Raw genomic sequence first — 115343 nt, 5'->3', positions numbered from 1 at the left:
GCCTGGCAGGAGGGCGCGATCTTGTCTGCGCACGATGTCGTCGGTCGTCTGCATCGCAAAGTGCTGGCCGGAGGAGGTCGCGCATGAGTCTGTTACCACGATTGGCCGCGGCCAGCTTCGTCGTTGCGATGGCTGCCTTGCTGGTGTCGCCGGGCGCATACGACGCGCGGGCGCAGAGTTCCGATGCCACCCAGCTGTTCCCGCAACAGGGCTTTGCCAAGGCCTCCGGCCAGGACGTCTACCAGGCGATCTGCCAGGGCTGCCACATGCCGGCCGGGCACGGCGCGCAAGGTGCCGGCGAATACCCCGCGCTTGCCGGCAATCCCAAGCTGGCCGCTGGACCCTACGTCACCATGATGGTGCTCGATGGCCACGCCGGCATGCCCGGCTTCGGCGAGATGCTCAACGACCGCCAGGTGGCCGAAGTGGTGAGTTATGTGCGCACGCACTTCGGCAACGACCACGCCGAGCGCGTCACCGTCGACGACGTCAAATTGCTGCGCCACTGATGCCCCCTTTCCCTCTCATGCAAGGAGTTGCCATGTCCCGTCCAGTGACAGCCGTTGTCACCGCTGCCCTGTTGTGGTCTGCGGGCCTCACCGCTGCGTACGCCGCCGAGGTGATCCGCCACAAGATCCCCAACAGCGATTTCCCCATCGCTGCCGCCGTGGAAATTCCCGCCGGCAAGGCCACCGTCTATGTCAGCGGCAAGGTGCCGGCGGTGGTGGATGCCAGTGCGCCCAAGGATTCGGCTGCCGCCTATGGCGACACCAAGGCGCAGACGGTGAGCGTGTTGAACCAGATCAAGCAGCAACTCGCAGCGCTCGGCTTGGGGATGGGCGATGTGGTGAAGATGCAGGTGTTTCTGGTCGGCGATCCGGCCATGGGCGGCAAGATGGATTTCAACGGATTTATGGAGGGTTACCGCCAGTTCTTCGGTACCAAGGAGCAGCCCAACCTGCCGGCACGCTCGGCCTTCCAGATCGCCGCGCTCGGCAATCCGCTGTATCGGGTGGAAATCGAAGTGGTCGCCGTTCGTCCCTGAATCCGTCCTGCTGGAGGTTGTCATGAATACTGCTCTTTCGCGCCGCATGTTTCTGCGCGACTCCGCGCTGTTTGCCGGCGCTGCCGGTGCGAGTGCGCTGCCGCTGCTGGCCAGCGCCGCCGAACGTTCTGCCGCCGTCGCGCCGACACCGGCTAGTGCGCTGTCGCCGGTGATGATCGGCTCCAACGAATTTCCCGATGGCCCGTCGGCGGCCGCGGTCAAGGCCATCGCGCAGATCGCACCGCAAGGCGGACGCTACCTGCGCGATGTGCAGATGGAGCTGATGGATACCCTGGCCGCCGAGCTCAAGCTGCCGGTCAATCACCTGATGGCCTACGCCGGCTCCACCGAGCCGCTGGACTACACGATGCTGGCGTTCACCTCGCCCAGCGCCGCGCTGGTCACCGCCGACCCCACCTACGAATCCGGTTGGCGCGCCGCCACCCGCAATGGCGCAAAACTGATCAAGGTGCCGTTGCGCAAGGATTTCTCGCACGATGTGCAGGCGATGTGCGCCGCCGACGCCAGCCCTGGCGTGATCTACATCTGCAATCCCAACAATCCCACCGGGTCGGTCACTGCGCGCAAGGATCTGGACTACGCATTGGCGCACAAGCCCAAGGGTAGCGTGCTGGTGGTGGACGAGGCCTATATCCACTTTGCGCAGAGCACCAGCAGCGTGGTCGACATGGTTGCCGCGGGCGAGGACGTGGTGGTGTTGCGTACCTTCTCCAAGCTTTACGGCATGGCCGGCATTCGCCTGGGCTATGCGGCCGCGCGCCCGGACCTGCTGGCCAAGCTGATGTTCTACAGCGTCAACAGCCTGCCGGTGACCGCCGCCGCCGCAGGCCTGGCCAGCCTGCGCGATCCCGCACTGGTGCCGCAGCGCCGCGCACGTACCGCGGCCACACGCAAGGACGTGATGGAATTTCTCGTCAAGCAGGGCTACGCCTGCACCGCCTCGGAGAGCAACTGCTTCATGGTCGATGTGAAGCGCCCGGCCGCCGGCTTCAAGGACGACATGGCCACCCATGGCGTGTTCATCGGGCGTAGCTGGCCGGTATGGCCGACCTGGTCGCGCATCACCGTCGGCACCGACGCGGAGATGGCACGCTTCAAGCAGGCCTTCGTGCAGGTGATCGCCGGCAAGCGCGGCCCGTTGCCGCTGCTGGACGCCACGGCCGCTGTGCATGATCCGATGGATGCTTTTTTCCGTTACGCATGAGGCGTTACTCTGGCACCACCGGCGCATGCGAACGCGCTGGTGTGGCCAGGCGCGCTGGGCGTCGCGCATCCCTTAACGCAGGAGTGTTCCCTTGAAAGTGTTTTCGACATTTGCCGTGCTTGGTCTGGTGCTGCTGGCGCCTTCGGCATGGGCGCGTACCTGCGCCGTCACCATCACCGGCAACGATCAGATGAAGTTCGACCAGAGCGCGATCAAGCTGGCGCCCGACTGCACGCAGGTGGACCTCACGCTCAAGCACTCCGGCAAGATGGCCGCCACGGTGATGGGGCACAACTGGGTGCTGACCAAGTCCGCCGACTTCCAGGCAGTGGCCAATGCCGGCATACGCTCCACCATTGCCGACAGCTATCTGCCCAAGGCCGACGCGCGCGTGATCGCGCATACCAAGGTGATCGGCGGCGGCGATAGCACCATGGTCAGCTTTCCCACCAGCAAGTTGAGCAAGGGCGGCGATTACACCTTCTTCTGCTCGTTCCCCGGCCACTGGGCGATGATGAAGGGCACGCTGAGTTTTGGTTGAGCTGTCACGTGCCGCAGGTGTGCGTGGCCGCGGCAGGAGTGAAGTGTGAGGGAGCTGGCACGCGGTCACGCCGCGTGCTCCAGGGCAATCGTGAGCGGAGCGGACGGCAGCGCCAACCAGCGTCGTGGATGCTGCTTCTAGTTTCGGCGTTGGCGCATCAGCGTCTTTCGCCGAACGCGATGTAGTCTGCGTTTTTAACGGGCTTTCCCGGTCAATCGGTTGGTCTACTCGTAGCTTGGCAAGGCGATGGCATTGGCGTCCCGTGCAAAATGGTTGTTGATGAACGACCTGAGTGCGGGCCGGCTGGCCAGGCGGATGGCATTGCGCAGCACTGCCAGGCCGAAGCGGGTATGCGGCCACAGCAGGCGCGGGACCAGCTTGGGAATGTTCTGCCCCTGTTTGACGAAGGGACGCATGATGCGTTCGTAGTGCGCGAAGGCGGTTGCCGGCGTCTCCGACCTGGCAAGCTCTCCGGCAAGGACGTAGGCACCCACGATCGCAAGCGTGGTGCCGATGCCGGACAGTGCGGTCGGGCACCATGCCGCATCGCCGGTCAGGACCACCCGACCGTTGGACCAGCGGTCCATGCGTACCTGGCGCAGCACATCGAAGTAGAAGTCGTCGATGTCCGTCATCGCATCCAGGATGCGCGGAAACTCCCAGCCTAGCGCGGAGAACTGCGCGTGAATGAAGGCGCGCTGCTGCGCCACGCTCCAGCCGTTCTCATGACCGGGTCGCTTCTGGATGCCGAGATAGACTCCCAACTTGCCGTCGCGTGCAGGTTTTACCACCGCTCCCCGACCACCCAGCGTGTTGTATTGCCGCGCATAGACGCCGTCACTGGCGATCTGCGGAATGCTGAAATAGGCAATCGTCAGGTCCATCCAGCGCGGCCGATTCTCTGCGGGGAAAACCAGCTCCCGGGTGTGCGAGCCGACGCCCTCGGCGATCACTACAAGTGCATAGGTTTCCTGATGGCCGCTGGCAAAGGTGACCTGGACGCCGCCGTCGTGCTGCTCAATGTGTTCGATGCTGTCACCGAAGCGAAAGCGCACTCCTTGCGCCGCTGCGGCCTCGTAGATGATCCGGGCAATATCGCCGCGGCGAATTTCCATCTCCGCGGTCGGGCCGCCGTCGGTGTCGGAGTGCGCCGCTTCGAAGCGGCCGACCACGTGATTGTCTTCGGTGACCCAGTCGGTGCCGCGCTCCCGGGTGCTGCGTTCGAGCAGCAGCGCCTCCAGGCCCATCCGGCGCAGCACGTCTCGCGCGGTGCCGCGCACGTCCACGTTCTGTCCGCCGTCGCGGAACGCCGGCGCGCGCTCCACGACTTCAACATCGCGGCCATACCTGGCAAGCCACCAGGCCGTGGTGGTGCCGGCAACGCTGGCGCCAGTGACAAGGATGCGAGCAGCCATGCCGTGACCTCCCGATAAAAATACATCATACATGATGTATTTTTATCGGCGGAAGCCAGCGCCGGCGCTGGCGGTCAGCCTGGCGACTTCTCCGCACTGCCGGGCGGAGACGCTGCGCGCAACAACCCACGTTGCAAGGCCTGCGCCAACGCGCTTTCGCGGCTGCGTGCATCGAGCTTGCGATAGAGGTTCTTCAAGTGGAACTTGACCGTGTTTTCCGACAGGTGCAGGCAGCGCGCGATCTGCTTGTTGGAATACCCGCGTGCCAGTTGCGCGAGCACTTCCAGCTCGCGCTCGCTGAAGATGTCGCCGGCCGGGTCCTCGTCGCCGCTGAGGCGTTCAAGCAGGGCCTGGATGGTGAGTGCGCGGGTGGTGCCGCCGACGGTCTGCGGGTCGTGTTGACGCAGCGAGCGCAGCATTGCCTTGGCCGGCAAGCCGAGTTCGACGATCGCCTGCCAGCTTTGCGTCAGCGCCACATGATCGAGCGCGCTGTACAGATGCGGCAGCGCTGCGGCCAGTTCGCCACGCTGCTGCAGCACCAGTGCGATGCGTGCGCGGGTGCGCGCGAGGTGGCACAGGTTGTCATTGGCCAGGCAGGCCTGTTCGATCTGGCCCAGGATGGTCAGCGCGGCACTGCTGCGTCCGGCCAGCCGGTGCCAGCGTGCCAGCGCAAAGCCCATCGCCGCACGATCGCGCCAGCGGTGGGGCGAGCGCAGCGTATGCGCCAAGCCGGATTCGCCGCCGGTACGGGCGATCACCACATCGATGGCGGCATTGCCCGGATGTTCCAGCAACAGCATCAAGCGCCATGCTGCCGCCAGCTCCGACAGGCGCGTCAGCTTGCGCCCGTGCGCGATCTGTTCGACGTGTTCGAGCAGCGCCAGTGCACTGCGCCCGCTGTGGTCGCGCACACGCTCCAGTCCCAGCGCGGTGCCGTAGGCGGAAGCCAGCACGTCCATGCCGCCGTCGTGCTGTTCCAGCAGTTCCAGCGCCGGATGCAGCAGGTCGGCCGCATCGTCGTGGTGGCCGCGTTCGTAATGCAGTTGCGCGAGCAGGCACTGGCCGGCGGCCTCCAGCACGCGATCCAGTTGCGGGGTGCGCGCGCACCAGTTCAGGGCCTGCCGGTAACAGGCTTCGGCGTCGCCGAGTTGCCCGCGGTAGAAAAAGCTCTGGCCCAATGCCAGCAACGCTTGGCTTGCGCCCGGTTCGCTGCCACCGCGCTGCATCGCGTCGCGTGCGTTCAGGGCGTAGCGTTCGGCCAATGCAAAGGCGCCCTGCGCAATGGCGGTGGTGGCGCAGATGCATAGCAGCATGCCGCGGCCCAGATGATCGTCCTCGTCCAGCGCGGATGCCTGCGCGGCGATCTGGGTCAGGCCATGTGGATTGCCGCAGATTTCGTCGAGGCGATCGCGCAACAGCGCCACCACCACCGTGTAGTCGCGCTGCAAGGGCTCACGCAGCGCCGCTGGAAAGTCGCGGAAGCGTTCCAGCAGCAGGCGCGCATGGCTGAACTCGCCGAGCCTTGCATGCAGATGCGCCTGGGTGAGATTCAGCGCCGGGGTGTCGCGGATGGTGCGGTGTTCGAAATGCCGGAGCAATGCGCGCACCTCGTGTGTGCCGTGTGTCAGCACCAGTTGCCAGGTGCCGGCGCGCGCGATGTAGCTGGCGGCCAGGTCGCCGCACTCGGCGCGCGATGCGTGCCGCACTGCTTCGGCCAGATGCTGGTGCTCGCCAAACCAGCGTGCGGCCCGTTGATGCAGGTGCGTGGCCTGGCCGGGATGTTCGCGATCGAGCAGTTGCTGCAGGAAGTCGGCAAACAAGGGGTGATAGCGGAACCATTCGCGCTCGCCATCCATGGGCACCAGCAGGCCGTGGAAATGTTCCAGCCGCGCCAGCAGCCGGCCGCTGTCGTCGCGCTGGCGCACCGCATCGGCCAGCGCTGCGTTGACGCGCTCCAATGGACTGGTTCGCAACAGCAGGTCGCGCGTATCGGCATCCAGGTCGTTGACCACCTGTTCGGCCAGGTACGCGGCAATCTGCGCGCTGCGGCCGGAGAAACGCGCGGCCACCTCCTGTTGACGTTGCGCGCCGCCCTCCAGCCACAGGCGCGCAAGATGCAGCGCCACCGGCCAGCCTTCGGTGTAGCGCAGCAATTCGTCCACCACCGGCGCAGGCACTTGGGGCCCTAGTAGTGCCTGCGCCTCGTGCTCGTCCAGCGCCAGTTGCGCACTGCCGAGACGGCTGAGCTGCGCCTGCAGGTCCAGCCGCGCCAACGGCAGTGCCGGCACGCGCCGGGTGGCCAGCAGCAGGTGCAGGCGTCCGCCGCCGTGTTCGACCAGCCGCAGCACCAGCTCGTCGACGATGCCGCTGCCGAGCCGGTCGTAATCGTCGAGAATCACGCTGATGCGCCGTGGCGCCGTGCGCAGCGCGCGGATCAGCACCGTCACCGCCTCGCGCGGATCCTGGTCGCGGTTGTGCAGCACCGCCGCGCATAGCGCCGGATCGGCACCTGCGTGCTGGATCGCCAACGCCAGATGGCCAAGGAAGCGCGCGGCATCGGCGTCTTCTTCGTCCAGCGACAGCCAGGCCACGGCCGCGTGCTCGCGTGCGCGCAGCTGCGCATGCCACTGCGCCAGCAACGTGGTCTTGCCGAATCCGGGCGGTGCCAGCAGCAGGGTGAGCGGCCGGGCCTGGGCCTGATCCAGCGCTGCCAGCAAGGCGCCGCGCACCACCGCACCGGTACGCGGCAGCGGCGGCTCCAGCTTGCTGGCAAGCAGCCAATCGGGAAGGGCGGAATCGCGCGACGGTGAGGGGCGCGGTGTGAGCAACGCAACAGGCTTGAGCATGAGGCGAGGGCGGCCCTGGCAAGCGTCGGCAGCGCGCCGGCTCGACACGCTGCAGATCGTGATGAAACAGCGGCGATGCAGATCGCGTCACCGTGACCGGCGACAACGTCATATCGGCTGCTTCGAGGGTCCCCACCCATGCCCATCCGTGGACACCTTTCAGAAAGGTATGACAGCCACAAGACAAAAGCAAAGCTTGTCGTTGCGGCGTCGCCTGAATGGCGCAAGCGATGGCGCAGGGTGCGTGCAAGCGCCAGGCAGCGGCCGAGTCCATCCGGACACCATGGAGCCGGACGCAATGCCGGCGCCGCGCCTGTTCAGCGTCGGCACGGACTCAAGATACACATCAGGCATCACCGACGGCGCCAGCCTTGCGGCCAGCGCCATCGGAGAGCGTCGCGAGGCACGCGATCACGCCTGGCTTTCAACGCCACACAAGGTCAGCGTGTCCGTGCCAGCTCCCAGACAAGACGGCGTCCGAAGACGCCTCAGTGCGCCACTTCCGCAAACGCCTCGCGCGCGGCGGCCAGTGTGGCCTCGATCACTGCCGCGTCGTGCGCGCTGGACATGAAGCCGGCCTCGTACGCCGACGGCGCCAGATACACGCCCCGCTGCAGCATCGCGTGGAAGAAACGGTTGAAGGTGGTGATGTCGCAGGCAGTGGCCTGCGCGTAGCTCTCCACGATCTCGTCGGTGAAGAACAGCCCGAACATGCCGCCGACCTGATTGGTGGTGACGGAAATGCCGGCCGCGCGCGCGGCATCTTCCAGTCCTTCGCACAATACGCTGGTGGCCTCGCTCAGGCGGGCGTGGAAGCCGGGCTCCTGCACCAGTTCCAGCATCGCCAGACCGGCCGCCATCGCCACCGGGTTACCCGACAAGGTGCCGGCCTGGTAGATCGGGCCGGCCGGAGCGATCTGCTCCATCAAGTCGCGCCGGCCGCCGTATGCGCCCACCGGCATACCGCCGCCGATGATCTTGCCGAAGGTGCTCAGGTCCGGCGTGACCCCGTAATGCGCCTGCGCGCCACCGAGCGCGACGCGGAAACCGGTCATCACCTCGTCGAAGATCAGCAGTGCGCCATGCCGGGTGCACAGCGTGCGCAGATGCTGCAGGTAGCCGGCCTGCGGGGGGATGCAGTTGGCGTTGCCGACCACCGGTTCGATGATCACCGCCGCCACGTCGGCGCCGATCTCGTCGAACAGGGCGGTGGCGCCTTCGAAGTCGTTGAAACTGAGGGTGGCGGTCAGCTCGCTCAGCCCGGACGGCACGCCCGGCGAGGTCGGCACGCCCAGGGTCAGCATGCCGCTGCCGGCCTTGACCAGGAACGAGTCGCCATGGCCGTGATAGCAGCCTTCGAACTTGATGATGCGGTTGCGCCCGGTGGCGCCGCGCGCCAGGCGCACCGCCGACAGCGTGGCTTCGGTACCCGAATTGACCATGCGCACCATCTCGCAGGACGGCACCAGCCGGTGGATCGTCTCGGCCATGGTGACTTCGGCCGCACACGGCGCACCGAACGACAGGCCGTCGCGGATCGCGCGCTCCACCGCTTCGCGTACTGCCGGGTGATTGTGGCCGGCAATCATCGGCCCCCACGAGCCCACGTAGTCGATGTAGCGGTTGTCGTCCACGTCATACAGATACGGGCCATCGGCGCGCGCCACGAAGAACGGCTCGCCGCCGACCGACTTGAATGCACGCACCGGTGAGTTGACGCCGCCGGGCAGCAGCGTCTGCGCCTGGGCGAACAGGGCGTGGGAGCGGGTGTGGTTCATGCGCGCAGATCCTTGAGTGGTACCGAGTGGGGGCGGCGCGACCCGACTGCGGGCAGCGCACTCGCCATTGTCAGGCTTGCGGCCCCCGTCCGCCTACCCACCAGGTGCCTGCCTACCCGTCGGAGCGCGCGGGTATGGCAACCCGGCTGCCTATGATCGAACGGGACGGTATCGACGGTTTGGCATGAGCAGATGACCCGCGGTCATTGGCCTCCTGCGGCGGATGTTCAGAGAGTGTGATTCCGGTAGCCATTGGCGCCGTTCATTTTTGTCGCGTTGCCGACAGTTCCAGACTTGGGGGAGACAGCATGAACCGTAGTATCCAGAAGCGTGCCTTGGCGTTGGCGCTGGTCGTGGCCATGGGGAGCGTCCACGCGCAGTCCACCAGCGGCAGCATCGTCGGCAGCGTGGGGCAGAGCAGCGGCACCAGCGTGCTGGTGGAAAACAACAGCGGATTCAGCCGCGAAGTACCGGTGGATGCGCGCGGCCGTTACACCGCCGGCAATCTGCCGCTGGGCACCTACAAGGTCACCGTCAAGCGCGACGGCGCGGTGGTGGAGACGCGCGAGAACGTCGCGATCACCGTCGGTGCCAACACCGACGTCTCGTTCGCTGCCGCGTCGGGGAGCGGCATGCAGACCCTGGACAGCGTGACCGTCACCGCCGCAGGCCTGACCACCATCGACGTCAGCAGCGTGGACACCCGCACCGTGGTCACCGCCGAGCAGTTGCAGCAGCTGCCGCTGGGCCGCACTGCCGAAGCGATCGCGCTGCTGGCGCCGGGCGTGGTGGTCAACAGCGGCGGTTTCGACAATGGCCCGCTCGGCGGCTCGCTGCCCAGCTTCGGCGGCTCGGCCGCCAGCGAAAACGCCTATTACCTCAACGGTTTCAACACCACCACCATCAGCAACAACCTGGGCGGCCTGACCCTGCCGTACGGCGCCATCGACCAGCAGGAAATCTTCACCGGCGGCTACGGCGCGCAGTACGGCCGCGCCAATGGCGGCGTGATCAACCAGATCGGCAAGCGCGGCACCAATGAGTGGAAGTTTGGCGCGGCGGTGATCTGGGAGCCGAACGGCCTCAAGGCCAACCAGCGCGACATTTACTGGCGCCCGGACAGCCAGGGCAGCACGATCAACAATGCCGCCTACCGCTACGCGCGCTCGGCCAATGGCCTGTATCAGCCGGCGAGCGAGGCCGAAGCCAACCAGACCACCTACAGCGCCTATGTCGGCGGGCCGATCATCCAGGACAAGCTGTTCTTCTTCCTGGCCGCCGAACAGGTGGATTCGGACGGCGTACGCGTCGGCACCAATCGCGACACCGACAACGGCCGCACCGGTGGTCTGACCGATTACGACTACAAGCAGAAGCGCTGGTACGCCAAGGTGGACTGGAACATCACCGACAACCACCTGATCGAGGTGACCGGCGCCAGCGACGAGGCAGAGACCAACGGGTCGATCTACCGCTACGACTACGTCAATCGCCAGCGTGGCAGCTATTTCACCGACGAGTCCACCTGGAAGACCGGCCCGACCCTGTTCACCGGCAAGTACACCGGCTACCTCAGCGACAACCTCACCGTAACCGCGCTGTACGGCAAAATGAAAACGCCCGACGAGCTGACACCCTTCAACTACAACGCAGCCGGCGGGCCGGTCATCAACAGTGCCGCGCTGCAGAATCCGGCCTACACCGGCGGCACACCGCGCATCGGCAATCAGCTGGTCACCTCGGTCAGTTCACCGGATCGCGAATACAAGAAAGACAATCAGCGCCTGAATCTGGAATGGCGCATCGGCCACCACACGCTCAACTTCGGTATCGACAACCAGAAGTCCGAGGGTATCGATGTGGGCTCGGTGCTGTCCGGCCCGGGCTTTGCGTGGACCTACGGCCAGACCAACGATCCCAACGGCCTGCGGACGGGCGGGCTGGTCAGCCAGTCGGCCAACGAAGCAGGCGGCATCGGCGCGCCGAGCCCGGGCCTGGTCGATCCGGTCAACGGGTCCAGCGGCTATTACGTGGTGCGCAACATCAACACCAGCCTGTATTCCTACGAGGCCAAGCAACGCGCCTATTACATCGAAGACAAATGGCAGGTCACCGACAACCTGCTGCTGAGCATCGGCCTGCGCAAGGACGAGTTCACCAACTACACCCCGTTCGGCGATCCCTACATCGAAGTGGATAATGCCTGGGCGCCGCGCCTTGGCTTCAGCTGGGACGTCAATGGCGATTCCAGCCTGAAGGTGTTCGGCAGCGTGGGTCGTTATTACCTCGGCCTGCCGTTGTCGGCAGTGAGCCTGTTCACCCCGGCCACCACCACCGATACCTACTTCACCTACAGCGGCATCAACGCCGATGGTACGCCTATTCTTGCGCAGCAGCTGGGGTCGGCCGTGTCGGCCAACTCGCGTTTCGGCCGCATCGCCGACGTGCGCACCGCGGTGGTCAAGGACATCGAGGGCGAGAACCAGGACGAAGTCATCCTCGGCTTCACCAAGCAGCTGGACACCGGCTGGGTGCTGGGCGTGCGCGGCACGCACCGCCGCCTCAATGCGGGGATCGACGATCAGAACTACGACGTCTCCAATACGGCGTTGATCGCCGCTGCGGCCGCGCAGGGCGTGACCATCGACTTCTCGCAGGTTGCCGGTGCATCGCTGATCAATCCGGGCCAGACCAACACCTGGGGCGTGATCGGCACTGATGGCCAGTTCCATGAAGTGTCGGTGAGCCGCGAGGCGGCCGGCTTCCCGAAGTTCAAGCGCAATTACTCGGCGGTCGAATTCAATCTGGAACGTCCGTTCGACGGCAAGTGGTACGCCAAGGTCAACTACGTGTGGTCGCATAGTTACGGCACCACCGAAGGTCAGGTGCGTTCGGACCTGTGGCGCACCGGCGGCGCTTTGGGCAGCTACCAGGGCCAGGCCTCGGTTTCCACTACGCAGAGCTGGGACCACGCGGCGCTGATGGAACACTTCAACGGCGATCAATCCAACGATCACCGTCATCAGCTCAAGCTGTTCGGTTTCTACCAGTTCACTCCGCAATGGGGTGCGTCGGCGAACTTCAGCCTGATCTCGGGCGCGCCGCACAATTGCCTGGGCAACTACTACGGCGACAACTACACCGGCACCGACCCCGCCGGCTACGGCGGCAGCGCGATCACCGGCGGTCCTTACCACTACTGCTACAACCCGGAGACCGGCACCGGCGTGGCGTCGCCTCCTGGCTCGCAGGGGCGGCTGGGCTGGATCGCGCAGCTCGACATGGGCGTGACCTACAAGCCGGCATTCGCCGCCGGCAAGCTGGCACTGCGCTTTGACGTGTTCAACATCACCAACGAGCAGACCGCAACCAACATCTACCCGTTCTCGCAGTTGCCCGACAACACCACCAATCCGCTCTGGGATCAGGTCGTGGCCTACCAGGCACCGCGCTCGGGCCGGGTGACATTGAGCTACGACTTCTAATCGCGGCAGGCGATAAGGTCGGTCCCGGCAGCGACGCGTGATGGCACGCGTCGCTGCCCTGTTATCTGTACGTCACGCCGCCCTTCGTATGCGCTGTTGGAGGATTGGTCGTGCGCATAGATCGGTTGTAGAGCGGTTGATCTGCAGTTTGGTTGCGGGGCCCTTGCCCGCCCACCATCGCAGGACACGCCGCAAGTACGTCCCTGTAGGCTCTTACGCGGCATCCATGCCGCGTAAGGTCCCGCGACGGTGAGCGGGCAAGGACCTGTCGAGATAGTGGGTGTGCATGGTTTTGGATAAAGTAACCGACTGACTTTCTGGTGGGTGTCCTCGTCGCGCCCTCTACGCTGTGAGTTTGCTGCGGGGCCCTTGCCCGCCCACCATCGCAGGACACGCCGCAAGTACGTCCTTGTAGGCTCTTACGCGGCATCCATGCCGCGTAAGGTCCCGCGACGGTGAGCGGGCAAGGACCCGTCGAGATGGTCGGTGTGCGTGGTTGCAAGCAGGGCATGGCGTGCGCTGGTCGAATCACTATGCGTCAACCAGCTTCCCGCCACCTTCCTATCGCAAGCCGGGCAGTGGACAGGCTTTCAACACGCGATCTGCAAACGTCTCATCTGCCACCGTAAGCCGTGCAACAAGCTCTCAAGAAAACAGCCGGCAAATTTCCTGGTGCGGTGTCCTTGCCGATTGCGGGACCCTTGGCGGCATGGATGCCGCCAAGCAGCCTCCACGGACGGATTCACCGCGTGTCCCGCGAGCGGTGAGGGCAATGCGTCCTCGACCCAACGAGCTTTTGACTGCATCCAATAAACAACGCTTCGACTCGAGTCTCGGTCTCTTGCGTCTTCGCTTGCGCGTGTCACGGGTAACTTCTGTCGTCTGCTAGCCACGCCTAGCGTGCAAACCCGGCCCGATATGCCTGTACTGCTGCGAGCGGGTCCTGCGCGGCGTACACGCCGCTGACCACTGCAATCAACTCGGCACCTGCAGCCACCAAGCCGGGCACCTGCGCAGCCGCGATGCCACCGATCGCCACGCGTGGCACTCCTAGCGCTGCGGCTTGTTGCAGCAACGCCGGCGTGGCGCGACGTGTCGTCACCTTGGTGGTGGTCGGGAAGAACGCGCCGAAGGCCACGTAGTTGGCACCGGCCGCGACCGCTGCGCGCGCGCGCGCGATCTCGTCGTAGCACGACACCCCGATGATGGCCTGTTCGCCCAATAGCTCGCGCGCCGCGGCCGCCTCGCCATCGTCTTCGCCCAGGTGCACGCCCTGCGCGCCCACCTGTCGTGCCAGCTGTGCATCGTCGTTGATGATCAACGGCACGCCGTGCGCAGCGCACGCCTCGCGCAGCGCGCTGGCCTGCTCCAGGCGCAGCGGCGCGGTGGCCTGCTTGTTACGGTACTGCAGCCAGGTGACAGCGGGCAGCAGCGGCAAGGTGCGCGCGATCAGGCGTGCGGTGTCGGGTTCGTCGGGCGTGATGAGGTAGACGCCGCGGGCGTTGTGCAGGTCGGGCATGGCAGCGCTTCCGGAAGCGGTGGGTGGGATGGGACAATGCAGCCCCACCGTTGCGTGACCGCGATTATCCGATGAGCGAGACATCCACGACCACCTACCGCACCTGGATGTGCGTCGTCTGCGGGTTTCTCTACCACGAGGCCGACGGCATCCCCGAAGAGGGTATCGCCCCGGGCACTGCCTGGCAAGACGTTCCCGACACCTGGACCTGCCCGGATTGCGGCGTGACCAAGGACGACTTCGAGATGGTCGAGATCGACTGAGGTCCTGGCTGGGTCGCTGCGTTTTTCGCGCCCCAACATCGCCGGCACACGGTCGCATGGCGCCGGCGAGGGCCTCGCGGTCTGTGTTTTCAGTGCGCGCGCGCGCGCTGACTGTTCAGCTCGACCAGATGCTCATGCAGATTGGTCGCATCCTGCGCACTGGGGTTGAGCTGCAGATAGCGCGACAGATCGTGGCGTGCGCCGTTGCGGTGGCCCAGATGCAGATAGGCCATGCCGCGATCGCGTAGTGCCTCGGGCTGGTCCGGCACCAGCTTCAGGATGCGGTCGGCACTGCGCGCGGCGCGGTCCCAGTGCTCGGCATCGGCGTAGACGCCGTGCAGATTGCGCAGGATGCGGATCAGGATCGCGCGATGCGGTGCGGGGTCGAGAATCTGCGCCAGGGCGCGGTCGTCGGGAATCTCGCCACCCAGGTGTGGACGCGCGCGCTCGCGCAGCTCGTCCACGCCCAGCGGGCGGCCGCCGTTGAACGGGTCCATGACCAGCACGCCGTCGTCCACCGGCAAACGCACCAGGAAATGCCCGGGAAACGACACGCCCGCCAGCGGAATGCCCAGCCGGCGCGCCACTTCGATCTGCACCATCGCCAGCGAGATCGGGTTGCCCAGCCGGCGCTCGAAGACCTGGTTGAGGTAGCTGTTGCGCGGGTCGTAGTACTCGTCGTGATTGCCCGAATAGCCCAGCTCGTCGAACAGGTAGCGATTGACTGCGGCCATCTTCAGCGGCCACAGGTCGATCGCCTCCACCTCGCGGCGCAGATGCTCGACGTGGCTTTGCACCAGCGTGTCGTACAGCTCGGCGTCCAGCTGCGGATACTCGTCGCGCGCAATCAGCAGCGCGGTGGACATCAACGGCACTGCGTCGTCGTCCAGGCTGGCGAGCGCAGTCCAATGGGGAAGTGGGAGCATGTCGACCATGTTGCCAAGAGTGTCGGCAAGCGGCGCGTGGTTCAAGTCCGGTACTTCCTGACAGGAAGGGCCTGTCGCGTGAGATTTACTTGAGCTTTGGGACATCCGGGCTCAGGGTCAGGCTGGCGCCGTCCTGCAGGTTGAGCCTGGCGGCCTGGCCGGCATTGAGTTCCAGCACGTAACGGGCCGGGCGCTTGCTGGGGTAGGGCGGGCAGGCGTCGCCGGCCGAACACGGCGGCACGTCGCGCTGCTGCGAGACCAGCCGGCGCTCATTGTCGAAATACAGGATATCCAGCGCGATCTTGGTGTTCTTCATCCAGTACGCCAGCGGCTCCTGGCGGTCGTGGACGAACAGCATGCCGTGATCGTCGGCCATGGCATCGCGAAACATCAGGCCTTTGGCGCGGTCGGCATCGTTCTGCGCCAGCTCCACCTGGTAGCGCGTGCCGGCCAGTTCCACCCATGTGCCGCCGCCGCTGGCGCAGCCGCTGAGCAGGATCAACAACGCAAGGGCGAGGAGGCAAAGACGGCGCATGCGGCATACCAGTGGGCGGGGATGCCGCACCATCTGCCAAGCGGCCGCGTGCGTCAAGCCGCTGTGGTGCGTCGTACCGTCATCGCAGGTGACAGGAGTCCGGCCCACGGTCGCTTCGCAACGCGGGCCGCAACTGCGTATGCGCGTGCTTGCACGCGATCGCTCAGATCACCCGCGGCGGCTCGCCACCGACGATCACCACATCGGCCGGGCGACGCGCGAACAGGCCCACGCAGACCACGCCAGGAATCTGGTTCAAGCTGCGCTCCAGCGCCACCGGGTCGGTGATCTGCAGGTTGTGCACGTCCAGCACCACGTTGCCGTTGTCGGTGACCACGCCATCGCGCCATACCGGCTGACCGCCGGTGAGCGCCAGGATCTGGCGGGCCACCAGGCTGCGCGCCATCGGAATCACTTCCACCGGCAGCGGGAACTTGCCCAGCACCGGCACCTGCTTGCTAGGGTCGACGATGCAGATGAAGCGCTCGCTGGCCTCGGCAATGATCTTCTCGCGCGTCAACGCGGCGCCGCCGCCCTTGATCAGGCAACGGTTCGGGTCGCACTCGTCGGCGCCATCCACATACAGCGACAGATTGCCGGTGTGGTTGAGATCCAGCACCTCGATGCCGTGGCGCCTGAGCTGCGCGCTGCTCTGCTCGGAGCTGGACACCGCCCCCTTGATGCGGTGGCTGATGCGGCCCAAGGCATCGATGAAGTAGGCCACCGTCGAACCGGTACCGACCCCGACGATCATGCCGTCTTCCACGTAATCGATCGCTTTTTCGGCGGCCAGGCGTTTTGCTTCGGACATTTGGGGGCTCGGGATTGGGGAATCGGGAATCGGGAATCGGGAATCGCAAGAGCGGCTGGGCTGAGCCGGGATTTACAAATCGCAAATCCCGAATCTCTACTCCCGGCTACTCCATCGCCAGCAACAATTTCCATTGCGCGGCGGTCACCGGCAGGATCGACAGGCGGTTGCCGCGGGCGATCAGCGGGAAGCCTTCGCCCAGTGCGTCGGCCTGCTGCTTGATTTCGTCCAGTGCGATCGTGCGCGTGAGTTTGCGCTCGAAGGCCACGTCCACCAGCATCCAGCGCGGATCTTCGCGGGTGGCCTTGGGGTCGTGGTAGTCGGATTTGGGATCGAACTGGGTGTCGTCCGGATAAGCCGCGCTGGCGACCTTGGCGATGCCGACAATGCCCGGCACCTTGCAGTTGGAGTGGTAGAACAACACCCCATCGCCGACATGCATGCCGTCGCGCATGAAGTTGCGCGCCTGGTAGTTGCGCACGCCGTTCCACGGTTCGGTGCCGACCCGCTCCAGATCATCGATGGAAAACGTGTCCGGCTCGGACTTCATCAACCAGTAGCGCTTGCGGGCAGTCATACGGAAACGGCGTCGTCTTTCAGGAAGGTGGCGTGTTCGGTGCATATCGCATCCACCGCCACGTCCCAGGATTCGGTGGGCAGGGCGGGTAGCTGCTGCGCGGCGAAGCCGACGCCGACCAGCCAGGGCGGCGGCGTCTGGCGATGCCGGAACGCGAAGCTGCGATCATACCAGCCGCCCCCCATGCCCAGCCGCCGGCACTGCGCGTCGAAGCCGGTCAATGGCGTTACCACCAGCGTCATCTCCTCGGGTGCGAGCAGCTCGGCGCGTGCCACGTCTGGCTCGGGGATGCCGTAGCGATTGCTGACCAGCCCCTGGCCCGGCCGCCACGGCGCAAAGCGCAGGACGCGTCCGTCCAGCACCGGCAGGCAATAGCGCACCCCGGCTGGCAGGCTCAGTTGCCAGCGGTGCAGCGCGATTTCGCCATCCATTGCCCAGTACCCGGCCACCGCACCGGTCTGCGGCGCGAACGGCAGCGCCAGCAAGCGCTCGGCCAGCGCATCGGCGGCTGCCAGTCGCTGCGCTGCCGGCAGGCTGCGGCGCAGCGCGCGCAACTGCTGGCGCAAGGCGTCTCGGTCGTCGGTCATGGTGTCTCGCAGCGGTGAGCAGAGGGATATTGTCGATGGCGTGGACGCGCCTGCCTAGCTGTGCGCGTCCCCCGGATTGCCGGGGCCTGCAAGTCTCCCGTCTGTCGTTGAGCGCATGTGCTTGCAGCGCTTGCAACGTTGCGCCGCACGCACACATGCCCGTCTTGGCGCAGCCATTGCACAGCGGCGCAGCCGAACTGCGCGCATGCCCTGCGTTTCAGGCACGCAAAAAGAAACGGCGCCCGAAGGCGCCGTTTCAGATTTGCATTCTCCGCCGTGAACGATGCGGGCGAAACGACCTTGAACCCGAGGTTCAAGTGGGGACGTTGTGAGGCCATCGGGCTTCCCGCTACAAGGCGGACTTGCACTCCCGGCTTCGTCGCGCCCCCGTGGTCGTAATTAAGGGACAAGGCGAATGTTTTGCACGCTGTCGTTTACAGCAGAGAACGCAGGTGAAGTATAGACCTCTGCTGCGCGATGGCTAGCCCATTCGTCGGCCGGCGCAATTGAAAGTTCATATTTGCGACGACAGTGCGAACTGCACCTCAACGCGGCGTGTCGGACACGCTGTCCAGGCGGCGATTCAAGCTGTCCAGCGTGTTGGCCAATTCACGGTCGTATAGCGCTTGCTGATCGCGCAGCTGCTGCAATTCGTGCGCCAGGTTGAGTGCGGCCAGCACCGCAACGCGGTCCACCGCTGCCATGCGATTGCTGCCGCGAATCTCGCGCATGCGCAGGTCCAGCAGGCGCGCCGCAGCGGTGAGGCTCTCGCGTTCCTCGGCGGTGACGCCAACGGTGTATTCACGATCCAGAATACGCACGCTGACCGGCTCGTTGTTGCTCACGTGTGCTGCTCCAGGGATTTCAACCGCACGATCATCGCTTCCACGCGCGAGCGCGCCTGTTCGTTCTTGGTCAGCAATTGCGCGCGCTCGCCGATCAACTGCTCCTGCTGGTGACGCAGGCTGCGGTTCTCGTCGGTCAACCGCTGGCTGCGCTCGACCAGGGCCTCCACACGGGCGGCAAGTGCGCGGATCTGGGCGAGGGCAGCGGCGTTGTCCATGCGCTCACGATAGGGGCGCGTGCGCGCGGCGGTCAAGCGCCCGATCGCAGCCCGCTTACCCGCCATCAGGCCAATCCCGACAAGGGCTTGCACCGCGCCCGGCGCGGCCGGCATCACGCGCGTGGAACCCGTATGGAACGCCCCGCTGGCGGCCGACGCGGGGTGCCTTGATACACTGGGAAGTCAAATCGCCGGCCCATGCGCCGGCACCTCCTGTTCCCAGCCTGGATGACCCGATGGATCTGCCTGATGTAACCGCTGTGCAAAACGAAAGTCGCCAGTTGGAGTTGGCTTCCTCCGCAGCGGAGTTGCATGGCGGGCTGTGCGGGTGGCTCTCCGGTGGGGGTGCCGACAGCGGCGACTGGCTGGCGCGCATTCTGGCCGACACCGCGCAGGTGGCGCCCAGGCAGGGCGGGGCGCTGGACCAGATGCGGCAGGCCACGGTGGCGCAGCTGGAAGACCGCGATTTCGCCTTCGAACTACTGCTGATCGACGACGGCGCACCGCTGGCGGCGCGCACCGATGCCTTGTTCGACTGGTGTCGCGCCTTTCTGGGCGGCTTCGGCCTGGCGGCGCAGCAGCGCCCGGCACTGACCGAAGAGGGCGAAGAGGCGCTGCAGGACCTGGCGCGGCTGGCGCAGGCGTCCAGCGACGATTTCGATGCGGCCGACGAAGACGACACCGCCCTGGCGGAGATCGAGGAGTTCGTGCGCGTGGCGGTGCTGTTGCTGCATGGCGACTGCGTGATGGGGCCGCGCTTCCGCCAACGTCTGAACTGACCGCACGACCGCCATGAAAAAACTCACCGGGATCGGCGCGGCCGAGTACGCGCGTCGGCGCAAGCAGCTGATGCAGATGGCCGGCGATCAGGCCATCCTGATCCTGCCGGCCGCGCCCGAGCGGGTGCGCAGCCACGACACCCACTACCCGTACCGGCAGGATTCGGATTTCTGGTATCTGAGCGGCTTTCCCGAGCCGGAAGCGGTGCTGGTGCTGGTGCCGGGTCGCAAGCATGGCGAGGCGATCCTGTTCTGCCGCGAGCGCGATGCCGAGCGTGAGGCCTGGGATGGCCCGCGCGAGGGCCAGGAAGGCGCGGTGGAGCGCTACGGCATGGACGATGCCTATCCCATCGACGATGTCGACGAGATCCTGCCGGGCCTGCTGGAAGGGCGCAGCCGCGTCTATTACCACTTCGGGCGCGATGTCGACTTCGACCTCAAGCTGATCGGCTGGCTCAAGCGCGTGCGCGAGCAGGTGCGCCACGGCGCGCAGCCGCCGCACGAATTCCTCGAGCTGGGACATCTGCTGCACGAGCAGCGGCTGTTCAAGTCGCGCGACGAGATCGCCTTGATGCAGCACGCCGCCGACATCAGCGTGCGCGCGCATCGTGCCGCCATGCGGTTGGCGCGGCCGGGGGTGCACGAGTACGAACTGCAGGCAGAGGTGGAGTGCGCGTTCCGCGCCGCCGATGCGTGGCCGGCATACGGCAGCATCGTCGGCACCGGCAGCAACGCCTGCGTGCTGCACTACCGCGCCAACAATGCGCGCAGCCGCGATGGCGAACTGGTGCTGATCGATGCCGGCGCCGAGTACCGCGGTTACGCGGCCGATATCACCCGCACCTTTCCGGTCAACGGCCGTTTCACCCCGGCACAGCGTGCGCTGCACGATCTGGTCGGCGCTGCGCAGGCTGCCGCACTGGCGCAGGCGCGCCCCGGCGTGCCTTACGAAGCCGGGCATCTGGCCGCGGTGCAGACCTTGACCGAGGGGCTGCTGCAGTTGGGCCTGCTCAAGGGCAAGCTGGAGCGCAATATCGCCGACGGCCATTACAAGCGTTTCTATCGGCACAAGACCGGCCACTGGCTGGGGCTGGATGTGCACGATGTAGGCGACTACCGGTTGGCTGGCGACTCGCGTCTGCTCGAGCCCGGTATGGTGTTCACCATCGAGCCGGGACTCTATATCTCCGCCGACGACACCACGGTGGAGGCCAGGTGGCGCGGCATCGGCATCCGCACCGAAGACAATGTGCTGATCACCGCCGACGGCCATCGGGTGCTGACCGGTGCGCTGGCGCGCAGCGCCGATGAGATCGAGGCGGAGATGGCGGACCGCAACGCGTTGCGCGCATAGCGCGGTCATGCCGCCATGAGCGGCCGTGACCTGAATCGGTGCATTGCCTTGCGAGCAACACGCGCACTGCCGGCTTGGTTGGGATTGCGCGGCGTATCCGGCTGAGGGCGGCGGCGTCGCTCGACGCGCGCTGCGCTGGGCGCCTTGCAAACATGAGGCGCCCGGCCGTTGTGCTGCGCGCCGTTCTACTGGCCCAGCTGGGGCGTCTGGGTGCGTTCGGGCTGCTGGACCTGTTCGCCCGGCGTCACCAGTTGCTGCGCGCGTGCAAACGACTGCGCTTCCGGCGTGCTCAATGCCTGCTCGGTCTTCATGTGCGCGCGCAGATGCGCCGGGTTGGCCGGGTCGCCCTGCACCACGAACACGTTTTCGCCACCGTGCACGCCGCGATTGTTGGCCTCGCTCATCAGCACATGATCCACGCGCGACAGGCCGCCTTCCTTGGCCAGCGGCAACAGCGCCGCGCTGAGCCGGTCGCTGGTCTGGTCGGGTGTGCGTCCATGTGCCGCATCGATTGCATGCACGCCGCGCTGGATCTGTTGATACATCGGATGGTCGGGGTGCGAGGACTGGCGTGGATCGTTCATGGCAATGCTCCGTGCGGTGCGGAATGATTCAAGGGGCGGCAAACACCGGGCGGGTCAGATTTTCGGGCGCGCCATCGGTGCACACCACCTCGTCTTCGATACGGATGCCGCCGTAGGGTTTGAACTGTGCAACGCGCGCCCAGTCGACGCTGGCGGCGTGGCCGTTCTTCTTCACTTCGTCCAGCAGCATGTCGATGAAGTACACGCCCGGTTCGATGGTGACCACCATGCCCGGTTCCAGCACGCGGGTCAGGCGCAGATACGGGTGACCGGCGGGGCGTTCGATGCGGCCGCCGCGGTCGCTGGCGGCAAAGCCTGCCACGTCGTGCACCTGCAGGCCGATCAGATGACCCAGCCCGTGCGGGAAGAATGCCGCGCTGACGCCGGTGGCGAGCGCAGCTTCCGGCGACACGGTGAGGATGCCGAAGTCCTTGAGGATGCCCATCAGGGCCAGATGCGCATCCACGTGCAACTGCTTGTAATCCACGCCGCTGCGCACGCCCTGGCCCATGCGCACCTGTGCGGCATCCACCGCATCGATCAGGGCCTGGAATTCGCTGCCGGGGGCGGCGGCATAGGTGCGGGTGATGTCGCTGGCATAGCCGTAGGCGGAAGCACCAGCATCGATCAGGAAGCTGCGCAGCGGCTGCGGCGGCTGCTGGCCGAGTTCGGTGTAGTGCAGCACCGCGCCGTGCTCGTTGAGCGCGATGATGTTGCCGTAGGGCAGTTCGTTGGCGTCCTGACCGACGGCGGCGCAGTAGGCCATATGGATGCCGAACTCGCTCTGGCCGGCGCGGAAGGCCGCTTCGGCGGCGCGATGGCCGCGCACTGCCAACTGCTGGGCGATGCGCAGCAACGCCAGTTCGTACGGCGTCTTGAACGCGCGCTGGTACTCCAGGTAATCGAGCACCGGCTGCGGATTGTTGGGCACATACGCACCGAGCGCGCTCTGCGCCTCGCCCAGGATGGCGCAACGGTCGATCTGCCTGGGCAGCAGCGCCAGGGCCTGGTCCGGGGTACGGATGATGTGGATGTCGCAGTGCTCCACCCACCAGCCGCTGGGCGCGTCGGGCACCACATGCCAGTAGTCGAACGGCTGGCAGAAGATCAGCGTCGGGCGCCTGCCCGGGGTGTAGACCAGCCAGCTGTTGGGCACCCGCGTCAGCGGCACCCAGGCCTTGAACTGCGGATTGACCGCGTAGGGATAGTCGCGGTCGTCGAACACCTGGTAATGCAGGCTGCCGCTGGGCACCACCAGGTGGTCAAAGCCGCCGCGCTGCAGCGCCTCGTCGGCGCGCGCGGTCAGCGTGCGCAGGTGGTCGGAATACAGGTGGCTCAAGGACGGCTGGGGCATGCGGGGCTCGATCGGCAATGCAAAGACAGGTCGCGATTTTGCCGTAATCGTGGTGATGCTGTCCTTCAGCCCAGCATGTGTTCTTCGGCGATCCAGGCGCGCAGGCGTTGGCGATGCGGCTCGGACATGGTCAGGAAGCGGAAGCCGGCCCAGGCCTGTCCGGGTGCGTGCGCGGCTTCGGTCCACAACAGATGCACGCCGACATCGATCTCGGTGGCACGGCCGATGCGCTCGGGCAGGCTGAAGCGCAATTGATACAGGGCGTCGTCATGCAGCGGAACCGAGGCCAGCAGCAGCATGCCGGTTTCCGAGACATTGCCGACCCGACCGATCTGCGCCTCGCTGAGCATGTCGGTCACCGGTATCAGGTCGGACGGCTGGCGGCGCGGTGCGCGGCGGGTGTCCTGGATCATGGGTTGACCTCCGCGGCGGGCGCCTGGCCGGCCAGGCTGCGCAGCGTGCGCACGGTGGCATGCCAGGCGCGGTCGATCAGGCGCGATTTCTCTTCGACCAGCAGGCGCGCCTGGCCGCCGGCCATCAACCGCGACAGGCCATCCAGCGAGTGCTCGGCGACCTTTTGCCCACGTTGATTGACGAACAGCGCGTTGCCGGTCATCGGGCTGTACCAGGACAGCCGTTGCCGGCGCAGGTCACCCTGCTGGTTGATCACGAACTCGAACCAGCTGCCGAACGGCAGGCTGCGCAGCTGCGTGTAACAGGCCTCTTCGGCCGGCGACCGTGGGCCGGCGATGTCCTTGCGCGGTGCGCTGTCGCCCTGGTCGCCCAGCCGCGTGCGCGCCTTGAGCCTGGTGGCGAGTTCGGTGCGCGACGTCGTCTCGTCCTCGCCGCCGGGCGTGGACAGGCGCCGCGCGATCGCCGCCGCTTCATCGTGGTGATAGCCGACCTGCAGGAGCGCGGTTTCGATCTCGGTGCCGAGCGCGATGTCGGCAGGTTGCCCCTTGCTGCGGCAGGTGACTTCGGCGATACGCGCGGTCAGGGCCTGGCGCTCGTCCCATTCGGGCGATTGCTCACCCTGGCGCAGCAATGTCAGCGTCAGCACGTCCGACCATGCCTGACGCAGCAGCGCCTGCACGAAGCGCGGCGGAACGCTCTGCTCGCACAACTGCTCGATGCGCGCCTCGGCCTGCTGCTTGGCCGACTCCAGCCGCTCCTTGCCGCGCGCCGCATCCACATGGCGGCGCTCGGCGAGGTCGGCCTTGCGCGCCAAGGCGCGCAGATGCGCCTGGATATCGTCGTTGGCCGCGGCGAACACGGCCTCGTCGCCCTGGTAGTCGTTGACGATCCGGTCCACCGCGCTGCCCAGCTTGTGCAGCAACTGCGGGTCGACGTCGTCGTCGCCCAGCCAGACCGCGCCAGACTCGGCCACGGTGTTGAGCAATTCGCGCACCGGGTGCTGATCGCGTACGAAGAAATGCGTATCGGCCAAGGCCGCGCGCACCACCGGCACCTGCAACTTGGCGAGCAGGGCCTGCGCCGGGGTCTGCTCGCGCACTTCGCGTTGCATCTGCGCGTAGAGCAGGCCGAGCAGATCGAAGGTGTCGGTGTCCTGCGGCGACAGCGCGGCGTCGGGGCCGTGTTGCGCCCGCAGCAAGGCAAGCAGCTGGCGCTGCACCGCATCGATACCGCTGGGCTGCGCCGCCGCTGCTGCCTGTGCCGCCAGCGTGCCCTGCAGGCTGGCCAGTGCGTCGCTGACGGCGGCCGTGGGCACGGCCGAGGAGGCGAGCCGGGGAGATGCTTTTTCGGGTGTTGCCTGCGCGCTGGCCGCAGGCGCTGCGCCGTGATCTGAAGAGCTTTGATTCGCCGCTGCGCCTACGTTGCCGGCTGCCTGCGACTGACGCGCCGACGACATCAGGCCGCCGAGCGCCTGCACTGCATCGCTCAGCGCAGGTGCTGCCTGCTCACCATAGGTCGCCCCTGCCAGTGTCATCGGCATGGCGGGCGGATCCAGCAGCGCGCTCTGCCACGGTGTCGGTGCCGATTGCCCGCTCCAGCCGGTTGCAGGCCGCCCGTTGCGCGGCGGCAGTGCGCGCGCGCTGGCGGCCGTAGCATCCTTCGGAGCGTTGGCTGCTGCAGGCGGTGCGCGCCGCGACTGCACCTGGGTGGGCTTGACCAGGTAAGGGTGATAGATCAGCCCCGGCAGGACGCCTTCCTGCGCGAGCGTGCCGTTGGCGCGCTCGTACAGATCGTTCAAACGCTCGATGACCTGACGCTCGAACACGCGGTACAGCGTCAGCTGCCCATCCAGGCTCAGTCCCAGCGTTTCGCCGCACTGGCGCAGCACGCGGCACAAGGCGTACGGGCCCAGCGGTACTGCTTCCAGTTCGAACTCGGCCACCGCGCCGATCACCGCCACCCGCTGCGCCAGCAATTGCAGCGCATCGGCGCGGCGGGAGGTCTCACGGCGCGCAATCTCGCTGAGCACGATATCGCGATCGATATCGGTGTCCTCCACCAGGGTGAGCATCTGCGGATGCGCCGATACATCGGCTATTGGCATCAGCGACGGGCGATCGCGCAGCGTGGCCAGGTCCTGCGCCAGCTGCTGCAGAAACGCCTGCGGAAACCGATCGATGTGGTCGCGCAGGCCGCGCGTCTGCGCATAGGTTTCGGCCTGGATCTGGCTGTTGCGTGCATGCTCGGCCTGATGCAGCAGCTCGCGTTCCAGCTCGACGATGGTCAGCCGCAACGGCCCGCTGAGCGCCTGCACGCAGTGCGCGTGCAGCGCGGCGAGCAGGCGCCGCCCGCGCGCGGAAACCGGCGCATCGGCGATCGGGCCGCTGAGCGTGTGCTGCAGGGAGGAGGCGGGAGTGGACATCCGGGGGAGGCGGGCTCGGTGCGAGGCGTGAGCTATGTAGCATGTTTTTCCGCCGGGCAGCGACCAGGCGGGCGCAGGACGCGCCTCGCCAGCTACGGTCGCCACCCGGACGCGGACGGCGCGCGTGGCGCGGCTCGCTGGATCCGCGCGCTAATGCTGTCGTGTGCGCTATCGATCATGGCGCGGCGTGCTGGCTGCGGTGCCGCGCCGCGATCGCCGCGATCAGCCCAGAAACAGCTCGACCACGTCATTGGTGAAGCGGCGGCCCAGCTCGGTCGGCACCACGCGTCCGTCCTGCGCGGTCATCCAGCCTTGCGCAATCGCGCGCGCCACAGGCAACTCGACGACCGAGGCGTCCAGGCCGGTGGAGACTTCGAAGTCGCGCAGGGAGAAGCCCTGGTGCAGGCGCAGCAGGTTGAGCATGTATTCGAACGGCAGCCGCTCACGCGGCACGATCTCGTCGCCGCCGATCGACGCCGCGCTGCCGGCGCTGGCCAGATAACTCTGCGGATGTTTGTGCTTCCAGCGTCGCAGCACATGCTGTTCGGCGCCGGAACTGATCTTGCCGTGCGCCCCGGCGCCGATGCCCAGGTAATCGCCGAAGCGCCAGTAATTGAGGTTGTGCGCGCATTGCAGCCCTGGCCTGGCGTAGGCGCTCACTTCGTACTGCGCGTAGCCGGCATAGGCCAGCAGGCGCTGGCAATGCTCCTGCATGTCCCAGGCCGCATCGTCGTCGGGAATGCCCTTGGGCGGCCGCGCGAAGAACACCGTGTTCGGCTCCAGCGTGAGCTGGTAATGCGACATGTGGGTGGGCTGCAGCGCGAAGGCGCGCTCGAGATCGCGCTCGGCCTGCGCCAGGGTCTGCTCGGGCAGCGCGTACATCAGGTCGATATTGAAATTGTCGTAGCCGGCATCCTGGGCCAGCTTGATCGCACGCTCGGCCTCGGCACTGTCGTGGATGCGACCCAGCCGCTGCAGCGCTACATCGTCGAAGGTCTGCACACCGAAGCTCAGCCGGTTCACGCCGGCGGCGCGATAGCCGTCGAAGCGGCCATGCTCGGCGGTGCCTGGATTGGTTTCCAGGGTGATCTCCAGATTCGGTGCAAAGCGCAGCCGCGCGGCTGCCGCCTGCAGAAACCGGTCGATGGCCTGGGGCGGAAACAGGCTCGGCGTGCCGCCGCCGAAGAACACCGAATGCACCACGCGCCCCCACACCAGCGGCAGGTCCGCATCCAGGTCGCGGATCAACGCATCCACGTAGTCCTCGAACGGCAGCACGCCCTTGGCCGCATGCGAGTTGAAATCGCAGTACGGGCATTTGCGCACGCACCAGGGCAGGTGCACGTAAAGCGATAGCGGCGGTGGAATCAGGTCGGGCACTGCGTCAGGCCAGGGTTCACAGCGACAGGGCGTGCAGCTTGTGCTGCAGCGTGGCCAGCGCCACCGCACGGTGGCTCAGCCGGTTCTTCAACGCGGTATCCATCTCCGCAGCGGTCAGGCCATGCACCGGATCCAGAAACACCGGGTTGTAGCCGAAGCCGCCGGTGCCGCGTGGTTCGGTGGTGATCACCCCTTCCCAGCTGCCTTCGGCGATCAGCGGCTGCGGATCTTCCGGGTGACGCAGCAGCACGATCACCGCGTAAAACCGCGCGCTGCGGCGCTCGGCCGGCACGGCGCGCATGGCGTCGAGCAGCTTGGCGTTGTTGGCCTGGGCATCGGTCGGGCTGCCGGCATAGCGCGCGCTGTACAGGCCGGGTGCGCCGCCGAGCGCATCGACGATCAGGCCGGAGTCGTCGGCCAGTGCCGGCAGGCCGGTGACCGCGCTGGCATGGCGTGCCTTGATCAAGGCGTTCTCGACGAAGGTCAGGCCGGTTTCCGGTACATCGTCCACGCCCAGCTCGCCTTGCGCCACGATGCGCAGCGGCAGGTCGGCGAGCATGGCGCGCAGTTCTTCCAGCTTGCCGGCGTTGCCGCTGGCCAGGACCAGTTGTTTCATTGCTTGGGCTCCAGCAGGTCCCACTTGGTGCCGTACAGATCGCGGAACACCACGACCGTGCCGTACGGTTCCTCGCGCGGGGTTTCCAGGAATTCCACCCCGAACGCCTGCATCGCCGCGTGGTCGCGCCAGAAGTCGTCGGTGTAGAGAAAATGATCCACCCGCCCACCGGTCTGGTCGCCGATGCGTGCGCGCTGGGCGGCATCGGCCGGCTGCGCAAGCAGCAAGCCGGCGTCCTGCGCGCTGCCCGGGCCGATCACCACCCAGCGCTTGCCGTCGCCAAGTGCGCGATCCTCCAGCACCTGGAACCCCAGCGCACCGGTGTACCAGGCGATCGCCGCGTCGTAGTCGGCGACCAGCAGGGTGGTCAGGGCGATGCGCCGGCTCATCCGGCCAGCGCAGCGCGTTGCAGGGCGAACAGTTCGCTCATGCCTTGTTCGGCGAGTGCGAGCAGTGCGTTGAGTTCGTCGCGACGGAAGGCGTGGCCTTCGGCGGTACCCTGCAGCTCGATGAAGCCGCCGCCGTCATTCATCACCACATTCATGTCGGTGTCGCAGTCGCTGTCTTCGGGGTAATCCAGATCCAGCACCGGCTCGCCGCGATAGATGCCCACCGACACCGCGGCCACGGCGCCGATCAGCGGGTGCTTCTTGATGTCGCCACGCTTGAGCAGCAGGTTCACCGCATCGGCCAGCGCCACGTAGGCGCCGGTGATCGCGGCGGTGCGGGTGCCGCCATCGGCCTGCAGCACATCGCAGTCCAGGGTGATGGTGCGCTCGCCCAGGGCATTGCGATCCACGCAGGCGCGCAGTGCGCGGCCGATCAAGCGCTGGATTTCCAGCGTGCGTCCGCCCTGCTTGCCACGTGCGGCTTCGCGATCGGAACGGGTGTGGGTGGAGCGCGGCAGCATGCCGTATTCGGCGGTCACCCAGCCTTCGCCCTTGCCGCGCAGGAATCCGGGGACGCGGTTTTCCACGCTGGCGGTGCACAGCACGCGGGTGTCGCCGAAGCTGACCAGCACCGAGCCTTCGGCGTGACGGGTGAAGGCGCGTTCGATGCGCACCGGGCGCAGCTGGTCGGCCGTGCGGCCGCTGGGACGGGAAAAGGTCATGCGATGAGTCCGGAAGTCGGGAGGTGGGTCTGGGTCGGCGCGTGGCGGGGCGGTCAGCCAGCGCGGGCCGCTAGGGTACCATTCGCGCTTTGAAGGCACGGGACTGACGATGATTCGAAGCATGACCGCGTTTGCTGGTGGCGAACGCATCACGCCCTGGGGCACGCTCGGCTGCGAGCTGCGCTCGGTCAACCATCGGTTTCTGGAAGTGGGCGTGCGCCTGCCCGAAGAACTGCGTGCGCTGGAGCCGCTGCTGCGCGAGCGGGTGGCGGCGAAAAACAGCCGCGGCAAGCTGGATCTGGCGCTGCGCCTGCGTGCGCCGGACAACGCGCAGACCCTGGCCGTGAACGAATCGCTGCTGCAGGAACTGGGCGTACTGGCCACGCGCCTTGACGGCATGTTCCCCAAGCTGCAGGTCGGCTTCACCGATCTGTTGCAGCTGCCCGGCGTGCTGCAGGTGCAGGACGTGGACGCACCTGCATTGCAGGCGCAGGCCCTGGCATTGCTGGACGAGGTGGTGGACAGTTTCGTCGCCGCGCGCGAGCGCGAAGGCGGCAAGCTGGCCGATGCGATCAGCGAGCGGGTCGATGCGATCGAACGCATTGCCGCCGAGGTGCGCACGCTGATTCCCGTCATCCGCGAAGGGCAGCGTGCCAAGCTGGCCGCCCGTCTGGCCGATCTGCCGCATCCGGTGGACCCGGGTCGCGCCGAACAGGAACTGGTGCTGTGGCTGCAGAAGTTGGACGTGGACGAAGAGCTCGACCGCCTGTCCAGCCACATCGCCGAGATCCGCCGCGTGCTCAGGCAGCGCGAGCCGGTCGGCCGCCGCTTGGACTTCCTGCTGCAGGAATTCAACCGCGAAGCCAATACGCTCGGCTCCAAGTCGGTGGACAGCCGCACCTCCAACGCCGCGGTGGATCTGAAGGTGCTGATCGACCAGATCCGCGAGCAGGTGCAGAACATCGAATAGCCGGGAGTGGTGAATGGGCATTCGGGATTGGTCGGCGGCCATCCCGGGTTTCAGCGGGGCGCGGCCAATACCGGTAGCATATCGACCCCGGTGGTACCGGTCCGCAGCCCGTTCGCGAATCCCGACTCCCCAAGCCCGAATCCCTGACCCTATGCGCGGCACCCTCTATATCGTTGCGGCCCCTTCCGGCGCCGGCAAGAGCAGCATCGTCAACGCCACCCTGGCGCGTGATCCCAAGATCGCCTTGTCGATCTCGTTCACCTCGCGCGCGCCGCGGCCGGGCGAACGGCATGCCGAGCACTACCATTTCGTTTCCGCCGACGAGTTCCAGGGCATGATCGAAGCGGGCGACTTTTTCGAATACGCACTGGTGCATGGCGACTGGAAGGGCACCGCGCGGCAGTCGGTGGAGCCGCAGCTGGCCGCCGGTCACGACGTGCTGCTGGAGATCGACTGGCAGGGCGCGCGCCAGGTGCGCCAGAAGGTGCCCGACGCGGTCAGCGTGTTCATCCTGCCGCCGTCGCGCCAGGCGCTGGACGAGCGCATGCGCAAGCGCGGCCAGGACAGCGAGGACGTGATGGCGCAGCGTCTGGCCGCCGCCCGCGAAGAGATGCTGCATTTCGAGGAGTTCGATTACGTCATCATCAACGAGACCTTCGACACCGCGGTCTCGGAGATGTGCGCGATCTTCACCGCCAGCCGGCTGCGCCGGCAGGCGCAACAGCAGCGGCATGCCGAGTTGATCCGGGCCTTGCTGGACTGAGCGGCTCAAATCCCTGATTCCAAAGGAAACTGAATAGGCCCAGGTTGCCGTGACGGCGGCCCGGGCGTACACTCCGCCCCCTTTCCCTCATTCGATGCGCGGCCGTTGCTGGTCGCCGGGAGCCCGCATGGCCCGCATTACCGTAGAAGATTGCCTGGAAGTCGTGAACAACCGTTTCGAGCTGGTCATGATGGCGTCCAAGCGCGCCCGTCAGCTCGCCAACGGCGTGCAGCCGTTGATCGAAAATGCCGACGCCAGCGACAAGCCCACCGTGATGGCACTGCGCGAGATCGCCGCACGCCGGATCGACAACGCGCTGATCGACGAAGTCGAGAAGGCCGAGCGCGAGCGCGCCGAACGCGAAGCGCTGGAATGGGCCGCTGCCGAAGTCGTCGCCGACGAAGACATGTCCAAGAACGACGATTGATTGTTCGCATCGCTGCGATCGATCTGAACAGCCCGCCATGTGCGGGCTGTTTTCGTTTCAGGCCCGCTTTGTCGCCTGCGGTGTGCAAACGTTTGCCGTGACTGCGTTGCTGGCATAGTCTTCCGGCATGAACCCAGGCCCCACTGCCCAGGCGACCGTCGTGACGTCTCCGTCTTCCGACCAGGCCATCCCCGACTACGTCCTGCACCTTGAACGCGCGGCCAGCTACCTTCCCAAGGAGCAGCTGCCGATCCTGCGCCGTGCCTGGGAAGTGGGCGCCAGCGCGCATGCCGGCCAGACCCGCAAGTCGGGCGAGCCTTACATCACCCATCCGGTTGCGGTCGCCGGCGTGCTCGCCGAGCTCGGCCTGGACATGGAATCGCTGATCGCCGCGATCCTGCACGACACCATCGAAGACACCCCGCTGACCCGCGAAGAGCTGGCGTCGGAATTCGGTGAGGCGGTGGCCGAGCTGGTCGATGGCGTCACCAAGCTGGACAAGCTCAAGTTCCGCGACCGCCAGGAAGCGGCGGCGGAGAGCTTCCGCAAGATGCTGCTGGCGATGTCGCGCGACTTGCGCGTGATCATGATCAAGCTGGCCGACCGCCTGCACAACATGCGCACGCTGGGTGCGCAGAGCAGCGAGGCGCGCAGCCGCATCGCGCGCGAAACGCTGGAAATCTACGCGCCGATCGCCCAGCGCCTGGGCATGAGCCTGATCAAGTCCGAGCTGCAGAATCTGGGCTTCCGCGCGCTGTATCCGTGGCGTCACGCCATCATCGAAAAACATATCCGCAGCCAGCCGGTGGTGCGGCGCGAATCGATGGCGCAGGTGGAAGTGCAGCTGTCGCAGCGGCTGGCCAAGGAAGGGCTGGAGCATCGCCTGGTCAGCCGCATCAAGACGCCCTGGAGCATCTATTCCAAGATGCACGAAGAGAACAAGTCCTTCGACCAGGTGATGGATGTGTTCGGCTTCCGCCTGGTGGTGCGCTCGGTGGCCGATTGCTATCACGCGCTGGGTGCGGTGCATGCCACCTTCAAGCCGCTGGACGGGCGCTTCCGCGATTTCATCGCCATCCCCAAGGCCAACGGCTATCAGTCGCTGCACACCGTGTTGTTCGGCCCGTATGGCTCGCCGATCGAAGTGCAGATCCGCACCGAGGAGATGGACCTGATCGCCGAACGCGGCGTGGCCGCGCACTGGACCTACAAGGTCGGCTCGGCCTCGCCCAACAGCGCGCAGAGCCGCGCGCATGACTGGATCGTGGAGCTGATCGATTCGCAGCGTGCGGCCGGTTCGTCGCTGGAGTTCCTGGACAACGTCAAGGTCGACCTGTTCCCGGACGAGGTCTATCTGTTCACGCCCAAGGGCAAGATCCTGGCGCTGCCGCGCAACTCCACCGCGCTGGACTTTGCCTACGCGGTGCACACCGACGTGGGCAACCGCGCGGTCGCCTCGCGGGTGGACAAGAAACTGGTGCCGCTACGCACCAAGCTGGCCAGTGGCCAGGCGGTGGAAATCATCACCGCGCGCTCGGCCACGCCCAAGCCGCAGTGGCTGGAGTTCGTGGTCAGCAGCAAGGCGCGTACCGCGATCCGTCACCAGCTCAAGCAGCTCGAACACGAGGACGCCGTGCAGCTCGGCCACCGCATGCTCGATCGCGCGCTGGAAGCGATGGACAGCTCGCTGGAGCGGTTGCCCAAGGGCCGCCTGGACGCCTTCCTCACCGAGCATCGCTATCCCCGCCTGGAAGCCTTGCTGGCCGACGTGGCGCTGGGCAACTGGATGCCGACCCAGGCCGCGCAGGCGCTGATGGCCTACGCCGAATTGCGCGGTGGCGGCCACTCCAAGCATTCGCATGAAAAGATCCTGATCGACGGCAGCGAGCGCGGCGTGATCAGCTTCGCCAACTGTTGCCAGCCGATTCCCGGCGACGAAATCATGGGTTACCACACCGCCGGCAAGGGCATCGTGGTGCACCGTCTGGACTGCCCCAACCTGGCCGAGCTGCGTAAATCGCCCGAACGCTGGGTGCCGATCGACTGGGACTCGGGCGTGACCGGCGATTACGACACCGCACTGGTGGTCGAGGTGGAAAACCGCACCGGCGTGCTGGCCCAGCTGGCTGCGGCGATTGCGCAGAGCCAGTCCAATATCGAGCGCGTGGATTACCTGGACCGCGATTTCAACGCGGCGGTGCTGCGCTTCAACATCCAGGTCCGCGACCGCCGCCATCTGGCTGAAGTGATGCGCCGGCTGCGGCGCCTGCATGTGGTGCAGAGCGTGGGGCGGCAGTAGCGGCCCGGTTCCTGTCGAGAGGCAGCGCTGAGGCCGTCCAGGCAATAGCGTGCATTGATGCGCCGATGCCGGGCCTCGGGCCTGCCGCGGCGACAGGTAGCGAGCGCCGCGCGCGTGCTCGGTCAGGCTCCACGCCACCCTTGCAGCGCGATCTGTCCGGTACGCCAGCACGGTGCCTGGCGATCGTCGCAAGATGCGTGGCAACAAGATCGTGCGCAACAGTCGAGCAAATCCGCACAAACGCCTAAACTGCAGCACACATCTTTGCAGTGGAGCTTCCATGTCCCAGATCATCCATACCGACCAGGCACCCGCCGCCATCGGCCCGTATTCGCAGGCCGTGCGTGCCGGCAACACGGTGTATTTCTCCGGGCAGATCCCGCTGGATCCGGCCACCGGCGAGATCGTGCCGGGCGATGTCGGCGTGCAGGCACGCCGCGCGTTCGACAACCTCAAGGCGGTGGCCGAAGCCGCCGGTGGCTCGCTCGACAAGATCGTGCGGCTGGGCCTGTACCTCACCGATCTCGGCCAGTTCGCTGCCGTCAACGCAGTGATGCAGGAGTATTTTCAGGCGCCGTTCCCGGCGCGTTCGACCATCGAGGTCTCCGGCCTGCCCAAGGGTGCCGGCTTCGAGGTCGATGCGGTGATGGTGCTCGACTGATCCAGCTCGGCTGACCCGAGCGCCCTGCCGTGCCGCGTGCCGCGACCGTCACCCCGCGCCTGGCCGTCGCAGGCCAGGCCTCGCTTGCCAGCCTGCCCGGCGTCGGCCCCAAGGTGGCCGAGAAATTCGCTGCGCGCGGCATCTTGACGCTGCAGGATCTGTGGCTGCATCTGCCGTTGCGCTACGAAGACCGCACCCGGCTGACCACGATCGCTCAGTTGCAGAGCGGCGTGCCGGCGCAGATCGAAGGGCGTGTGGATGCGGTGGAGCGCGGCTTCCGTTACCGGCCGGTGTTGCGGGTGGCGGTCTCGGACGAGTCGCATGGCAGCGTGGTGCTGCGCTTCTTCCATTTCCGCGCGGCGCAGGTCGCGCAGTTCGCACCGGGCACGCGGCTGCGGGTGTTCGGCACGCCCAAGCCGGGACAGAACGGCTGGGAAATCGTGCACCCCAGTTACCGCGTGCTGGCACCGGGCGAGGATGCCGGGCTGGGCGACAGCCTGGATCCGGTCTATCCGGTGCTGGAAGGCGTGGGCCCGGCCACGTTGCGCAAACTCATCGGCCAGGCGCTGGAGCGCTTGCCGGCCGAGGCCGCGCTGGAACTGCTGCCGCCGCATTGGCTGCAGGACGCACAACTGCCGTCGCTGCGCAGCGCGCTGCTGACCATGCATCGCCCGCCGGTGAACACCGACCCGCAGCAACTGCTCGCAGGCGGGCATCCGGCCCAGCAACGCCTGGCGATCGAAGAACTATTGGCGCATCAGCTCAGCCTGCGTCGCCAGCGCATCGCCTTGCAGCGCTTCCGCGCACCGCTGCTGCCTGGCAACGGCACCCTGGTGCAGCAGCTGCGCGCGGCATTGCCGTTCCAGCTTACCGGTGCGCAGCAGCGCGTGTTCGCCCAGATTGCCCGCGACCTGGCAAAACCGTCGCCGATGCTGCGGTTGGTGCAGGGCGATGTCGGCAGCGGCAAGACCGTGGTCGCCGCATTGGCGGCGATGCTGGCGGTAGAGCAGGGCAAGCAGGTCGCACTGGCTGCGCCGACCGAGCTGCTGGCCGAGCAGCACCTGACCAATCTACGTGGCTGGCTGGAACCGCTGGGCGTGCGCATCGTCTGGCTGGCCGGCAAGGTCACCGGCAAGGCGCGCGCCGCGGCAATGGCCGAGGTGGCCTCCGGCCAGGCGCAGGTGGTGGTCGGCACGCACGCCCTGATGCAGGACGCGGTGGTCTTCCACGATCTGGCGCTGGCCATCATCGACGAGCAGCACCGCTTCGGCGTGCATCAGCGCCTGGCCTTGCGCGACAAGGGTGCGGCCGCCGGCAGCGTGCCGCATCAGTTGGTGATGACCGCCACGCCGATCCCGCGCACCCTGGCGATGTCCACCTATGCGGATCTGGATGTCTCGGCCATCGACGAGCTGCCGCCCGGGCGCACGCCGGTGCAGACCATCGTGCTCAGCGCCGAGCGTCGGCCGGACCTGGTCGAGCGCATCCGCGCCGCCTGCGCCGAAGGGCGCCAGGCGTACTGGGTCTGCACCTTGATCGAAGAAAGCGAGGAGCCCGGCAAGGGCGCGCCCAGTGGCCCGCCGAGGATCGAGGCCCAGGCGGCGGAGGCCACCTTCGAAGCGCTGTCCGCGCAATTGCCCGGCGTGCGCGTGGCGCTGGTGCACGGGCGCATGAAAGCGGCGGAAAAACAGAAGGCCATGCTGGATTTCAAGCAGGGCCAGACCGATCTGCTGGTCGCCACCACGGTGATCGAGGTGGGCGTGGACGTGCCCAACGCCTCGCTGATGATCATCGAGAATGCCGAGCGCCTGGGTCTGGCGCAGTTGCACCAGTTGCGCGGCCGGGTCGGCCGCGGCGCGGCCGCGTCCAGCTGCGTGCTGCTGTATCAGGCCCCGTTGTCGATGATGGCGCGGCAACGCCTGGAAACCATGCGCCAGACCAACGACGGCTTCGTGATCGCAGAAAAGGATCTGGAGCTGCGCGGCCCCGGCGAATTGCTGGGCACGCGGCAGACCGGCCTGGCCAGTTTCCGCATCGCCGATCTCACCCGCGATGCCGGGCTGCTGCCGCGCGTGCAGGTGCTCGCCGAACGGCTGCTGGCCGAAGCGCCGGACATTGCCGACCGCGTGGTCGCGCGCTGGATCGGCAGCGCGGTGCGTTATGCCGCGGCTTGAGCGGCGGTGATTGGGGATTCGGGATTCGGGATTCGGGATTGGTCAGAGCTGGCTGCTGCGGCCTGTAGGTTCGCGTGACCGGCCGATCCTTGCGAAGATGCGGCAACGAATCCCGAATGACCAATCCCCAATCCCATGACCAAAAAGATACCGCTGCTGATCGACACCGACCCGGGCGTGGACGACGCGCTGGCCTTGCTGATGGCCTTCAACGACACCCGGCATGACGTCGTTGGCCTGACCATCGCCGCCGGCAACGTGGGCCTGGAGCACACCGTGCGCAACGCCTTGAAGGTTTGCGAGATTGCCGGGCGCGACGATGTGCCGGTCTATGCGGGCTGCCCGCAGCCGCTGCTGCATCCCTCGGTGGACGCGGCGCATGTGCATGGCATCGACGGCTTTGGCGATGTCGGCCTGGCGCCGGCCAAGCGCGCTGCCGAGACCGAGCACGCCGCGCTGGCCATCCTGCGCCTGTCGCACGAATACGCCGGCGAGCTGCTGCTGGTCGCGCTCGGCCCGTTGACCAATCTGGCCCTGGCCCTGACGCTGGATCCGACCCTGCCGCAGCGCGTGGCGCGGCTGGTGGTGATGGGCGGGGCGTTGACCGGGCACGGCAACATCACCGCCGCGGCCGAATTCAATATCGGCTTCGACCCGGAAGCGGCACATATCGTGTTCCGCGGTTTTCCGCAGTTCGACGTGGCCGACTGGGAAGCCACCATCGCGCACGGGCTGCTGCATCGCGATGTCGAGCAATGGCTGGCGGCCGACTCCGCGCAGGCGCGGTTCTACGAGGAAATTTCGCGCAAGACCCGGCTGTGGTCCGAAGACAGCCGTGGCGAGCACTGGTACGCCGCCGACGCGCTGGCGATGGCGTTCGCGCTGCATCCGGAGGGCGCGCAGCGGCTGGAGCAGCGGCCGGTGCATATCGAGCTGACCGGCACCCACACCCGCGGCATGACCCTGGTGGACTGGGAGCGCCGGGATGGCAACCCCGATAACGCCAACCTGCTGCTGGACTACGATCGCCAGCAATTCTTCGGCCTGGTCGCGGCGGCGCTGGCGGCGGGCTAGGGCGATCTTGCGCCGGGCGTCTGGAGGCCGCTATAATGCCCGGCTTATCCAGGCAGCCCGGCGCCAAGTCCATGAAAGATAACGTTCATCCCAGCTACAACGACGTCGTCTTCCACGACGTGACGTCCGATTTCAAGATTCTGACCCGTTCCACCATGAGCTCGAAAGAGACCGTGAAGTGGGAAGACGGCCAGGAATACCCGCTGATCAAGGTGGATATCTCCTCGGCCTCGCACCCGTTCTATACCGGCAAGCACAAGGTGATCGACACCGGCGGCCGGATCGACAAGTTTCAGAAGCGCTACGCGCGCTGAGCTTGCAGGACGGGCTGTACCGGCAGCGGCCGCGCATTGCGCGGCCGTTGTTTTTTGGGGCGGCGGCAACTTCGTTTTCACGCCTTCGACGGGGCGTCTACGACTTCTGTCCAAGCGACGGCCAAAATGTTGCTGTGCGATAATGGCGTGATCCGGGGCGATGCCCTGGACTTCCATCACGTGCCTGCCCATTTGGTGACAGGCGCCTTCCACTGAAGGAGCGTACACAGTGTCCGATCTTGATCAGGTCACGCTCAACGCCGGCGACAAGTCGGTCGTTCTGCCGGTTCTCAAGCCCACGCTTGGCAATGATTGCGTCGATATTTCAAAGCTGACCAAAGAAACCGGTCTGTTCACCTACGACTCGGGCTTTACCGCCACCGCCAGCTGCAAGTCGGCCATCACCTACATCGATGGCGACAACGGCGTGCTGCTGTATCGCGGCTACCCGATCGAACAGTTGGCCGAGAAGTCCAGCTTCCTCGAAGTCTCGTACCTGCTGATGAACGGCGAGCTGCCGACCGCGGACGAATTCAAGAAGTTCGACCACGAAGTCACGCATCACACGATGATGCACGAGTCGCTGAAGAACTTCCTCGGTGGCTTCCGCCATGACGCCCACCCGATGGCCATGCTGGCCGGTTCGGTCGCCTCGCTGTCGGCGTTCTACCACGACACCCTAGACCTCAACGATCCGGAGCAGCGCCGCCAGGCCGCCATCCGTCTGATCGCCAAGGTGCCGACCCTGGCTGCTGCCGCGTACCGCTATTCGATCGGCTGGCCGATCCGCTACCCGCGCAACAACCTCAACTACGTCGACCGCTTCCTGCACATGATGTTCGAAGTGCCGAGCGAGCCGCTGGAGATCAATCCGGTGGTGGCCAAGGCGCTGGATCTGCTGTTCATCCTGCATGCCGATCACGAGCAGAACGCCTCGACCTCGACCGTGCGTCTGGTCGGTTCGACCGGTGCCAACCCGTACGCCTCGGTCGCAGCGGGCATCACCGCGCTGTGGGGCCCGGCACACGGTGGCGCCAACGAAGCCGTGCTGAAGATGCTGGAAGAGATCGGCACCGCCGACAACGTCGAGTCGGCCGTGGCCAAGGCCAAGGACAAGAACTCCTCGTTCCGCCTGATGGGCTTCGGTCACCGCGTCTACAAGAACTTCGACCCGCGCGCCAAGATCATCCGTGAGATGACCCATAAGGTGCTGGGCGAACTGGGCGTCAACGATCCGCTGCTGGAAGTGGCGCTGAAGCTGGAAGAAGCTGCGCTGAAGGACGACTACTTCGTGCAGCGCAAGCTGTACCCGAACGTCGACTTCTACTCGGGCCTGATCTACAAGGCGCTGAACATCCCGGTGGAAATGTTCACCGTGATGTTTGCCATCGCACGCACCGCCGGCTGGGTGTCGCATTGGCTGGAGCAGCAGGTCGACCCGGAAATGAAGATCGGCCGTCCGCGCCAGATCTACACCGGCTACGACAAGCGCGACTACACCGACGCCGGCCAGCGCTAAGCGCCTGCGGTTGTCTGCTTGAACGAACGCCCCGCATTGCGGGGCGTTTGCTTTTGCGGGTTGGCGTTGTGGTCAGTGGTCAGTGGTCACGCGGCATGGCGCGCTGCGCTCAGCGCGTGCGCGGCAGGGCGTGGCCACCATCCTCTTCTGCCAACAACTGACGCAACTGGGCGGCCGAGGCGCGCTGCATCGGTTTTTCGTCCAGCTGCGACAACGGTGCCTGGCGCAAGGCATCGTACGGCAGCACGGTCAGGTCGAAGGTCAGTTCCTCGGCACTGAACAGCCACACCGGAAACTCGGCTGTGCGCTCGCGGTCCAGGCGCAGCCGGCGCGTACGTGATTCGGCCGGAATGCGGTGTTCTTCCAGGAAGCGCTGCACGGCGTCGGCATCGTCGCTGTGCAACTGCAGCTGCACCGGCGCATTCGCGTCGGCCGTGCCATCGAGCACCGGGCCGGCCAGGCGCGGCCGGAATGGGCTAAGAAACTCCAGCGCGCGCAATGCGGCCTCGCGGCGTTGGCGCAGCCGCAGCCCGTGCGCCGGCCCGGCGAACAGGCGCTGGTGCTCGCGCAATGCATCTTCGATCTCGCGGTTACGCGGCAGCGATGCGTCGTCGTGGATGCCCAGCCGGCTGGCTGCCTTGAGCTTGGCCTGATGAAAATCGCGGATGCCGCCCTCGGCCATCAGCCGGGCCGCTTCGTGCGCCAGGCGATGGCGACGTTCTCGGGTTCGCGTATCGGCGTGTTCGCGCGCGTGATGCATGACCGGGCTCCCCTAATGAACCTGGTTCGACTCTACAACAGCGGCATGAAGAGGTGGCGAATGCCCATGTCTCCCCCAAAAGGGCAATCACGCAACGGTGATTACCCGTTGCCTTCTACTGAACTGGAGACAGTCGATTCCGCGAACCTGATTGGGGAATCGAGCGGAAGAAGCCGTTCCGATTCCCCAATTCCGATTCCCGATTCCCGATTCCCGGCCCTCAAAAGATATCGAACGCCTTCTCGTCCTGCTGTTCCTGCAGGCCGTAGTCGTAGTCCTGCAGGCGATCCAGGTCCTCGTTCTTTACCCACTCAACCGCGCCATTGATGGTGGCCTGGGTCATGCCGTCGGGCGGGTCGTTGGCGGCGATCGGCTTGTCCTTCAGCGCCACGCGCATGTAGTCGATCCAGATCGGCAGTGCCGCCTTGCCGCCGTACTCGCGATAGCCGAGCGAACGGAAGTCGTCGCGACCCACCCACACCGTGGTGGCATAGGGACCGCCGAAACCGGAGAACCAGGCGTCACGGTGATCGTTGGTCGAGCCGGTCTTGCCGCCGACGTCCTCGCGCCCGAGCACCTTGGCCGCGGTGCCGGTGCCGCGCTGGACCACGTCGCGCATCATCGAGACCAACTGGTAGGCGGTACGCTCGTCGATGGCGCGCGGCGCGATCTTGGTTTCAGCAGTGGCTGCCGGGGCGGTCTCCGCCGGCGTGGCCGGCGTCGCCGTGGTCGGTTCGATCGATTGGGGCAGCGCGGGGGCGCCGAAGTTGAAGCCGTCCACCACCTGGCTCACCGGCGCGACATTGCCGCCCTGCAAGGCGCAGGTACGGCAGGCCACCGCCGGCACTTCCTTGAAGACCACATTGCCGTCGCGGTCCTTGACCTCGTCCACGATCCAGGTCTCCACCCGCGAGCCGCCATTGGCGAACACCGCATAGCCACGCGCCACCGACAACGGCGTCAGTGAGGCCGTGCCCAGCGACATCGACAGGTTGGGCGGCAGCTCGGCTTCCTGGAAGCCGAACTGGCTGATGTATTTGCGTGCGAAGTCGACGCTGATCGCATCCAGCAAGCGGACCGAGACCAAATTGCGCGATTGCACCAGTGCCTCGCGCAAGCGCATCGGGCCGCGGAAGCCACCGCCGTCGTTCTGCGGCGACCAGGTCTTGCCGCGGCGGTCGCGGAACACCACCGGCGCATCGAGCACGATCGAGGCCGGGTTGAAGCCTTTCTCGAACGCGGCCGCATACACGAACGGCTTGAAGCTGGAGCCCGGCTGGCGGCGTGCCTGGGTGGCGCGATTGAACTTGTTGCCAGCGAAGCTGAAACCGCCGACCAGGGCGCGCAGTGCACCGCTATTGGCATCCAGCGACACCAGCGCGGCCTGGCCGCGCGGCAACTGGTCGATGATCCACTCGCCCTCCTTCTCGCCGACGCGGATGCGGGTCAGGTCGCCGCGCGTCAGCAGCTTGGCCGGCGTCTTGTTGGTCCAGCGACTGGCGCTGGCCGGCAAGGTCAGCTCGGTCTTGTCGCTCTGCACGACGGTCACGCCGCCGTCGGCATTGGTGCGTGCCACGATCACCGCGCGCAGGCCGCCCTGGGTGAACACGCCCGACAGATGCTTGGCCAGTGCCGTGGCATCCGCATCGGCGGCGACATCGAAATGCTGCTCGACGCCATGCCAGCCATGCCGGTGGTCGTACAGGCGCAGGCCTTCGGCAACCGCCGCATCGGCGCCGGTCTGCAGCGTGGCATCGATGGTGGTGGTGACGTGGTAACCCTTGTTGAGCACATCGCCGCCGTACTTGGCGATCATTTCCTGGCGAACCAGCTCGGCCACGTACGGAGCGTAGACCTCGACCGGCGGCTCGTGCGGCTTGGCGTGCATCGGCACCGCCTTGGCGGCGTCGGCTTCGGCCTGGCTGACAAAGCCCAGGTCGGCCATGCGTTGCAGCACGTAGTAATCGCGGCGCTCCTGCGCGCGTTCCGGATTGCTGATCGGGTTGCCGCTGGACGGGAACTTGGGGATGCCGGCCAGCGAGGCCATCTCGTCCAGGCTCAACTCGCTCATCTTCTTGCCGTAGTAGTACTCGGCCGCAGCACCCACGCCGTAGGCGCGATTGCCGAAGAAGCTCTTGTTGAGATACAGCTCGAAGATCTCGTCCTTGCTCAGCTCGCTCTCGATCTTGCGCGCCAGCAGGATCTCGGCGAGCTTGCGGGTGTAGCTGTATTCGGAACTGAGGAAGAACTGCCGTGCCACCTGCTGGGTGATGGTTGAACCACCCGGCACGCGCTTGGCATCGGTGCTGGCCAGCAGCCATACCGCGCGGGCGATGCCCTTGTAGTCCACGCCGCCATGTTCGTAGAAGCGCGCATCCTCGGTCGCCAGGAAGGCCTGCTTCAGGCGCAGCGGCACGTCCTTCATCTGGATGGGGTAGCGCCGGGTCTCACCATAGACGGCCATCAGGCGGCCGTCGCTGGAATAGACGTACATCGGCTCCTGCAGCTCGACCTGCTTGAGCGACTGCACGTCCGGCAACTTGGAGGAAATGGCGTAATACAGGCCGCCGGCAGCAATAGCGCCAAGCAGGGCGAGCACCACGAACGCGGCCAGGATCCAGCCCAGCCAACGGCGAATACGGGGCATGTAAGAGAGATTCCGATTGCAGATTTCTTGGTCACAGAGTATAGATGACGCCGGGTTTGGCTGGGGCCGAACTCTGGGGATCGCAGGAAACAGCACTGGGGTCACGTCGCGGGGCCATTGCCTTGCGCGTGAAGGGCTTGTCACCTGTTAAAATTTAATTATTAATACGAGGGCGCAGACAAGCGTCCAAGTGCCCATCGGCAGGGGAGTTTCCGTGGGGCTTCTACCCAAGAGTCAATCGCCACTGATTGGTGTCGATATCAGTTCCACTGCGGTCAAGCTCTTGCAGCTGTCGCGCAGCGGGAACCGTTTCCGCGTGGAGCATTACGCGGTGGAACCGTTGCCGCCGAATGCGGTCGTGGAAAAGAACATCGTCGAAGTCGAGGCGGTTGGCGAAGCGATTCGTCGCGCCATCAACCGTTCCGGCAGCAAGGCCAAGAACGCCGCGGCCGCGGTGGCCGGGTCGGCGGTGATCACCAAGCTGATTCCGATGCCGGCCGATCTGGACGACAGCGATCTGGAAGCCCAGGTCGAACTGGAAGCCACTAATTACATTCCGTACCCGATCGAGGAAGTCAATCTCGACTTCGAGGTGCTCGGCCCGATGCCCAACAGCCCGGACATGGTCCAGGTGCTGCTGGCGGCCTCGCGCTCGGAGAATGTGGAACTGCGCCAGTCCGCGCTGGAACTCGGTGGCCTGACCGCCAAGGTGATGGACGTGGAGGCCTTCGCGGTCGAGAACGCCTTTGCCCTGGTCGCCAGCGAGTTGCCGGTGGCCGCCGATGCAGTGGTTGCGCTGGTGGACATCGGCGCGACCATGACCACGCTGAGCGTGCTGCGCTCCGGTCGCAGCCTGTATAGCCGCGAGCAGGTCTTCGGCGGCAAGCAGCTCACCGACGAGGTGATGCGCCGTTACGGGTTGACCTACGAGGAGGCTGGCCTGGCCAAGCGTCAGGGCGGCTTGCCGGAGAGCTACGAGGTCGAAGTGCTGGAGCCGTTCAAGGAGGCGACGGTGCAGCAGATCAGCCGCTTGCTGCAGTTTTTCTACGCGGGCAGCGAATTCAATCGCGTCGACTGCATCGTGCTGGCCGGTGGCTGCGCTGCGCTGTCGCGCCTGCCGGAGATGGTGGAAGAGCAGCTCGGCGTGACCACCGTGGTCGCCAACCCGCTAGCGCAGATGACGTTGGGCCCGAAGGTCCAGGCGCATGCGCTGGCGCTGGATGCACCTGCATTGATGATCGCCACCGGCCTGGCCCTGAGGAGCTTTGACTGATGGCAAGAATCAATCTTTTGCCCTGGCGCGCCGAGCGCCGGAAGGCGCGCGAGCGTGAGTTCTATTCGATGCTGGGCTTCGCCGCGTTGGGCGGCGTGCTGCTGTCGGTCCTGATCTGGTTCTACTACGACGCGCAGATCAGCGGCCAGACCGAGCGCAATGCCTTCCTGACCGCCGAGATCGACAAGGTCAAGGCGCAGAACGAAGAGATCAAGGAGCTCGACAAGAAGAAGGACCGCTTGCTCGCCCGCAAGAAGGTGATCGAGGAACTGCAGGCCAATCGCTCGCAGATGGTGCATCTGTTCGATTCGCTGGTGCGCACCATCCCCGATGGCGTGGCCTTGACCAACATCAAGCAGGACGGCGACATCCTGACCCTGGAAGGACGTTCGCAGTCCAACGCGCGCGTCAGTACCTATATGCGCAACCTGGAAGGCTCGGGCTGGATGACCAATCCGGACCTGTCGATCATCGAGGCCAAGAGCCAGGACAAGGCCGGGCAGCCCGCGGGACCGTCGATGGACACCAAGACGCTGCCGTACGTGTTCACGCTCAAGGTCAAGCTGGCCAATCCGAACGAGGCCGACAAGAACGGCACCGCACCGGTCGATGCGCAAGCGCCGGGTGCAACGCCAGCCGGTACGGCCCCTGCGGGCGCGCCAGCGGCGGCACCTGCAGCACCTGCGCCTGCCACGTCGCCGGCCGCTGCTCCTGCACCCGTGCAGCCAGCGCCGGCGTCCGCCAATCGGCCGCAGGAGGGGGCGGCGTCATGAGTAAGAAAGCATTCAAGCTCAGCGATCTGGATTTCAACAACATCGGCGGCTGGCCGCAGCAGGCACGCATCGTGTTCTGCGTGGTGGTCGGCCTGTTCATCATGGTGCTGGCCTGGTTCCTGTTGATCAGCGGCAAGCGCGATGAACTCGAAGGCCTGGAAGGCACAGAAACGCAGCTGCGCACCGAGTTCGAGACCCAGCAGGGCCGCGCGGTGAATCTGGAGCCGCTCAAGCAGCAGCTCGCGCAGATGGAACAGGTGCTGCAGCAGATGCTGCGGCAGCTGCCCAGCAAGACCGAAATGCCGGATCTGATCATCGACATCTCGCAGACCGCGCTGTCCAGCGGCCTGTCCAACGAGTTGTTCCAGCCGGGCCCGGAATCGCCGAAGGAGTTCTACGCCGAAAAGCCGATCGCCTTGCGCATGGTGGGCAGTTATCACCAGTTCGGTGCCTTCGTCAGCGGCGTGGCGTCGTTGCCGCGCGTGGTGATCCTGACCATGCACGACATCAACCTCAAGCCGAAGGATCCCAAGGCCGGCATCACCCCGCGCGGGGCGCTGGAACTGTCCGGCACGGTCAAGACCTATCGTTATCTGGACGATGAGGAAATGGCCGAGCAGGAGAAGGCTGCGGCCGACGCTGCGAAGAAGGGCGGCCAATGACCACGAAACTGCTCAAGATCCTGTCCTGCGTGGCGCTAATTGCTGTATTGCCGGCGTGTACGCGTGGTGTGACCAGCACACCGGGCGATGCGCCGAACCTGGAAGCCTGGGTCGCCGAAGTGCGCGCACGGCCGGCACCGCCGTTGGAGCCGTTGCCGGTGATGCAGCAGTTCGAGACGTTCGAATATGCCGCGCAATCGATGCGCGACCCGTTCAGCGATGCCTGGGTCAGTGCCGAAGGCGGCAACGGCACGCGGCCGGATCCGAACCGGCGCAAGGAGCCGCTGGAAGCCTATCCGCTCGACGCCCTCGACATGGTGGGGACCATTGGCGGCGGCTCGGGCCTGGTCGCGCTGGTCATGGCGCCCGACAAGGTGACCTACCGGGTGCGGCCGGGCGTGTATCTGGGACAGAGCGATGGCCGGGTCACCGGGGTCTACGAAGACCGCATCGAGCTGATTGAACTTGTGCCGGACGGTGCGGGTGGATGGCTTGAACGGCCGGCCGCGCTCGCATTGGATGATCAATAAAGTGATAGGGGATAGCACGATGACGTTTTCCAATGCCCGGCGGCTGCGTCCGGTTCGGCGCCACGCGGTATTCCAGGCCTGTGCGATGGGGTTCGCGCTGGCGCTGGCGAACGGTAGCGCGTTCTCGGCGGCGGCACTGAAGCAGCCTGTGCAGGACCCGGCCAAGACCGCTCCGGCGAGCCTGGCGGTGTCCAAGATCGATTTCAAACGTGGCGAGGATGGCGCTGGCCGTCTGATCCTGCAGTTCGACGGCCAGGGCGCCAGCCCGGATCTGCGCACGCAGGGCGACAACGTGCTGGTCGACATCAGCAACGCACGCCTGCCTGCCGAACTGCAGCGCCCGCTCAACGTCACCGACTTTGCAACGCCGGTGCAGCGTGTCGAAGTCAAGCCGTCCGGCTCGGGGTCGCAGCTGGTGCTGTCGACCAAGGGCGCGTTCGATTCGCTGGCCTACCAGACCGGCAACGAATACGTGGTCGAAATCACTCCGCGCAAGGGCCAGCCCGCGGTCGGGGGCGTCAGCGCCGCAGCCGTCACCCAGGCCGCCGCGCAGATCGCTGCGCGCGGTTACAGCGGCCGCCCGGTGACGTTCAATTTCCAGGACGTGCCGGTACGCACCGTGCTGCAACTGATCGCCGAGGAATCCAACCTCAATATCGTCGCCTCCGATACCGTGCAGGGCAATGTCACGCTGCGCCTGATGAACGTGCCGTGGGACCAGGCGCTGGACATCGTGCTGCGCGCCAAGGGCCTGGACAAGCGCCGCGACGGCGGCGTGGTGTGGGTTGCCCCGCAGCCGGAGCTGGCCAAGTTCGAGCAGGACAAGGAAGACGCCCGCATCGCGATCGAAAACCGCGAGGATCTGATCACCGATTACGTGCAGATCAATTACCACAACGCGGCCGTGATCTTCAAAGCGCTGACGGAGGCCAAGGGGATTGGTGGCGGTGGTGGTGGTCAGGGCGGCGGTCAAGGTGGACAAGGTGGCCAGCAGGACAATGGATTTTTGTCGCCTCGCGGTCGCCTGGTTGCCGACGAGCGCACCAATACCCTGATGATCAGCGATATTCCGAAGAAGGTCGCGCAGATGCGCGAGCTGATTTCGCATATCGATCGGCCGGTGGATCAGGTGTTGATCGAAAGCCGCATTGTGATCGCGACCGACACGTTCGCGCGTGACCTCGGTGCGCGATTTGGCATCACTGGTTCAACTGGCCGCGGTATTCTGAGCGGCTCATTGGATAGTAATGTCAATTTCCAGAATACCTCGGCTCAGCGTGCCAATGAACTTGCCAACACGGGCACAAGCACAACGCTAGCGTCGCATCTATTCCCGACTGGGTTGAATGTGGACCTTGGTGCAAGCGGGTTTACCAACAGTAGGGCAGCAGGTTTGGCATATACGCTGCTGGGCTCCAATTTCAATCTCGATATCGAGCTTTCGGCGATGCAAGAGGAGGGGCGTGGCGAGGTCGTTTCAAATCCCAGAATCGTCACTGCCAATCAGCGTGAGGGTGTCATCAAGCAGGGACGGGAAATCGGTTATGTGACAATCAGCGGCGGCGGTGCTGCCGGTTCGGCCGCGCAAGCCAACGTACAGTTCAAAGAAGTGTTGCTTGAGCTGAAAGTCACTCCGACCATTACCAATGACAATCGCGTTTTCTTGAACATGAATGTCAAGAAAGACGAAGTCGCGCGGTTTATCATTCTGGAAGGCTATGGCACCGTGCCGGAAATCAATCGTCGTGAGGTCAACACCGCCGTTTTGGTCGGTGATGGCGAGACGGTGGTAATCGGTGGTGTTTATGAATTCACAGATCGCGAGAGCGTCTCCAAGGTTCCCTTCCTGGGCGACATCCCATTCCTCGGAAATTTGTTCAAGAAACGTGGACGCAGCAAAGAAAAAGCTGAGCTGCTGGTCTTTGTTACCCCGAAGGTGTTACGTGTTGCGAGTGCTACCCCTTAAGAGGGAGCCATGTCGGAAAAAGGCCGCGAAAGCGGCCTTTTTTCATGATGAAGCATGTCGTTAAAGGCGGTAGGCGGTTTGGGCCGCCGGCGTGGTCACAAGCAAGCGATATGTTGTCTTGCATCAAAAACCATCAAAGCTTCTGGGCCGTTTCCCCTTGTGCTGTGATCGTGCTGGCCTGATTGCTTTTGCCAAGGCGCGATGCCTGCACTCCCTGCTTGTGTGACCTGTTTCATGCCCGGAGTCACTGACTGAATGCTCTGGGATGATCGAGTGAACCAATTGCGCTCGAATCGGTCACACTGGGCCTATGAACGCACCGCCGCTGTTGCCCCCAGAAGCCGCTGCCGCGCCCGCCGAGGACCGCTTGCATCGTCAATTCACCCTGCTGCGCGAGTCGCTGGCGCAGCGCATCGTGGGCCAGTCCGCGCTGGTCGAACGGTTGCTGATCGCCCTGCTGGCCGACGGGCATCTGCTGGTCGAGGGCGCGCCCGGGTTGGCCAAGACCACCGCGATCCGCGCGCTGGCCTCGCGGCTGGAGGCGGATTTTGCGCGGGTGCAGTTCACCCCTGACTTGCTGCCCTCCGATCTGACCGGCACCGAGATCTGGCGGCCGCAGGACAGCCGGTTCGAGTTCATGCCCGGGCCGATCTTCCATCCGATCCTGCTGGCCGACGAGATCAATCGTGCACCGGCCAAGGTGCAGTCGGCACTGCTGGAGGCGATGGGCGAGCGTCAGGTCACCGTCGGGCGGCACACCTATGCGCTGCCGCAGCTGTTCCTGGTGATGGCCACGCAGAACCCGATCGAGCAGGAGGGCACGTTCCCGTTGCCCGAGGCGCAGCTGGATCGCTTCCTGATGCACGTGCGTATCGGCTATCCACAGGCCGATGCCGAGGCGGAGATCCTGCGGCTGGCACGTGAGGCCGCGCGCGACACCCTGGAAAAGCACGAGACGGTACCCGACAAGATCCCGCTGGAAGATGTCTTTGCCGCGCGTCGGGTGGTGCTGGACGTGCATCTGGCGCCGCAGCTGGAGCGTTACCTGATCGAGATCGTGCTCGCATCGCGTGATGCGCAGCGCTACGACCCGGCACTGGCGCGGCGGATTGCCTGGGGCGCGAGCCCGCGTGGGTCGATCGCGCTGGAGCGCTGCGCACGGGCGCGTGCATGGCTGGCCGGGCGCGACTACGTGACCCCGGACGATATCCGCGCAATTGCGCCGGATGTGCTGCGTCATCGCGTGCTGCCCAGCTACGAAGCTACTGCCGAAGGCTGGGATGGCGAACGTCTGGTCGCCGCCTTGTTGGAAAAGATTCCGCTGCCCTGATCGGGTAGCGTGTCGCCGAGGTATGCCGTCCTCTGACCAGAATCCGATGTCTTCGATGCCGTCTTCTTCCCCTGTCACCGCTCCGGCGTCGATCGCCGGCGATGGGCTGCGGCCGACGCTGGCGGAGTTGATCGCGCTGCGTGGCACCACGACCCATCGCGGGCAGCCAGGGCGTGGCCGCCTTGGGCTGGTCGGGCCGGTGCCGGCGGCAACGCGTGGGCGCGGGATGGAATACGCCGAGTCGCGCGAGTACGTGGCCGGCGACGATGCGCGGCATATCGACTGGCGGGTCACCGCGCGTACCGGGCGCGCGCACACCAAATTGTTCCAGGCCGAGCGCGAACGCTTGAGCCTGATTGTGGCCGATACCTCACCGGCGCTCTTCTTCGGTACGCGGGTGCGCTACAAATCGGTGCAGGCCGCACGTGCCGGCGCGGTCGCGGCGTGGCTGGCGCAGCGGCAGGGCGACCGGATCGCCGCGCTGCGTGGCACTGCCAGCGAGGCGCCGATTGCACCGCGCTCGGGTCAACGCGGCGTATTGCCAGTGCTGGATGCGTTGGCGCGCTGGTACACGCAGCCGCCGTCCGGCGATGCGGGCCTGGAGGTGGCACTGGACCATGCCGCGCGGTTGCTGCGCCCGGGTGCGCGGCTGACTGTGCTGGCCGATGCGCACAGCGCCAGCAGGATTTCTGCCACGCGCTGGTCGGGCCTGGCCTTGCATCACGAGGTGGTGGTGATCGTGCTGATCGACCCGCTGGAGCTGGCGCCACCGGCCCGCGCACTCAGCTTCGATGTGCGCGGCGAGCGCATCGCGATCGATCTGTCCACGCAGGCTGGACGTGCGCGTTGGCAGGCCGAATTCGTGGCACCGCTGGAACAATTGACCGCGGTCCTGCAGGCACGCGGTGTGCGCTTGCATCGCCTGTCCACCGACGATGCCAGCGATGCCTGGTTGGGCGGCAGTAGCGCCGTGCGGAGTCGATGACGATGTCGCCGCAATCGCTGCCGCTACGCGATGTCCATCTGCCGCCGTCGCCGCCATGGTGGCCGCTGGCGCCGGGCTGGTGGCTGGTGATCGCGGCAGTGGTCCTGGTGCTTGGCAGCGCTTGGTGGTGGTGGCATCGCCGTCGTCAGCAGCAGTGGCGCTGGCTGGCGGCATTTGATGCCGAGCTGCAGCGCGCAACGACTCCTGCGCAGCGTCTGGCCGCGTTGTCGGTGTTGCTGCGACGCGCAGCGCGCAGCGTCGATGCGCAGGCCGACCGGCTGCAGGGCGAGGCATGGCTGCAGTTTCTGGACGGGCGCAAAAGCAAGACGCAGGCCTTTTCGCAGGGACCGGGGCGCGCGCTGCTGGATGGCGGCTTTCAACGTGCGCCGGCGGTGACCGATCTGGATGCGGTGCAGGCGCTGGCGCGGCAGCGTTTTCTGAGTCTGATGCGAGGCCGGCGATGAACTGGCTGCAATGGTCGCAGTGGCAGGATGCACTGGCGCACTGCGCATGGCCGTGGGCATGGTGGTTGATGCCGCTGCCGTTGCTGATGTGGTTCTGGCCGCAGCGCCGCGCCGATACCGCAGCGCTGCGCGTGCCTTACGCCGATCAACTGCATGCGGTTGCGCAGGCAAACAGTACACCGGCACTGCGGGTACCGCGCTGGCTTGCCTGGTTGGGCTGGTTTTTCCTGTGCGCGGCGCTCGCGCGCCCGCAGCAATTGGGCGATGTGATCCAGCCGCCGCGTGAGGCGCGGCAGATGATGCTGGCGGTGGATCTGTCCGGCAGCATGAGCGAGCCGGACATGGTGCTCGGCGGCAATGTGGTGGATCGCCTGACCGCCGCCAAGGCGGTGTTGTCGGACTTTCTGGATCGTCGCGACGGCGATCGGGTCGGCTTGCTGGTGTTCGGTCAGCGCGCCTACGCGTTGACGCCGTTGACCGCCGACCTGACCTCCGTGCGCGACCAACTGGCTGACAGCGTGGTGGGACTGGCCGGGCGCGAAACGGCGATCGGCGATGCGATCGCGTTGTCGGTCAAACGGCTGCGCGAGCAGAAGCAGGGCCAGCGCGTGGTGGTGTTGCTCACCGATGGCGTCAACACCGCCGGCGTGCTCAATCCGCTCAAGGCCGCCGAGCTTGCCAAGGCCGAAGGCGTGCGCGTGCATACGATCGCCTTTGGCGGCAACGGCGGCTATTCGTTGTTCGGCGTACCGATTCCGGCCACGGGCAACGACGATATCGACGAAGACGGCTTGCGCAAGATCGCCGCGCAAACCGGTGGGCGCTTTTTCCGTGCCCGTGATACCGAAGAACTGGCCGGCATCTATGCCGAGCTGGATCGGCTGGAGCCGGTCAAGGCGCTCGGCCCCTCGGTGCAGCCGCGCGTGGAGCGCTATTACTGGCCGCTGGGTGCCGCCATCGTGATTGCGCTGCTGGCCTATGTGTTGCCGCGGAGATGGCGATGAACGCGCTGACCGAACTGGCAGGCTGGCTGCAGTCGCTGCATCTGCTGCGCCCGGGGTTGCTGTGGGCGCTGCTGGCGATCGTGCCGGCGGCAGTGCTGTGGCAGTTGCGTCGACGCGATGCGGACGTGTGGCGGCAAAGCGTGGATGCGCATCTGTTGCCGACCCTGCTGGTGTCCGGCAGTCGGCGTGGATGGCTGGGATTCGTGCTGGCTGCGCTGACCTATGCGCTGGCGGTGCTGGCGATGACCGGGCCGAGCTGGCGGCAGACCGAGCGGCCGGTGTATCACTCCAGCATGCCGCTGGTGGTGGCGCTGGACCTGTCCTCCAGCATCACCGCCAACGACCTGCCGCCGTCGCGTCTGCTACAGGCGCGGGCCAAGTTGGCCACGTTGTTGCGCAAGCGGGCCGGTGGCGAAGTCGCATTGCTGGTCTATGCGGGCGAGAGTTTCACCGTTGCGCCGTTGACCGAAGACACCGCCAATGTGGCGTTGTTCCTGGATGCGCTGTCGCCATCGGTGATGCCGGTGGACGGCAAGCGCGCCGATGCGGCGATCGACGCGGCCACGCAGTTGCTGCTGCAGGCGGGTTTCAAGCAGGGCGACATCCTGCTGGTCAGTGACAGCGCCGATCGTGCGGCCGGAAGTTCTGCACGGTTGGCGCGCTCGCGTGGATTCAGCGTGTCCGCGCTCGGCGTGGGGAGCACGCGCGGCGCGGCCTATCGCACCACGACCGGTGAGATTGCGCAGACAAAACTGGATGAAGGCAGCCTGCGCGATCTTGCCGGGCAGGGCGGTGGTCGCTATGCGCGCATCACCGCCGACGATGCGGACCTGCGTGCGCTGGGCGTGCTCGACCCGGCGCAACAGCCGCTGGCCGATGAAGCTGCCGAGTCCACCGGCGGCAAGACCTGGCTGGACGAGGGCTACTGGCTGCTGCTGCCGGTGATGCTGTTGGCACTGCTGGCGTTCCGGCGGCGTACGGTTGTGGCGATCCTGGCCCTGGTGTGCGTGTTGCCATTGGCTCAACCCGCGCATGCTGCCGATGGCACCTTGTGGCAACGCGCCGATCAGGTGCAGCAACAACGCCTGGATGCCGGCGTGCAGGCGTATCGCAAGGGCGATTTCGCCGCGGCACAAAAAGCCTTCGAAAATGTGCCCACCGATGAGGGTTTGTACAACCTCGGCAATGCGCTGGCCAGGCAGGGCCAGTACGACGAAGCAATTGCAGCTTACGACCGGGCACTCAAGCAACATCCGGATCAGCCCGACGCCATCGCCAATCGTGCGGCGGTGGAGGCGGCGCGTAAGCGCCAGCAGCAGAACAATAAAGACGGCAAAGGCAAGGACGGCAAGGGCCAGTCCGACGACCAGAAGCAATCCGGTCAGAACGGCTCCGGCCAGAATCAGTCCGGACAGAACAAGCAGAACGATCCAAAGCCCGGCCAGGACGGGCAAGGCAAGCAGGATGCGCAAGGCAAACAGGACGGCAAGGATCAGCCGTCTGCGCAGGCGCCGCAGGACGCAGCCTCGCAGAACCAGCAGTCCAAAAACGGCCAGGGCGAGCAGAGCAAGCAGGACGCAGCGCCGCAATCGGCCGATGCCAAGGCGCAGCAGCAGGCCGATGCCGCGCAGCGGCAAAAGATGCAGCAGGCGATGGCGCAGGCTGGCGACAAGAGCGCCGATGCAAACGGCAAGCAGGCCGCTGCGGCAACGGCGAACGAAACGCCGGAGCAACGCGAGCAACGTCAGGCAGTGGATGCCTGGTTGCGGCGGGTGCCGGATGATCCGGGTAGCTTGCTGCGCACCAAATTCAGGCTGGAACACGAACGCAGGCAACGGGACGGACGATGATCGGCACACACCATTTGCGCCGCGCGGCGATCGGCATGTTGGCCAGCGTGATGCTGCTCACCTGTGCACCGGCGGGTGCCGTCACGCGCGCGTGGCTGGACCGCGACAGCGCCGATGCCGGCGACGTAGTGATGTTGAATATCGAAACCGATCAACGCGGTGTCGATCCGGATTACACGCCGTTGCGCAACGACTTCGCGCTGGGGGCCAAGAGCGCCAACCAGCAGATGCAGGTGACCAATGGGTCGGTGACGGTGCGCGCGCTGTTCGGCGTGGTGCTGACGCCGCGCAAGAGCGGCGAGCTGATCGTGCCGGCGATCCGCGTGGGTAACGAGCGCACCGAACCGTTGCGGTTGCAGGTGGGCGCGTCGGCAAGCGATGCCGGCAGCAGCGCGGCCGGCACAGCGGCGGCGGCGCAGGGCAACGAGGATGCCTTTGTGCAGACGCAGGTGGACGATCCGCAGCCCTATGTGCAGCAAAGTGTGGGCGTAGTGGTGCGGCTGTATTTCGCCACGCAGCTGGCGTCCGGCGAGCTGGATCTGGAAGCGCCCGATGGTGCATCGCTGCAACGCATCGGCGACGACGTCAGTTCGGTCAAGGTACTCAATAACCGCCAATACAACGTGGTCGAGCGGCGCTATCTGCTGGTGCCCGAGCGCAGCGGCCGCCTGGTGTTGCCGTCGGCACGTTTCAATGGCCGCTCGGTCGGTGGTTTCTTCGACGACTATTTCGGTCGTGGCAATGGCGAGCTGAGTGCACGCAGCGCCAGCATCCCGCTGCAGGTACGCGCACAACCAGCCAACGCGCCGCAGCCGTGGTTGCCGCTGCGCAGCCTGCAGTTGCGGTATACGACCACGCCGCAGCGCGCCACCGCCGGTGAAGCGGCCCAGATCGTGGTGGAGGCCAGCGCACGCGGCGCCACCCAGGCGCAGTTCCCGGAATTGCCGACCCCGAGCGTGCCCGACGCGCAGGTGTTCGCCGAGCCGCCGCAATACGAAGAACGCTTCGTGGATGGCTCGCCGCAGCTGCGGCTGACCCGCCGTTATTCGATCGTGCCCAACCGCGCCGGCCCGCTGGTCGTGCCCGGCTTGCAGGTGGCATGGTGGGATGTGGGTGCGGCGGCAGCCAAGACCGCGGCGTTGCCGGACCTTACGCTGGATGTGGCGGCAGGCAGCGGTGCGTTTGCGGCGCCCGCGCCAACGCCTGCAGCCAGTCCATCACCGGATAACGCTGCGCCAACCGCTGCGGCCGGCACGCTGAGTCTGCAGCAGGCTGCGGCCACGCAACGGCCATGGGGCTGGATCGCTGCGGCGATCGGCTTTGCGCTGCTGTGGATTGCCACCCTGGTGTGGGCCTTATTACGGCGTCGCGGCGGTTCGCACGGCGCGCCGGTGATCAACACCAGCGATGCAGCTGCGCCCGGCCGGCGTGTGACGCACGGTGTGGCCGAGCTGCGACGCGCGCTCGATACCGGCGGCATGGACGACGTGGCCGCGGTGCTGTGCGGCATGGCCGGCGTTGCCGATATCGACAGCGTGCTGGCAGCGTTGAGCGACCCGGCGCAGCGGGCAGCGGTGGCACAGATGCAGCGCGCTCGCTGGGGCGGCGATGGCGACGTGACCAGTGCACGCGCGGCCTTGCGCGAGGCCTTTGCCAAGGGCCCGCGTTGGCGGCATGCCACGGCTGCGGAGCCGGAGGTCTTGGCGCCGCTGTATCCGCCGGCGCCTTGATCGGTTTCGCTGCATCGGATGTTGCTGACTGGGTCTAGACGGTCACCATCTCCGGTCCCGCTTTGACGCATTGATTCCGGTTGCACCTGATTCTTCACCTGTGCAGCCTGAAGCAAGGCGTTGGGTCTGTGACCTGGCTGCAGAGCCCTTGCCCGCCCACCATCGCGGGACACGCCGCAAGTACGTCCGTGTAGGCTCTTACGCGGCATCCATGCCGCGTAAGGTCCCGCGACGGTGAGCGGGCAAGGACCTGTCGGGATGGTCGGTACGCATGTTTGCAAGCAGGGCATGTTGCGCTTGGACAGTGTGGAGAGATCAGTGGCAGCGCGACGGATCTGCGACTTCGCTGCAGGGCCCTTGCCCGCCCACCCTCGCGGGACACGCCGCAAGTACGTCCTTGTAAGCTCTTACGCGGCATCCATGCCGCGTAAGGTCCCGCGACGGTGAGCGGGCAAGGACCAGTCGGGATGGTCGGTACGCATGTTTGCAAGCAGGGCATGTTGCGCTTGGACAGTGTGGAGAGATCAGTCGTAGAGCGGCTGCCCTACGGCTTGGCTTCAGGGCCCTTGCCCGCCCATCATCGCAGGACACGCCGCAAGTACGTCCTTGTAGGCTCTTACGCGGCATCCATGCCGCGTAAGGTCCCGCGACGGTGGGCGGCAAGGACCGGTCGGGATGGTTGGTGCGCATGGTTGCAAGCAAGAGCTCAGGGACTGATTCCATGGCGTGTTCCCAAAGCGGTTGGGCATCGCGCCCCGGTACAGGCGGCTCACGTATCCGCTTTGCGTGCCCACGGCGAGCGCGCCAGATTTGTTGAACGCTCCAGCGCCCGTATCGGCTGACGTGGGAGCTGCACCTACCCTCGGGCGGGCGCACCGCGACAGGCCGGGTAGGTGGCCGCGTCGATGGCGTTTGTTAAGCTCCGGGACTTGTGTCCAGATCAAGGCCCGACCAGATGACTGCATCCCCCGCCGTACGCCGCCCGGGCCTGCCCCTGCATTGGAAGATGGGCATCGGCTTCGCCGTCGGTCTGCTGCTGGGTCTGGCCGTCTACTACCTGGCCGGCAGCGATGCCGACTGGGTGCGCGTGGTCACCAAGTACATCACCACACCGTTCTCGCAGATCTTCCTCAATCTGATCTTCATGCTGATCGTGCCGCTGCTGTTTTCGGCGTTGGTGATGGGCATTTCCGAAATGGGCGACATCCGTGCGCTCGGGCGCGTGGGGTGGCGCACCCTGGGCTACACCGTCGTGCTGTCCGGCGTGGCGGTGTTGCTGGGGCTGGTGCTGGTGAATGTGCTCAAGCCTGGTGCCGGCGTGGACCCGCAGCTGGCCAACCAGTTGATCCAGCAGAACGCCGAGCGTACCCGCGAGATCATCTCCAGCTCCGGCACCCAGCCGCAGGGCATGGACATGCTGTTGTCGATCGTGCCCAGCAACGTCATCGCGGCAGCGTCCAGCAACGGCGCGATCCTGTCGCTGATGTTCTTTGCGGTGATGTTCGGCGTGGGCATGGTGCTGACCGCCGACGAAAAAGTGGCCACGCTCAAGCGCGGCATCGAGGGCATCTTCGAAATCTCGATGACCCTGATCGGCTTGGTGATCCGCCTGGCGCCGTATGCGGTGGCCTGTTTCATGTTCAATCTGGCCGCGCTGTTCGGCTTTGATCTGCTGATCCGCCTGGGCGCTTATGTGGGCGTGGTGGTGCTGGCGCTGGGCCTGCACATGGTGGTCAGTTACGGGCTGGCAGTGAAGTTCGCCGGGCGCTCGCCGATCGGCTTCTTCAAGCAGACCCAGGAGGCCACGATGATGGCGTTCTCCACTGCCTCCAGTAACGCGACCCTGCCGACCGCCCTGCGCGTGGCCGACGAGATGGGCCTGCCGCCGCGGGTGTCGCGTTTTGTGCTGACCGTGGGCGCCACCGCCAACCAGAACGGCACCGCCCTGTTCGAAGGGGTGACGGTGATCTTCCTGGCGCAGTTCTTCAATGTGGACCTGAGCATCGGCCAGCAGTTCATGGTGATGCTGGTCTGCATCCTGGGTGGCATCGGCACCGCCGGCGTGCCGTCCGGCTCGCTGCCGGTGGTGGCGCTGATCTGCGCGATGGTCGGGGTCAACCCGGTCGGCATCGGCATGATCCTGGGCGTCAATCATTTCCTGGATATGTGCCGGACGGCGCTGAACGTGACCGGCGATCTGGCGCTGACGACCTTGGTTGCCAAGGGCGAGGAGTAGGGAGTCGGGATTGGGGATTCGTCACAACGGGCTGCTGCGATCGTCAGGCGCCAGGTCGGGTCTTGCGCTGTTGCGGCGGTGTCCGGCACTGGTTGCATCGCTGTCCAGCGGAGGAGGCTGCCTAAGGTCGGCTCTGGCTTCACCAATCCCGAATCCCGACTCCCTAATCCCAGCCCCCTAACGCGCTCTGTGGGAGAATAAGCGGCTCCGCTTCCAGCGGTGTTCCCCTCCGCTTCCATAGACGCCCATGACCCAGCCCACCCGCCGCCAGCTGGCCAACGCCATCCGTTTTCTCGCCGCCGATGCGGTCGAAGCCGCCAAATCCGGCCATCCCGGCATGCCGATGGGCATGGCCGATATCGCCGAAGTGCTGTGGAACGATTTCTTCCGGCACAACCCGAACAACCCGCAGTGGTTCAACCGCGACCGTTTCGTGCTGTCCAACGGCCACGGTTCGATGCTGCAGTACGCGCTGCTGCACCTGTCCGGCTACGACCTGCCGATCGAGCAGCTCAAGCAGTTCCGTCAGCTGCACAGCAAGACCGCCGGTCACCCCGAGCGCAGCGAAACCCCCGGCGTGGAGACCACCACCGGCCCGCTCGGGCAGGGTTTTGCCAATGCGGTCGGGTTCGCGCTGGCCGAGAAGTTGCTGGCGCAGCGCTACAACCGCCCGGAGCTGGAAATCGTCGACCACCGTACCTGGGTGTTCATGGGCGATGGCTGCATGATGGAAGGCATTTCCCATGAAGCCGCCTCGCTGGCCGGCACCTGGGGCCTGGGCAAGCTGGTCGCGTTCTGGGACAACAACCAGATTTCCATCGACGGCAACACCGCCGGCTGGTTCAGCGACAACACCCCGGAGCGCTTCGAGGCCTATGGCTGGCATGTGATCCGCGATGTCGACGGACATGACGCCGAGAAGATCAAGGCCGCCATCGAGACCGCGCTGGAGAACACCGACAAGCCCACGCTGATCTGCTGCCGCACCAAGATCGGCTTCGGCGCACCGAGCAAGGCCGGCAAGGAATCCTCGCACGGCGCACCGCTGGGCAAGGAAGAACTCGAGGGCGCCCGCAAGGCGCTGGAGTGGCCGTACGGCCCCTTCGAGATTCCCGAAGAGATCTACGCCGGCTGGCGCGCAGGTGGCACAGGCACGCTGCGTCAGGCCGAGTGGGAGCAGCTGTTCGACAAGTACGGCAAGCAGTACGCGGCCGAAGCTGCCGAGCTGATCCGCCGCTCGCACGGCGAGCTGCCGGCCGACTTCATCGCCCAGGCAGATGCCTACATCGCCAAGGCGCAGCAGGACGGCCAGACCATTGCCTCGCGCAAGGCCTCGCAGCTGGCGATCGAAGCGTTTGCGCCGTTGTTGCCGGAACTGATCGGCGGTTCGGCCGACCTGGCGCATTCCAACCTGACCTTGTGGAAGGCGAGCAAGTCGGTGGCCACCGATGATCCGGATGCCAACTACGTCTATTACGGCGTGCGCGAGTTCGGCATGACCGCCATCGCCAACGGCCTGGCGCTGCATGGCGGCTTCATTCCGTTCGACGCCACCTTCCTGGTGTTCAGCGATTACGCGCGCAACGGCGTGCGCATGAGCGCGTTGAATCCGGCCCATGCCATCCACGTGTACACGCACGACTCGATCGGCCTGGGCGAGGACGGCCCGACCCATCAGCCGGTGGAACACCTGGCCTCGCTGCGCTACATCCCCAACAACGATGTTTGGCGCCCGGGCGATGCGGTGGAATCGGCGGTGAGCTGGAAGGCCGCCATCACCCGCAAGGACGGCCCGAGCTGCCTGGTGTTCAGTCGCCAGAACCTGCAGCACCAGCCGCGCAGCGACGAGCAGCTCAAGCTGATCGAGCGCGGCGGTTATGTGCTGGCCGATGCCGAAGGCGGCACGCCCGACGTGATCCTGATCGCCACCGGTTCGGAAGTCGGGCTGGCGGTGGAAGCCAAGCAGACCCTGGACGCGGCCGGGCTGAAGACGCGCGTGGTGTCGATGCCGTCGACCGATGTGTTCGATCGCCAGGATGCGGCCTATCGCGAGTCGGTGCTGCCCAATGCGGTGCGCAAGCGCGTGGCGGTAGAAGCGGGCGTGACCGGCTTCTGGCGCAAGTACGTGGGCCTGGATGGTGATGTGGTCGGTATCGACACCTTCGGTGCCTCGGCACCGGCGGATCAGCTGTATGCGTACTTCAAGATCACCGCCGAGCATGTGGTCGCGGCAGCCAAGGCGCTGTAACGCCTTGCGTGGTGCCTGAAAGAAAAAGCCGGCGAAAGCCGGCTTTTTTGTTGGATCTCGTAATCAATGCGCGATGTGCGGTACTTCATCATTCAACGAGCGCGTTGCGTGTTTCAGCGTGCGTCGTTGGCCATCGCCGCTGCGCGGATTCTGGTCAGCACTTTCAGCTGTGCGTCCATCATCGGCGGGTTGGGGTCGTGCCCGGTGCGTGGCAGCAGCAGGAATTCCTTGCTCGGTGCAGAAAGACCATCGAAATAGGCTTTGCTGATCTGGGCTGGGGTGACCAGATCCTGTTCGCCCTGAATCAGATAGACCGGCATGGCGAACTGCGGCCCGAGTGTGCGCAGGTCGATCTGCGGGCCCATGCCGTCGCCTGCCAGCCCGACGAACTGCAGGAAGGAATAGTCTTCTCCGGCCTCATAGGCTGCACGGTAGTCGGGCGTGTCGTACTCCGCTGCGAAGGTGAACCAGTCTTCCGGTGCCGGGTCGGTGCTCAAGGCTTCGTACTTGCGTGTCAGGCGCCTCAGGACGCCGAAGTTGCGCGGGTTGGTCCATGGCGGCGGGCCGATCGTATCCAGCTTGCCGATCGCATCCGCATCGCTGGCTGCGCGGGCCAGACTCAGCGTCTTGGCGTAACTGGCCGCCATATCGTCCTGGTAATTGACCAGTTGCGCTGTACCGACATACGCATGGAACAGACTGGGATTTGCCTTGGCGATAGTGACCGACAGTGCCGAGCCCCACGATCCACCCATCAGGATGAGCTTGGATTTGCCCAGCCGTTGCGTGGCATAGCGCGCGACCGCGCTACCGTCCTGGGTCAGCCGCTGCATGGTCAGCGTCTCGCCGTCGGCAGGTTTGCTTGCCGCGTAGGTCTTGCCGGAGCCGCGTTGGTCCCATTGCACGATGGTGAAGTCGCGCGTCCAGCTGCCGAACAGGCGATGCGCGAACGGCGTGTTGGGGTTGCCCGGCCCGCCATGGACGATCAGCACCACCGGATTGCGGCAGTCCTGACCTTCGATCGTGACCCATTGCTGGATGCCTCCGATCTGCACAAGACCTGCCTCGTGCACGGCGTTGCCGGGTAGCCGGCAAGCCTCGTTCAGCGACGTTTTATCTGGCCCTGCAGCAGCGCTCACTGCCGGCGTGCACAACAGCAGTAGAGCGACAGCCATCCAGCATTTTCTTCATGTGATCCCCGTTGTAGTGCGTTCCGTCGTTACGTCAGCCAACTGTTCAGTAGCTCCCGTTCCGAGTGTCGCGTCTATGCGAGTTCGGCTGCAAGGGCTGAGGTCAGACCGAGAGTTGCGCAGTGGGCCTCCTATCCAGGTAGCGCTCGCTTGTGTCAAGTAAATGCTAAAAATATGTCAATCCGGCTATTTAAAATGTGAATCATTCCCATTAAAATGGCGCGCTGCCGCTGGTAAGGCACACCGTTTCCTCCCCCTTGTTGCCGGCGCGGCGTCTTCGCAGCGCGTGGTCTGATCCGTCTGCGTTGGAGTTCCCGATGATCCGTAGTACCGAGTTGCGTCTTGTTTCCGTGGGCGCGCGTCGCCGTGCCCTGCCGCGCGCGCTGTTCGCCGCGCTGTGCGCGATGGCCGCTGGCCAGGCATTGGCCGAGACGCCTGCCGCCGCCGGCGATGCCGAGGTCACCACCCTGGACCGGCTCATCGTGCAGGGCGAGCAGGCCAAGGGCTATACGGTGGAGAAGACCACCGCCGGCACGCGCATGGACCTGTCGCTGCGGGAGATCCCGCAGTCGGTCACCGTGATCACCCGCGACCGCATGGACGACCAGAACCTGCAGAGCATCACCGACGTGCTCAACAACGTCACCGGCATTTCGGTTGCGCAGAGCGACAGCGAGCGGCTTGAGTTCTATGCACGTGGTTTCTACATCGACAACTACCAGTTCGACGGCATCCCGGCGTACATGGAGCAAGCCTGGAGCTACGGCGATTCGGCGCTGGACGTGGCGCTGTACGACCGTGTCGAAGTGGTGCGTGGCGCCACCGGCCTGCTGACTGGCTCGGGCAACCCGTCGGCCTCGATCAACCTGGTGCGCAAGCATGCACTCAGCCGCGACTTCACCGGCACCGTGTCGGTGGGCGGTGGCGATTTCAACAAGACCCGCAGCGTGGCCGATGTCACCGTGCCGCTCAGCCCCGAAGGCACCGTGCGCGCGCGCGTGATCGGCGTGTACCAGGACGGCGAGTCGGACATGGACCGCTACGGCCTGCGCAAGAAGATCGGCTCGGCGATCATCGATGCCGACCTCACCGACAGCACCTTGCTGAGCGTGGGCTACGAGTACCAGAAAAAGGAATCGAACGATGTCACCTGGGGCGGCTTCCCGCTGTTCTACAGCGATGGCACCCGCACCAACTACGATCGTTCGTTCAACCCGGCGGCCGACTGGACGTTCTGGGACACGCGCCTGCAGCGCACCTTTGCCAGCCTGCAGCAGAGCTTCGACAACGGCTGGACCCTCAAGGCCAATCTGAGCCACGAGAAGACCGAAGCGGCCAATCACCTGTTCTATCCGTTCTATACGATCTTCGGGTTCGACCGCGCCACCGGTGGCGGCGTGGTGCCGTATTCGGGCAACTACCTGACCGAGCGCAAGGCCGATGGTGCCGATGTCTATGCGGAAGGCCCGTTCCAGCTGTTCGGCCGCGAGCATCAGCTGGTTGCCGGCGCCAGCTACAACCGCCGCGAGTACGTCAATAACGGCACCTTCGATTTCCCGGCGCCGCTGGACAGCTATCTCGGCTGGACCGGTGCCTACCCGGAACCCAACTGGAGTCCGCGGTTGGTGCAGAGCGACGGCACCATCAAGCAGAAGGCGGCCTACGTGGCTGCGCGCTTTTCGCTGGCCGATTCGCTGAAGTTGCTGGTGGGTGCGCGCTACACCGACTGGCAGATCGATGGCCGCAATCTCGACTCCGCTACGCAGCAATTGGTGCCGTTCTCCGACAGCCAGACCGAAGTCACCCCGTACGCCGGTCTGGTCTACGACATCAACGATGTGTGGTCGACGTACGTCAGCTACACCGAAATCTTCAACCCGCAGACCCTGCGCGATGCCAATGGCGGCTACCTGGATCCGTTGACCGGCAAGGGCTACGAAGCCGGCGTCAAGGCAGCATGGTTCGACGACAGGCTCAACGCCTCGCTTGCGGTGTTCCGCATCGAGCAGGACAACCTGGGCGTGGCCACCGGCGGCTTCGTCCCCGGTAGCAGCGACTTCGCGTATGAGGCCGCCAACGGCGTGGTCAGCGAAGGCTTCGATTTCGAGGTGTCCGGGCGTGTGACCGAGAGCTGGAACACCACCTTCGGCGCCTCGCACTACACCGCGCGCGATGACAGCGGCACCTCGATCAATACGCATCTGCCGCGCACCACCCTCAAGCTGTTCAACAGCTACACCCCGCAAGGTGCGTGGAGCGATCTGACCGTGGGTGGTGGCGTCAACTGGCAGAACCGCTCGTACTATGTGGACCCGGTCTACGGCGTTTTTCAGCAGAGTGCTTACGCACTGGTCAGCGCGTTTGCGCGCTACCGGCTGTCGCCGCAGTTCTCGGTGCAGCTCAATGTCGACAACCTGCTCGACAAGCGCTACTACGCGCAGTTCAACGGTGGCTATGGCGCATGGGGCGCCTCGCGCAACGGCATGCTGACCTTCAACTACACGTTCTGATCGCAGACCGGGCCGGGCGCGATGTCAGCGCCTGGCCTGGTGTTGCAACGATGCAGGCACCTTGCAGAAGGTGCCTGTTTTTTTGTGTCTGCTGTCCCTCTGGGTGATCGTAGATCTGCTGGGCTTGCCGCAATGCTTTAACGTCGTGCTTGGATCGGTTTGCTTCGGTGGTATCGAAGTGGCGCGCAAGCAAGTGATGCCTCCCGCCAATGTCGGCGCGCTACAGAAACACTTCCTGCCTGCGCACACGCGCACGCGAAGACGTGCCGGCAATCGCATCGACGGTGGCCCGGGGCTACAGCGGTTCCAGATACGGTGCCATCACCTCCGTAACCCAGTCCATGAACGCACCTACGCGTTGCGGCAGATGGCGACGCTGCGCGTAGAGCAAGGTGACCGGCATCGGTTCCGGCGCGATGGCGGCCAGCAGCTCGATCAAGGCGCCGCTGTCCAGGTGCGGGCGCAACGGGCTGGCCGGCGCCTGGATGATTCCCAGGCCCGCCAATGCCGCAGCAAGATAGGCATCGCCGTTGTTGACCGTCACCGGGCCGCGCATCGGCAGTAGCTGGTAGGCCGGTCCATCGCGGTACTCGAAGCCGGACGATCGCTGGCCCAGCGTCGGCACGTAATGCACCAGATCGTGGTGAGCCAGATCGTCCAGGCGCTGCGGCATGCCCCGTCGTGCGAGGTAGTCGGCACTGGCGCAGTTGATGATGCGAAACACGCCGAGCGGTCGTGCGACCAGATTGGTGTCTTCGAGCGTGCCCACGCGCAACACGCAATCGAAGCCTTCGCGCACCACATCGACGCGGCGGTCGGTGCCGCTGATTTCCACCTCCAGCTGCGGGTGCTGCGCCAGGAACGTGGGCAGCGCGGGAATCACGAAATTGCGCGCGATGCCGGAGGACATGTCCACCCGCAAGCGCCCGCGCAGCTGGCTGCGTTCGCGCTGAAACATGCTCTGCAACTCGTCCATGTCGTCGAGCAGATCGCGGCTGCGCTGGTAGAACGTGGTGCCGTCGCCGGTGAGTTGCACGCGTCGCGTCGTGCGATGCAAAAGCTGCGTCCCAAGCGAGGCTTCGAGCCGCTGCACGGCGGTAGAAACGCTGGCTTTGGGCAGGCCCAGCGTTTCGGCAGCGCGGGTGAAACTGCCGAGCTCGGCGACGCGCAGGAAGGCGCGCAGCGACTCCAGGGTATCCATCGATTGGTCGACGTTCTTGAACGGTGCAATCAGGTTGGACCGATTTATGTGGCGCGGCAAGCGCAATAGTCTTGGCGCGGTCAGACAACGTCACGCCCGCCCCACGGTCATGCACCGCCTGTGGTGATCGCCCCAAATCGCATCCCAACACGCAACGGAGTCCATCATGTCGACCACCACACCGATCACCCTGATCACCGGCGGCAGCCGCGGCCTGGGCCGCAATGCCGCGCTTGCGCTCGCTGCGGAAGGCAGCGATATCGTGCTGACCTATCGCAGCCAGGCAGATGAGGCCGCTGCGGTGGTCGCCGAGATCCACACGCTTGGCCGCCGTGCGCAGGCACTGCCGCTGGATGTTGCCGACGCCGAGTCGTTCGCGGCATTCGCTGAGCAGTTGAAGCGGGTGCTGGCCGGTTGGGATCGCACGCAGTTCGATGCGCTGGTCAACAACGCGGGTACCGGGCTGCACGCGGCCATCGCCGACACCACGCCGGCGCAGTTCGACGCCCTGGTCAATATCCATCTCAAGGGGCCGTATTTCCTGACCCAGGCGTTGCTGCCGTTGATCGCCGACGGCGGACGCATCCTCAACGTATCCAGCGGCCTGGCACGCTTCGCGCTGCCCGGTGCCTCGGCTTACGCGATGATGAAAGGCGGGGTGGAGGTGTTCACCCGCTATCTGGCCAAGGAACTGGGCGCGCGTGGCATTCGTGCCAATACGCTGGCGCCGGGTGCGATCGAGACAGACTTCAACGGCGGCAGCGTGCGCGATAACGCACAGGTCAATGCGATGGTGTCGTCGGTCACGGCGCTGGGGCGCCCAGGGCTGCCGGACGATATCGGGCCGGTGGTCGCTGCGTTACTCGCGCCGGGAACCGGTTGGATCAATGCGCAGCGCATCGAGGTATCGGGCGGCATGTTGATCTGAATGCACAGGCCTGCGCATCACGCGCAGGCCTGTGTCTGCATCACCGCTCGGTGCATCACTGCAGGGTCTGGTCGCCGTGCAATACGGGATAGGGATTCAAGACCTCTCCCTTCCACCATTGTTTTTCCGGCCCCAGGCGGTGGATCTCGAAGTGCAGATGCGGTGCGGCAGGATCGGCATTGCCGGTGCTGCCGACGTAGCCGATGACCTGGCCGCGCTTTATTGCCTGCTTTTCTGCCAGGCCGTCGGCATACCGTTCCAGGTGTGCGTAGTAGTAGCAGTACGTGCCGTTCGGATCGAACTGGTACACGGTCAGGCCACCGCGCTCGCTGTTGAACAGTTTCTCGACCGTGCCGTCTGCAACTGCAATGACCGGTGTGCCGGTCGGAGCAAGAATGTCGATGGCATCGTGCACGCGGCCTTCGCTGCGTGCGTCGGTAAAGGTGTCCTGCAGCTGGCCGCTGCCGATGCCTTGCACCGGAATCAGCAGGCCGCTGCCTGAATTCGCAGCTTCAGGAGAGGCTGCAGACGCAGGCGCGGCTGGCGTGTCTGCAGCTGGCACCATCTCGGTGGATGGCGACGATGCGGCAACGGCTGGAGCGGCAACCGCTGGAACCGCAGAAGACGTTGCCATTGCCGCCTCTGCCGCGTCGGGCTGCGCTGTCACCGCGGGTGCAGCTGCGGACGTCGGTGCCACCGCCGCCTGTGGTGCCTCGCGTTCCAGCCACCAATAGCCGGCTGCACCGAGCAAGACACCGACCACCAGCATCATCAGCAGTTTCATGCTTACTCCTGCATCACCACCGGCATGGACGGGCCCACCACGCTGGCCAGATTGACCACGTCCCAGTTGGTCAGGCGCACGCAGCCATGCGATTCGGTCTTGCCGACATGGCCGGGTTCCGGCGTGCCGTGCAGGCCGTAATGCGGCTTGGACAGATCGATCCACACGCGTCCGACCGGGTTGTTCGGGCCGGAGGGCAGGGTGGCCTTTTGATCACCCTTCTTTGCGTCCCAGAACAGCTTGGGGTTGTACTTGAACACCGGATCGCGTGCCACGCCCAGCACCTTCCAGCGGCCGATCGGCAGCGGATCGTGCTTGCTGCCGGAGGACACCGGGAACTGCGCATACACTTTGCCGTCGGCATCGAACAGGCGCAGCGTCGACTCGGACTTGTCGACCACCAGCTTGGCCGGCTTGGCCAATGGCGGGACGCCGTCGATGTTGGGCACCTGGATCACGCCACCGGCCTTGTTCAAATCCACGCCGGGGTTGAGCTGGCGCAGCAGCTCCGGAGCGGCATGGAAACGCTCGCCCAGCGCCTCGTCCACCGAGGTGTAGCCCAGCGACGTCAGCTTGGCCTGTTCGGCCGGTCCTTTCGGAATCGGCTGGAACGGCCCGGCCACATCGGCATCGGTGAGCGTGTACTGCACCAACGCCGGCGTGGTGTCGGCCTGCAAGGCCTGCCAGGTGGCGTCATCGAGCTCACCGGTGACCTTGATCTTGTGCGCTGCCTGAAATCCGGACACCGCACGCTTCTGGTTGGAACCACGCTCGCCGTCGATCTGCCCCGGCGAGAAATGCGCGCGATCCAGCAGCACCTGCGCGTGCAGGTCCGAACGCGGGCCGGTCGGCACGACGGTCGCAGCGGGAGCTGCTGCAGGTGCCGCTGCGGGCTGCGGCGCTTGCGCCAGTGCGGACAGGGAGGTGCCCAGAGCGAGGGCGAGCAAGCAGGCGCGAGCGTAGATGCGTGGTGGCATGAGCAGGTCCGGAAGAGGCATGCGCGCACCTTGCCCGAGCCGCCTGCGTGGTCTGCGTGAAATGGCTGCACCGGGACTGACTGGGGACGCAGTCGTGATGCGGGTCAGAAGTGGATACCTGCTATCTCGCCTCTGCGCGGCTGCCGATTCGATGCGGCCGCCTGTTGCTGAAGCTTCCACCCGGTTGGCGGAGGGCGTGGTGCACCACGCCGCAATCGATCGCCTGCATGTCAGTTAGGCGATCGATGCGGAGTGGTGCAGGCCCGGTCCCTGCAGCTGCAGACATCGCGCCGCAGCTGTGCAGGTCTGCCGTCAGTAGGTGTAGCCCAAGGTCAGCATGTACACCCGTCCGGTCTGTACATAGGCGCCGTCGGCGCCAGGGTCGTAGGCCATGTAGCGCTTTGACTTGCCCTGGGTTTCGTAGAACGTGGCGGCATTGAGCAGATTCTTGGCCGACACACCGACATCCACGTGGTGCGGCAGATGATAGGTGGCGGTGAAGTCCAGTGATTTGACCGGTTGCAGGTAATAGTTGAGCCGGTCGCTGGTCAGCCCCAGCAATTGCAGGCCGGTGTAGTTGTAGCTCAGGTCGGCGCGCAGATGCGTATCGTCGTAGAACAGATCCAGGTTGTAGATGCGCTCGGGTGCGCGCGGCAGCCAGGTCTTTTCCGGTTGATCGCTGCGTCTGCTGTCTGCTTCGCTGTGCTGCAGGGTGAGGTTGGCGGTGACGCCGACGTTGCTCCACAGGCCCGGCAACTCCTGCAAGCGTTTGCTCGCTGCCAGCTCCAGTCCATAGAGCTTGGCGGTGCCGCCGTTCTGCGGCATGGTCACCGGCACGCCGTTTTCGAAGGTGGTGCCGGTCGGTACCAGCCCGCCCAGTGTGTTGTCGTTGCTGGTCGCCGATTGCGAGGTGTAGATGAAGCCGGTGATGCGCTTGTAATAGGTCGATGCGCTGAGCACGCCGCCGCTTTGGTCGTAGAACTCGGCGGAGAGATCGGCGTTGTCGGCCTTGCTCGGCTGCAGATCGGGATTGGGCCTGGAGATGCCGACCACCTTCTGGGTATCGTCGATGGTGTACACCGTCTCGCCGGAGATCAGGCCGAACGCCGGGCGGCTGAAACTGCGCCGCAACGAAGCGCGATACACGGTGAGATCATCCGGCCGATAGTTGATGCTGATGCCCGGCAGCACTTGCCCATAGGTGCTTCCGGTGCCGACGAAGCTGCCGGTGCTGCCATCGCCGCTGGATTGCCAGGATTCGGCCGCATAGCGTGTCAACTCGTAGCGCACGCCGGGCAGTACGCTCACCGAGCCGACATGCAGCGCGGCCATTGCATAACCGGAATAGATCGCCTCGGTGCTGGAGGTGGTGTTGGCGTTGTAGTCGTTGGCGGTATAGACGCCTGCGCCGTTGGGATCGTTGACGTATTTGTAGGGCAGCGCCTGCGCAAGCATCCAGCTGCGGTCCAGCAGTTTGAACGGTCCGGCGTAGCGGCCGTCGAAGGCGTTATAGGTGACGCGGCCCGGGATCGCGCTCAGTGGCGGCCCACCTGCAGTGGGGAACGCGTAATTGGGTCCGCCGAAATACGGCCCGTTGGTGACGAAGTTGCCGTCCTTGTGGAAGAACGGGTGATCGTAGGCGCCACGGTCGGAGTGGTCGGCAGACAGGCCGAGCTTGACGCTGTCCAGCACGTCGCCGTCGACCTGGTAGGTGATATCGGTATGTGCGTTGATGCGGTTGTCGTGACTGCCGGCGTCGTGCCCCTGCACCTTCCACAGCAACGACGAATCCAGGTTGTAGAAGAAGTCCTGCAAGTCAGGCGTGCTTGGCGCGATGCTGGGATAGCGGGGGTTGCTGAGGTCGAAGGCGAAGCTGCCGGGCGTAAAGCCATACAGGCTTGCCGACACGTAGTCCGGGCGGCTGCGGGTGCCGCGACCGACCGAGCTGCCGTAGTCGAAGCGCAAGCGGCCCAGCGTGGTCTGGCCTCCCAATTGCAGCGTCGCCAGTTTTTCGTCGATATCGTGCGTGTTGAAATAGCCGCCACGCACGGCGGTGGGCTGGTTGCGATAGGTTTCCAGGCGCGCGCTGGACTGGTCCTGCTGCCCGGTGACACCGTAGCTGCCGTAGATGGCGCGCGCGTACAGCGCGCTGTTGTCGCCTTGCCAATCCAGCGAGAGGTTGCCGCCGTAGCGTTCGATCTGGCTGGTGTAGAGGCTGTACTTGTAGCGGGTGCTGATCAACGGCCCGACATCGCGCAGGTCGGTTGCAGTGGCGAGGGCGGGATCGGCCGGCACGTATTTGCTGTTGGGCGCCGGCGCCTGCGCCATGTTGTTGTTCCTGCCGTAATACGCCGATGCGTAGAGGCCGAAGGCATAACCATCGCCAAACTTCCAGGCCAGCTCCTGCTGAAAGGTGCCGCCGCTGTCCTTGCCGCCCAGCTTCGAGGCCAGCGCATTGAACTGGCCCTGCGCGGTGCTCTTGGCGTAGACATCCTGGCCGAAGTCAAAGGCATTGGGCGTGCGCATGTCGATCGCGCCGCCGATCGCATCGCCGGGCATGTCGGGCGTTGGCGATTTGGACACCTGCACCGACTGGATGCCGAACGGCGCCAGCATGTTCAACGAGATGGCGCGTGTCGATGAATCGGTTTCGGGCATGCCGACGCCGTTGAGCGTGTAGGCGTTGTAGCTGGCGTCCATGCCGCGAATGCTGACGTAGGCGTTCTCGCCGGTGGTGGCCTGGCCCAGGTGCATGTCGCTGTATGCGGACAGGCCCGGCATGTGCGACACGACATCGGCGATGCCGCCCGAGGGGATCGCATCGATCTGCTGCTTGCTCATCACGCTGTTGACGCTGCTGGACAGGCGCTGTTCGTTGAGCGATCCCGGTGCGGCGGCGTGCTTGGCCTGCACGTTGACCGAATCCAGCGTGGTGGTGCCGAGTTCCGGCGTCTCGGCAAACGCCGGCGCGGACAGTGCCAGTGCGATGGCGCAGGTCAGGCGATGGGTGGTGCGTGGGGACTGCATGCAATGGCTCGCGTGGTTGGAGAAGGTGGAGTACCCGGCCCCCATATCGTGGGTGCGGGTGTGCATCGCCGACGCCTTCCGTTGCGACAGGTCTGTGTGTGGTGCGGAGATTGCGACGACTTCAGTGACCCCGACTCAATGCCCGAGGTCGACGCCCTTGCAGTGCGCCTGCGCCAGCTGCGGATTGCAGCGTGCGACCGCATCGCCTTCGAAGCGCACCACGTAACCGTTGTCGGCCGGCTCATGTGCGGGGAAGTCGGTGCTGAGCAACTGCGCGCCGCTGGCCAACATGCGGTCGCGGCGGGTGGTGTCGTGTTGCAGCGCTTCCTTCAGGTCGGCGTCGGTACGCGTGCGCACCAGGTAGCCGGCTTTCACCAATCGGGTGATCGTCTCGGCGGGGCCATCGTTGAGTTCGGTGAACGCGGCATCGTCTTGGCCAGGCACGGCATTGGTGAAGCACACGCGTCCGCGCAGCGACGGATGCCCGGGCAGGTAGCTGGCACCGGCCGCGCGTTGGTCGAGCAGGAACACCACCTTGCCGCGTGCCTCGCTCAACGACGGCCAGCCATGCGCAAGCACTGCGGCGTTGAGCGTGGCTGCGTTGCCACGAACCTGATCCGGGCTGAGGTACTCGCCGGGTCGAAACACCGAGCGTAGGTCGGCATCCAATGCATCCATCGCCGCCGGATCGAACGGCTCCGGCTGCACTGTCGGAAACGCCAGTTGCACCGGCGCCTGCTTGGTTTCCAGCAGGATAAAGATCGGCACATGCCCGGGGTGCTGCTTCGACCACGCACGCACTTCCTGCAGGCACGCGACCAAGGGCTGGCAGGTGCTGCGCTGGTCCACGTCCTGCACGTGCATGACCTTGAAGCCGGGTTTGCTCATCACTCCGGCCTGTGCGCTGGGCGGTGCGGGCGGCAAGCCGGCCTGGGCGATCTGCGCGACGATGGCCGGGTGCGCGTAGCGACCACCGTTGGCGTCGGCGAAGACATCCAGTTCGAGTTGTCTGACGCCATCGTCCAGTTGTTGCCTCAGCGGCGGATGGCGGTAATCCAGTGCCGCGAATAGCTCCGGACTCAGTCGTTGCAGCAGCGTTGCTTCGCTGGGGGCGAAGCCGGCGTGGTAGCTGTTGTGGCTGCCGATGTATTGCAGATCGGTGAGGCGAGGCGCGGCATGCGCGGTCACGCCGGCCAGCATCAGCAGGCCAAGGAATGCAGCGCTACGTGTATTGCTTCGCCTTGCGCGTGATGGCTTCGCTGTACGGTCACCGCCTGGATTCACAGCCGAAACAACGAATAAGCAGCGCATGCAGCCAGGCCGGAAAGAAGGTGGTCGCCATCATCCGGGCCAAATTTGACGCAAGGCTTTCCGCCGTATTGCCGTCGTGCGTCACAGTGCGAAAAACGCGCCATGTCATCGCTTTTCGCGACACCGGCGCCTCAGTGCACTCTGGTTTTCCGCAAGGCATACGCCAGCAGCCGCGCCTGCACGCGTTCGCCGATGCTGCGTGGCGCATCCAGCGCCATCCGTTGCAGACCGGCGGCATCGTGTGCATCGCCGCTCTCGCGTGACAGCAGTGCGCGCCAGACGGTCATCAGCTTTGCGCTATTGCCGGTGGTTGCGCGTTTGAGCCAGCTCAGGGCGCGCAGCAGGTGTTGCTCGACCTCGCTGAAGTCGCTGCCGAGCGGGTAGTCGGGCAGGCTGCCATCGCGGCGGAATGGCGCCAGCGCCTGTTCCAGTGCCTGCGGCGTGTTGCGTTGCGCACGCGCAGGCAGTGCAGGGTCGCCACGCAGCTTGCGCGACGCCTTGGCAGTTGCCAGCAACGCGTCCTGGAAGCGTGCATCGCAGATGCCGGCCATCGCCAGCATGCAATCCTGATCGGTCTGGTGGCGCAGGTCGGCGATGCCGTACTCGGTGATGTACAGATCGCGCAGATGGCGCGGGATGGTGGTGTGCCCGTAGTTCCAGCGCACATTGCTCGCTGCGTGTGCACCGGCATCGCGCGTGGCCCGCAGCATCAACGCGCTGCGCGCCTGCGGCAAGGCATGTGCCATCGCCACGAAGTTGTACTGGCCGCCGACGCCGGAAACCACACGGCCATCTTCCAGCCCGTCGGACACCGCCGCGCCGAGCGCGGTGGCCATCATGCAGGAGTTGAAGAAGCGCGCATCGCGGCGTTGCAGGCGCTCCAGCGCTTCGTTGCCGCCATACAGCTGATTGATCTCGCTGATGCGACGCATGCCGATGGCACTGCGCGTGTCCGCATCCAGCTCACGTAGCCACTGGTAGAAATCCGGCGAGCCGAGATAGAACGCCCCATGCAGGAACTCGCCTTCGCGGGCCAGGCGCGCGTGATCGGCCGCATCGGCGCTGCCGTCGGCGATGCGCTGCATCAGCGCCGGATCGTCGTGCACCTTGCGGCGGATCACGCCGCTGTCCACCAACTGCTTGAACCCTTCGTTGAGCATTTCGCTGCAGCCGTACAGGCCGATCTCGAACGGCGCCAGGCCACCGCTGGCGCGCACCGCAGGATGCTGTTCCAGGTCCGGGTCCAGCGCCTGCAGCACGCGCCGATAGGTGGCGTTGTCGGTATGTCGCAGTACCAATGCATGGCTCAGCGCATCGGCCAGGGTACCGATGCCGATCTGCAAGGTGCCGCCATCGCGGACCAGTGCGCTGGCATACAAGCCGATGGCGTAGTCGACGCTGTTGACCGGTTGCCTTGGCAACCCGAACAGGCGCGGCGACGGACCGGGCAGGTCGATCACCAGATCGAAGAACGCCTCCTCCACTGCCGCGGTTCCGCCGATCCACGGCAGTTGCGTGTCCACTTCCGCCACCAGCATGGGGCGCGGCAGGCCGAGCGCCTGCACCGCATCCAGCGTGTCCTGGGTGATGTCGTTGTTGCACGACAACGACAGCCGCGTGCCGCCCGGTTCGCGCGCCACCTTCTGCACGATCAGGTTCGGCGCGCGCTGCGCCACCGCCGCGGCAGCATGGGTGTAGTTGAGGCTCGTGTAGTCGGCCTGCGCCTGGGTGGAGTGCAGCAGCCCGCCGGACTGCATGTAGAACTCTTCCACCTGCACATGCGCCGGCAGCGCATCGCGCAGCATGTCATCGACATAGGCAAGACGCGGGAAATCCTCGCCGAAATGGCGCGCAATGAACGGCGCCGCAAAGCGTGCCTCCAGTCCCGCGCCGGGCTTGGGCGGGTTGAGCGACAGCGCCGTGTACAGCGCCAGCGGCCGCGCCGGCATGTGCTTGAGCTGCGCATACAACGCGTTCAACAACCGGTGCGGCTTGCCGATGCCCAACGGCGCGCCGACGCGCAGCGGGCCATCGAGACGTTGCAGGATGTGCGCAACCGCGCCGGGCAGGTCGGTAAGGTGTTCGGTCATCGGTGCAGGGTAGCCGAGGCGATGGCGGGGCAGGTATCTGGATCGCCGACAAGGCCGGGTTGGCGCATACGTTTCCCGCAAGGCAATCGAAAACGCGCTTGACAGGCGCAAGTTTTACATGCGTAATCGATAAAAATTACGGATGTAATCGCATGTCGATCAGTGACGCCGAAGCGGTGGTGATGCAGGTGCTCTGGGATGCGGCGCCACGCAGCGCCGACGACGTGGTCGCCGCGCTGGCAGGCCACAGCGACTGGGCCGAGCCCACCGTCAAGACCTTGCTCAACCGCCTGCTTGGCAAGGGCGCCATCCGTGCCGAGAAACAAGGGCGACGCTATCTCTATTCGCCGGTGCTGGCGCGCGAGCAGTGGGTGCAGCAACAGAGCGAGGGATTGCTGCAGCGCCTGTTCGGCGGACGGGTGGCGCCGCTGGTGGCGCACTTCAGCGAGCGCGGAAAACTCAGCGCATCCGATATCGCGGAACTGAAACAACTGATCAAGGAGCTGGACGATGAACCCTGAGGCCTGGGTCCTGTTGTCGCGCGCAACGCTGTACACCACCGCAGCGCTGCTGGTCTGCCTGCTCCTGCGTCGCCCACTGCGCAAGCTGTCGGGTGCCGGCGCGGCGTATGCGATCTGGTCCTGCGTTCCGCTGGCCCTGGTGGCAGCCTTGTTGCCCGGTCCGTCTCTCGGCATCGCGGTGCCGGGATTGCCGGCGCTGACCGCCATGCCGGCGCTCTCCAGCGTGCATGGCGAAGGTCGTGCGTGGGCAACATGGCTGGCAGCAGCGTGGCTGGGCGGCGCGGTGGTGATGGCGATCGGATTGTGGACGCGGCAACGGCGTTTCATGCGCAGCCTGGGGCCGTTGCACCGGCTCGACGACCGGCTCTGGTCGGCCGCGTGCGATGCCGGTCTTCCTGCATCGTTGGGACTCTGGCGTCCGCGCATCGTGGTGCCGGCGGATTTCAGTGAGCGTTACAACGCCGATGAGCGCGCCCTGATCCTGGCGCACGAGCGCATGCATCTGCGCCGCGGCGACCTGCACGCCAATCTGCTGGCGGCGCTGATGCTCTGCATCGGCTGGTTCAACCCGCTGATGCATCTGGCCTGGCGTGCGTTCCGGCTGGACCAGGAACTGGCCTGCGATGCGGCCGTGCTGGCGCAACATCCGGGCAAGCGCCGCAGTTACGCCACCGCCCTGCTGAAGACCCAGCTTGGCCGCGACTTTACGCTGCTCGCCTGTCATTGGGCTGCATCGCATCCGTTGGCGCAGCGGATCGCGGCGCTGCGCGGTTCCCCCATCGCTGCCGGACGTGCGCGCTGGCGCGTGGCGATGGTCCTTCTGCTGGCGGCGGGGGTCAGCACCGCCGCCTGGGCGCTGCAGCCGGCACGCATTGCGTTAGCGGCACAACCGGCGCTGGCGGCCGGCAACGCGGTGGATTTCGCCACGATGCAGCCGCCGAGATATCCGGCAGCCGCGTTTGACGGCGGTATTGAGGGCTTTGTCGAACTGCAGATCGACATCGACCCTGGCGGCGTGCCGCAGCACATCGACATTGTGCAGAGCACCCCGGCCGGCGTGTTCGATCAAGCGGTGCTGGAGGCAGCGCGCCAGTGGCGGCTGAAACCTGCCTATGTACATGGCAAGCCGATTGCTTCCACAGTGCGCGTTCCGGTGAAGTTCGAAATGGACGCGCCGGAGCAAACGTCTACCGATGCCGGCGCCGCGCGCTTGGAGGCGCCAGCGTCCAACCGCCTTGCCGGTTGTGCTTCAGCGGGCTGCGCAATGCAGGAGAGGCCGTGATGCAATCCAGGGCAACCAGCAAAACGACTGCACAACTGTCTGGCGGGCGCGCCGGGTGCCCGGGATTGGCATGTGCCGCGCATACACGCCGGTTCCTGCGCGCTGGCCACGCCCACCTGACGACTGCTTGCCACGTGTTGTCGGCCGCCCTCGCGCCGACCTGCGCCGCAATCCTGGCGCTGTCGCTTGGCGCATGTGCAACGCAAGGGGTGCAGGAACAGCAGCGCAGCCAGCGCGAAGATTCGGTGGACCAGCGCATGCTGAGCGCGCAATCGGGCGGCGATGGTGGCGGCTCCATCCAGTCTTACACGTTGGCGCCGGCGCAGCGCTTCCGCATGCCGCGCGCGCTGCGAAGCGATGCGCCGGTGCTGCCGGCCGATTCGCCACGGCAGAGCTTGCCGCCGACCACCGTGTGCGCGCATGTGATCCTGACCGCCGAAGGCGCGGTACAGCGCGTCGACCCCATGTCCGATCGCGACGAATGTGCGGCCGGTCTGTTGCCGGACAATGCCGATCTGGTGCAGTCGGTGCGTACCACGGTGCAGCAATGGCAGTTCGTTCCGGCCGCGCTGTGCACGTTTGCCGCAGGTGTGGCGCAGCCGGCCGCGCTGGACGATTGCAGCGGCGCCATCAGCCAGCAGCCGGTACCGGTGACGCTGTCGTTCGCGTTCACCTTCGAAGTGCGGCAGGGCAAGGTCAGCGTGCGCACCGGCAAGGTGGCGCGTTGAGCGCGCGCATCGCTGCGATCAGAGCATGTCGGGTGCGAACAGGCGCCGCCGCGAGACTTCGTCGCCGGACAGCATGAAGCGGCCATCGCCGCGGTAGTGCACCGTCCTGGGAAGCGCGGGCCGCTTGGCCACCTGCGCGCTCACCACTTCCCAGACAAAGAGCGCGTGGCGATTGATCTGCCGGCCGTCGTGCAGGCGGCATTCGAAACTGGCGTAGCACTCGGCGATGGCCGGCGCTGCGACCCGTTGGCCGGGCACGGCGGTCAGCCCGAAGTGGTCGAACTTGTCGATCTGTGCACCGCTGCTGTTGCCGATGCCGATCACGGTGTCGAGCAGCTCGGCCGTCGGCAGGTTGATCACGCATTGCTTGCTGCGCCGGACCAGTTCGAAACTATGGTTACCGGGGGCGATGCAGCACGCGATCAGCGAGGGCGAAAACTCCAGCACCATATGCCAGCCCATGGTCATGATGTCGCGCTGGCCCTTGTGGGCCGAGCTGACCAGCACCACCGGCCCCGGTTCCAGGAAGCGGCGCGCCTGCTCCACCGGGAATGCATGTTTTCGATACTGTTTCATGGACACGCCAGCCGATTGAATGCGGTGATCACCGGTGCCGATGCGCTCATTCCAGCACATGCACGCTATCGGCGATGCGCTGCACCTCGTCGGGATTGTGGCTGACATACAGCATCGGCAGGCGGATCTCGTCGCGCACGCGTTGCAGGTAGGGAATCAGTTCTTCGCGGCGCGCCTGATCCAGTGCCGACAAGGGCTCGTCGAACAACAGGATCGCCGGTTGCGACAACAAGGCGCGGCCGATCGCCACGCGCTGCGCTTCGCCTCCGGACAGATTGCGCGGCCGGCGTTGCAGCAACGGCCCAATCCCCAACAGCGCCACCACATCGTCGAAACCGAATGGCGCCGTGCCACGCGCATGCCGGCCGTAACGCAGATTGCGGCGCACATCCAGATGCGGGAACAGCCGCGCATCCTGAAACACGTAGCCGATCCTGCGCTTGTGCGTGGGCAGGTTGATGCCTTGCCGGGCGTCGTACAGGCAGCGCCCGTCGATGCGGATATGCCCGGCCTGCGGCTGCACCAGCCCGGCGATGGCATTGAGCACCGTGGTCTTGCCCGCACCGGAAGGGCCGACCAGGGCCACCACCCGCGCCTGGTCCTGGATGTGGAGATGCCGTTGGAAATTGCCGCGCTGCAGCTGCAGGTCGATATCGAGCATCAGCCGTCCTCGCGCGGATGCGGCCTGCGCACCAGCCACTCGGACAGCAGCAGCGCCGCCAGCGAGATCGCCAGCGCAACGCCGGCCAGCCGCCACACGCCCGATTCCATGCCCGGCACCTGCATCAGCCCGTAGATGGCCGACGACAAGGTCTGGGTTTCGCCAGGAATGTTGGACACGAAGGTGATGGTCGCGCCGAATTCGCCCAAGGCCTTGGCAAATGCCAGCACCATGCCGGCGACCAGGCCCGGCCAGGCCAGCGGCAAGGTGATGCTGAAGAACACCCGCCACGGGCCCGCACCGAGCGTGGCGGCGGCTGCTTCAAGACGGCGGTCGGTCGCTTCGATGGACAAGCGGATCGCGCGCACCATCAGCGGGAATCCCATCACCGCGCATGCCAGCGCTGCGCCGGTCCAGCGGAACGCGAACTGGACACCGAGGTGTTCCAGCAACCAGCTGCCGACCGGCCCCTGCGTGCCCAGCACCACCAGCAGCGCGTAGCCGGTCACCACCGGCGGCATTACCAGCGGCAGATGCAGCAGGGCGTCCAGCAGCGCCTTGCCCGGAAAGCGCCGCCGCGCCAGCAGCCAGCCGCAGGCGATGCCCGGCGGCAGGCTGGCGATGGCCGCAACGATGGCGACCTTGAGACTCAGGCCGATCGCGGTCAGCTCCTGCGGGGTGAACATCGACAACGGCGCGCCTCAATCCTGCAACGAAAAACCATGGCGAACAAAGATCGCCCTGGCCGGCTTGCTGCCCAGCCATTGCACGAACGCGGCCGTGCCGGCATTGCTGCTGTTCTTCAACGCAGCGACCGGATACACGATGGCATCGTGGCTATCGGCGGGGAAGGTCGCGACTACGCGGACCTTGGGTTCGGCGCGCGCATCCGAGCCGTATACGATGCCCAGCGGCGCTTCGCCGCGCGAGACCAGCATCAATGCGGCGCGCACGCTTTCCGACTCGGCCAGACGATTGCGCACGCCATCCCACTGACCGAGTTTGCGCAGCGCTGCGGCGGCATACTTGCCGGCCGGCACGCTGTTGGTCTGGCCAACCGCCAACCGACCGCTGTCACCGAGCGCCTTGGCAATCGCGCCGGGCTGGCGCGGATCCACGCGCAGCTTGCTGGTGGCCGGGGCGATCAACACCAGGGTATTGCCGAGCAGGTTGTGACGCTGCGCCGGCACGACCAGGCCGCGTTGCTGCAGATAGTCCATCCATTCCAGGTCGGCCGAAAAGAACACGTCTGCCGGTGCGCCTTGCTCGATCTGGCGCGCCAGTGCAGAGCTGGCGGCGTAGGAAACGCGCACCGGCGTGCCGGTCGCCTTTTCGTAAGCGGCCGCGGCCTCGTCCATGGATTCCTTCAGGCTTGCTGCGGCAAACACCGTCACCGGCGCGCTCTGCGCAGTGGCCAGGACGGGCAGGGCAAGCATCAGCACGCAGAACGCGCGCTGCCAAAAACCGATCGTGCGCATGGGAAGCTCCAGCAGGGTCAGGCAGCGATCATAGCGGCTGCGCGTCATGCGCCGCGTGGTGGCTATGCTGGCGCGTCAGTCAACCACGCCGTCGCAGCGGCCGGCCTGCAGATTGGTCTGCAATGCCGGCCGGATCAGCCTGGGCTCGGGCAGCGTGGCATCGCGGGCCTGGCGCTGCGCCACGAATGCATCGATCTCCACGCCGTCGCGCACGTGGATATTGCTGCGCCGCTGCTCGCCGATGCTGGTCTGGTACGCCACCTCACGGCCGCCCGGGCCGTAGTCGTGGCAGACGAACACGCGCGTGTCCTCCGGCAGCGCATACATGCGCTGGATCGAGGCGAACAGTTGCCGTGCATCGCCGCCGGGAAAATCGCAGCGCGCGGTGCCGGCGTCCGGCATGAACAACGAATCGCCGGGGAACAGCGCATCGTCGATCAGGTACGCGATGCTATCGCTGGTATGCCCGGGCACCGCGATGACACGTACCTGCAGCGTGCCGAGCTCGAAGCGCTCGTCATCGGCGAACAGGTGATCGAACTGCGAGCCGTCGGCGCGGAAGTCTTCCGGTAACGCACAACGTGGCGCAAGCGTCTGCTGCACATCGCGGATACCGTCACCGATGCCGATGCGTGCCTGCGGCCAGTGCTGCTTCAGCCAATGCGCGGCAGACAGGTGATCGGCATGCGCATGGGTTTCCAGCAACCACTGCACCTGCCAGCGGTGGTGAGCGACGGCATCGACGATGGCTTGCGCGGCGCGCGTGCCGACCTTGCCGGTGTCGGCCGCATAGTCCAGCGCCGGATCGATCACCGCTGCAGCCCCGGTCGCCGCGTCGGCGACCACATAGGTGAAGGTGTTGCTGTCGGCGTGAAAGAACGCAAGCACCTCGGGCTGCATCGGCGTCTCCATCTCAGGGCGCGGCCAGCGCCGCATTGAGCACGGCGGCCAGTCGGTCGCCAGCCTCGCGCAATTGGGTCTCGGCAAGCGGACGATAGGTCGCGATGTAGTCGTCCGGCAACACGTGCTTGCTCGGATAGACGCCGGGCGTGACCGCGATCTTGCAGGAGGCCTGCGCCCATGCCGCAGCCGGCGGTGGCAGCACCGGCGATGTCGCAGCGGTCGCCGGCAACGCCAGCAGGCGTTGCAGATACGCATCGTCATCAAGATGGCGGTCGTTGAGCATGCCGCTGTCCCACAGCGCATGCAGGTTGCTGCCCTTGCCGGCGACCTGCAGCTGGAATTCATTGCCGCCCTTGTCATGCGCGTAGCCGGCATGCATCGGCTGATGGATGTCGCCGACAAAATGCACCACGAACTTCAGGGCCTGCCGGCGCACGTCCAGCGGCTGGCTGCGGTCGGCAAGCAGCGCGGTCTGCCGGTCGAGCGCGGCGATCACGCAGTTGCCGTCCGGGCAGTCGCGCGGCGGCGCGTACGTGCAGTCGTGCTCGCCAAGATTGACGTAATGCCAGGGTCCGGAGCGCTTGCCCAGCTCCGGGTCGTGCTCGCGCAGCTCGTCGGCCCAGCTGGCGACACCGGCCAATGTCGGGTTGGCTTCGCCCTTGAGCAATTGCGCCACCTGCGCTTGCGCCTGCGGGCTCAGTTCGGTCTCGGCAATGCGCGCCACCAGGCGGTGGCCTTGCGGCCCCCAGGCGAAGGCGCTGATGGGCTGAAGGGCCGCGACCACGGTTGCGGCAAGAAAGAGGATGCGAGGAGAGAAGGTCTTCATCCGGCAATTGTACGCATCGGTCCGGGACGGTTTGATGGCCGTCTCCGGTCGAACACAGCCACGGCTCAGCGTGGCGTCAGCGGCATGCTCAGAAGTACACCAGGTACGACACGCCGTAGGTCAGCGGATCGATCCGCGCCTTGCCCAGCCGGCTGCCATTGAAGTCGACGTTGCTGCGCGAATTCGTCCAGCGCGCGTCCACCCGCAGGCCGCTGCGATCGTTGAAGATGAAGTCCACACCGACATGCGCGGTGGCGCCCACCGAGTCGTCGAAGCTCAGGTCGCCATTGCCGAAGGCGTCATCGACGTCTTCACCGACAAACGTGGTGTAGTTGATGCCGACACCCACGAACGGCGACACCGTGCCGTAGCCATTGATGTGGTACTGCAACAGCACGCTCGGCGGCACCGACCAGTAGCTGCCCACCTTGCCGACGCCCTCGAGCTCCAGATCGTGCTTGCCCGACACCGCGGCATGCACCTCGATGCCGAGGTTGTTGCGCAGGAAGTATTCATACGTGAACGACAGCGCCGGGGCGCCCTTGATCTCGGCACGCGTGCCGCCGAAGCTGCCGCTGTCGGACTTGGGCGAGACATAGCCGGCGCCGTAGCCCGTGGTCCAGTGGCCGGCCGATTGTGCAAGGGCGGGTGCGGCCGAGGCGGCCAGTGCGATGGCGAGGGCGGTACGGATCAGCATGCTCATGGAATCCCCGGATAGGTCGGACAGGCGGTCGACGTGACCAACCTGTCCGCAACTCCGGCGGTGGATTCACGTCCCTGGACGCCAAGTGTGCCAGAGATGCATCGCGCACGCTGCCGGGCTCAGAACCGGTGCACGTAGGCCACGCCGTAGACCAGCGGGTCGATGTTGACGGTGCCGATGCGGTTGCCGTCGAGGCGCGCTTCGGTGTCGATGTCGATCCAGCGCAGGTTCACCCGCAGCGCGCCGCGCTCGCTGAGCTTGTAGTCCACGCCCGCGTGCAGGGCCAGGCCCCAGGAATCGTCCAGTTCCAGCTCGCTGCCGGCCAGCGCGCCGCGCGTGTCGGTGCTGAAGAAGCGGGTGTAGTTGATGCCCGCGCCAACGAACGGCGAGAGCCTGCCCTGGCTGTTGAAGTGGTACTGCAGCGAGATCACCGGCGGCAGATGCTTGGTGCTGCCGACACGCCCCAGGCCACGGAGCGCGATGTCGTGCTCGAACGGCAGCGCAGCCAGTACTTCGATGCCCAGGTTGTCGGCAATGAAGTATTCGGCGGTGAAGGTCGGCTTGATGTCCTTGCCGACGTCCGCCTCCAGCGTGCCGCCGACCAGACGGCCGTTATCGGACTTGGGAGCGACCTGATGGGCACCGACGGCAACGGTCCAGTCGCCTTTGGATTGAGCCAGTGCGGGGACGCTGGCGAAGCTGGCGGCCAGGCCGGCGAGCAGAAGGGTAGAGCGCATGCGCATGGAAACTCTCGTTGTGTGCAGGGGATGGAAGAAGTCTTGATGGTTTGCCCGCTGGATGCCTTGATCCTGATCAATCCGTCCGCGCAAGGACGCTGCGGGTCATGCGCGGATGCGAGCAGGGACCGGCACCGACAGCAGCGATCTGCGCCATGCCGGTGATCGCACCGGCGCATCGCGTCCGGTCTGCAACGCGATGCGCCTGGCGCAGGCGGCGGCGGGGGAGGAACGCCGCCGCCTGCGTGCGCGGTGGAGCAGGCAGCGAGCGGATGGCTGCAGCGCTCGCGCACTTACTTGACCTTGGCGAGCTTGGGCGCATCCACTTCCGGCATCGCCGAGCTGTGGTGGTTGATGATCAGCCATTTGTCGTCGCGCTTTTCGTACACGAAGGTGTAGCGCGCCTGCACCTTGCTCTTCTTGCCGTCCTTGTCGGTCAGCGTGAAGGTATAGACGCCGGCATCCACTGCACTGTCGTCATCGAGCACGCGCACGGTGCGGTAGTTGACGACGCCCTGCGGCTTCTTGGTCAGGAACATCTCGAAGTACTTTTCGATCTGCGCACGCGAGGCGCGCACTTCGTTGGAGACGGTCGGCAGCAACACGCCGTCCGGCGCGTACAGGTCGGCCACCTTGTGCGGGTTGCCGGTGGCCAGCGCCGCATTCCAGGTGTCGAACAGCGCAGCGACTTCGCGCGCTTCGCCATCGGCGGGCAGCGAGGCCTTTTCGGTGTAGTGCATCACGCCGCCAGCCAGCGCCGGGGTGGCGGCCAGGGCCAGAACCAGAGAGAAAAGGGTGCGACGCATGGGGAATCTCCGTTGTGATGGATGGGTGCCTCAGCAGGCAGGGCCAGTATCGAAATCCACGGAGCGCCGAAATGCTGCTGTTCGGCATATGCATCGATACGCCTTTCAGCGTATCGATATAAAGCTTAAGTAATTGAATTGGAATGGATATATCGAAAAATCAGGCGTATTTTAGATTGCTGCGTCCGTGCCGCACCTCAGATCGTCGCGGGCCCTCAAGTCAGGCAGGCGTCAGCCCATACCGCATCGTGCTTGCACCGCCGAGCTCATCACCTTGTCGTTTGACGGCACCCAGACAGCATGCCCACCTTCCGATTCCCGATTCCCGATTCCCGATTCCCGATTCCCCATCACGCAGGCACCACGGCACAACGTCCTGGCGCCACATGCCGCAGCACGGCTGCGCGAGTGCGACGCTGCTAGAATGGCGGTCCCTTTCCATCCGCCGCGCCATCGCGGCCGCAGGAGCTAGTGAACATGGCAATCAAGGTTGGCATCAACGGATTCGGTCGCATCGGCCGCAACGTGCTGCGCTCTGCGGTGCAGAACTTCGCCAATGACATCGAGATCGTGGCCATCAATGACCTGCTCGAGCCCGATTACCTCGCCTACATGCTGCAGTACGACTCGGTGCATGGCCGCTTCAAGGCCGATGTGTCGGTCGACGGCAACACGCTGATCGTCAACGGCAACAAGATCCGCCTGACCCAGGAACGCGATCCGGCCAACCTCAAGTGGGATGCAGTCGGCGCCGACGTGGTGATCGAGTCCACCGGCCTGTTCCTGACCAAGGAAACCGCGCAGAAGCACCTCGACGCGGGCGCCAAGAAGGTGATCCTGTCGGCACCGTCCAAGGACGACACGCCGATGTTCGTGTTCGGCGTCAACGACAACACCTACAAGGGCGAAGCGATCGTCTCCAACGCCTCGTGCACCACCAACTGCCTGGCGCCGTTGGCCAAGGTGATCAACGACAAGTGGGGCATCAAGCGCGGCCTGATGACCACCGTGCACGCGGCCACTGCGACGCAGAAGACCGTGGACGGCCCGTCGAACAAGGATTGGCGCGGTGGGCGCGGCATCCTGGAGAACATCATCCCGTCCTCCACCGGTGCCGCCAAGGCCGTGGGTGTGGTGATCCCCGAGCTCAACAAGAAGCTGACCGGCATGAGCTTCCGCGTGCCGACCTCGGACGTGTCGGTGGTCGACCTCACCGTCGAACTGGAAAAGCCGGCCACCTACGCCGAGATCTGTGCCGAAGTGAAGGCGCAGAGCGAAGGCGCCTTGAAGGGCGTGCTGGGTTACACCGAAGACAAGGTCGTGGCTACCGACTTCCGCGGCGAAACCTGCACCTCGGTGTTCGACGCCGACGCCGGCATCGCGCTGGACTCGACCTTCGTCAAGCTGGTGTCCTGGTACGACAACGAGTGGGGCTATTCCAACAAGTGCCTGGAAATGGTGCGGGTTGTCGCGAAGTAAACCTCGCGCTCAGGCGATGCGTAGAGGCCCCGGCATGCCGGGGCCTTTCGTTTTGTGCCTGCCGGAATGTGATGTGTGCATGTACCGTCGCAGCGTCGTCGTCAGTACGGAAAGTGGACTTTGAGAGGCCCACGTGCGCTAATTTGCTGGCACGGCGGTCGTTCCCGTGTCGTGTACGAAGGATCGGGGAACTCCATGGATCGAGAGAACAAAACTCATGAGTAAATTTCTGGCGGGCGTATTGGCGCTCGGTGTAGTGTTTGCAGTGTCGGCGCCGTCGACCAGTTGGGCAGCGAAGAAGCAGACCGGTACGCCGGCCTGGATGAATGCCGATGGTGAGGTGATCAAGTCGGCCGATGTCGAGGCTGGCTATGGCGAAACGGTCAAGGGCATCAACGATTACGAAGGCGAGATCACCGGCAAGCCGGCGCCTGACAGCAAGTTCACCCAGCTGAAGATCGGTATGCCGATGAAGCAGGTCACCGACCTGATTGGTCAGCCGAATGACCAGGGTTCCTACGTGACCGGCAAGGCGTTCATCCCGTTCTTCTTTGGCGGCGACCGTTACCGTTACGAGATGGCCTACAAGGGCCAGGGGCGCCTGGTGTTCGCTGGCAAGTCGATGGACACCGGCGGCAACCTGATCTGGATCATCCATAACAAGAACGACAGCGGCTACCGCGAATAAGTGTCAGACGCCCGGTTCTTCCGGGCGTTTTTTTTGGAGTGCATGTCCGTGCCTGTAGCCAGTGTGGGTAGGTGGCACCGACGGCATCGCGTCGCTGCGCTTCAGCCAGTGATTGGCTGCCCAGACGCGGCCTGAGCCTGTATGGTTCGCGCATTCGGCCGGATGCCGACTCAGGGGTTGTGCGTTGGAAACGATGATTGTGACGGTGGTGCTGTTGCTGCTTGCGGTGCCGGTAGGGCTGGTGATCGCCCTGGTGTGGATCGCCGGGCTGCGGCGGCGCGTGGATGCGCTGGAACAGCGGCTTGCGCAATGGCAGGCCAGCGGCGCAGCAGGTGCGGACGCGGCGGCGGTGCACAGGTCAGCGCCAACGCCATCGCCTGCCGGGGCGTGGGAGCCGCAAGAGGCGTCCGACGTCGGTATGTCTGCCTCCGGCGAGCCTGATCTGCCGCGCGCAGCAGATCTGCAAGCCGCGCCGACGCAGTCGCCGGCCGCACCACTGCCAGTGCCGCCATCATTGCCGGCAGAAGCTCCCGCATCGTCGGCGGCGCGCAGCGTAGTGCAAGCGCCGCTCCTGATCGCTGCGCCTGCCGAGTTCGAGCCGCAAGCGCACGACGTGCCCTCCGGGCCGGGCCCGCTGGCGCGCGTGGCCAGCGCAGTGAAGCGCTGGTTTACCGAGGGCAATGTGCCGGTCAAGGTCGGCATGCTGGTGCTGCTGGCCGGCGTGGCGTCGCTGTTGAAGTACGCCAGCGACCAGGGCTGGATGCGGATGCCGATCGAGCTGCGGCTGGCAGGTATCAGCGTGCTGGCGCTCGTCGGCCTGGTCTTCGGCTGGAAGCAACGGCTGCAGCGGCCGGGCTTTGCGTTGGCGTTGCAGGGCGGCGCCATTGGCGGCTTGCTGCTGACGGTCTTTGCCGCGTTCAAGTTGTACGGACTGCTCGGCGCGGGTCTGGCGATGGGCATCAGCGTGGTGCTGATTGCCGGCATGTGCGTGCTGGCGGTGGTGCAGGATTCGCGCACGCTGGCGGTGCTGGGTGTGCTGGCCGGCTTCCTTGCGCCGATCTGGCTGTCCACCGGCAGCGGCAATCATGTCGCGCTGTTTTCGTACTACGCGGTGCTCAATGCCGGCATCGTGGCGATCGCCTGGACGCGTCCGTGGCGGGTGCTGAACCTGCTTGGATTCGCCTTCACCTTCGGCATCGGCACGCTGTGGGGTGCGCTGCAATACACCCCGGCGAAATTCGCCACGACCGAGCCGTTCCTGCTGTTGTTCTTCGCCATGTATGTGGCGATTCCGGTACTGCACGCGCGGCGTGGCGATGGCAGCGCGGGCAAGCTCATCGACGGCAGCCTGTTGTTCGGCACCCCGCTGGTGGCCTTCGCATTGCAGGCGCGCCTGCTGGATGGCGAGCGCCTGCCGTTGGCGCTGTGTGCGCTGGCGGTAGCTGCGCTGTACGCGGGCCTGGCCAGTTGGTTGCTGCGACGTGCCTCCACGCGGCTGCTGGGTCAGGCGCACGCGATGCTGGCGGTCGGTTTTGCGACTCTGGCGGTGCCGCTGGCATTGTCGGCGCGCGCCACTGCCAGCGTCTTCGCGCTCGAAGGTGTGGGCTTGTTGTGGCTGGGACTGCGGCAGCAGCGTCGCATCCCGCAGTTCAGCGGGGTGGCGTTGCAGTTGCTGGCGGCGGTCGGGCTCGCCTTCGGTGTGGATGCGTGGCGCTACGACACGGTGGCCGTTGCCAACGCTACCTGCATGAGTACCTTGCTGCTTGCATTGGCCGGCTGGGCCAGTGCCTGGTTCCTGCGCGATGCAGGGCAGCCGCGCCGCGCGCTGGTGGCGTATCTGTGGGGGCTGGGCTGGTGGGCGCTGTGCGGTGTGCACGAGATCTTCCGCTTTGCCGGCGATCTGCGCAGCGAGCCGGATCTGCTGCTGGGCTTTGTCGCGCTCAGCGTGTGGCTGGCAGCCGAGGTGCATCGGCGTCGCCCGGCAACGGCGCTGGTGTGGACGGCGATGTTCGGGCTGGCGCTGGCCGCGCCGCTGGCGCTTTGGCAAAGCCATGCGCATACGCAACCTTTCGCGCATTGGGGGGCGCTGGCCTGGCTGGCGTTCGCCGTGGCCGGCACGCGCGCGCTGTGGTGTCTGCGCAGGCAGCACGGCGCCGGCGCGGTGGCTGCACAGTTCATCTGGTGGCTGCTGTGGCCGTTGGTGGTGTCGTTGGGCGTGGCCTGGCTGGCCGATACGTACATGCTGGCAAATGGCTGGCGTTGCGCCTTGCTGGCCGCGCCCTGGCTGATCGTGGCGGCAGTGGGTCTGTTGCGCTGGCGATGGCTGGCGTGGCCGCAGGGTGCCGGTTTCGATCGGGCACGCAATGCCTTGCTGGGCTGTGTGTTCGCAGTGCTGGGCATCGGCTGGTTGATCGTGCTGCTGGACCCGGTGAGCGCGGCGCCATTGCCGTGGCTGCCCGTGCTCAACCCGGCCGAGCTGGCGCAGCTGGCGGTGCTGGCCTTGCTGGCGCGTTGGGCCTGGTCTGGGCAGGCGCCGTTGGCCGTGCAACGCTGGCGGGTGACTGCGCTGGGCGTGTCGGGCTGGGCCTTGATCACCGGCAGCACCTTGCACAGCGTGCATCACTGGGGTGGCGTGGCGTGGGATGCCGGGTTGATCGGCGCGACCCTGTCGCAGACCAGCCTGACCATCGTCTGGAGCGTGCTGGGCGTGCTGGGCTGGGTGATCGGCTCGCGGCGCGGTCAGCGTGGACTGTGGCTGGGTGGTGCGTTGTTGATGGGTCTGGTGCTGGCCAAGCTGGTGCTGGTCGACCGCCAGCATCTGGGCAATCTGCTCGGCATCGGCTCGTTCATGGCCTATGGCCTGTTGTGCACCGTGGTGGGCTATCTGGCACCGGCGCCGCCGCGCCAGCCGGTGGCCCGAGAGCACGCTGTCGGAGACGGTGGCGTCGAAAAGGATCAGACATGAAATCGAGGCAATGGGGATGGCTGCTGCTGGTGCCGCTGCTGGCGCAGGCAGCCGATGTGCGCCAGGACTATCGTCAACAGTGGCCGCTGCAGGTAACCGGCTCGGATGCCGGCATGTATCAGCTGCGCTTGAATGCGGCGATCTATCGCAGCGCCCATGACCTGGCGCTGCGCGATGTCACAGTGATTGATGCGCGTGGCGAGGAGATGCCGGCCGCGCTCTTGCCGGTGGATGCCGCGCCGGCTGCCGCGCCGCGTCGGCAACGCCTGCCCTTGTTCGCGCTGCCGGCTGGTGCAGCGCCTGCCAACGGCGATCTGCAACTGATCGCCGAACGCGATGCCAGTGGCGCGGTGCGTCGGCTGGAAGGCCGCTTCGCCACCGGCACCGCTGCCGCTGTAAGTGCCGGTGGCAGCTGGCTGATCGATGCCAGCGCGTTGCGCGATCGTCCGCGCGCGCTGTGGCTGGACTGGGACGGCAACATGCCGGTGCAGGCCCGGCTGCGCGTGGAAGGCAGCGACGACCTGCGCGACTGGCACCTGCTCGCCGCAGACGCCACCGTGATGGCGCTGGACAACCAGGCGCAGCGTCTGCAGCAGCGCCGCATCGCGTTGGACGCTGGCGCGCGCTATCTGCGCATCGTGCCGGTGTCCGGCGAGCTGCCGGCCTTGCGCGTGGTCGATGCGGAACTGGACGGCGTCTCGGCGCCGCCGCAATCGCAGTGGCTGGAATTGCCTGGCACTGCGCAGGACAAGGCAGTGGTGTATGCCTTGCCTGGGCGCTTTCCGATCACCCAGGTCGATGTCAGCGGCGGTCAGGCCGAGGCGGTCGAATGGACCGTGGCAAGCCGCGATACCGATGACGCGCCGTGGCTGCAACGTGCCGGGCCGTGGTTGGCGTATCGCCTGGGTACTGGCACCACCGCCGCGTCGCCACCGCAACAGCTGTCGGCCCCGGTGCGTGATCGCCAGTGGCGGTTGCTGGCCGCACAAGGGCGCAGCACTGCGATGCCGACGCTGCGCGTGGGCTACCAGCCGGAGCGGATGATGTTCCTCGCCCAGGGGCAGCCGCCGTATGCGGTGGTCGCCGGCAGCGCGCGGCAGCAACGTGGCGATGCGCCGCTGGCCTCGATGCTGCAGGCACTGCGCCGCGAACGCGGAGCGCAATGGCAACCGGCGCAGGCCAACGTCGCCGCGCAGGCACAGCTGCTGGCCGGCGATGCCGCGCTGCAGCCGGCCGCCACACCGCGCGACTGGAAGCGCTGGTTGCTATGGGCGCTGCTGGTCGGCGGCGCCTTGCTGGTCGGTGGTTTCGCGGTGAGTCTGCTGCGCAACTCGGCGACCGACCGCAGCCCCTGACGACCCTTCGCGTTGCAACGCGGTTTGCCGCTGCGGCGCGAAGGTCCGACAATGGGCATCCCCCGTCGCCAAGGCAGCCGCATTGCCCGTCGTCTTCGACCGAGCATCCCCCGCATCGCCAGCCGTATGGGCGGCGACATGCGCGACAGGCAAGCTGCAATCTCCGCGACCTGCACGCGGGCGCAACGCCAGCATGCAACGGCTGCCCCAAGCCACCTATCCGCGCAGCGCCCAGGCATCGGCGCCACGTGTAGCAGCTGCTTTTTCGATTCCCCAATCCCGATTCCCGATTCCCCAATCCCCAGACCTAGCGAGCTGACCCCATGTCCATCGTCCGCATGACCGACCTCGATCTCTCCGGCAAGCGCGTGCTGATCCGCCAGGATCTCAACGTGCCGATCGACAACGGCCAGATCACTTCCGAGCAGCGCATCACCGCGTCGGTGCCCACCATCAAGCTGGCGCTGGAAAAGGGCGCCGCGGTGATGGTCACCTCGCACCTGGGCCGGCCCAAGGAAGGCAGCTGGACCGAAGAAGATTCCCTGGCGCCGGTGGCCGCGCGCCTGACTGCGCTGCTGGGCGTGGACGTGCCGCTGGTGCGCGACTGGGTCGACGGCGTGGACGTCGCGCCGGGCCAGGTGGTGCTGCTGGAGAACTGCCGCATGAATGTCGGCGAGGGCAAGGACGACGAGACGCTGGCGCGCAAGTACGCGGCGCTGTGCGATGTGTTCGTCATGGACGCCTTCGGCACCGCGCATCGCGCGCAGGCCTCCACGCATGGGGTGATCCGCTTCGCGCCAGTGGCTGCCGGTGGCCCGCTGTTGATGGCCGAACTCGACGCGCTGGCCAAGGCGCTGGACAACCCGGCCAAGCCGCTGCTGGCGATCGTGGCCGGCAGCAAGGTGTCCACCAAGCTGGAGCTGCTGTCCAACCTGGTCAACAAGGTCGACCAGCTGATCGTCGGCGGTGGCATCGCCAACACCTTCATCGCCGCGGCCGGGCATGGCGTCGGCAAGTCCCTGAGCGAGCCGGATCTGATTCCCACCGCCAACCAGATCGTCGCCGATGCGAAGCTGCGCGGTGCGGAGATTCCGTTGCCCACCGATGTGGTCGTTGCCAAGCAGTTCCTGCCCGATGCCGAAGCGACGGTGAAGGCGCTCGACGCCGTGGAGGCCGACGACCTGATCCTGGACATTGGCCCGCAGACCGCCGCGCGCTACGCCGAGCTGATCGCCAGCGCCGGCACCGTGGTGTGGAACGGGCCGGTCGGCGTATTCGAGTTCGAGCCCTTCAGTCACGGCACCGAGACGCTGGCGCGTGCGATTGCCAGCTCCAAGGCGTTCTCGATCGCCGGTGGTGGCGACACCCTGGCGGCCGTGGACAAGTACGACATCGCCAAGGACGTCACCTACATCTCCACCGGCGGCGGTGCCTTCCTGGAATTCCTGGAAGGCAAGACCTTGCCGGCGGTGGCGGCGCTCGAGGCACGCGGCAAGTGAGTGCAGCCACGCTGTTCTTCGATCTGGACGGCACCCTGGTCGATTCGGAGCCGGGTATCGTCGCCAGCATCGTGCATGCCTTCGACGAGGTGGGCCAGCCGCGTCCGTCGCCGCAGACCCTGCGCGCGTGGATCGGCCCGCCGCTGCGCGACAGCTTCACCGACTGCTTTCCCGACGATCCGGAGCTGGTGCAGCGCGCACTGGCGGCGTATCGCGGGCGTTACGACGCGGTCGGCTGGACCGAACTGAGCGTGTTCGACGGTATCGGTGAGGTCGTCGTCGACCTGCACCGCGCCGGCCATCGTCTGGCGGTGGTGACCTCCAAGAACGAGCGCTACGCGCGCCGCATCGTCGAGCATCTGCCGTTCGGTGCGTGCTTCGAGAACGTGATCGGGGCCAGCGAGGACGGCGAACGCCGCTTCAAGCCGGACCTGATTGCCGAAGCGCTGCGGCGGCTGGACATCGCCAAGACCGGTTGCGTGATGATCGGCGACCGTCGGATGGACATTGATGGCGCCAATCACCACGGCATCCACAGCATCGGCGTGCTGTGGGGCTTCGGCGACGAAGCCGAGCTGCGTGCCGCCGGTGCCGGTGCGATCGCACACACGCCTGCCGGGTTGCGCGCCTTGATCCAGTCGTAGGAGTGACAAACAGAGCAGCTGCGCGCATCGCCAGGCAAGCGCAGCCGGCGCTCGTCGTTGGGTGGCAGCACGCGGATGCGGTGAGGGTCTTGCAGCATCCGCGCTGCGACGACCGCTCGCCGTCATCCGACCGCCGCTGCAACCCGTAGGACCTTCACCGCTGCCGCGTTAGGGTGGCAGCCCACAGCAACATCCCGCGACGCGCCAGCGCGCTGCGGAAAGCGTACGTACTGTCCCGCACTGTCTTTAGGACATGCCGGAATACGAGGGTGGCTATGCCGCAATGCCATCCTCGGTAGGTGACGCGTGTGTTAAGTTTCGCGGCTTTTACAGGGAGGCCATCATGAAAGAACGTCAACGCCGCACCAAGATCCTCGCCACGCTCGGACCGGCGACGGATCCGCCCGGTGTGCTGGAAGCCTTGTTCAAGGCGGGCGTCAACGTGGTGCGCCTCAACTTCAGCCATGGCGACCCGTCCGGCCAGGCCAAGCGCGCGGCCGAAGTGCGCGCCGCGGCCGTGCGCGTCGGTGCCGAAGTCGGCATCCTGGCCGACCTGCCGGGCCCGAAGATCCGCGTCGAGCGCTTTGCCGAAGGCAAGATCAAGCTGACCACGGGCGAGCGTTTCGACCTGGTGGCCGACCCCAATGCGCCTGCGGGCGACCAGCACCAGGTCGGCGTCAGCTATCTCGGCCTGCCGCAGGACGTGGTCGCCGGCGACGTGCTGCTGCTGGACGATGGCCTGGTGCAGCTGCAGGTGACCGAAGTGCAGGGTCAGCGCATCGTCACCACCGTGCTCAACGACGGCGTGCTGTCCGATCGCAAGGGCCTGAACAAGCAGGGCGGCGGCCTGTCGCTGGGCGCGCTGACCGAGCGCGACAAGGAGCTGATCGGCATCGTCGCCAAGATCGGCGTGGACTTCATCGCGGTGTCGTTCTGCCGCAACGCCGAAGACATGAATGACGCGCGCCGCATCGCCCGTCAGCACGGCTGCGATGCCGCGCTGGTGTCCAAGATCGAGCGCACCGAAGCGATCGAGAACCTGGTCGAGATCGTCGAAGCCTCCGATGTGGTGATGGTGGCGCGTGGCGATCTGGGCGTGGAAATCGGCGATGCCGAATTGCCGGGCCTGCAGAAGAAGATCATCCGCGAGTCGCTGGCGCAGAACAAAGTGGTGATCACCGCCACGCAGATGCTGCAGTCGATGGTGGAAAGCCCGATCCCGACCCGCGCCGAAGTGCTGGACGTGGCCAATGCGGTCATCGACGGTACCGACGCGGTGATGCTCTCGGCCGAAACCGCGGCCGGTGCCTACCCGGTGCGTGCGGTGGAAGCGATGGCGCGCATCTGTCTGGGCGCCGAGCGCCAGTTCGAGTTCGACACCGACTTCGAAGCGGCGCAACGCAATCTGCAGCGCGCCGACCAGGCGATCGCGATGGCGACCATGTTCCTGTCCGAGCACATCGGTCTGGCCGGCGTGGTCGCGTTGACCGAGTCCGGCGGCACGCCGCGGTACCTGTCGCGCTTCCGTTCCAACATGCCGATCTACGCCTTCACCCGCCACGATGGCGCACGCCGCCACATGGCGATGATGCGTGGCGTGTTCCCGATCAGCTTCGACAGCCGCGGCCTTACCCCGCGCGAAGCCGCACGTGCGGCGATCCGCCTGCTGGTGGAGAACGAGCGGATGGGGCCTGGCGACCGCGTGGTGTTCACCAGCGGCGAGCATATGGAAACCCACGGCGCCACCAACACGCTGCGTCTGCTGGAAGTGGGCGAAGACGGCCGCGCCAGCGGCCTGGGCGAGCTGTAACGCACGGCCTGCGCAGCGCATGCGTCGTCGGCCGACACGCGCGCTGCATCCACATCGTTGCGTACAGACACAGCGGCGGCCTGCGGGTCGCCGTTGTGCTGTGCGGGACAGGGTCTGCGGTGCGAGTGCGCCTGCGGAGCACGCAGCCCGCAACGCGCATCACGCTGCGAGCCGCGCCACACATCCGCCATGCCGGACACGTGTAATCGGTTGCAGGCATTCCGTGAAGGAATGTCTGCAACTTTCGTCGCTATACTTTCGTTCTCCCCCGCAGCTGCCACAGGAACTACATGAGCATCGAACAGCTTGCCGAAACCGCCCAGGCCATGGTCGCCCCGGGCAAGGGCATCATCGCCATCGACGAATCGACCAGCACGATCGCCAAGCGTTTTGCCAGCGTCGGCATCGAGAACATCGAAGAAAACCGTCGCGCCTACCGCGAACTGTTGCTGACCACGCCCAAGCTGAGCGACTACATCTCCGGCGCGATCCTGTTCGACGAGACCATCCGTCAGAAGACCAAGGACGGCGTGCCGTTCGCCGAGTACATGACCGCCCACGGCATCATCCCGGGCATCAAGGTCGACAAGGGTGCGCAGCCGCTGGCCGGCATGCCGGGCGAGCTGGTCACCGAAGGCCTGGACGGGCTGCGCGCGCGTCTGGAGGAGTACTACACGCTGGGCGCACGCTTCGCCAAGTGGCGTGCGGTCATCAACATCGGCGAAGACATCCCGTCCGGCACCTGCATCGAGGCCAACTCGCATGCGCTGGCGCGTTATGCCGCGCTGTGCCAGGAGCAGGGCCTGGTGCCGATGGTCGAGCCGGAAGTCATCATGGACGGCAACCACGACATCGAGACCTGCTACGAGGTCACCGAAGCCACGCTGCGTTCGCTGTTTGGCGCACTGTATGAGCAGAATGTCGTGCTCGAAGGCACCATCCTGAAGGCCTCGATGGTCATCTCCGGCAAGGGTTGCGAAGAGCAGGCCAGCGTCGAGGAAGTGGCCGAGTCCACCGTGATGTGCCTGAAGTCGACCGTGCCGGCGATCCTGCCGGGCATCGTGTTCCTGTCCGGCGGCCAGACCGACGAGCAGTCCACCGCGCACCTCAACGAGATGCACCAGCTCGGCAACCTGCCGTGGCCGCTGAGCTTCTCCTACGGCCGCGCAATGCAGCAGGCCGCACTGAAGTTGTGGGCCAAGGACATGACCGGCAACTTCGCCAAGGCGCAGCAGGTCATCTATGAGCGCGCCAAGGAAAACGGCCTGGCCGCGCTGGGCAAGTGGAAGGGCTGATCGATGTGCCGGCCGCTTCGTGGCCGGAGCACACCTAGCGAAAACGCCGGCAGCGATGCCGGCGTTTTTTGTTTGTGTGGGTCGCCACGCTCGCATGAGCCCCAAACGCAACGAGCGCCTTGCGGCGCTCGTCATCTCCAACCTCTGCCTTGCACAGGCGTCAGGCGGCAGCGGTTTCCTGCGCAGCCAGCGCCTGCTGGTAGGCCTTGAACGTGGCCTCGTTGTAGGCCACCAGCACGATGTGCTTGGGCACCTTGTGCGAGCGCTGCCAGTCGCGGGTTTCGGTCACGGCGATGCGCGCGGCCTGGTACAGCGGGTAGCCGTAGATACCGCAGCTGATGGCCGGGAACGCGATCGAATGCAGCATCATCTGCTCGGCCAGCTTCAACGACTGCCAGTAGCAGTTGGCCAGTTGTTCCGGCTCGTTGTGCTTGCCGTCGCGCCACACCGGGCCGACGGTATGGAAGACGTGGCGCGCCTTGAGATCGAACCCGTCGGTGATGCGGATTTCGCCGGTGGGGCAGCGTACGCCCGGACGCACCTGCGGCAATGCCTCGCACGCCTGCAGCAGGCGCGGGCCGGCAGCGCGATGGATGGCACCATCCACGCCGCCACCGCCCAGCAATGATTCGTTGGCGGCGTTGACGATAACGTCAACGTCGAGTTCGGTGATGTCGCCTTGCCAGACTTCGATCTTCATAGCGCGATAATTATGGGATTTGCATGAGGAACGCGTGATGGGGCGCGCGTTGCGGAATGGGCACGCTATCGCCCATTCATCTCACTTGCTGCGATTGCCGGGAATGGCTGTGGTGGTCGTGCTGCGGGAAGCGTGCCAACCCGCAGATGCGATCAATCCGCTCAATCGCCGAGCAGCGATGTCGCCACGACCGGGGGCTTACAACCAGCGCCGCACGCGTGCGCAATAGGCGCTGTATTGGCGGCCGAATTCGTTGCGCAGGCGCGCCTCTTCGAACGGAATCACATACAGCTGCAGGGCCAGCCAGGGCAGCGGCAGTAAGGCGACCGCCCACAGCAGGCCAAGCTGCAGGCACAGGCCCACATAGCTGAGCACCAGCGCCAGATACATCGGGTTGCGGGTGAAGCGATACGGGCCATCGAGCACCAGCCGTGAGGGATGGCCGCTGGGCATGATGGTGGTGCGCCGACGCGCGAACAGGATGAAGCAGCTCACTGCCAGCGCCAGGCCGAGACAGGCGATCACGCCGCCGGCCAGCTCGATCCAGGCCAATGGCGTGGGCGCGGGCAAGGGCAGCCGCAGTGCGCTCTGCAGCCACGCGCCCACGCCCAGGGCCAGCGCGAAGTGCGCAGGCGAGGTGATCTTGACCAGCCATGGCGCCCGCGAAACGCGGGTGTCGCTGTGTCCATACGGCTGGTTGCTCACGACAGTTCTCCCTGCATCGGCCGCCATCCTAACGTTTCCTTGACATGGACGGGAGTACGCGTAGGCCGAAGTGCAGGTTGTGCTGCACACGGGGATCCACGACATCGGTTTGTGGTCATCGATGCATGGCCAAGGGTCGAAGGATTCAGGTGGCGCCGGCAAGGTGCGACGCCAGTGTTCTGGGGCGCAGTGCCATCGGACGTCTCCGCGGCCCCAAGCGTGTGCATGCTGGGAGGTGCGGGGAAGGCCGGCGCGATGACTGGATCGACCAAAACACACAGGCCGCGCTGTGGGCGCGGCCTGTGCGTGCAAACCAACGCTGTGCGATCGTCAGGGCAGACCGGCCAGCCAGTCGTCATCGGAGCCTTCGTTGATGTCGGCAAACAGCGGCGTGGAGAAATAGCGCTCGCCGGTATCCGGCAGCATCGCCAGCACCACCGCGCCGGGCACCGCGCTTTCGGCCACGCGCAAGGCGGTGGCGACGGTGGCACCGCCGGAGATGCCGGTGAAGATGCCTTCTTCGGCGGCCAGGCGGCGCGCCACGCTGATCGCGTCGGTGTCTTCCACGCTCAGCACTTCGTGGGCAACCTCGCGGTTGAGCACTTCCGGCACGAAGTCCGGGGTCCAGCCCTGGATCTTGTGCGGCTTCCAGTCCTGGCCCTGCAATAGCGCAGCGCCGGCCGGTTCGGTGGCGGTGATGCGCACTTCCGGGCGGGCCACGCGCAGCACTTCACCCACACCGGTGAGCGTGCCGCCGGTGCCCCAGCCGGTGACGAAATGGTCCAGCCGGTGGCCGGCGAAGTCGCGCAGGATTTCGGCCGCGGTGGTGTTGCGGTGGTAGGCCGGATTGGCCGGGTTGGCGAACTGGCTGGCCAGGAACCAGCCATGCTGCTCGGCCAGCTCCCTGGCCTTGCGCACCATGCCGCTGCCGCGCTCGGCGGCCGGGGTCAGGATCACCTTGGCGCCATAGGCGCGCATCAGCTTGCGGCGCTCGATCGAGAAGGTTTCCACCATGGTGGCGACGAACTTGTAGCCGCGCGCGGCGGCCACCATCGCCAGCGCCACGCCGGTATTGCCGGAGGTGGCTTCGACAATGGTATCGCCGGGCTTGAGCAGGCCGCGCTGTTCGGCATCGAGGATGATCGCCAGCGCCAGGCGGTCCTTGACCGAGCCGCCCGGATTGAACGACTCGACCTTGACGTACAGGGTCACGTGCTCGGGCGCGAGCCGGTTGAGTTTGACCACCGGGGTGCGGCCGATGGTGTCGAGGATGTTGTCGTACAGGGCCATGGGGTCTCCGTCGGAATCAGGCTGCGTGGGCGAGTGTGGGCGCGTCGGGCGTTGCGATGGGTGAGTGCGGGGGCGGCTGCGCGGTCAGCGGCGCCGCGCCGAACCAGTGCAGGCTGGCGGCCAGCCCGGCGACCTCGCCCAGGATCAGCAACGCCGGGGCGCGCACGGCGTGCTGCTGCGCGGTGGCGGCCAGGCTGGCGAGGGTGCCAGTGATCACGCGTTGCTGCGGGCGCGAGCCGTTTTCCACCAGCGCGAACGGGGTGGTGGGTGCGCGGCCGGCCTGCAGCAGGCGTTGCTGGATGCCGTCCAGGCCGGCCACGCCCATGTAGAACGCCAGGGTCTGGCGTTCCTGGCCGAGCGCCTGCCAGTCCAGCGTGTCCAGCGAATCCTTGCAGTGCGCGGTGATCAGCCGCAGCGACTGCGCATGGTCGCGGTGTGTGAGCGGAATGCCGGCATAGGCGGCGCAGGCGATCGCGGCGGTGATGCCGGGAATGACCTGGAAGCCGATGCCGTGCGCGCGCAGGAATTCCAGCTCTTCGCCGCCGCGGCCGAACACGAACGGGTCGCCGCCCTTGAGCCGCACCACGCGGCGCCCGGCGCGCGCGTGCTCGCGCATCAGGGCGTGGATCTGCTCCTGGCGCGTGCTGTGGCCCTTGGCGGCCTTGCCGACTTCCACGCGCAGCGCGTCGCGTCGGGCCAGTTGCAGGATCTGCGGGCTGACCAGGCGATCGTAGAGCAGTACATCGGCCTGCCGTAGCGCGCGCAAGGCATGCCGGGTGAGCAGGCCGGGGTCGCCGGGGCCGGCACCGACCAGGGTCACGCTGCCGGGGGAGAGCCGGCCGACCGCAGGGCGCGGCACCGGGGACCGTGCGGGCGGCGCTGCCGACGCGGCGGGCGTGGCGTCGTGGGTAAGCAGGCGGCGCGCGCTGGCCGCGGCGCGCAGGGCATCGTTGAGGTCCGGCGAGGTGCTGGCGGCGATGGTGAGCCAGACCGGTTGATCGGGCAGCTCCAGCCATGCCGGCTCGAACCGTCCCACCAGCCAACGCAGCCGCCCGGCCTGCGCCCAGTCGCGCAGTTGCGGGCTGAGTTCCGGCGCGCCGACCAAGGGGACGGCGCCGGCCTGCAGCAGCGCAGCGGTGGCGTGCTCGGCCTCGGCGCCGCCGCCGATCACCAGGACGGCACGGCCACGCAGGTCGGCAAGAAGCGGGAACACAGAGGGCACGGCCAGCGCATCGAGAGGGGAGGGCCAGACCGTAACGCCGGCATATAGCGGTCGGAAATGACTTCATACACCCTGAAAATAGCGTTCGGTTATAAGCTGGCCCGCAGAACTCCTCTACAGTCGAGTCCTTCGTGGCGCCTCGCGCTTTTTTGGATATAAGCCCATGACGCTGACCCAACTTCGCTATCTGGTCGCCATCGCCGATGCCGAGCTCAACATCACGCTCGCCGCCGCGCGTGTGCATGCGACCCAGCCCGGTCTGTCCAAGCAGCTCAAGCAGCTGGAGGACGAACTGGGCTTTCTGCTGTTCGTGCGCAAGGGGCGCAGCCTGGATGCAGTGACGCCGGCCGGCGTGGAAGTGATCGAGCGCGCGCGCTCGGTGCTGTCGGAAGCCAACAACATCCGCACCTACGCGGCCAACCAGCGCCGCGAGAGCCAGGGCCAGCTGACCCTGACCACCACCCACACCCAGGCGCGTTTCGTGCTGCCGCCGGCGGTGGCGCAGATCAAGCACGCCTATCCGCAGGTCAGCGTGCACCTGCAGCAGGCCGCCGAGAGTGCGGCATTGGATCTGCTCAGCCAGGGCGATGCGGATATCGCAGTGGTCAGCACCGCCGGCGGCGAACCGAGCGCCGGCATCGCAGTGCCGCTGTATCGCTGGCGGCGGCTGGTGATCGTGCCGCGCGGCCATGCGCTGGATCAGGCACGCACCGCGCCGGACATGCAGGCCTTGTCGCAGCACCCGTTGATCAGCTACGAATCCTCCACGCGGCCGGGCTCGTCGCTGCAGCGCGCATTCGCCCAGGTCGGGCTGGAGCCCAGCATCGCGCTGACCGCGCTGGATGCAGACCTGATCAAGACCTATGTGCGTGCCGGGCTGGGCGTCGGGCTGGTGGCGGAGATGGCGGTCAGCGCCAGCGACGAGGACCTGCGCGCCTGGCCGGCACCGGCGCCGATCGCCGAGTGCATCGCCTGGGCAGTGCTGCCGCGCGACCGCGTGCTGCGCGACTACGCTCTGGACCTGGTGCACGTGCTGGCGCCGCAGATCGACAAGCGCGACCTGCGCCGCGTGCTGGACGGCAACCAGGCCCCGGCCTGGCCGCTGCCGCCGACCTGGGAATCGCTGACCCAGACCATTACCAGCTGAGCTGGCTGTCGAAGACTGCAGCGCGCATCGAGCGCGCTTGCTCGCGACGTCTGCTGTCGACGTCTGCTGTGTCCGGGGGAATGCTTCGGTCACTGAAGGGCGCTTGCGCGCGTGCCGGCGTGGGACACGCCGCAAGTACGTCCACGTAGGCTCTTATGCGGCATCCATGCCGCATAAGGTCCCAGGCCGGTACGCGCGCAAGCACCATCGGTTGGTGTCGGGGTGTCTGCAGAAAAAGCGAAGGCATTGCCTGCCGATCTGCGGCCGCGTCGACCAAACTTGATCGTGACGTCTGCTGTGTCTGGGGAAATGCTTCGGTCACTGAGGGCGCTTGCACGCATACCGGCATGGGACACGCCGCAAGTACGTCCATGTAGGCTCTTATGCGGCATCCATGCCGCATAAGGTCCCACGCCGGGACGCGCGCAAGCACCATCGGTTGGTGTCGGCGTCTGCTGGAAAAGCGAAGGTGTTGCCTGCCGATATGGGGCCGCGTCGACCAAACTTGATCGTGACGTCTGCTGTGTCTGGGGGAATGCTTCGGTCACTGAGGGCGCGCGTGCACGCGTACCGGCGTGGGACACGCCGCAAGTACGTCCGTGTAGGCTCTTATGCGGCATCCATGCCGCATAAGGTCCCACGCCGGCACGCGCGCAAGCACCACCGAGTGGTGCCGGTGTCTGCAGGAAAAGCGAAGGCGTGGCCTGCGAATCAGTTGCGGTGAAGAGCGGATGCGGCACCCCGCATCGATCGACCCGCAGACGATCTCTGCCGGTTTCGGCTGCGGGCGCTTGCGCGCGTGCCTGCATAGGTCACGCCGCAACTACGTCACCTAGTAATTGTGCAGCTGCGTCATGCCGGCGGGCAGTGTGCGGAATCGATGGCGACTGTTCGTACACTGCGACCTGTGCGCCGGGAGTACTGCTGCGCGCGAATCCCTGTTCGCCACTGTGAGGCACTGCAACCGATGACCGAGCCACTGCGTCCGCCCCTCAGCCGGCTTTGGTCGCCCGACCAGGACGGCGGCATGGCCTTGCAGCTGTCGGCAAGCGTCGAGGGCCGCGAGCATGCGGTACTGACGGTGCTGGCCGATTCCCGGGACGAATCATTGTGGGTGGAACTGCAGGCTAACGGCACCCAGGTGCAGATTCCGCTGGCGGTGCTGCGCCAGCTGTTGGAGGTTGCGGCGGAAGAGGTGCATTCGGCGGACTGGTTTGCACGCCAGGACGCGGACGATTCCGGGCTCTGAGGCAGCCTGCGAACGCACATCGGAATGCTGCGCTGCAGCGTCCGCTTTCTTGAAAACCCTTCTTCTATCAATCACTTGTGAAGCGGTGCGCGCTCGCCGAAATGCGCGCTGTCGGTGATTCTCCCTACAGCTGTCAGGGCCGTGGCGGCGGGGTGGTCTGGTCGCATCAAGTTGCGCGCTGCGCTGTCGTAAATCCTTATAGCAACCATCACGCGACACTCTCGGACGTCTAGGGGTGGACGGCGCAGGACCGGCGATGCGGCACATCGCATCGCCGGTTTGTTTGTCGGTGTCGTCAAGCGGTTGCTAGCGCTGTCGCATCACCGTTGCGCGAGGCTGCGCAATGGAGCGACTGGCGCACCCGGGTCCCTGGGGAGAGACCTGGCGTGCTTGGCGGCGGATCCGGGTCGGGAGCCCGGGTCCGCCTTTTTTTTGCGTGGCATCGGCTGCATGGCGTTGCCGGTCTGCGCAATACCGGCAAGTAGCGCCCACCTGCTGCGCTGGCTCGGTCTGGCCCGGCGCCACCGAGCGCGCTGGTCAGGCCAGCGGAATGCGTACCGAAAAGCAGGTGCCGCCGCCCGGGCGTGGGCGTACATCCACTTCGCAGCCCAGGGTCTCGGCGGTGCGGTGCACGATCCACAGGCCGATGCCCAGCCCGTCGCTGCGCGGGTCGGCCTGGCGGAAGGCCTGGAACACCTGTTCGGGGTGGTCCAGGTTCAGGCCGATGCCGCTGTCGATGATTTCCACCACCGCGTGGCCGGGGCGACGCCGGACGCCGACCAGCACGCGCCCGCGTTCGGTGTACTTGACCGCGTTGCCGATCAGATTGCCGAGCAAGGTGGTCAGCAGCGTGGGGTGGCTGCGCACGCGTAGCGAGGTGGGCACGTGGCGCAAGGCCAGGCACTTGTCGATCGCCGGTTGCCGCCACACACCCAGCACCGAATGCAGCACATCTTCCAGCGCCAGCGGTTGCAGATCCGGCGTGGCGGTCTCGCTGGCGGCCGCCAGGGTGGCCAGCTCGTCGAGGTTGCGTGCCACCAGATTGATCGCATCGCGCGCGGTGACCAGGGTCGGCACCGAATCGACATTGGCATGCCGGCGCATCTTGTCGATGGCGTAGGCGGCGGTGCGCAGCGGGGTCTTCAGGTCGTGCCCGGCGATGGCCATCAGACGACTGCGGTAGCGGTCGGATTCTTCGGCCACCTGCAGCGCGCGGCGCAGTTCCAGCTGTGCCATGGTCTGGCGCGCGAGTGCGCGCAGCGCATCGATCTGTTCGGCACTGAGCTGGCGCGGTTGGCGGTCGAGCACGCAAACCGTGCCCAGCGGCAGACCTTCGCTGGTCTTGAGCACGGCACCGGCATAGAAATGCAACGGCGCCTCGCCGGTCACCAACGGATTGCGCGCGAAGCGCACATCCTCGCGGGTGTCCGGCACCACCAGCACGTCACTGTCGAGCAGCGCATGCGCGCACATCGACTTGAACAGCGGCGTCTCGCGCTCGCCCATGCCGAGTTCGCTCTTGAACCACTGCCGCTCGGCATCCACCAGGCTGATCAGCGCGATCGGGGTCTGGCAGATGATCGAGGCCAGCCTGGTGATGTCTTCGAAGGCGGCCTCGCGCGGCGTGTCGAGAATGCCGTAACTGCGCAGCGCCTGAAGGCGCAACGCCTCGCTCGGCGGCTTGGCAGCGCAGGGAAGGGGCTCGGCCGCTGGGTCGGACAGGACGGTGCTCATGCGCGCGCAGATGGATGGGGTGACGTATAAGCATAGGGCATGCCAGGGCCTGCCATGTGCGCGCTGTCACGTCCACTGCTGGAACTGTGACTACCGACCTCGACAACGGCGGTGCAGCGACACTTCAGGGTTGTACCTGTGCGGCGGCGATTTTCGCGATCAGGCCGGCAGATGTCGCCCGACCAGAACGCGCGTCACTGGGCCTTCCGTCCGGCGGGTCGACCGCTGCTGACGGGTGCGACATGCGGTCGCGCACCGGTCGCCACCATCGCCCCTGCGGCATGCGGCGGCTTACACTCGCGCAATGCCTGCGCTCCGCCGCCGCCCTTGCCTGCATCTGCTTGCCTGTCTGGCGGTGCTGCTGATGCTGGTGGCGCCGCTGGTCAGCCGTTGGAGCCAGGCGAAGTCGCCCGAGCCGATGTGCATGAGCGGGCCGGCGCTGGACGCCGGTGGGTCGCTGCATGCGGACCATCAGGCCCTGCCGGCGCAGGCGGCCGCGCACCATCATGCCGCCGCTGCAACGCCCGCCAAGCCGCACACCGGCGACCACGCCGGCGCGCATGGTGAAGCCTGCGATTACTGCGTGCTGGCCGCGCGCCTGCTGCCGTGGCTGGCGTTGCTGGTGCTGTGCCTGCTGCAAGCGCGGCCGGCGCCGGCGCCGGTGCACAGGCAGGCGCGCGCAACATCGACGGTGCGCTGGGCCGCACTCGGGGCACGTGGGCCGCCGCTACACGCGTGAGTCTGGCCCCATCGCGGGCGTCCGTTGCGATGTAGCGATTGCGTGCCCGATCTTCCGGCGCGCCCGCACGCAGTTGCATGGACGACCCGCTCTCCTGAAGTGATGCCTGTGCCCGCTGTGTTGCCGCGGCGCACGGCGGTGTTGCCGTGCCGGCACGGCGAAGGGTTGGTCATGCGGTTGCGATTATTGAAAACGCTGTGGTACGCGCCATCGTTGGCGCTGGTGTGGGGGCCTGCCTGCACTGTGCAGGCGCAGGATGCGGCATTGACACTGGGCAAGGTGCAGGTGAGCGCGCAACCCCAGCGCAGCCCGAGCACGGCACGTGTGCTGAGTTCGGTGGATGTGATCGGTGGCGAGCTGCTGCACGATCAGCACGTGGACTACAGCTGGGAGCTGTTGATGCGTGCGCCGGGCGTGCAGGTCACCCAGTTCCGCATGGGCACCGATGCGGGGCGGTTCTCGTTCCGTGGTTTCAATGGCGAGGGGCGCATCAATGCGGTGAAGCTGCTGATCGACGGCATCCCCAGCAACGACAATGCCGGTGGCATGCCGTATCTGGACGCGGTGTTTGCGCAGGACATCAGCGCGATCGAGATCGTGCGCGGCACCAACGATGCACGCTACGGTCTGCATGCGATCGCCGGCAGCGTGGATGTGCTGACCCGTACCGGCGGCAACGATGGCCGCCTGAGCGTGACGGCTGGCAGTTTCGGTGCGCGCGAGGTGCAGTTGGGCAAGGGCTTCGAACATGGCGCATGGAGCCAGAACTATGTGCTGGCCTGGCGCGATTCCGATGGCTATCGCGAGCATGCCGACGCGCGCAAACGCAGCGTGGCCGGCAAGTGGTTCTATACCGACCCCGATGGCGGCTTCCGCGCCGGGCTCACCACGCGTTACTACGACAATCACGCACTGGAAGCCGGCTATCTGGATGCGGCCAGCGCACGCGCGGCGCCACGTAGTTCTCCGGCGTATGCGCAGGACGATCGCAGCGAACGCCAGCTGCGGCAGACCGCGTTGCACGCGGACGGCACGCTGGGCGCCGCTGCGCAGTGGAGCGCCAAGGCCTACCAGAACGATTACCGCAATCGGCGCTGGGTGCGCTTTTCTGCAGCCGGCCTGCAGCAGGAACGCGATACCGATGAAACACATCGCGGCCTGCTGTTGCGCGGCAACTGGCAGCCGGATTGGGGCGCGCTGGCGGCCAATCTGGAAGCCGGCGTGGATGCGCAGTGGCAGGACAATCAGTCGCAGCGCTACCGCACCGTGGCACGGGCGCGCGGCGCGCAATTGCGCGATTGGGATTACGACCTGCGCACGCGCGGGGCCTACGTACAGGCGGTGCTGACCCCGGTCGAGCGGCTGCAGTTGGTGCCGGGCTATCGCATCGACCGTGTCGATGGGCAACTGCACGATGTGCGTGCCGGCATTTACGCACCGACGTACGACTACGGCACCCTCAAGCAGCCCAAGTTCAGTGCCAGCTATCGGCTGGCCGGGCAAAGCAGCGTGTACGCGAACTGGGGACGCAGCTTCCAGATCGGCAGCGGCGATGGCGCGTATCGGCGCCAGCCGGCAAATCTCGGCCCGTCGATCAATGACGGCTGGGAGGCCGGGTTCAAGTTCGTGCCATCGGCGCTGATGGACGGCCGCCTGGCATATTGGGAGCAACGCGCCTCGGGCGAAGTCGCCACCATCCTGGGCGTCAATGGCGTGGCCGGTGTCGGCGATGTGGCCAATGTCGGGCGCACATTGCGGCGCGGCTGGGATGCGCAACTGAACCTGCAGCCGGCCGAACACTGGCGGGCCTGGATGTCGTATTCGCGGCAAAAGGCCAGCATTGCCACGCCGGACCCGAGTGCGCCGGCCACGCGCGGCAAGGAGATCGAAAACGTGCCGCACTGGCTGGCTACCGCCGGGCTGGAATGGCAGCTCACTGCGGCGGTGCAGCTGAGCGCCTGGGGCAATGCGCAAGGCGATTATTATCTGGAGCGCAGCAATACGCTGGGGCGCACCGGTGGTTACGCCCTGCTCAATCTGGGCGCGCGCTGGAACCTGGACGCACGCAATGCGCTCAGCCTGCAGCTGCGCAATGTCACCGATCGCGCGTACGTGTATGCGTGGTACGACACCGGTAGTTCCGGTTATTCGCCGGGCGATGGACGTGCGTTGTCGCTGTCCTGGGACTGGAGCTTCTGATGCGCGCAATCATGGGCGATGGCCGCGTCACCGATCCGCGCCGGGATGGCCGCTGGCGCTTTTATCGCGCGGTGTGGCGTTGGCACTTCTATGCCGGGTTGCTGGTGCTGCCCTTCATCGTCTGGCTGGCGCTGACCGGTGCGGCGTTCCTGTACCAGGATGCGATCGACCGCAGCGTGCACCATGGCTTGAAGGTGGTGCCGGTGGGCGAGCTGCGGGTGTCTGCGCAACGCCTGGTCGATGCGGCGCAGCGCAGGTATGGCGGCAGCTTGTTTCGTTACACCACGCCCGCACGTGCCGATGCCAGTGCCGAGATCGGGCTGGTCGACACGCACGCTGTGCGGCAGGTGGTGTATGTCGACCCGTATCGCGCACACGTGCTCGGCGCGCTGCCCGAGCACGGCACCCTGGCCTGGACGATCCGCCGGTTGCACAGTCTTGAGTTGATCGGGCCGCTTGCGCGCGGCCTGATCGAAATGGCGGCGGGCTGGGCGATCGTGCTGGTGTTGACCGGTGTGTATCTGTGGTGGCCGCGCGGGCGCCGCGGCGGGGTGGTCAGCGTGCGCGGCACGCCGGGGCAGCGGCTGTTCTGGCGCGATCTGCATGCGGTCACCGGTGCCGGCGTCGGGGCGGTGTTGCTGTTCCTGGCGCTGACTGGGATGCCGTGGTCGTGGCTGTGGGGCGCGCAGGTCAATCGTTGGGTCAATGGGCAGGATTTCGGATATCCGGCCGGTGTGCGGGTGCAGCAGCCGATGTCGCAACAGCGTTTGTCCGAGACGACCGACCCGGCGTGGTCGTTGCGGCAGGCGCAGGTGCCGGAGTCTGTGGTGCCCGGCCGTGGAGCCGCGGGGGTGGATGAGGGTCTGCATGACGGGCGGGTGGATGTGACGCTGGCGGATGCGGAACACGCGGAACACGCGGAACAGCCAAGCCCGTCAGAACATGCGGTGCAGTTGGAACATGCCGCCCACGGCGGCACCGGCAATGTCGCTGCGCCCGGTCACGGTGCCATCGGGCTGGATGCGGCGATGGCGCGGTTCGATTCGCTCGGGATCATGCCGGGCTATAGCGTCTCGCCACCGCGTGGCGCCACCGGGGTATATACCGCCTCGGTTTATCCGGCCGACCTGCAGCGCCAGCGCGTGATCCATCTGGATCAGTACAGCGGTGCGGTGCTGCTGGACATGCGCTATCGCGATTACGGGCCAGTGGGGCGCGCGCTGGAGTGGGGCATCAACGTGCATCTGGGCCAGCAATACGGCACCGCCAATCAGGTGATCCTGTTGCTGGCGTGCGCGGCGATCGTGCTGCTGTGCGTCAGCGCGGCGGTGATGTGGTGGAAGCGTCGCCCGGTCGGCCGCCTGGGCGTGCCGCCGTTGCCGGCCGATCCGCGCACGCTGCGCGGTCTGCTGGTGCTGCTGGTGATCTGCGGGCTGATCTTCCCGCTGGTCGGGGTGTCGTTGTTGCTGATGTGGCTGTTCGACCGCTACTGGATGCAGCGCAGTCAGGCACGTGTTCCCGCGCCATGAGCACGTGCGCGCCACCTCGATGCGCTGCGGACGCGCCGAGGCAGGGACGCGCCCGGCGGTGTGCCCACCGGCAAACTCGACGCGTAGTGGTGCAGGCAAGCTTCGTAACGAGCGCGCACTGCGCCGCGCTCAGATGTCCTCGTGGATGCCGCATTCGCGCTTCAACCCGAAGAAGCGCGTGTCCTCCTCGCGCATACCCGGCTCCCAGCGGCGTGTGGTGTGGAAGTCGCCGATGGACACGTAGCCTTGTTCCCATAGCGGGTGATAGGGCAGGTCGTGCGCCTGCAGGTATTGCCACACGTCGCGGTCGGTCCAGTCGGCGATCGGGCTGACCTTGTAGCGCTCACCGCGCTTTTGCACGATCGGCGTCTGTGCGCGGCCACCGGACTGGCTGCGGCGCAGGCCGGTGAACCAGGTGCCCACGTTGAGCTCGTCCAATGCGCGGCGCATCGGTTCGACCTTGCGCAGGTTGTTGTACTGGTCGATGCCGACCATGCCCTGTTCCCACAGGCGACCGTGGCGCGCTTCCATCCAGGCACGGCTGACCAGCGGGCGATAGACCTTGAGGTTGAGCTTGAGCCGGTCGGCCAGCGCGTCGGCAAACCGGTAGGTTTCCGGGAACAGGTAACCGGTATCGATCAGGATCACCGGAATGTCCGGGCGCTGCTGGGTGAGCAGGTGCAGCGTGACCGCCGACTGCGCGCCGAAACTGGACGACAGCGCCGCCTCCTGCGGGCCGTGTTGCAGTGCCCAGGCCACGCGCTCGTCGGCGTGCAGGCCTTCCAGTTGCGCGTTGAGCGCGTCCAGGTCGTCCAGCGCGGACGCAGTGATCGATGCAGCGGGCAGCGCGGTCATGCGAGCAATTCCAGGTCGAGGTGACGGTGTGTGGGGTAGGGCGGCAACGCGATCAGGCCGCTGCGATGCAGGAAATCGCCGAAGCCTTCGTCGCCGGCCTGATCGCGTTCGGCCGCATAGCGCGCCAGCAACGGTTCCAGTGCGGCGAGAATGTCCGCTTCGGTGATGTTTTCGCGGTACAGCGTGTTCAGGCGCTGGCCGCGGCGGTCGCCGCCCAGCATCAGGTTGTAGCGGCCGGGTGCCTTGCCCACCAACGCGATCTCGGCCAGATACGGGCGCGAGCAGCCATTCGGGCAGCCGGACAGGCGCAGCACGATCGGGGTGTCGGCCAGTCCGTGTTGCTCCAGCACCGGCTGCAGGGCCGCGCTGAAATCTGGCAGGTAGCGTTCGGCCTCGGCCATCGCCAGCCCGCAGGTCGGCAGCGACACGCAGGCCATTGCGCCGCGTGCAAGCGCGGTGGGCGCGCGATTGCCGGCATCCAGGCCGTACTGCGCGACCAGGGCATCGACGCGCGCGCGCTCGCTGGCCAGCACGCCGGCGATGACCAGGTTCTGGTTGGGCGTCATGCGGAACTGGCCGACGTTCAATTGCGCAATCGCGCGCAGGCCGCTCAGGTGCGCAGCGGTGTCGGTATCGGCGATGCGCCCGGCAGGCAGGGCCAGGGTCAGATGCGACAGACCATCGTCGCCCTCGACCCAGCCGTAGCGGTCGCCGTTGTGCTCGAACGCGAATTGCCGGGCGGGTTGCAGCGCAAAGCCGGCACGGCGTTCGATCTCGGCCACGATGGTGTCCAGGCCGTGATCGTCGATGGTGTACTTGAAGCGCGCGCGCTTGCGCACCGCACGGTTGCCGAAGTCGCGCTGGGTGGTGACCACGGCGGTGGCCACCTCCAGCAACTGATCGCGGGTGACGAACCCGACGACATTGGCCACGCGCGGCCAGGTTTCCGCATCGCCATGGCTGGCGCCCATGCCGCCGCCGATGCTGACGTTGTAGCCGAGCAATTCGCCGTCGCGCAGGATCGCGATGAAGCCCAGGTCGTTGGCGAATACGTCTATATCGTTGAGTGGCGGCGCGGCGAAACCGATCTTGAACTTGCGCGGCAGATAACGGTCGCCGTAGATCGGCTCTTCTTCGTTGCCGGAGCCGGACACGCGCTCTTCGTCCAGCCAGATCTCGTAATAAGCACGGGTGTTGGGCAACAGATGCTCGGACACCCGCGCGGCATCGGCATACAGCGTGGCATGCGCCTGCGACAGCAGCGGATTGGCGGCGACCTGCACATTGCGATTGACATCGCCGCAGGCAGCCAGCGTATCGATCAAGGTGGCGTTGATCGCCTGCATGGTCGCCTTGAGCTCGCGCTTGATCACGCCATGGAACTGGAACGCCTGACGCGTGGTGATGCGCAGCGAATGATTGGCGTACCGCGTGGCGATGCCATCCAGTGCCAGCCACTGCGTGGGCGAGATCACTCCACCCGGCGTACGGGTGCGGATCATGAATTGATACGCCGGTTCGAGCTTCTGCCGACGCCGCTCATCGCGGATGTCGCGATCGTCCTGCTGATAGCTGCCGTGGTACTTGATCAGGGTCTGATCGTCCTCGCGCAACGCACCGGTCACCGCATCGGCCAGGCTCTGTTCCAGCGACCCGCGCAGACGGCGACTTTCGGATTTGATGTCTTCGACGGAGTGGCTCATGACGGGATTCGGCATTCGTGATTGGGGATTGGCAAAAACAAACAAGCAGCAGCACGACAACAACCAGACCCGGGGAGCCCGCAATTACGAATCCCCAATCCCCACTCCCGATTCCCAGCACTAATAGACATCACGCGCATACCGTCCCTCCACCTGCAATCGAGTGAGATACGCAGCAGCGGCTTCGGCATCGAGTGCGCCGTGGGTGGCGACGATGTCGAGCAGGGCGGCGTGCACGTCCTTGCCCATGCCGATGGCGCCGCACACGTACAGATGCGCACCGCCCTGCAGCCAGGCGTAGACCTCGGCGCCGCGTGCGCGCAGGCGGTGCTGCACGTAGATCTTTTCGGCCTGGTCGCGCGAGAACGCGACTTCCAGTGCGTGCAGTTCGCCGCGTTGCAAGGCCTGTTGCCATTCGGCCTGATACAGGAAATCGGTATTGAAATGCTGGGCGCCGAAGAACAGCCAGTTGCGGCCCCTGGCGCCGGTTTCGGCGCGTTCCTGCACGAAGCCGCGGAACGGCGCCACGCCGGTGCCCGGGCCGATCATCAGGATGTCGCGATCGGTATCGGCTGGTAGCCGGAAGCGCGCGTTCGGCTCGATGTAGACCGGTGCGGTGTCGCCTTCGCGCAATGCGGCCAGAAAGCCGCTGGCCGAGCCCAGGTGCGCATGCCCGTGCGCCTGGTAGGTGAGTTCGTCCACCACCAGGTGCACTTCTTCGCCCACGCGCTTGCGGCTGGAGGCGATCGAGTACAGGCGCGGGGTGAGCGGACGCAGCGCGGCCAGCAGGCCGGCATGGTCCCAATCCGCCGGCCAGCGTCGCAGCACGTCGATCAACTGGTGATCGGCAAGCAATGACGCCAGGCCGGCGGTCTGGGTCGGGGCGAGCAGCGCTTGCAGCTCGTCGGCGCGCGCACGCTCGGCATGTGCGGCCAGCAGCGGCCGCGACAGCTTGGTCAGTTCGCGCCGGGTGGCCAGCCACTCGTGCAGGGCCAGAGTCTCTTCGCCGACGGTGACCGCGGCATGACCGTCCAGGCGCAGCGTCTCCAGCACCGCATCCACCAGCGCCGGCGGATTGCGATGGCGGATGCCCAGCGCGTCGCCGGGCTCGTAGCTCAGCCCGCTGCCTTCCAGCGAAAATTCCAGATGGCGCACGCGCTTGCTCGGCAAGGCGTAGACGCGGAACTGCGGGCCCTTGAAGTCGCGCCCGCTGACGATCTGGTTGGCCAGCAATTCGGCAGGGAAAGGCTGCTGATGCGACCAGGCCGGTGCGGCTGCACTGCTGCGCAACGGCGTGATGGTGGCCGATGGCGGGCCGCTCCTGAGCTGCTCGCGTGCGTGCTTGAGCGCCTGCGTGCGCCAGGGCGCAGCGACGCTGTCGATATCCAGGTCGGCTTCGCCGCGTGGCTGCACGCGGCTGCCGCCAAGCTCGGCCAGGCGGTCGTCGATGCGGCGTGCGATGCCGCAGAAATCGGCGTAACTGGAGTCACCCAGGCCGAGCACCGCGTACTTGAGCTCGGGCAGCTTGGGCGCGCGGCGGCTGGCCAGGAATTCCACCAGCCCGATCGCATCGTCCGGCGGGTCGCCTTCGCCCTGGGTGCTGATGACCACGTAGAGCAGTCGCTCGCTGGCCAGTTCGCGGGTGGGGTACTGGTCGGCACGCAACAGACGCACGCTCAGTCCGGCGGCCTCGGCCTCGGCCGCCAGTTGCTCGGCCTCCCGGCGTGCATTGCCGGTCTGGCTGCCGTAGAGCACGGTCAGGCGCTGGCTTTCCTGTGCCGGCGCGTGCGGCTGGCCGCCCGGCAACACCGCCAGCGCGCGCGGCGGCTGGCCTTGTGCCAGTCCGGCGGTGTAGCCGGACAGCCACCACAGCGATGCGGCATCCAGGCCGTCGACCAACCGTTCCAGCAGCGCCTTGCGCTCGTCGGGCAAGGGGCTGGGCGGTAGCGCGGAACTGGCGGCGGTCATTCGGATCCAGGGCGGTTGATGAGACCAGTGATGTTAGGGAAGCGTTGCCGCGGCCAGAAAGGATGAGCCGTTATCGCGTTATGCCGGCCGCTTATTTGGGTGCGGGCGGCCCGCGCCACACACTGCGGCGCCTTGCCCTACCATCGGCTGGTCTGCCCGCCGACGCCCACGACACCCTGATGACTCTGCTGCCCCTGTCACACCTGGATCGGCTCGAGGCCGAAAGCATCCACATCCTGCGCGAGGTCGCCGCCGAATTCCGGGCCCCGGTGATGCTGTATTCGGTGGGCAAGGACAGCTCGGTGCTGCTGCATCTGCTGCTCAAGGCGTTCGCGCCGTCGCCGCCACCGATCCCGCTGCTGCATGTGGACACGCGCTGGAAGTTCGGCGAGATGATCGCCTTCCGCGACCGCCGCGCGGCCGAGACCGGCGTGGACCTGCGCGTGCACATCAACCCCGACGGCATCGCCCAGGACGTCGGCCCGATCAGCCACGGCGCGGCAGTGCATACCGACATCATGAAGACCCAGGGCCTGAAGCAGGCGCTGGAGCGGGGCGGCTTCGACGCGGCGATCGGCGGGGCACGCCGCGACGAGGAGAAATCGCGCGCCAAGGAGCGCGTGTTCTCGTTCCGCAACGCGCGTCATCGCTGGGACCCCAAGAACCAGCGCCCGGAGTTGTGGAATCTGTACAACGCGCGCACCAAACCCGGCGAAAGCGTACGCGTGTTTCCGCTGTCCAACTGGACCGAGCTGGATATCTGGCTGTACATCTACCGCGAACGGATACCGGTGGTGCCGCTGTATTTCGCCGCGCCGCGCCCGGTGGTGGAGCGCGACGGCGCCTGGATCATGGTCGACGACGACCGCCTGCCGCTGCACGACGGCGAGACACCGCAACTGCGCTCGGTGCGCTTCCGCACGCTGGGCTGCTATCCGCTGACCGGTGCGATCGAATCGACCGCAGACACGTTGGAAGCGGTGATCGCCGAAATGCTGGTCAGCACCAGCTCCGAACGCCAGGGCCGCATGATCGATCATGCGCCAGGTGCGTCGATGGAGCAGAAGAAGCTTGAGGGGTATTTTTGATGGGCAGGGAATCGGGATTCGGGATTGGGGATTCGCAACAGCAGTTTGCTGCAGACGTTACGACGGAGGAGGGCGCCTTCGCGATTCCCGATTCCCCACTCCCGATTCCCGGCGCGATCAGCGCCTACCTGCATCAACACGAAGCCAAGCCGCTGCTGCGCTTCATCACCTGCGGCAGCGTGGACGATGGCAAGAGCACCTTGATCGGGCGCCTGCTGTACGACAGCAAGCGCCTGTTCGACGATCAGCTTGCCGCGCTGGAAAGCGATAGCCGGCGGCATGGCACGCAGGGCGAGGGTATCGACTATGCGTTGTTGATGGATGGGCTGGCCGCCGAGCGTGAGCAGGGCATCACCATCGATGTGGCGTACCGCTACTTCGATACCGACCAGCGCAAGTTCATCGTCGCCGACTGCCCCGGCCATGAGCAGTACACGCGCAACATGGCCACCGGCGCATCCACTGCCGATGTCGCGGTGGTGCTGGTGGATGCGCGCAAGGGCTTGTTGGCGCAGACGCGCCGGCACAGTTACATCGTGTCGTTGCTGGGCATCGGCCACGTGGTGCTGGCGGTCAACAAGATGGACCTGGTGGACTACGACGCGCAGGTCTTCGCCGACATCGCCGAGGGCTATCGCGTGCTGGCCGCACAGCTGGGCATCGCCGATGTGCAGTGCATTCCGCTGTCGGCTCTGGCTGGCGAAAATCTGTCCAGCCCATCGACGCGGATGCCGTGGTACCGCGGCCCGCATCTGCTGCAGCATCTCGACACCGTGCACGTGGAGACGCCGGAAGCCGGCAGCGGCTTCCGCTTGCCGGTGCAGTGGGTCAATCGCCCCCATCAGCACTTCCGTGGCTACGCCGGCACCATCGCGGCCGGGCAGGTGCGGGTGGGCGATGCAGTGGTGGTGGTACCGTCCGGGCGCCGCACGCAGGTGGCATCCGTACTGGATGCCAACGGCGAGGTGGACAGCGCACGCGCCGGCCAGGCAGTCACGCTGACCTTGCGCGACGAGATCGATATCAGCCGCGGCGACATCATTGCCGCCGTCGACGACCCGCCGGAAGTGGCCGACCAGTTCGCCGCGCATCTGCTGTGGATGGACGATGCCGCCTTGCTGCCGGGGCGCCCGTACTGGCTCAAGATCGGCACGCGCACGGTCACCGCGAGCATCAGCGAGATCAAGCACAAGGTCGATGTGAACACGCAGGAGCGGCTGGCCGCCAAGCGGCTGGAGCTCAATGAGGTGGGCTACTGCAATCTGGCGCTGGATGAGCCGATTGCGTTCTCGCCGTACGCGCGCAACCGCGTGCTGGGTGGCTTCATCCTGATCGACCGGCAGAGCAATGCCACCGTGGCCGCCGGCACGCTGGAGTTTGCGCTACGCCGCGCAGGCAACGTGCACTGGCAGCATCTGGACGTGGACCGCGCCGCGCGCGCGCGCATCAAGGGCCAGACCCCGCGCGTGCTTTGGTTCACCGGCTTGTCGGGCGCGGGCAAGTCCACGGTCGCCAACCTGGTCGACAAGCGCCTGCATGCGCTGGGCTATCACACCTTCATCCTGGACGGCGACAACGTGCGCCACGGGCTCAACCGCGATCTGGGCTTCACCGACGAAGACCGCGTGGAAAACATCCGCCGCGTGGCCGAGGTGGCGCGGCTGATGGCCGATGCCGGCCTGATCGTACTGGTGAGCTTCATCTCGCCGTTCCGCGCCGAGCGGCAACTGGCGCGCGAGCGCTTCGATGCCGGGGAGTTCGTCGAGGTGTTCGTGGACGTGCCGCTGGCGGTCGCCGAGGCGCGCGATGTGAAGGGGCTGTACCGCAAGGCGCGGGCCGGGCAGATTCCCAATTTCACCGGCATCGATTCGCCCTACGAGGCCCCGGAGGCGCCGGAGGTCCATCTTCACGCCGATGGTGAGAACGTAGAGGCGCTGGCGCGTCATGTGCTCGAGTTTCTCGGGCTGGAACGCTGAGCGGGGCTGACAGGACATAGCGGCAGGCGTCAGGTGGGTGTGTGCAACGCGAAGCCGCCATGCATGAATGCGTACATGCAGCGGCCGAGCGGTGGCCGCGTCCGTCCGGCAGCCACGCCGCCGTGTCGGTGGCTGCGCTGACCAGCGCATCGCGCCGACGACAGCAAGGGTCTTTGGTCATGGTGCAAAGCACGCCCTTTCTGTCAACTCCATGGCGGCTAGGTCGTTAAACTTTCGACGTACCCCGCCAGGATGTTCTGATGCTTGTTCGACCCAGCGCGCGTTTCGGCGCAGCGCTCTTGTTGGCCGTCGCGCTGGCCGGTTGTAGCCGTGAGGCCGCCGCGCCGGCCGCCGCCAAACCCATCCCGGTCTCTGTGCAGGCGGTGACCACCCAGCCCTGGAACTCGACCGTGCAGTCGATCGCCACCGTGCGTGCGCGCGAATCGGTGGCGCTGACCGCGGCGGTAAGCGATGTGGTGGAGCAGGTCAATTTCGACAGCGGCGACGAGGTCAAGGCCGGGCAGCTGCTGCTGCGGCTGCGCGGCAATTCGCAGCAGGCGGCACTGACGGCCGCCCAGGCCACCTTCGAGGAAACCGACCAGCTGTACCGGCGCCAGTTGAGTCTGGTTGGTCAGCAACTGGTGGCCAAATCCACCGTCGATACGCAACGCGCGCTGCGCGATGCGGCGCAGGCGCGCGTGCAGCAGATGCGCGCGGAAATCACCGACCGCGAGGTGCGCGCGCCGTTCTCCGGTGTGCTCGGCATCCGCCAGATCAGCCCGGGCTCGTTGATCACCTCCAGCACGGTGATCGCCACGCTGGACGATGTGGCGCGCATGTACGTGGACTTCCAGGTACCGGAGTCGCAGTTCGGCCTGGTGCAGCTCGGCAATACCGTCAATGGCACCGCGGCGGCGTATCCGGGCGAGCAGTTCGAAGGCGTGGTGGCGGCGATCGATTCGCGCATCGACGAGAC

Annotated in this window: 97 protein-coding genes and 2 other RNA genes (2 of these 99 cut by a window edge); 53 read left to right on the top strand and 46 right to left on the bottom strand. The window is 66.2% G+C overall.

The features are described from left to right. From AC1PLA_RS16700 to azu, 5 genes are all read left to right on the top strand, one after another. Positions 1-87 carry the 3' end of a flavin monoamine oxidase family protein gene (locus AC1PLA_RS16700; protein WP_024938097.1) on the top strand. Its footprint begins 1521 nt before the window's first position, so only the last 87 of its 1608 coding nucleotides appear in the window; the start codon falls outside the window, past its left edge; its stop codon occupies positions 85-87. Beyond that, the gene (locus tag AC1PLA_RS16695; protein WP_481104973.1) at positions 84-509 is read left to right on the top strand and encodes a c-type cytochrome; all 426 of its coding nucleotides are present in this window, start codon (positions 84-86) and stop codon (positions 507-509) included. The genes AC1PLA_RS16700 and AC1PLA_RS16695 overlap by 4 nt, the downstream gene beginning before the upstream one ends. Before the next feature lie 32 nt (positions 510-541). Continuing rightward, positions 542-1045 carry a RidA family protein gene (locus AC1PLA_RS16690; RefSeq protein ID WP_481104972.1) on the top strand — a complete coding sequence of 168 codons (504 nt, stop codon included), beginning with the start codon at positions 542-544 and terminating at the stop codon, positions 1043-1045. A gap of 22 nt (positions 1046-1067) precedes the next feature. Beyond that, positions 1068-2270 carry a pyridoxal phosphate-dependent aminotransferase gene (locus AC1PLA_RS16685; RefSeq protein ID WP_481104971.1) on the top strand — a complete coding sequence of 401 codons (1203 nt, stop codon included), beginning with the start codon at positions 1068-1070 and terminating at the stop codon, positions 2268-2270. Between the two features lie 91 nt (positions 2271-2361). Then, positions 2362-2811 (top strand): azurin, encoded by a 450-nt coding sequence (gene azu, locus AC1PLA_RS16680; protein WP_481104970.1) that lies wholly within the window; start codon positions 2362-2364, stop codon positions 2809-2811. Positions 2812-3035: 224 nt separating this feature from the next. Here the strand turns inward: azu and AC1PLA_RS16675 are convergent, their stop codons facing one another. From AC1PLA_RS16675 to hemL, 3 genes are all read right to left on the bottom strand, one after another. Further along, positions 3036-4226 carry an FAD-dependent monooxygenase gene (locus AC1PLA_RS16675; protein WP_481104969.1) on the bottom strand — a complete coding sequence of 397 codons (1191 nt, stop codon included), beginning with the start codon at positions 4224-4226 and terminating at the stop codon, positions 3036-3038. Positions 4227-4300: 74 nt separating this feature from the next. Next, positions 4301-7072 (bottom strand): winged helix-turn-helix domain-containing protein, encoded by a 2772-nt coding sequence (locus AC1PLA_RS16670; protein WP_481104968.1) that lies wholly within the window; start codon positions 7070-7072, stop codon positions 4301-4303. Between the two features lie 488 nt (positions 7073-7560). Beyond that, positions 7561-8850, bottom strand: a complete 1290-nt coding sequence (gene hemL / locus AC1PLA_RS16665; protein WP_349783066.1) for a glutamate-1-semialdehyde 2,1-aminomutase — start codon at positions 8848-8850, stop codon at positions 7561-7563. A gap of 308 nt (positions 8851-9158) precedes the next feature. Between hemL and AC1PLA_RS16660 the strand changes: the two genes are divergently transcribed. Then, positions 9159-12335 (top strand): TonB-dependent receptor, encoded by a 3177-nt coding sequence (locus AC1PLA_RS16660; RefSeq protein ID WP_481104967.1) that lies wholly within the window; start codon positions 9159-9161, stop codon positions 12333-12335. Between the two features lie 895 nt (positions 12336-13230). Here AC1PLA_RS16660 and thiE read toward each other — a convergent pair. Further along, positions 13231-13854 (bottom strand): thiamine phosphate synthase, encoded by a 624-nt coding sequence (thiE, locus tag AC1PLA_RS16655; RefSeq protein ID WP_481104966.1) that lies wholly within the window; start codon positions 13852-13854, stop codon positions 13231-13233. A 23-nt stretch (positions 13855-13877) separates the two neighbouring features. Between thiE and AC1PLA_RS16650 the strand changes: the two genes are divergently transcribed. Further along, on the top strand, positions 13878-14117 hold the full coding sequence (locus tag AC1PLA_RS16650) for a rubredoxin (protein WP_024938106.1): 240 nt from the start codon (positions 13878-13880) through the stop codon (positions 14115-14117). An 89-nt stretch (positions 14118-14206) separates the two neighbouring features. On the opposite strand, the gene AC1PLA_RS16645 is transcribed toward AC1PLA_RS16650, so the two are convergent. The 8 genes from AC1PLA_RS16645 to AC1PLA_RS16610 form a co-directional block, all read right to left on the bottom strand. Next, positions 14207-15088: a SirB1 family protein gene (locus AC1PLA_RS16645; protein ID WP_039519192.1), complete on the bottom strand. Its 882-nt coding sequence runs from the start codon at positions 15086-15088 to the stop codon at positions 14207-14209. A gap of 40 nt (positions 15089-15128) precedes the next feature. Further along, on the bottom strand, positions 15129-15578 hold the full coding sequence (locus tag AC1PLA_RS16640) for a DUF192 domain-containing protein (protein ID WP_481104965.1): 450 nt from the start codon (positions 15576-15578) through the stop codon (positions 15129-15131). A gap of 163 nt (positions 15579-15741) precedes the next feature. Then, on the bottom strand, positions 15742-16389 hold the full coding sequence (gene rpiA / locus AC1PLA_RS16635; RefSeq protein WP_016903557.1) for a ribose-5-phosphate isomerase RpiA: 648 nt from the start codon (positions 16387-16389) through the stop codon (positions 15742-15744). A 106-nt stretch (positions 16390-16495) separates the two neighbouring features. Further along, entirely contained in the window at positions 16496-16966 is a 471-nt protein-coding gene (locus AC1PLA_RS16630; protein ID WP_016903558.1) for an EVE domain-containing protein, read from the bottom strand. Then, positions 16963-17553: a 5-formyltetrahydrofolate cyclo-ligase gene (locus AC1PLA_RS16625; protein ID WP_047127172.1), complete on the bottom strand. Its 591-nt coding sequence runs from the start codon at positions 17551-17553 to the stop codon at positions 16963-16965. Before AC1PLA_RS16625 ends, AC1PLA_RS16630 begins: the two co-directional genes overlap by 4 nt. A 264-nt stretch (positions 17554-17817) precedes the next feature. Beyond that, positions 17818-18002, bottom strand: a non-coding RNA gene (gene ssrS / locus AC1PLA_RS16620) — 6S RNA. Positions 18003-18098: 96 nt separating this feature from the next. Then, a complete protein-coding gene (locus AC1PLA_RS16615; protein WP_039512407.1) occupies positions 18099-18398 on the bottom strand; it encodes a cell division protein ZapA in 300 nt (99 codons plus the stop codon). Further along, entirely contained in the window at positions 18395-18616 is a 222-nt protein-coding gene (locus AC1PLA_RS16610; RefSeq protein ID WP_024938110.1) for a TIGR02449 family protein, read from the bottom strand. The genes AC1PLA_RS16615 and AC1PLA_RS16610 overlap by 4 nt, the downstream gene beginning before the upstream one ends. Positions 18617-18852: 236 nt before the next feature. Between AC1PLA_RS16610 and AC1PLA_RS16605 the strand changes: the two genes are divergently transcribed. Together AC1PLA_RS16605 and AC1PLA_RS16600 are read left to right on the top strand one after the other, a co-directional pair. Next, positions 18853-19395: a YecA/YgfB family protein gene (locus tag AC1PLA_RS16605; RefSeq protein ID WP_024938111.1), complete on the top strand. Its 543-nt coding sequence runs from the start codon at positions 18853-18855 to the stop codon at positions 19393-19395. A 13-nt stretch (positions 19396-19408) separates the two neighbouring features. Then, entirely contained in the window at positions 19409-20749 is a 1341-nt protein-coding gene (locus tag AC1PLA_RS16600; protein ID WP_167705883.1) for an aminopeptidase P N-terminal domain-containing protein, read from the top strand. A gap of 185 nt (positions 20750-20934) precedes the next feature. On the opposite strand, the gene AC1PLA_RS16595 is transcribed toward AC1PLA_RS16600, so the two are convergent. From AC1PLA_RS16595 to rph, 8 genes are all read right to left on the bottom strand, one after another. After that, the gene (locus AC1PLA_RS16595; protein WP_054592124.1) at positions 20935-21333 is read right to left on the bottom strand and encodes an XVIPCD domain-containing protein; all 399 of its coding nucleotides are present in this window, start codon (positions 21331-21333) and stop codon (positions 20935-20937) included. 28 nt (positions 21334-21361) lie between these two features. Beyond that, positions 21362-22687, bottom strand: coding sequence for a Xaa-Pro dipeptidase (pepQ, locus tag AC1PLA_RS16590; protein WP_481104964.1), 1326 nt, complete (start codon positions 22685-22687; stop codon positions 21362-21364). Positions 22688-22752: 65 nt separating this feature from the next. Next, the gene (locus AC1PLA_RS16585; protein ID WP_024938115.1) at positions 22753-23100 is read right to left on the bottom strand and encodes a PilZ domain-containing protein; all 348 of its coding nucleotides are present in this window, start codon (positions 23098-23100) and stop codon (positions 22753-22755) included. Next, positions 23097-25523, bottom strand: coding sequence for a DUF1631 domain-containing protein (locus AC1PLA_RS16580; protein WP_481104963.1), 2427 nt, complete (start codon positions 25521-25523; stop codon positions 23097-23099). Before AC1PLA_RS16580 ends, AC1PLA_RS16585 begins: the two co-directional genes overlap by 4 nt. Before the next feature lie 222 nt (positions 25524-25745). After that, positions 25746-26903 (bottom strand): radical SAM family heme chaperone HemW, encoded by a 1158-nt coding sequence (gene hemW / locus AC1PLA_RS16575; protein ID WP_481104962.1) that lies wholly within the window; start codon positions 26901-26903, stop codon positions 25746-25748. A gap of 16 nt (positions 26904-26919) precedes the next feature. After that, on the bottom strand, positions 26920-27519 hold the full coding sequence (gene rdgB, locus AC1PLA_RS16570) for an RdgB/HAM1 family non-canonical purine NTP pyrophosphatase (protein ID WP_016903568.1): 600 nt from the start codon (positions 27517-27519) through the stop codon (positions 26920-26922). Further along, complete coding sequence (locus AC1PLA_RS16565) at positions 27516-27908, bottom strand: VOC family protein (protein ID WP_016903569.1); 393 nt, start codon at positions 27906-27908, stop codon at positions 27516-27518. The genes rdgB and AC1PLA_RS16565 overlap by 4 nt, the downstream gene beginning before the upstream one ends. Then, positions 27905-28630 (bottom strand): ribonuclease PH, encoded by a 726-nt coding sequence (rph, locus tag AC1PLA_RS16560; RefSeq protein WP_024938119.1) that lies wholly within the window; start codon positions 28628-28630, stop codon positions 27905-27907. The genes AC1PLA_RS16565 and rph overlap by 4 nt, the downstream gene beginning before the upstream one ends. A gap of 109 nt (positions 28631-28739) precedes the next feature. Between rph and AC1PLA_RS16555 the strand changes: the two genes are divergently transcribed. The 9 genes from AC1PLA_RS16555 to AC1PLA_RS16515 all read left to right on the top strand — a co-directional run bounded on the left by AC1PLA_RS16555 (position 28740) and on the right by AC1PLA_RS16515 (position 38831). After that, on the top strand, positions 28740-29600 hold the full coding sequence (locus AC1PLA_RS16555; protein ID WP_047124720.1) for a YicC/YloC family endoribonuclease: 861 nt from the start codon (positions 28740-28742) through the stop codon (positions 29598-29600). Between the two features lie 151 nt (positions 29601-29751). Continuing rightward, entirely contained in the window at positions 29752-30363 is a 612-nt protein-coding gene (gene gmk, locus AC1PLA_RS16550; RefSeq protein ID WP_039525672.1) for a guanylate kinase, read from the top strand. Positions 30364-30490: 127 nt separating this feature from the next. Then, positions 30491-30790: a DNA-directed RNA polymerase subunit omega gene (gene rpoZ / locus AC1PLA_RS16545; RefSeq protein ID WP_002812428.1), complete on the top strand. Its 300-nt coding sequence runs from the start codon at positions 30491-30493 to the stop codon at positions 30788-30790. A gap of 127 nt (positions 30791-30917) precedes the next feature. Beyond that, positions 30918-33089, top strand: a complete 2172-nt coding sequence (locus tag AC1PLA_RS16540; RefSeq protein ID WP_039525675.1) for a RelA/SpoT family protein — start codon at positions 30918-30920, stop codon at positions 33087-33089. Positions 33090-33369: 280 nt separating this feature from the next. Further along, positions 33370-33750 carry a RidA family protein gene (locus AC1PLA_RS16535; protein ID WP_024938123.1) on the top strand — a complete coding sequence of 127 codons (381 nt, stop codon included), beginning with the start codon at positions 33370-33372 and terminating at the stop codon, positions 33748-33750. A gap of 29 nt (positions 33751-33779) precedes the next feature. After that, on the top strand, positions 33780-35924 hold the full coding sequence (gene recG / locus AC1PLA_RS16530) for an ATP-dependent DNA helicase RecG (protein WP_102585201.1): 2145 nt from the start codon (positions 33780-33782) through the stop codon (positions 35922-35924). 135 nt (positions 35925-36059) lie between these two features. Beyond that, complete coding sequence (locus AC1PLA_RS16525; RefSeq protein ID WP_166765091.1) at positions 36060-36998, top strand: nucleoside hydrolase; 939 nt, start codon at positions 36060-36062, stop codon at positions 36996-36998. 71 nt (positions 36999-37069) lie between these two features. After that, positions 37070-37312 carry a type B 50S ribosomal protein L31 gene (locus AC1PLA_RS16520; protein WP_024938126.1) on the top strand — a complete coding sequence of 81 codons (243 nt, stop codon included), beginning with the start codon at positions 37070-37072 and terminating at the stop codon, positions 37310-37312. A 229-nt stretch (positions 37313-37541) separates the two neighbouring features. After that, a complete protein-coding gene (locus tag AC1PLA_RS16515; RefSeq protein WP_024938127.1) occupies positions 37542-38831 on the top strand; it encodes a citrate synthase in 1290 nt (429 codons plus the stop codon). A 109-nt stretch (positions 38832-38940) separates the two neighbouring features. Here the strand turns inward: AC1PLA_RS16515 and AC1PLA_RS16510 are convergent, their stop codons facing one another. Together AC1PLA_RS16510 and AC1PLA_RS16505 are read right to left on the bottom strand one after the other, a co-directional pair. Further along, positions 38941-39591 carry a hypothetical protein gene (locus AC1PLA_RS16510; protein WP_481104961.1) on the bottom strand — a complete coding sequence of 217 codons (651 nt, stop codon included), beginning with the start codon at positions 39589-39591 and terminating at the stop codon, positions 38941-38943. Positions 39592-39811: 220 nt separating this feature from the next. Continuing rightward, on the bottom strand, positions 39812-42238 hold the full coding sequence (locus AC1PLA_RS16505; protein WP_481104960.1) for a penicillin-binding protein 1A: 2427 nt from the start codon (positions 42236-42238) through the stop codon (positions 39812-39814). A gap of 214 nt (positions 42239-42452) precedes the next feature. Between AC1PLA_RS16505 and AC1PLA_RS16500 the strand changes: the two genes are divergently transcribed. The 13 genes from AC1PLA_RS16500 (at position 42453) to tkt (ending at position 59289) form a co-directional block, all read left to right on the top strand. Next, on the top strand, positions 42453-43511 hold the full coding sequence (locus AC1PLA_RS16500) for a pilus assembly protein PilM (protein ID WP_039423791.1): 1059 nt from the start codon (positions 42453-42455) through the stop codon (positions 43509-43511). Then, on the top strand, positions 43511-44284 hold the full coding sequence (locus tag AC1PLA_RS16495) for a PilN domain-containing protein (RefSeq protein WP_024938131.1): 774 nt from the start codon (positions 43511-43513) through the stop codon (positions 44282-44284). The genes AC1PLA_RS16500 and AC1PLA_RS16495 overlap by 1 nt, the downstream gene beginning before the upstream one ends. Beyond that, on the top strand, positions 44281-44946 hold the full coding sequence (locus AC1PLA_RS16490; RefSeq protein WP_016903585.1) for a type IV pilus inner membrane component PilO: 666 nt from the start codon (positions 44281-44283) through the stop codon (positions 44944-44946). The genes AC1PLA_RS16495 and AC1PLA_RS16490 overlap by 4 nt, the downstream gene beginning before the upstream one ends. Next, a complete protein-coding gene (locus AC1PLA_RS16485; protein ID WP_016903584.1) occupies positions 44943-45476 on the top strand; it encodes a pilus assembly protein PilP in 534 nt (177 codons plus the stop codon). Before AC1PLA_RS16490 ends, AC1PLA_RS16485 begins: the two co-directional genes overlap by 4 nt. A 19-nt stretch (positions 45477-45495) precedes the next feature. Continuing rightward, a complete protein-coding gene (locus tag AC1PLA_RS16480) occupies positions 45496-47442 on the top strand; it encodes a type IV pilus secretin PilQ (RefSeq protein WP_481104959.1) in 1947 nt (648 codons plus the stop codon). Between the two features lie 310 nt (positions 47443-47752). Continuing rightward, on the top strand, positions 47753-48772 hold the full coding sequence (locus AC1PLA_RS16475; RefSeq protein ID WP_039525693.1) for an AAA family ATPase: 1020 nt from the start codon (positions 47753-47755) through the stop codon (positions 48770-48772). 22 nt (positions 48773-48794) lie between these two features. Continuing rightward, positions 48795-49757 (top strand): DUF58 domain-containing protein, encoded by a 963-nt coding sequence (locus AC1PLA_RS16470; RefSeq protein WP_481104958.1) that lies wholly within the window; start codon positions 48795-48797, stop codon positions 49755-49757. Positions 49758-49759: 2 nt separating this feature from the next. Beyond that, positions 49760-50221 carry a DUF4381 domain-containing protein gene (locus AC1PLA_RS16465; protein ID WP_481104957.1) on the top strand — a complete coding sequence of 154 codons (462 nt, stop codon included), beginning with the start codon at positions 49760-49762 and terminating at the stop codon, positions 50219-50221. After that, complete coding sequence (locus AC1PLA_RS16460) at positions 50218-51225, top strand: vWA domain-containing protein (protein ID WP_039812085.1); 1008 nt, start codon at positions 50218-50220, stop codon at positions 51223-51225. The genes AC1PLA_RS16465 and AC1PLA_RS16460 overlap by 4 nt, the downstream gene beginning before the upstream one ends. Beyond that, positions 51222-53075 carry a tetratricopeptide repeat protein gene (locus AC1PLA_RS16455; protein ID WP_481104956.1) on the top strand — a complete coding sequence of 618 codons (1854 nt, stop codon included), beginning with the start codon at positions 51222-51224 and terminating at the stop codon, positions 53073-53075. The genes AC1PLA_RS16460 and AC1PLA_RS16455 overlap by 4 nt, the downstream gene beginning before the upstream one ends. After that, a complete protein-coding gene (locus AC1PLA_RS16450) occupies positions 53072-54805 on the top strand; it encodes a BatD family protein (RefSeq protein WP_481104955.1) in 1734 nt (577 codons plus the stop codon). The genes AC1PLA_RS16455 and AC1PLA_RS16450 overlap by 4 nt, the downstream gene beginning before the upstream one ends. Before the next feature lie 955 nt (positions 54806-55760). Next, on the top strand, positions 55761-57041 hold the full coding sequence (locus AC1PLA_RS16445) for a dicarboxylate/amino acid:cation symporter (protein WP_481104954.1): 1281 nt from the start codon (positions 55761-55763) through the stop codon (positions 57039-57041). A gap of 247 nt (positions 57042-57288) precedes the next feature. Beyond that, entirely contained in the window at positions 57289-59289 is a 2001-nt protein-coding gene (gene tkt, locus AC1PLA_RS16440) for a transketolase (RefSeq protein WP_481104953.1), read from the top strand. Positions 59290-59402: 113 nt separating this feature from the next. Here the strand turns inward: tkt and AC1PLA_RS16435 are convergent, their stop codons facing one another. Next, complete coding sequence (locus AC1PLA_RS16435; protein WP_196768912.1) at positions 59403-60344, bottom strand: alpha/beta fold hydrolase; 942 nt, start codon at positions 60342-60344, stop codon at positions 59403-59405. Positions 60345-60796: 452 nt separating this feature from the next. Here AC1PLA_RS16435 and fhuE point away from each other — a divergent pair, with 452 nt between their 5' ends. Further along, complete coding sequence (gene fhuE, locus AC1PLA_RS16430) at positions 60797-62989, top strand: ferric-rhodotorulic acid/ferric-coprogen receptor FhuE (protein WP_481104952.1); 2193 nt, start codon at positions 60797-60799, stop codon at positions 62987-62989. A 295-nt stretch (positions 62990-63284) separates the two neighbouring features. On the opposite strand, the gene AC1PLA_RS16425 is transcribed toward fhuE, so the two are convergent. Continuing rightward, positions 63285-64256, bottom strand: coding sequence for a LysR family transcriptional regulator (locus AC1PLA_RS16425; protein WP_481104951.1), 972 nt, complete (start codon positions 64254-64256; stop codon positions 63285-63287). A gap of 100 nt (positions 64257-64356) precedes the next feature. Between AC1PLA_RS16425 and AC1PLA_RS16420 the strand changes: the two genes are divergently transcribed. Further along, a complete protein-coding gene (locus tag AC1PLA_RS16420) occupies positions 64357-65118 on the top strand; it encodes an SDR family NAD(P)-dependent oxidoreductase (protein ID WP_481104950.1) in 762 nt (253 codons plus the stop codon). 55 nt (positions 65119-65173) lie between these two features. Here the strand turns inward: AC1PLA_RS16420 and AC1PLA_RS16415 are convergent, their stop codons facing one another. The 5 genes from AC1PLA_RS16415 to AC1PLA_RS16395 form a co-directional block, all read right to left on the bottom strand. Beyond that, entirely contained in the window at positions 65174-65902 is a 729-nt protein-coding gene (locus AC1PLA_RS16415; protein ID WP_481104949.1) for a M23 family metallopeptidase, read from the bottom strand. A 2-nt stretch (positions 65903-65904) separates the two neighbouring features. Then, a complete protein-coding gene (locus tag AC1PLA_RS16410) occupies positions 65905-66822 on the bottom strand; it encodes a L,D-transpeptidase family protein (protein ID WP_172454206.1) in 918 nt (305 codons plus the stop codon). A gap of 369 nt (positions 66823-67191) precedes the next feature. Beyond that, a complete protein-coding gene (locus AC1PLA_RS16405; RefSeq protein WP_481104948.1) occupies positions 67192-69906 on the bottom strand; it encodes a TonB-dependent receptor in 2715 nt (904 codons plus the stop codon). Between the two features lie 135 nt (positions 69907-70041). Further along, on the bottom strand, positions 70042-71217 hold the full coding sequence (locus tag AC1PLA_RS16400) for a phosphatidylinositol-specific phospholipase C1-like protein (RefSeq protein ID WP_481104947.1): 1176 nt from the start codon (positions 71215-71217) through the stop codon (positions 70042-70044). 131 nt (positions 71218-71348) lie between these two features. Beyond that, positions 71349-73307: an acetyl-CoA hydrolase/transferase C-terminal domain-containing protein gene (locus AC1PLA_RS16395; protein WP_481104946.1), complete on the bottom strand. Its 1959-nt coding sequence runs from the start codon at positions 73305-73307 to the stop codon at positions 71349-71351. A 152-nt stretch (positions 73308-73459) separates the two neighbouring features. Between AC1PLA_RS16395 and AC1PLA_RS16390 the strand changes: the two genes are divergently transcribed. The 4 genes from AC1PLA_RS16390 to AC1PLA_RS16375 all read left to right on the top strand — a co-directional run bounded on the left by AC1PLA_RS16390 (position 73460) and on the right by AC1PLA_RS16375 (position 75838). Then, positions 73460-73828 (top strand): BlaI/MecI/CopY family transcriptional regulator, encoded by a 369-nt coding sequence (locus AC1PLA_RS16390; RefSeq protein WP_102253535.1) that lies wholly within the window; start codon positions 73460-73462, stop codon positions 73826-73828. Then, complete coding sequence (locus AC1PLA_RS16385; RefSeq protein WP_481104945.1) at positions 73818-75110, top strand: TonB family protein; 1293 nt, start codon at positions 73818-73820, stop codon at positions 75108-75110. The genes AC1PLA_RS16390 and AC1PLA_RS16385 overlap by 11 nt, the downstream gene beginning before the upstream one ends. A 70-nt stretch (positions 75111-75180) precedes the next feature. Beyond that, positions 75181-75256: non-coding RNA, sX9 sRNA (locus tag AC1PLA_RS16380), on the top strand. Continuing rightward, the gene (locus tag AC1PLA_RS16375; protein ID WP_481104944.1) at positions 75245-75838 is read left to right on the top strand and encodes a hypothetical protein; all 594 of its coding nucleotides are present in this window, start codon (positions 75245-75247) and stop codon (positions 75836-75838) included. The genes AC1PLA_RS16380 and AC1PLA_RS16375 overlap by 12 nt, the downstream gene beginning before the upstream one ends. A gap of 18 nt (positions 75839-75856) precedes the next feature. Here the strand turns inward: AC1PLA_RS16375 and AC1PLA_RS16370 are convergent, their stop codons facing one another. The 9 genes from AC1PLA_RS16370 to AC1PLA_RS16330 all read right to left on the bottom strand — a co-directional run bounded on the left by AC1PLA_RS16370 (position 75857) and on the right by AC1PLA_RS16330 (position 82528). Then, positions 75857-76414: a flavin reductase family protein gene (locus AC1PLA_RS16370; RefSeq protein WP_024938158.1), complete on the bottom strand. Its 558-nt coding sequence runs from the start codon at positions 76412-76414 to the stop codon at positions 75857-75859. A 46-nt stretch (positions 76415-76460) separates the two neighbouring features. Then, positions 76461-77075 carry a molybdenum ABC transporter ATP-binding protein gene (gene modC / locus AC1PLA_RS16365; protein WP_016902262.1) on the bottom strand — a complete coding sequence of 205 codons (615 nt, stop codon included), beginning with the start codon at positions 77073-77075 and terminating at the stop codon, positions 76461-76463. After that, positions 77075-77761 carry a molybdate ABC transporter permease subunit gene (gene modB, locus AC1PLA_RS16360; protein WP_016902263.1) on the bottom strand — a complete coding sequence of 229 codons (687 nt, stop codon included), beginning with the start codon at positions 77759-77761 and terminating at the stop codon, positions 77075-77077. Before modB ends, modC begins: the two co-directional genes overlap by 1 nt. A gap of 15 nt (positions 77762-77776) precedes the next feature. After that, a complete protein-coding gene (gene modA, locus AC1PLA_RS16355; protein ID WP_481104943.1) occupies positions 77777-78553 on the bottom strand; it encodes a molybdate ABC transporter substrate-binding protein in 777 nt (258 codons plus the stop codon). 75 nt (positions 78554-78628) lie between these two features. Next, a complete protein-coding gene (locus tag AC1PLA_RS16350) occupies positions 78629-79453 on the bottom strand; it encodes an MBL fold metallo-hydrolase (protein WP_481104942.1) in 825 nt (274 codons plus the stop codon). Between the two features lie 13 nt (positions 79454-79466). Continuing rightward, positions 79467-80282 carry a S1/P1 nuclease gene (locus AC1PLA_RS16345; protein WP_481104941.1) on the bottom strand — a complete coding sequence of 272 codons (816 nt, stop codon included), beginning with the start codon at positions 80280-80282 and terminating at the stop codon, positions 79467-79469. 88 nt (positions 80283-80370) lie between these two features. After that, positions 80371-80985, bottom strand: a complete 615-nt coding sequence (locus AC1PLA_RS16340; protein WP_024938162.1) for an OmpW/AlkL family protein — start codon at positions 80983-80985, stop codon at positions 80371-80373. A 119-nt stretch (positions 80986-81104) separates the two neighbouring features. After that, the gene (locus tag AC1PLA_RS16335) at positions 81105-81728 is read right to left on the bottom strand and encodes an OmpW/AlkL family protein (protein WP_481104940.1); all 624 of its coding nucleotides are present in this window, start codon (positions 81726-81728) and stop codon (positions 81105-81107) included. 287 nt (positions 81729-82015) lie between these two features. Next, on the bottom strand, positions 82016-82528 hold the full coding sequence (locus AC1PLA_RS16330) for an SgcJ/EcaC family oxidoreductase (protein WP_039512379.1): 513 nt from the start codon (positions 82526-82528) through the stop codon (positions 82016-82018). Between the two features lie 477 nt (positions 82529-83005). Between AC1PLA_RS16330 and gap the strand changes: the two genes are divergently transcribed. The 8 genes from gap to AC1PLA_RS16290 all read left to right on the top strand — a co-directional run bounded on the left by gap (position 83006) and on the right by AC1PLA_RS16290 (position 94263). Next, positions 83006-84007 (top strand): type I glyceraldehyde-3-phosphate dehydrogenase, encoded by a 1002-nt coding sequence (gene gap, locus AC1PLA_RS16325; protein ID WP_024938165.1) that lies wholly within the window; start codon positions 83006-83008, stop codon positions 84005-84007. Positions 84008-84224: 217 nt separating this feature from the next. Further along, on the top strand, positions 84225-84695 hold the full coding sequence (locus AC1PLA_RS16320; protein ID WP_039512378.1) for a hypothetical protein: 471 nt from the start codon (positions 84225-84227) through the stop codon (positions 84693-84695). Between the two features lie 184 nt (positions 84696-84879). Continuing rightward, positions 84880-87660, top strand: coding sequence for a DUF2339 domain-containing protein (locus AC1PLA_RS16315; protein WP_481104939.1), 2781 nt, complete (start codon positions 84880-84882; stop codon positions 87658-87660). Then, a complete protein-coding gene (locus AC1PLA_RS16310; RefSeq protein WP_481104938.1) occupies positions 87657-89015 on the top strand; it encodes a DUF3999 domain-containing protein in 1359 nt (452 codons plus the stop codon). Before AC1PLA_RS16315 ends, AC1PLA_RS16310 begins: the two co-directional genes overlap by 4 nt. 323 nt (positions 89016-89338) lie before the next feature. Then, positions 89339-90514, top strand: a complete 1176-nt coding sequence (locus AC1PLA_RS16305; RefSeq protein ID WP_047129224.1) for a phosphoglycerate kinase — start codon at positions 89339-89341, stop codon at positions 90512-90514. Beyond that, entirely contained in the window at positions 90511-91158 is a 648-nt protein-coding gene (locus AC1PLA_RS16300; protein WP_039519289.1) for an HAD family hydrolase, read from the top strand. Before AC1PLA_RS16305 ends, AC1PLA_RS16300 begins: the two co-directional genes overlap by 4 nt. 343 nt (positions 91159-91501) lie before the next feature. Beyond that, complete coding sequence (gene pyk / locus AC1PLA_RS16295) at positions 91502-92968, top strand: pyruvate kinase (RefSeq protein WP_016902276.1); 1467 nt, start codon at positions 91502-91504, stop codon at positions 92966-92968. A 290-nt stretch (positions 92969-93258) separates the two neighbouring features. Beyond that, entirely contained in the window at positions 93259-94263 is a 1005-nt protein-coding gene (locus AC1PLA_RS16290) for a class I fructose-bisphosphate aldolase (protein ID WP_016902277.1), read from the top strand. Between the two features lie 160 nt (positions 94264-94423). On the opposite strand, the gene AC1PLA_RS16285 is transcribed toward AC1PLA_RS16290, so the two are convergent. The 4 genes from AC1PLA_RS16285 to cobA all read right to left on the bottom strand — a co-directional run bounded on the left by AC1PLA_RS16285 (position 94424) and on the right by cobA (position 98180). Then, positions 94424-94963: an O-acetyl-ADP-ribose deacetylase gene (locus AC1PLA_RS16285; RefSeq protein ID WP_024938170.1), complete on the bottom strand. Its 540-nt coding sequence runs from the start codon at positions 94961-94963 to the stop codon at positions 94424-94426. Between the two features lie 198 nt (positions 94964-95161). Continuing rightward, the gene (locus AC1PLA_RS16280) at positions 95162-95668 is read right to left on the bottom strand and encodes a methyltransferase family protein (RefSeq protein ID WP_481104937.1); all 507 of its coding nucleotides are present in this window, start codon (positions 95666-95668) and stop codon (positions 95162-95164) included. A gap of 330 nt (positions 95669-95998) precedes the next feature. After that, positions 95999-96958, bottom strand: coding sequence for a cysteine synthase A (cysK, locus tag AC1PLA_RS16275; protein ID WP_016902280.1), 960 nt, complete (start codon positions 96956-96958; stop codon positions 95999-96001). 16 nt (positions 96959-96974) lie between these two features. Then, positions 96975-98180: a uroporphyrinogen-III C-methyltransferase gene (gene cobA, locus AC1PLA_RS16270; protein ID WP_481104936.1), complete on the bottom strand. Its 1206-nt coding sequence runs from the start codon at positions 98178-98180 to the stop codon at positions 96975-96977. Between the two features lie 163 nt (positions 98181-98343). Here cobA and AC1PLA_RS16265 point away from each other — a divergent pair, with 163 nt between their 5' ends. Both AC1PLA_RS16265 and AC1PLA_RS16260 read left to right on the top strand, forming a co-directional pair. Beyond that, positions 98344-99327: a LysR family transcriptional regulator gene (locus tag AC1PLA_RS16265; RefSeq protein ID WP_024938173.1), complete on the top strand. Its 984-nt coding sequence runs from the start codon at positions 98344-98346 to the stop codon at positions 99325-99327. Between the two features lie 967 nt (positions 99328-100294). Beyond that, positions 100295-100576, top strand: coding sequence for a hypothetical protein (locus AC1PLA_RS16260; RefSeq protein ID WP_104570952.1), 282 nt, complete (start codon positions 100295-100297; stop codon positions 100574-100576). Between the two features lie 537 nt (positions 100577-101113). Here AC1PLA_RS16260 and AC1PLA_RS16255 read toward each other — a convergent pair. Beyond that, the gene (locus tag AC1PLA_RS16255; protein ID WP_481104935.1) at positions 101114-102310 is read right to left on the bottom strand and encodes a GAF domain-containing sensor histidine kinase; all 1197 of its coding nucleotides are present in this window, start codon (positions 102308-102310) and stop codon (positions 101114-101116) included. 304 nt (positions 102311-102614) lie between these two features. Here AC1PLA_RS16255 and AC1PLA_RS16250 point away from each other — a divergent pair, with 304 nt between their 5' ends. The 3 genes from AC1PLA_RS16250 to AC1PLA_RS16240 all read left to right on the top strand — a co-directional run bounded on the left by AC1PLA_RS16250 (position 102615) and on the right by AC1PLA_RS16240 (position 106777). Further along, the gene (locus AC1PLA_RS16250) at positions 102615-103049 is read left to right on the top strand and encodes a DUF2946 family protein (RefSeq protein ID WP_481104934.1); all 435 of its coding nucleotides are present in this window, start codon (positions 102615-102617) and stop codon (positions 103047-103049) included. A gap of 195 nt (positions 103050-103244) precedes the next feature. Then, complete coding sequence (locus AC1PLA_RS16245; protein WP_481106216.1) at positions 103245-105248, top strand: TonB-dependent receptor; 2004 nt, start codon at positions 103245-103247, stop codon at positions 105246-105248. Further along, positions 105248-106777, top strand: a complete 1530-nt coding sequence (locus AC1PLA_RS16240) for a PepSY-associated TM helix domain-containing protein (RefSeq protein ID WP_481104933.1) — start codon at positions 105248-105250, stop codon at positions 106775-106777. The genes AC1PLA_RS16245 and AC1PLA_RS16240 overlap by 1 nt, the downstream gene beginning before the upstream one ends. 129 nt (positions 106778-106906) lie before the next feature. Here the strand turns inward: AC1PLA_RS16240 and AC1PLA_RS16235 are convergent, their stop codons facing one another. From AC1PLA_RS16235 to AC1PLA_RS16225, 3 genes are all read right to left on the bottom strand, one after another. Continuing rightward, on the bottom strand, positions 106907-107632 hold the full coding sequence (locus tag AC1PLA_RS16235; protein ID WP_047127131.1) for a phosphoadenylyl-sulfate reductase: 726 nt from the start codon (positions 107630-107632) through the stop codon (positions 106907-106909). Beyond that, on the bottom strand, positions 107629-109335 hold the full coding sequence (gene cysI / locus AC1PLA_RS16230; RefSeq protein WP_481104932.1) for an assimilatory sulfite reductase (NADPH) hemoprotein subunit: 1707 nt from the start codon (positions 109333-109335) through the stop codon (positions 107629-107631). The genes AC1PLA_RS16235 and cysI overlap by 4 nt, the downstream gene beginning before the upstream one ends. 120 nt (positions 109336-109455) lie before the next feature. Further along, a complete protein-coding gene (locus AC1PLA_RS16225) occupies positions 109456-111303 on the bottom strand; it encodes an assimilatory sulfite reductase (NADPH) flavoprotein subunit (RefSeq protein ID WP_349779513.1) in 1848 nt (615 codons plus the stop codon). Positions 111304-111482: 179 nt separating this feature from the next. Between AC1PLA_RS16225 and cysD the strand changes: the two genes are divergently transcribed. The 3 genes from cysD to AC1PLA_RS16210 all read left to right on the top strand — a co-directional run. After that, positions 111483-112391 carry a sulfate adenylyltransferase subunit CysD gene (cysD, locus tag AC1PLA_RS16220; RefSeq protein WP_349779514.1) on the top strand — a complete coding sequence of 303 codons (909 nt, stop codon included), beginning with the start codon at positions 111483-111485 and terminating at the stop codon, positions 112389-112391. Then, positions 112391-114367, top strand: coding sequence for a sulfate adenylyltransferase subunit CysN (gene cysN, locus AC1PLA_RS16215; protein WP_481104931.1), 1977 nt, complete (start codon positions 112391-112393; stop codon positions 114365-114367). Before cysD ends, cysN begins: the two co-directional genes overlap by 1 nt. A 260-nt stretch (positions 114368-114627) precedes the next feature. Next, positions 114628-115343, top strand: the 5' portion of a protein-coding gene (locus tag AC1PLA_RS16210; RefSeq protein ID WP_349779516.1) for an efflux RND transporter periplasmic adaptor subunit. Its footprint extends 358 nt past the window's final position; the window shows 716 of its 1074 coding nt (coding positions 1-716); its start codon is at positions 114628-114630; its stop codon lies beyond the right edge, outside the window.

It is taken from the genome of Xanthomonas sp. NCPPB 1826 (assembly GCF_056725285.1).
This window is presented reverse-complemented; position numbering and strand designations above follow the sequence as displayed.

What these genes read in the sequence shown, in the direction of transcription:
- AC1PLA_RS16400 (WP_481104947.1), bottom strand. Translation starts at nt 71,217, where the DNA reads ATGCGCTGCTTATTCGTTGTTTCGGCTGTGAATCCAGGCGGTGACCGT.
- AC1PLA_RS16595 (WP_054592124.1), bottom strand. Translation starts at nt 21,333, where the DNA reads ATGAACGATCCACGCCAGTCCTCGCACCCCGACCATCCGATGTATCAA.
- cysK (WP_016902280.1), bottom strand. Translation starts at nt 96,958, where the DNA reads ATGGCCCTGTACGACAACATCCTCGACACCATCGGCCGCACCCCGGTG.
- AC1PLA_RS16520 (WP_024938126.1), top strand. Translation starts at nt 37,070, where the DNA reads ATGAAAGATAACGTTCATCCCAGCTACAACGACGTCGTCTTCCACGAC.
- AC1PLA_RS16600 (WP_167705883.1), top strand. Translation starts at nt 19,409, where the DNA reads ATGAAAAAACTCACCGGGATCGGCGCGGCCGAGTACGCGCGTCGGCGC.
- cysI (WP_481104932.1), bottom strand. Translation starts at nt 109,335, where the DNA reads ATGAGCCACTCCGTCGAAGACATCAAATCCGAAAGTCGCCGTCTGCGC.
- AC1PLA_RS16235 (WP_047127131.1), bottom strand. Translation starts at nt 107,632, where the DNA reads ATGACCGCGCTGCCCGCTGCATCGATCACTGCGTCCGCGCTGGACGAC.
- rdgB (WP_016903568.1), bottom strand. Translation starts at nt 27,519, where the DNA reads ATGAAACAACTGGTCCTGGCCAGCGGCAACGCCGGCAAGCTGGAAGAA.
- AC1PLA_RS16285 (WP_024938170.1), bottom strand. Translation starts at nt 94,963, where the DNA reads ATGAAGATCGAAGTCTGGCAAGGCGACATCACCGAACTCGACGTTGAC.
- pyk (WP_016902276.1), top strand. Translation starts at nt 91,502, where the DNA reads ATGAAAGAACGTCAACGCCGCACCAAGATCCTCGCCACGCTCGGACCG.
- cysD (WP_349779514.1), top strand. Translation starts at nt 111,483, where the DNA reads ATGACTCTGCTGCCCCTGTCACACCTGGATCGGCTCGAGGCCGAAAGC.
- AC1PLA_RS16490 (WP_016903585.1), top strand. Translation starts at nt 44,281, where the DNA reads ATGAGTAAGAAAGCATTCAAGCTCAGCGATCTGGATTTCAACAACATC.
- AC1PLA_RS16225 (WP_349779513.1), bottom strand. Translation starts at nt 111,303, where the DNA reads ATGACCGCCGCCAGTTCCGCGCTACCGCCCAGCCCCTTGCCCGACGAG.
- AC1PLA_RS16510 (WP_481104961.1), bottom strand. Translation starts at nt 39,591, where the DNA reads ATGCATCACGCGCGCGAACACGCCGATACGCGAACCCGAGAACGTCGC.
- AC1PLA_RS16525 (WP_166765091.1), top strand. Translation starts at nt 36,060, where the DNA reads ATGACCAAAAAGATACCGCTGCTGATCGACACCGACCCGGGCGTGGAC.
- AC1PLA_RS16335 (WP_481104940.1), bottom strand. Translation starts at nt 81,728, where the DNA reads ATGCGCATGCGCTCTACCCTTCTGCTCGCCGGCCTGGCCGCCAGCTTC.
- AC1PLA_RS16535 (WP_024938123.1), top strand. Translation starts at nt 33,370, where the DNA reads ATGTCCCAGATCATCCATACCGACCAGGCACCCGCCGCCATCGGCCCG.
- AC1PLA_RS16610 (WP_024938110.1), bottom strand. Translation starts at nt 18,616, where the DNA reads ATGGACAACGCCGCTGCCCTCGCCCAGATCCGCGCACTTGCCGCCCGT.
- AC1PLA_RS16240 (WP_481104933.1), top strand. Translation starts at nt 105,248, where the DNA reads ATGCGCGCAATCATGGGCGATGGCCGCGTCACCGATCCGCGCCGGGAT.
- AC1PLA_RS16660 (WP_481104967.1), top strand. Translation starts at nt 9,159, where the DNA reads ATGAACCGTAGTATCCAGAAGCGTGCCTTGGCGTTGGCGCTGGTCGTG.
- AC1PLA_RS16385 (WP_481104945.1), top strand. Translation starts at nt 73,818, where the DNA reads ATGAACCCTGAGGCCTGGGTCCTGTTGTCGCGCGCAACGCTGTACACC.
- fhuE (WP_481104952.1), top strand. Translation starts at nt 60,797, where the DNA reads ATGATCCGTAGTACCGAGTTGCGTCTTGTTTCCGTGGGCGCGCGTCGC.
- modA (WP_481104943.1), bottom strand. Translation starts at nt 78,553, where the DNA reads ATGCGCACGATCGGTTTTTGGCAGCGCGCGTTCTGCGTGCTGATGCTT.
- AC1PLA_RS16370 (WP_024938158.1), bottom strand. Translation starts at nt 76,414, where the DNA reads ATGAAACAGTATCGAAAACATGCATTCCCGGTGGAGCAGGCGCGCCGC.
- rpoZ (WP_002812428.1), top strand. Translation starts at nt 30,491, where the DNA reads ATGGCCCGCATTACCGTAGAAGATTGCCTGGAAGTCGTGAACAACCGT.
- hemL (WP_349783066.1), bottom strand. Translation starts at nt 8,850, where the DNA reads ATGAACCACACCCGCTCCCACGCCCTGTTCGCCCAGGCGCAGACGCTG.
- AC1PLA_RS16630 (WP_016903558.1), bottom strand. Translation starts at nt 16,966, where the DNA reads ATGACTGCCCGCAAGCGCTACTGGTTGATGAAGTCCGAGCCGGACACG.
- AC1PLA_RS16330 (WP_039512379.1), bottom strand. Translation starts at nt 82,528, where the DNA reads ATGCGTCGCACCCTTTTCTCTCTGGTTCTGGCCCTGGCCGCCACCCCG.
- AC1PLA_RS16495 (WP_024938131.1), top strand. Translation starts at nt 43,511, where the DNA reads ATGGCAAGAATCAATCTTTTGCCCTGGCGCGCCGAGCGCCGGAAGGCG.
- AC1PLA_RS16390 (WP_102253535.1), top strand. Translation starts at nt 73,460, where the DNA reads ATGTCGATCAGTGACGCCGAAGCGGTGGTGATGCAGGTGCTCTGGGAT.
- AC1PLA_RS16420 (WP_481104950.1), top strand. Translation starts at nt 64,357, where the DNA reads ATGTCGACCACCACACCGATCACCCTGATCACCGGCGGCAGCCGCGGC.
- AC1PLA_RS16625 (WP_047127172.1), bottom strand. Translation starts at nt 17,553, where the DNA reads ATGACCGACGACCGAGACGCCTTGCGCCAGCAGTTGCGCGCGCTGCGC.
- AC1PLA_RS16555 (WP_047124720.1), top strand. Translation starts at nt 28,740, where the DNA reads ATGATTCGAAGCATGACCGCGTTTGCTGGTGGCGAACGCATCACGCCC.
- rpiA (WP_016903557.1), bottom strand. Translation starts at nt 16,389, where the DNA reads ATGTCCGAAGCAAAACGCCTGGCCGCCGAAAAAGCGATCGATTACGTG.
- AC1PLA_RS16505 (WP_481104960.1), bottom strand. Translation starts at nt 42,238, where the DNA reads ATGCCCCGTATTCGCCGTTGGCTGGGCTGGATCCTGGCCGCGTTCGTG.
- cysN (WP_481104931.1), top strand. Translation starts at nt 112,391, where the DNA reads ATGGGCAGGGAATCGGGATTCGGGATTGGGGATTCGCAACAGCAGTTT.
- AC1PLA_RS16290 (WP_016902277.1), top strand. Translation starts at nt 93,259, where the DNA reads ATGAGCATCGAACAGCTTGCCGAAACCGCCCAGGCCATGGTCGCCCCG.
- AC1PLA_RS16690 (WP_481104972.1), top strand. Translation starts at nt 542, where the DNA reads ATGTCCCGTCCAGTGACAGCCGTTGTCACCGCTGCCCTGTTGTGGTCT.
- AC1PLA_RS16445 (WP_481104954.1), top strand. Translation starts at nt 55,761, where the DNA reads ATGACTGCATCCCCCGCCGTACGCCGCCCGGGCCTGCCCCTGCATTGG.
- AC1PLA_RS16415 (WP_481104949.1), bottom strand. Translation starts at nt 65,902, where the DNA reads ATGAAACTGCTGATGATGCTGGTGGTCGGTGTCTTGCTCGGTGCAGCC.
- AC1PLA_RS16465 (WP_481104957.1), top strand. Translation starts at nt 49,760, where the DNA reads ATGTCGCCGCAATCGCTGCCGCTACGCGATGTCCATCTGCCGCCGTCG.
- AC1PLA_RS16460 (WP_039812085.1), top strand. Translation starts at nt 50,218, where the DNA reads ATGAACTGGCTGCAATGGTCGCAGTGGCAGGATGCACTGGCGCACTGC.
- AC1PLA_RS16310 (WP_481104938.1), top strand. Translation starts at nt 87,657, where the DNA reads ATGAAATCGAGGCAATGGGGATGGCTGCTGCTGGTGCCGCTGCTGGCG.
- AC1PLA_RS16540 (WP_039525675.1), top strand. Translation starts at nt 30,918, where the DNA reads ATGAACCCAGGCCCCACTGCCCAGGCGACCGTCGTGACGTCTCCGTCT.
- modC (WP_016902262.1), bottom strand. Translation starts at nt 77,075, where the DNA reads ATGCTCGATATCGACCTGCAGCTGCAGCGCGGCAATTTCCAACGGCAT.
- AC1PLA_RS16670 (WP_481104968.1), bottom strand. Translation starts at nt 7,072, where the DNA reads ATGCTCAAGCCTGTTGCGTTGCTCACACCGCGCCCCTCACCGTCGCGC.
- AC1PLA_RS16485 (WP_016903584.1), top strand. Translation starts at nt 44,943, where the DNA reads ATGACCACGAAACTGCTCAAGATCCTGTCCTGCGTGGCGCTAATTGCT.
- AC1PLA_RS16605 (WP_024938111.1), top strand. Translation starts at nt 18,853, where the DNA reads ATGGATCTGCCTGATGTAACCGCTGTGCAAAACGAAAGTCGCCAGTTG.
- gap (WP_024938165.1), top strand. Translation starts at nt 83,006, where the DNA reads ATGGCAATCAAGGTTGGCATCAACGGATTCGGTCGCATCGGCCGCAAC.
- AC1PLA_RS16305 (WP_047129224.1), top strand. Translation starts at nt 89,339, where the DNA reads ATGTCCATCGTCCGCATGACCGACCTCGATCTCTCCGGCAAGCGCGTG.
- AC1PLA_RS16475 (WP_039525693.1), top strand. Translation starts at nt 47,753, where the DNA reads ATGAACGCACCGCCGCTGTTGCCCCCAGAAGCCGCTGCCGCGCCCGCC.
- AC1PLA_RS16695 (WP_481104973.1), top strand. Translation starts at nt 84, where the DNA reads ATGAGTCTGTTACCACGATTGGCCGCGGCCAGCTTCGTCGTTGCGATG.
- rph (WP_024938119.1), bottom strand. Translation starts at nt 28,630, where the DNA reads ATGACCTTTTCCCGTCCCAGCGGCCGCACGGCCGACCAGCTGCGCCCG.
- AC1PLA_RS16455 (WP_481104956.1), top strand. Translation starts at nt 51,222, where the DNA reads ATGAACGCGCTGACCGAACTGGCAGGCTGGCTGCAGTCGCTGCATCTG.
- AC1PLA_RS16320 (WP_039512378.1), top strand. Translation starts at nt 84,225, where the DNA reads ATGAGTAAATTTCTGGCGGGCGTATTGGCGCTCGGTGTAGTGTTTGCA.
- AC1PLA_RS16450 (WP_481104955.1), top strand. Translation starts at nt 53,072, where the DNA reads ATGATCGGCACACACCATTTGCGCCGCGCGGCGATCGGCATGTTGGCC.
- pepQ (WP_481104964.1), bottom strand. Translation starts at nt 22,687, where the DNA reads ATGCCCCAGCCGTCCTTGAGCCACCTGTATTCCGACCACCTGCGCACG.
- AC1PLA_RS16265 (WP_024938173.1), top strand. Translation starts at nt 98,344, where the DNA reads ATGACGCTGACCCAACTTCGCTATCTGGTCGCCATCGCCGATGCCGAG.
- thiE (WP_481104966.1), bottom strand. Translation starts at nt 13,854, where the DNA reads ATGCCCGACCTGCACAACGCCCGCGGCGTCTACCTCATCACGCCCGAC.
- AC1PLA_RS16405 (WP_481104948.1), bottom strand. Translation starts at nt 69,906, where the DNA reads ATGCAGTCCCCACGCACCACCCATCGCCTGACCTGCGCCATCGCACTG.
- modB (WP_016902263.1), bottom strand. Translation starts at nt 77,761, where the DNA reads ATGTTCACCCCGCAGGAGCTGACCGCGATCGGCCTGAGTCTCAAGGTC.
- AC1PLA_RS16580 (WP_481104963.1), bottom strand. Translation starts at nt 25,523, where the DNA reads ATGTCCACTCCCGCCTCCTCCCTGCAGCACACGCTCAGCGGCCCGATC.
- AC1PLA_RS16340 (WP_024938162.1), bottom strand. Translation starts at nt 80,985, where the DNA reads ATGAGCATGCTGATCCGTACCGCCCTCGCCATCGCACTGGCCGCCTCG.
- AC1PLA_RS16565 (WP_016903569.1), bottom strand. Translation starts at nt 27,908, where the DNA reads ATGAGCCGGCGCATCGCCCTGACCACCCTGCTGGTCGCCGACTACGAC.
- AC1PLA_RS16640 (WP_481104965.1), bottom strand. Translation starts at nt 15,578, where the DNA reads ATGCGCCGTCTTTGCCTCCTCGCCCTTGCGTTGTTGATCCTGCTCAGC.
- gmk (WP_039525672.1), top strand. Translation starts at nt 29,752, where the DNA reads ATGCGCGGCACCCTCTATATCGTTGCGGCCCCTTCCGGCGCCGGCAAG.
- AC1PLA_RS16250 (WP_481104934.1), top strand. Translation starts at nt 102,615, where the DNA reads ATGCCTGCGCTCCGCCGCCGCCCTTGCCTGCATCTGCTTGCCTGTCTG.
- tkt (WP_481104953.1), top strand. Translation starts at nt 57,289, where the DNA reads ATGACCCAGCCCACCCGCCGCCAGCTGGCCAACGCCATCCGTTTTCTC.
- AC1PLA_RS16395 (WP_481104946.1), bottom strand. Translation starts at nt 73,307, where the DNA reads ATGACCGAACACCTTACCGACCTGCCCGGCGCGGTTGCGCACATCCTG.
- AC1PLA_RS16585 (WP_024938115.1), bottom strand. Translation starts at nt 23,100, where the DNA reads ATGATCCAGGACACCCGCCGCGCACCGCGCCGCCAGCCGTCCGACCTG.
- AC1PLA_RS16675 (WP_481104969.1), bottom strand. Translation starts at nt 4,226, where the DNA reads ATGGCTGCTCGCATCCTTGTCACTGGCGCCAGCGTTGCCGGCACCACC.
- AC1PLA_RS16345 (WP_481104941.1), bottom strand. Translation starts at nt 80,282, where the DNA reads ATGAAGACCTTCTCTCCTCGCATCCTCTTTCTTGCCGCAACCGTGGTC.
- AC1PLA_RS16255 (WP_481104935.1), bottom strand. Translation starts at nt 102,310, where the DNA reads ATGAGCACCGTCCTGTCCGACCCAGCGGCCGAGCCCCTTCCCTGCGCT.
- AC1PLA_RS16350 (WP_481104942.1), bottom strand. Translation starts at nt 79,453, where the DNA reads ATGCAGCCCGAGGTGCTTGCGTTCTTTCACGCCGACAGCAACACCTTC.
- AC1PLA_RS16480 (WP_481104959.1), top strand. Translation starts at nt 45,496, where the DNA reads ATGACGTTTTCCAATGCCCGGCGGCTGCGTCCGGTTCGGCGCCACGCG.
- AC1PLA_RS16685 (WP_481104971.1), top strand. Translation starts at nt 1,068, where the DNA reads ATGAATACTGCTCTTTCGCGCCGCATGTTTCTGCGCGACTCCGCGCTG.
- AC1PLA_RS16470 (WP_481104958.1), top strand. Translation starts at nt 48,795, where the DNA reads ATGCCGTCCTCTGACCAGAATCCGATGTCTTCGATGCCGTCTTCTTCC.
- AC1PLA_RS16260 (WP_104570952.1), top strand. Translation starts at nt 100,295, where the DNA reads ATGACCGAGCCACTGCGTCCGCCCCTCAGCCGGCTTTGGTCGCCCGAC.